This window comes from Amycolatopsis roodepoortensis (genome assembly GCF_024628825.1).
Classification (GTDB): domain Bacteria; phylum Actinomycetota; class Actinomycetes; order Mycobacteriales; family Pseudonocardiaceae; genus Amycolatopsis; species Amycolatopsis roodepoortensis.
The window spans coordinates 3,459,840-3,573,373 of record NZ_CP102415.1 but is presented as its reverse complement, the minus strand read 5'-3'; the positions used below and the strand labels follow the sequence as shown (position 1 = coordinate 3,573,373).

General features: G+C 69.0%; 106 protein-coding genes and 1 pseudogene (2 of these 107 cut by a window edge). 58 read left to right on the top strand and 49 right to left on the bottom strand.

Going from position 1 to position 113,534, the window contains the following annotated elements; translation table 11 throughout:
- The 3 genes in view from NQK81_RS16560 to hutI are tightly spaced (each overlapping or abutting the next) and all read left to right on the top strand, a layout consistent with a single transcriptional unit that may run on beyond the window.
- Positions 1–254 carry the end of an allantoate amidohydrolase gene (locus NQK81_RS16560; RefSeq protein WP_257488925.1) on the top strand. The gene continues 943 nt to the left of window position 1, outside the view, so 254 of the gene's 1,197 nt are visible here — the last part of the coding sequence; its start codon lies off the left edge, out of view; the stop codon is at positions 252–254.
- On the top strand, positions 251–1,546 hold the full coding sequence (locus NQK81_RS16555) for a formimidoylglutamate deiminase (RefSeq protein WP_257488924.1): 1,296 nt from the start codon (positions 251–253) through the stop codon (positions 1,544–1,546). The genes NQK81_RS16560 and NQK81_RS16555 overlap by 4 nt, the downstream gene beginning before the upstream one ends.
- Positions 1,534–2,700 (top strand): imidazolonepropionase, encoded by a 1,167-nt coding sequence (hutI, locus tag NQK81_RS16550; protein ID WP_257488923.1) that lies wholly within the window; start codon positions 1,534–1,536, stop codon positions 2,698–2,700. Before NQK81_RS16555 ends, hutI begins: the two co-directional genes overlap by 13 nt.
- Positions 2,701–2,727: 27 nt before the next feature.
- On the opposite strand, the gene NQK81_RS16545 is transcribed toward hutI, so the two are convergent.
- Both NQK81_RS16545 and NQK81_RS16540 read right to left on the bottom strand, forming a co-directional pair.
- A complete protein-coding gene (locus NQK81_RS16545) occupies positions 2,728–3,486 on the bottom strand; it encodes a hypothetical protein (RefSeq protein ID WP_257488922.1) in 759 nt (252 codons plus the stop codon).
- Positions 3,483–3,692: a hypothetical protein gene (locus NQK81_RS16540; RefSeq protein WP_257488921.1), complete on the bottom strand. Its 210-nt coding sequence runs from the start codon at positions 3,690–3,692 to the stop codon at positions 3,483–3,485. The genes NQK81_RS16545 and NQK81_RS16540 overlap by 4 nt, the downstream gene beginning before the upstream one ends.
- A 115-nt stretch (positions 3,693–3,807) precedes the next feature.
- Between NQK81_RS16540 and NQK81_RS16535 the strand changes: the two genes are divergently transcribed.
- Positions 3,808–5,412: a histidine kinase gene (locus tag NQK81_RS16535; RefSeq protein ID WP_257489771.1), complete on the top strand. Its 1,605-nt coding sequence runs from the start codon at positions 3,808–3,810 to the stop codon at positions 5,410–5,412.
- Entirely contained in the window at positions 5,387–6,061 is a 675-nt protein-coding gene (locus tag NQK81_RS16530; RefSeq protein WP_126737116.1) for a response regulator transcription factor, read from the top strand. The genes NQK81_RS16535 and NQK81_RS16530 overlap by 26 nt, the downstream gene beginning before the upstream one ends.
- Here NQK81_RS16530 and NQK81_RS16525 read toward each other — a convergent pair.
- The gene (locus NQK81_RS16525) at positions 6,006–7,127 is read right to left on the bottom strand and encodes an FAD-dependent monooxygenase (RefSeq protein ID WP_257488920.1); all 1,122 of its coding nucleotides are present in this window, start codon (positions 7,125–7,127) and stop codon (positions 6,006–6,008) included. The genes NQK81_RS16530 and NQK81_RS16525 overlap by 56 nt on opposite strands.
- Positions 7,128–7,170: 43 nt before the next feature.
- Between NQK81_RS16525 and NQK81_RS16520 the strand changes: the two genes are divergently transcribed.
- Entirely contained in the window at positions 7,171–7,716 is a 546-nt protein-coding gene (locus tag NQK81_RS16520; protein ID WP_126737114.1) for a TetR/AcrR family transcriptional regulator, read from the top strand.
- Positions 7,717–7,998: 282 nt separating this feature from the next.
- On the opposite strand, the gene NQK81_RS16515 is transcribed toward NQK81_RS16520, so the two are convergent.
- The 3 genes from NQK81_RS16515 to NQK81_RS16505 are packed head-to-tail and all read right to left on the bottom strand — an operon-like array spanning position 7,999 to position 10,690.
- A complete protein-coding gene (locus NQK81_RS16515) occupies positions 7,999–8,745 on the bottom strand; it encodes an ABC transporter permease (RefSeq protein WP_257488919.1) in 747 nt (248 codons plus the stop codon).
- A complete protein-coding gene (locus tag NQK81_RS16510) occupies positions 8,742–9,776 on the bottom strand; it encodes an alpha/beta hydrolase family protein (protein ID WP_257488918.1) in 1,035 nt (344 codons plus the stop codon). Before NQK81_RS16510 ends, NQK81_RS16515 begins: the two co-directional genes overlap by 4 nt.
- A complete protein-coding gene (locus tag NQK81_RS16505; RefSeq protein ID WP_257488917.1) occupies positions 9,773–10,690 on the bottom strand; it encodes an ABC transporter ATP-binding protein in 918 nt (305 codons plus the stop codon). Before NQK81_RS16505 ends, NQK81_RS16510 begins: the two co-directional genes overlap by 4 nt.
- Before the next feature lie 135 nt (positions 10,691–10,825).
- Between NQK81_RS16505 and NQK81_RS16500 the strand changes: the two genes are divergently transcribed.
- Positions 10,826–11,614: an ion transporter gene (locus NQK81_RS16500; RefSeq protein WP_192746421.1), complete on the top strand. Its 789-nt coding sequence runs from the start codon at positions 10,826–10,828 to the stop codon at positions 11,612–11,614.
- Here NQK81_RS16500 and hrpB read toward each other — a convergent pair.
- The gene (gene hrpB, locus NQK81_RS16495; RefSeq protein WP_257488916.1) at positions 11,599–13,992 is read right to left on the bottom strand and encodes an ATP-dependent helicase HrpB; all 2,394 of its coding nucleotides are present in this window, start codon (positions 13,990–13,992) and stop codon (positions 11,599–11,601) included. The two genes, NQK81_RS16500 and hrpB, sit on opposite strands and share 16 nt — an antisense overlap.
- Complete coding sequence (locus tag NQK81_RS16490) at positions 13,989–14,816, bottom strand: glutamate ABC transporter substrate-binding protein (protein WP_257488915.1); 828 nt, start codon at positions 14,814–14,816, stop codon at positions 13,989–13,991. The genes hrpB and NQK81_RS16490 overlap by 4 nt, the downstream gene beginning before the upstream one ends.
- Positions 14,817–14,907: 91 nt before the next feature.
- Here NQK81_RS16490 and NQK81_RS16485 point away from each other — a divergent pair, with 91 nt between their 5' ends.
- Positions 14,908–15,396: a MauE/DoxX family redox-associated membrane protein gene (locus tag NQK81_RS16485; RefSeq protein ID WP_257489770.1), complete on the top strand. Its 489-nt coding sequence runs from the start codon at positions 14,908–14,910 to the stop codon at positions 15,394–15,396.
- A gap of 2 nt (positions 15,397–15,398) precedes the next feature.
- Complete coding sequence (locus NQK81_RS16480; RefSeq protein WP_257488914.1) at positions 15,399–16,193, top strand: DsbA family protein; 795 nt, start codon at positions 15,399–15,401, stop codon at positions 16,191–16,193.
- A 118-nt stretch (positions 16,194–16,311) separates the two neighbouring features.
- On the opposite strand, the gene NQK81_RS16475 is transcribed toward NQK81_RS16480, so the two are convergent.
- Positions 16,312–17,196, bottom strand: coding sequence for a LysR family transcriptional regulator (locus tag NQK81_RS16475; RefSeq protein WP_257488913.1), 885 nt, complete (start codon positions 17,194–17,196; stop codon positions 16,312–16,314).
- Between the two features lie 124 nt (positions 17,197–17,320).
- Here NQK81_RS16475 and NQK81_RS16470 point away from each other — a divergent pair, with 124 nt between their 5' ends.
- Complete coding sequence (locus tag NQK81_RS16470; RefSeq protein ID WP_257488912.1) at positions 17,321–17,842, top strand: ThuA domain-containing protein; 522 nt, start codon at positions 17,321–17,323, stop codon at positions 17,840–17,842.
- Positions 17,839–18,135: a hypothetical protein gene (locus NQK81_RS16465; protein WP_257488911.1), complete on the top strand. Its 297-nt coding sequence runs from the start codon at positions 17,839–17,841 to the stop codon at positions 18,133–18,135. Before NQK81_RS16470 ends, NQK81_RS16465 begins: the two co-directional genes overlap by 4 nt.
- Before the next feature lie 63 nt (positions 18,136–18,198).
- Here NQK81_RS16465 and NQK81_RS16460 read toward each other — a convergent pair whose 3' ends face one another.
- Positions 18,199–18,906, bottom strand: a complete 708-nt coding sequence (locus NQK81_RS16460; protein ID WP_257488910.1) for an RraA family protein — start codon at positions 18,904–18,906, stop codon at positions 18,199–18,201.
- A 116-nt stretch (positions 18,907–19,022) separates the two neighbouring features.
- On the opposite strand from NQK81_RS16460, the gene NQK81_RS16455 reads away from it, so the two are divergent.
- From NQK81_RS16455 to NQK81_RS16435, 5 genes are read left to right on the top strand one after another with little or no spacing between them, the layout of a single operon-like run.
- On the top strand, positions 19,023–20,216 hold the full coding sequence (locus NQK81_RS16455; protein ID WP_306856045.1) for a lipid-transfer protein: 1,194 nt from the start codon (positions 19,023–19,025) through the stop codon (positions 20,214–20,216).
- Between the two features lie 17 nt (positions 20,217–20,233).
- Entirely contained in the window at positions 20,234–20,665 is a 432-nt protein-coding gene (locus NQK81_RS16450; protein ID WP_034322070.1) for a type II toxin-antitoxin system Rv0910 family toxin, read from the top strand.
- The gene (locus NQK81_RS16445) at positions 20,662–21,504 is read left to right on the top strand and encodes a MaoC/PaaZ C-terminal domain-containing protein (protein ID WP_257488909.1); all 843 of its coding nucleotides are present in this window, start codon (positions 20,662–20,664) and stop codon (positions 21,502–21,504) included. Before NQK81_RS16450 ends, NQK81_RS16445 begins: the two co-directional genes overlap by 4 nt.
- An 11-nt stretch (positions 21,505–21,515) precedes the next feature.
- A complete protein-coding gene (locus NQK81_RS16440; RefSeq protein WP_126737102.1) occupies positions 21,516–22,385 on the top strand; it encodes an SDR family oxidoreductase in 870 nt (289 codons plus the stop codon).
- Positions 22,382–23,596, top strand: a complete 1,215-nt coding sequence (locus tag NQK81_RS16435) for an acyl-CoA dehydrogenase family protein (protein WP_257488908.1) — start codon at positions 22,382–22,384, stop codon at positions 23,594–23,596. Before NQK81_RS16440 ends, NQK81_RS16435 begins: the two co-directional genes overlap by 4 nt.
- A gap of 389 nt (positions 23,597–23,985) precedes the next feature.
- Here NQK81_RS16435 and NQK81_RS16430 read toward each other — a convergent pair whose 3' ends face one another.
- From NQK81_RS16430 to NQK81_RS16415, 4 genes are all read right to left on the bottom strand, one after another.
- Positions 23,986–24,867: an IS3 family transposase gene (locus NQK81_RS16430; protein ID WP_257488907.1), complete on the bottom strand. Its 882-nt coding sequence runs from the start codon at positions 24,865–24,867 to the stop codon at positions 23,986–23,988.
- Positions 24,864–25,148: a transposase gene (locus tag NQK81_RS16425; protein ID WP_257488906.1), complete on the bottom strand. Its 285-nt coding sequence runs from the start codon at positions 25,146–25,148 to the stop codon at positions 24,864–24,866. Before NQK81_RS16425 ends, NQK81_RS16430 begins: the two co-directional genes overlap by 4 nt.
- An 86-nt stretch (positions 25,149–25,234) precedes the next feature.
- On the bottom strand, positions 25,235–27,721 hold the full coding sequence (locus NQK81_RS16420; protein ID WP_257488905.1) for a DNA gyrase/topoisomerase IV subunit A: 2,487 nt from the start codon (positions 27,719–27,721) through the stop codon (positions 25,235–25,237).
- A 29-nt stretch (positions 27,722–27,750) separates the two neighbouring features.
- The gene (locus tag NQK81_RS16415) at positions 27,751–29,802 is read right to left on the bottom strand and encodes a DNA gyrase/topoisomerase IV subunit B (RefSeq protein WP_257488904.1); all 2,052 of its coding nucleotides are present in this window, start codon (positions 29,800–29,802) and stop codon (positions 27,751–27,753) included.
- Between the two features lie 278 nt (positions 29,803–30,080).
- Here NQK81_RS16415 and NQK81_RS16410 point away from each other — a divergent pair, with 278 nt between their 5' ends.
- Positions 30,081–30,974 carry a nucleotidyl cyclase domain-containing protein gene (locus tag NQK81_RS16410; protein WP_257488903.1) on the top strand — a complete coding sequence of 298 codons (894 nt, stop codon included), beginning with the start codon at positions 30,081–30,083 and terminating at the stop codon, positions 30,972–30,974.
- Here the strand turns inward: NQK81_RS16410 and NQK81_RS16405 are convergent.
- Positions 30,958–32,382: a glycoside hydrolase family 76 protein gene (locus NQK81_RS16405; protein WP_257488902.1), complete on the bottom strand. Its 1,425-nt coding sequence runs from the start codon at positions 32,380–32,382 to the stop codon at positions 30,958–30,960. The two genes, NQK81_RS16410 and NQK81_RS16405, sit on opposite strands and share 17 nt — an antisense overlap.
- A gap of 135 nt (positions 32,383–32,517) precedes the next feature.
- Between NQK81_RS16405 and NQK81_RS16400 the strand changes: the two genes are divergently transcribed.
- Both NQK81_RS16400 and NQK81_RS16395 read left to right on the top strand, forming a co-directional pair.
- A complete protein-coding gene (locus NQK81_RS16400; protein WP_257488901.1) occupies positions 32,518–33,591 on the top strand; it encodes an LLM class flavin-dependent oxidoreductase in 1,074 nt (357 codons plus the stop codon).
- On the top strand, positions 33,588–34,172 hold the full coding sequence (locus tag NQK81_RS16395; protein ID WP_126737096.1) for an FMN reductase: 585 nt from the start codon (positions 33,588–33,590) through the stop codon (positions 34,170–34,172). The genes NQK81_RS16400 and NQK81_RS16395 overlap by 4 nt, the downstream gene beginning before the upstream one ends.
- A 187-nt stretch (positions 34,173–34,359) precedes the next feature.
- Here the strand turns inward: NQK81_RS16395 and NQK81_RS16390 are convergent, their stop codons facing one another.
- Positions 34,360–34,701: a YciI family protein gene (locus NQK81_RS16390; RefSeq protein WP_257488900.1), complete on the bottom strand. Its 342-nt coding sequence runs from the start codon at positions 34,699–34,701 to the stop codon at positions 34,360–34,362.
- Between the two features lie 144 nt (positions 34,702–34,845).
- Here NQK81_RS16390 and NQK81_RS16385 point away from each other — a divergent pair, with 144 nt between their 5' ends.
- The 3 genes from NQK81_RS16385 to NQK81_RS16375 all read left to right on the top strand — a co-directional run bounded on the left by NQK81_RS16385 (position 34,846) and on the right by NQK81_RS16375 (position 36,890).
- Positions 34,846–35,259 (top strand): PGPGW domain-containing protein, encoded by a 414-nt coding sequence (locus NQK81_RS16385; protein ID WP_034317710.1) that lies wholly within the window; start codon positions 34,846–34,848, stop codon positions 35,257–35,259.
- Positions 35,260–35,288: 29 nt separating this feature from the next.
- Positions 35,289–35,957 carry a TetR/AcrR family transcriptional regulator gene (locus NQK81_RS16380; protein ID WP_321183931.1) on the top strand — a complete coding sequence of 223 codons (669 nt, stop codon included), beginning with the start codon at positions 35,289–35,291 and terminating at the stop codon, positions 35,955–35,957.
- 75 nt (positions 35,958–36,032) lie between these two features.
- Positions 36,033–36,890 (top strand): oxidoreductase, encoded by an 858-nt coding sequence (locus NQK81_RS16375; protein ID WP_257488899.1) that lies wholly within the window; start codon positions 36,033–36,035, stop codon positions 36,888–36,890.
- A 59-nt stretch (positions 36,891–36,949) separates the two neighbouring features.
- Here the strand turns inward: NQK81_RS16375 and NQK81_RS16370 are convergent, their stop codons facing one another.
- Together NQK81_RS16370 and NQK81_RS16365 are read right to left on the bottom strand one after the other, a co-directional pair.
- Positions 36,950–37,774: an ABC transporter permease gene (locus NQK81_RS16370; RefSeq protein ID WP_257488898.1), complete on the bottom strand. Its 825-nt coding sequence runs from the start codon at positions 37,772–37,774 to the stop codon at positions 36,950–36,952.
- The gene (locus tag NQK81_RS16365; protein ID WP_257488897.1) at positions 37,764–38,660 is read right to left on the bottom strand and encodes an ABC transporter ATP-binding protein; all 897 of its coding nucleotides are present in this window, start codon (positions 38,658–38,660) and stop codon (positions 37,764–37,766) included. Before NQK81_RS16365 ends, NQK81_RS16370 begins: the two co-directional genes overlap by 11 nt.
- Positions 38,661–38,816: 156 nt before the next feature.
- Between NQK81_RS16365 and NQK81_RS16360 the strand changes: the two genes are divergently transcribed.
- A complete protein-coding gene (locus NQK81_RS16360) occupies positions 38,817–39,275 on the top strand; it encodes a hypothetical protein (protein ID WP_257488896.1) in 459 nt (152 codons plus the stop codon).
- 60 nt (positions 39,276–39,335) lie between these two features.
- Here the strand turns inward: NQK81_RS16360 and NQK81_RS16355 are convergent, their stop codons facing one another.
- Positions 39,336–39,758 (bottom strand): hypothetical protein, encoded by a 423-nt coding sequence (locus tag NQK81_RS16355; protein WP_126737089.1) that lies wholly within the window; start codon positions 39,756–39,758, stop codon positions 39,336–39,338.
- Complete coding sequence (locus tag NQK81_RS16350; RefSeq protein WP_257488895.1) at positions 39,676–40,308, bottom strand: hypothetical protein; 633 nt, start codon at positions 40,306–40,308, stop codon at positions 39,676–39,678. The genes NQK81_RS16355 and NQK81_RS16350 overlap by 83 nt, the downstream gene beginning before the upstream one ends.
- 370 nt (positions 40,309–40,678) lie before the next feature.
- Here NQK81_RS16350 and NQK81_RS16345 point away from each other — a divergent pair, with 370 nt between their 5' ends.
- The 5 genes from NQK81_RS16345 to NQK81_RS16325 all read left to right on the top strand — a co-directional run bounded on the left by NQK81_RS16345 (position 40,679) and on the right by NQK81_RS16325 (position 46,526).
- Complete coding sequence (locus NQK81_RS16345) at positions 40,679–40,852, top strand: hypothetical protein (protein ID WP_257488894.1); 174 nt, start codon at positions 40,679–40,681, stop codon at positions 40,850–40,852.
- A gap of 89 nt (positions 40,853–40,941) precedes the next feature.
- Positions 40,942–43,554: a CHAT domain-containing protein gene (locus tag NQK81_RS16340; RefSeq protein ID WP_257488893.1), complete on the top strand. Its 2,613-nt coding sequence runs from the start codon at positions 40,942–40,944 to the stop codon at positions 43,552–43,554.
- Positions 43,555–43,765: 211 nt separating this feature from the next.
- On the top strand, positions 43,766–44,281 hold the full coding sequence (locus NQK81_RS16335) for a lytic polysaccharide monooxygenase auxiliary activity family 9 protein (protein ID WP_034317732.1): 516 nt from the start codon (positions 43,766–43,768) through the stop codon (positions 44,279–44,281).
- A gap of 71 nt (positions 44,282–44,352) precedes the next feature.
- Complete coding sequence (locus tag NQK81_RS16330) at positions 44,353–45,300, top strand: DNA polymerase domain-containing protein (RefSeq protein WP_257488892.1); 948 nt, start codon at positions 44,353–44,355, stop codon at positions 45,298–45,300.
- A gap of 71 nt (positions 45,301–45,371) precedes the next feature.
- Positions 45,372–46,526: a 4-hydroxybenzoate 3-monooxygenase gene (locus NQK81_RS16325; protein WP_257488891.1), complete on the top strand. Its 1,155-nt coding sequence runs from the start codon at positions 45,372–45,374 to the stop codon at positions 46,524–46,526.
- Positions 46,527–46,660: 134 nt separating this feature from the next.
- On the opposite strand, the gene NQK81_RS16320 is transcribed toward NQK81_RS16325, so the two are convergent.
- From NQK81_RS16320 to NQK81_RS16310, 3 genes are all read right to left on the bottom strand, one after another.
- Positions 46,661–47,287: an AAA family ATPase gene (locus tag NQK81_RS16320; protein WP_257488890.1), complete on the bottom strand. Its 627-nt coding sequence runs from the start codon at positions 47,285–47,287 to the stop codon at positions 46,661–46,663.
- 55 nt (positions 47,288–47,342) lie between these two features.
- Complete coding sequence (locus NQK81_RS16315) at positions 47,343–48,008, bottom strand: DUF998 domain-containing protein (RefSeq protein WP_257488889.1); 666 nt, start codon at positions 48,006–48,008, stop codon at positions 47,343–47,345.
- Positions 48,009–48,089: 81 nt separating this feature from the next.
- Complete coding sequence (locus NQK81_RS16310; protein ID WP_126734015.1) at positions 48,090–49,241, bottom strand: beta-ketoacyl synthase N-terminal-like domain-containing protein; 1,152 nt, start codon at positions 49,239–49,241, stop codon at positions 48,090–48,092.
- A 134-nt stretch (positions 49,242–49,375) separates the two neighbouring features.
- Between NQK81_RS16310 and NQK81_RS16305 the strand changes: the two genes are divergently transcribed.
- The 4 genes from NQK81_RS16305 (at position 49,376) to NQK81_RS16290 (ending at position 54,122) form a co-directional block, all read left to right on the top strand.
- The gene (locus tag NQK81_RS16305) at positions 49,376–51,952 is read left to right on the top strand and encodes a sensor domain-containing protein (protein WP_257488888.1); all 2,577 of its coding nucleotides are present in this window, start codon (positions 49,376–49,378) and stop codon (positions 51,950–51,952) included.
- A 100-nt stretch (positions 51,953–52,052) separates the two neighbouring features.
- Positions 52,053–52,634 (top strand): Rv1733c family protein, encoded by a 582-nt coding sequence (locus NQK81_RS16300; RefSeq protein ID WP_257488887.1) that lies wholly within the window; start codon positions 52,053–52,055, stop codon positions 52,632–52,634.
- Positions 52,635–53,194: 560 nt separating this feature from the next.
- Entirely contained in the window at positions 53,195–53,758 is a 564-nt protein-coding gene (locus tag NQK81_RS16295; RefSeq protein ID WP_257488886.1) for a TetR/AcrR family transcriptional regulator, read from the top strand.
- 1 nt (position 53,759) lies between these two features.
- The gene (locus NQK81_RS16290) at positions 53,760–54,122 is read left to right on the top strand and encodes a tautomerase family protein (protein WP_257488885.1); all 363 of its coding nucleotides are present in this window, start codon (positions 53,760–53,762) and stop codon (positions 54,120–54,122) included.
- Here NQK81_RS16290 and NQK81_RS16285 read toward each other — a convergent pair whose 3' ends face one another.
- Positions 54,123–54,818 carry a CDP-alcohol phosphatidyltransferase family protein gene (locus tag NQK81_RS16285; RefSeq protein WP_257488884.1) on the bottom strand — a complete coding sequence of 232 codons (696 nt, stop codon included), beginning with the start codon at positions 54,816–54,818 and terminating at the stop codon, positions 54,123–54,125. It abuts the gene before it with no gap.
- A 60-nt stretch (positions 54,819–54,878) separates the two neighbouring features.
- On the opposite strand from NQK81_RS16285, the gene NQK81_RS16280 reads away from it, so the two are divergent.
- The 6 genes and pseudogenes from NQK81_RS16280 to ribA all read left to right on the top strand — a co-directional run.
- Positions 54,879–55,859, top strand: a complete 981-nt coding sequence (locus NQK81_RS16280) for a zinc-dependent alcohol dehydrogenase (RefSeq protein WP_257488883.1) — start codon at positions 54,879–54,881, stop codon at positions 55,857–55,859.
- Positions 55,860–55,881: 22 nt separating this feature from the next.
- Complete coding sequence (locus NQK81_RS16275) at positions 55,882–56,280, top strand: 6-pyruvoyl trahydropterin synthase family protein (protein WP_257488882.1); 399 nt, start codon at positions 55,882–55,884, stop codon at positions 56,278–56,280.
- Positions 56,277–57,344, top strand: a complete 1,068-nt coding sequence (locus NQK81_RS16270) for a glycosyltransferase family 4 protein (RefSeq protein ID WP_257488881.1) — start codon at positions 56,277–56,279, stop codon at positions 57,342–57,344. Before NQK81_RS16275 ends, NQK81_RS16270 begins: the two co-directional genes overlap by 4 nt.
- Complete coding sequence (locus NQK81_RS16265) at positions 57,341–58,159, top strand: methyltransferase domain-containing protein (protein WP_257488880.1); 819 nt, start codon at positions 57,341–57,343, stop codon at positions 58,157–58,159. Before NQK81_RS16270 ends, NQK81_RS16265 begins: the two co-directional genes overlap by 4 nt.
- Positions 58,156–59,268 carry a lysylphosphatidylglycerol synthase transmembrane domain-containing protein gene (locus NQK81_RS16260; protein WP_257488879.1) on the top strand — a complete coding sequence of 371 codons (1,113 nt, stop codon included), beginning with the start codon at positions 58,156–58,158 and terminating at the stop codon, positions 59,266–59,268. Before NQK81_RS16265 ends, NQK81_RS16260 begins: the two co-directional genes overlap by 4 nt.
- Positions 59,162–59,746: pseudogene (ribA, locus tag NQK81_RS16255) on the top strand (GTP cyclohydrolase II); the annotation flags it as partial. The gene NQK81_RS16260 and the pseudogene ribA, both read left to right, overlap by 107 nt.
- Here the strand turns inward: ribA and NQK81_RS16250 are convergent.
- Positions 59,702–60,397, bottom strand: coding sequence for a creatininase family protein (locus NQK81_RS16250; protein WP_126734004.1), 696 nt, complete (start codon positions 60,395–60,397; stop codon positions 59,702–59,704). The pseudogene ribA and the gene NQK81_RS16250 sit on opposite strands and share 45 nt — an antisense overlap.
- Positions 60,398–60,415: 18 nt before the next feature.
- Here NQK81_RS16250 and NQK81_RS16245 point away from each other — a divergent pair, with 18 nt between their 5' ends.
- The 4 genes from NQK81_RS16245 (at position 60,416) to NQK81_RS16230 (ending at position 64,383) form a co-directional block, all read left to right on the top strand.
- On the top strand, positions 60,416–61,204 hold the full coding sequence (locus tag NQK81_RS16245; RefSeq protein WP_257488878.1) for an inositol monophosphatase family protein: 789 nt from the start codon (positions 60,416–60,418) through the stop codon (positions 61,202–61,204).
- A 78-nt stretch (positions 61,205–61,282) separates the two neighbouring features.
- Positions 61,283–62,377: a glycosyltransferase family 4 protein gene (locus tag NQK81_RS16240; RefSeq protein ID WP_126734002.1), complete on the top strand. Its 1,095-nt coding sequence runs from the start codon at positions 61,283–61,285 to the stop codon at positions 62,375–62,377.
- 54 nt (positions 62,378–62,431) lie between these two features.
- Positions 62,432–63,169 carry a GNAT family protein gene (locus NQK81_RS16235; RefSeq protein ID WP_126734001.1) on the top strand — a complete coding sequence of 246 codons (738 nt, stop codon included), beginning with the start codon at positions 62,432–62,434 and terminating at the stop codon, positions 63,167–63,169.
- Positions 63,170–63,513: 344 nt separating this feature from the next.
- Entirely contained in the window at positions 63,514–64,383 is an 870-nt protein-coding gene (locus NQK81_RS16230) for an NAD(P)-dependent oxidoreductase (RefSeq protein WP_257488877.1), read from the top strand.
- A 13-nt stretch (positions 64,384–64,396) separates the two neighbouring features.
- Here the strand turns inward: NQK81_RS16230 and NQK81_RS16225 are convergent, their stop codons facing one another.
- The 9 genes from NQK81_RS16225 to NQK81_RS16185 all read right to left on the bottom strand — a co-directional run bounded on the left by NQK81_RS16225 (position 64,397) and on the right by NQK81_RS16185 (position 75,291).
- Positions 64,397–65,371 carry an LLM class flavin-dependent oxidoreductase gene (locus NQK81_RS16225; RefSeq protein WP_371878875.1) on the bottom strand — a complete coding sequence of 325 codons (975 nt, stop codon included), beginning with the start codon at positions 65,369–65,371 and terminating at the stop codon, positions 64,397–64,399.
- A 138-nt stretch (positions 65,372–65,509) separates the two neighbouring features.
- Entirely contained in the window at positions 65,510–66,955 is a 1,446-nt protein-coding gene (locus NQK81_RS16220) for a glycoside hydrolase family 3 protein (RefSeq protein WP_257488876.1), read from the bottom strand.
- 3 nt (positions 66,956–66,958) lie between these two features.
- Positions 66,959–67,789, bottom strand: coding sequence for a carbohydrate ABC transporter permease (locus NQK81_RS16215; protein WP_257488875.1), 831 nt, complete (start codon positions 67,787–67,789; stop codon positions 66,959–66,961).
- Positions 67,786–68,772 carry a carbohydrate ABC transporter permease gene (locus NQK81_RS16210; RefSeq protein ID WP_126733995.1) on the bottom strand — a complete coding sequence of 329 codons (987 nt, stop codon included), beginning with the start codon at positions 68,770–68,772 and terminating at the stop codon, positions 67,786–67,788. Before NQK81_RS16210 ends, NQK81_RS16215 begins: the two co-directional genes overlap by 4 nt.
- A complete protein-coding gene (locus NQK81_RS16205) occupies positions 68,769–70,061 on the bottom strand; it encodes an extracellular solute-binding protein (protein WP_126733994.1) in 1,293 nt (430 codons plus the stop codon). The genes NQK81_RS16210 and NQK81_RS16205 overlap by 4 nt, the downstream gene beginning before the upstream one ends.
- 414 nt (positions 70,062–70,475) lie before the next feature.
- The gene (locus tag NQK81_RS16200; protein WP_257488874.1) at positions 70,476–70,901 is read right to left on the bottom strand and encodes a DoxX family protein; all 426 of its coding nucleotides are present in this window, start codon (positions 70,899–70,901) and stop codon (positions 70,476–70,478) included.
- 158 nt (positions 70,902–71,059) lie between these two features.
- The gene (locus tag NQK81_RS16195; RefSeq protein WP_257488873.1) at positions 71,060–72,256 is read right to left on the bottom strand and encodes an RICIN domain-containing protein; all 1,197 of its coding nucleotides are present in this window, start codon (positions 72,254–72,256) and stop codon (positions 71,060–71,062) included.
- A 116-nt stretch (positions 72,257–72,372) separates the two neighbouring features.
- The gene (locus NQK81_RS16190; RefSeq protein WP_257488872.1) at positions 72,373–74,415 is read right to left on the bottom strand and encodes a hypothetical protein; all 2,043 of its coding nucleotides are present in this window, start codon (positions 74,413–74,415) and stop codon (positions 72,373–72,375) included.
- Between the two features lie 78 nt (positions 74,416–74,493).
- Positions 74,494–75,291 (bottom strand): thioesterase family protein, encoded by a 798-nt coding sequence (locus NQK81_RS16185; protein WP_257488871.1) that lies wholly within the window; start codon positions 75,289–75,291, stop codon positions 74,494–74,496.
- Between the two features lie 58 nt (positions 75,292–75,349).
- Here NQK81_RS16185 and NQK81_RS16180 point away from each other — a divergent pair, with 58 nt between their 5' ends.
- Together NQK81_RS16180 and NQK81_RS16175 are read left to right on the top strand one after the other, a co-directional pair.
- Positions 75,350–76,045, top strand: coding sequence for a TetR/AcrR family transcriptional regulator (locus tag NQK81_RS16180; protein WP_257488870.1), 696 nt, complete (start codon positions 75,350–75,352; stop codon positions 76,043–76,045).
- Between the two features lie 9 nt (positions 76,046–76,054).
- On the top strand, positions 76,055–77,260 hold the full coding sequence (locus tag NQK81_RS16175) for a PP2C family protein-serine/threonine phosphatase (RefSeq protein WP_257488869.1): 1,206 nt from the start codon (positions 76,055–76,057) through the stop codon (positions 77,258–77,260).
- A 1-nt stretch (position 77,261) separates the two neighbouring features.
- On the opposite strand, the gene NQK81_RS16170 is transcribed toward NQK81_RS16175, so the two are convergent.
- Positions 77,262–77,831, bottom strand: a complete 570-nt coding sequence (locus NQK81_RS16170; protein ID WP_257488868.1) for a YdeI/OmpD-associated family protein — start codon at positions 77,829–77,831, stop codon at positions 77,262–77,264.
- Between the two features lie 90 nt (positions 77,832–77,921).
- Between NQK81_RS16170 and NQK81_RS16165 the strand changes: the two genes are divergently transcribed.
- Complete coding sequence (locus NQK81_RS16165) at positions 77,922–78,284, top strand: arsenate reductase family protein (RefSeq protein ID WP_257488867.1); 363 nt, start codon at positions 77,922–77,924, stop codon at positions 78,282–78,284.
- Here NQK81_RS16165 and NQK81_RS16160 read toward each other — a convergent pair.
- Positions 78,211–79,446: an MFS transporter gene (locus NQK81_RS16160; RefSeq protein ID WP_306856043.1), complete on the bottom strand. Its 1,236-nt coding sequence runs from the start codon at positions 79,444–79,446 to the stop codon at positions 78,211–78,213. The two genes, NQK81_RS16165 and NQK81_RS16160, sit on opposite strands and share 74 nt — an antisense overlap.
- Positions 79,447–79,521: 75 nt before the next feature.
- Between NQK81_RS16160 and NQK81_RS16155 the strand changes: the two genes are divergently transcribed.
- Positions 79,522–80,064, top strand: coding sequence for an ArsR/SmtB family transcription factor (locus NQK81_RS16155; RefSeq protein WP_257488865.1), 543 nt, complete (start codon positions 79,522–79,524; stop codon positions 80,062–80,064).
- Between the two features lie 3 nt (positions 80,065–80,067).
- On the opposite strand, the gene NQK81_RS16150 is transcribed toward NQK81_RS16155, so the two are convergent.
- A complete protein-coding gene (locus NQK81_RS16150; RefSeq protein ID WP_257488864.1) occupies positions 80,068–81,225 on the bottom strand; it encodes an epoxide hydrolase family protein in 1,158 nt (385 codons plus the stop codon).
- Between the two features lie 61 nt (positions 81,226–81,286).
- On the opposite strand from NQK81_RS16150, the gene NQK81_RS16145 reads away from it, so the two are divergent.
- A complete protein-coding gene (locus NQK81_RS16145) occupies positions 81,287–82,246 on the top strand; it encodes a helix-turn-helix transcriptional regulator (protein WP_257488863.1) in 960 nt (319 codons plus the stop codon).
- Between the two features lie 150 nt (positions 82,247–82,396).
- Here the strand turns inward: NQK81_RS16145 and NQK81_RS16140 are convergent, their stop codons facing one another.
- Positions 82,397–84,058, bottom strand: a complete 1,662-nt coding sequence (locus NQK81_RS16140) for a sulfatase-like hydrolase/transferase (RefSeq protein ID WP_257488862.1) — start codon at positions 84,056–84,058, stop codon at positions 82,397–82,399.
- 62 nt (positions 84,059–84,120) lie between these two features.
- On the bottom strand, positions 84,121–85,239 hold the full coding sequence (locus NQK81_RS16135) for a PucR family transcriptional regulator (RefSeq protein ID WP_257488861.1): 1,119 nt from the start codon (positions 85,237–85,239) through the stop codon (positions 84,121–84,123).
- Between the two features lie 144 nt (positions 85,240–85,383).
- On the opposite strand from NQK81_RS16135, the gene NQK81_RS16130 reads away from it, so the two are divergent.
- The 4 genes from NQK81_RS16130 to htpG are packed head-to-tail and all read left to right on the top strand — an operon-like array spanning position 85,384 to position 90,756.
- Positions 85,384–86,610 (top strand): YncE family protein, encoded by a 1,227-nt coding sequence (locus tag NQK81_RS16130; protein WP_257488860.1) that lies wholly within the window; start codon positions 85,384–85,386, stop codon positions 86,608–86,610.
- Positions 86,607–87,224 (top strand): hypothetical protein, encoded by a 618-nt coding sequence (locus NQK81_RS16125; protein WP_257488859.1) that lies wholly within the window; start codon positions 86,607–86,609, stop codon positions 87,222–87,224. Before NQK81_RS16130 ends, NQK81_RS16125 begins: the two co-directional genes overlap by 4 nt.
- Before the next feature lie 50 nt (positions 87,225–87,274).
- A complete protein-coding gene (locus tag NQK81_RS16120; RefSeq protein ID WP_257488858.1) occupies positions 87,275–88,861 on the top strand; it encodes an alkaline phosphatase D family protein in 1,587 nt (528 codons plus the stop codon).
- Between the two features lie 29 nt (positions 88,862–88,890).
- Entirely contained in the window at positions 88,891–90,756 is a 1,866-nt protein-coding gene (gene htpG, locus NQK81_RS16115; RefSeq protein WP_257488857.1) for a molecular chaperone HtpG, read from the top strand.
- 64 nt (positions 90,757–90,820) lie between these two features.
- Here htpG and NQK81_RS16110 read toward each other — a convergent pair whose 3' ends face one another.
- The 8 genes from NQK81_RS16110 to NQK81_RS16075 all read right to left on the bottom strand — a co-directional run bounded on the left by NQK81_RS16110 (position 90,821) and on the right by NQK81_RS16075 (position 99,845).
- Positions 90,821–92,836 carry an iron ABC transporter permease gene (locus NQK81_RS16110; protein ID WP_257488856.1) on the bottom strand — a complete coding sequence of 672 codons (2,016 nt, stop codon included), beginning with the start codon at positions 92,834–92,836 and terminating at the stop codon, positions 90,821–90,823.
- Positions 92,836–93,810, bottom strand: a complete 975-nt coding sequence (locus NQK81_RS16105) for an ABC transporter substrate-binding protein (RefSeq protein ID WP_257488855.1) — start codon at positions 93,808–93,810, stop codon at positions 92,836–92,838. The genes NQK81_RS16110 and NQK81_RS16105 overlap by 1 nt, the downstream gene beginning before the upstream one ends.
- Positions 93,811–93,827: 17 nt before the next feature.
- A complete protein-coding gene (locus NQK81_RS16100; protein WP_126733975.1) occupies positions 93,828–94,643 on the bottom strand; it encodes an ABC transporter ATP-binding protein in 816 nt (271 codons plus the stop codon).
- 72 nt (positions 94,644–94,715) lie between these two features.
- Positions 94,716–95,585 (bottom strand): metal ABC transporter permease, encoded by an 870-nt coding sequence (locus tag NQK81_RS16095; protein ID WP_257488854.1) that lies wholly within the window; start codon positions 95,583–95,585, stop codon positions 94,716–94,718.
- Positions 95,582–96,325: a metal ABC transporter ATP-binding protein gene (locus NQK81_RS16090; RefSeq protein ID WP_257488853.1), complete on the bottom strand. Its 744-nt coding sequence runs from the start codon at positions 96,323–96,325 to the stop codon at positions 95,582–95,584. Before NQK81_RS16090 ends, NQK81_RS16095 begins: the two co-directional genes overlap by 4 nt.
- A complete protein-coding gene (locus NQK81_RS16085; RefSeq protein WP_257488852.1) occupies positions 96,322–97,236 on the bottom strand; it encodes a metal ABC transporter substrate-binding protein in 915 nt (304 codons plus the stop codon). Before NQK81_RS16085 ends, NQK81_RS16090 begins: the two co-directional genes overlap by 4 nt.
- A 48-nt stretch (positions 97,237–97,284) precedes the next feature.
- On the bottom strand, positions 97,285–99,384 hold the full coding sequence (locus NQK81_RS16080; protein ID WP_257488851.1) for a heterodisulfide reductase-related iron-sulfur binding cluster: 2,100 nt from the start codon (positions 99,382–99,384) through the stop codon (positions 97,285–97,287).
- 23 nt (positions 99,385–99,407) lie between these two features.
- On the bottom strand, positions 99,408–99,845 hold the full coding sequence (locus NQK81_RS16075; RefSeq protein ID WP_257488850.1) for a hypothetical protein: 438 nt from the start codon (positions 99,843–99,845) through the stop codon (positions 99,408–99,410).
- A gap of 331 nt (positions 99,846–100,176) precedes the next feature.
- On the opposite strand from NQK81_RS16075, the gene NQK81_RS16070 reads away from it, so the two are divergent.
- The 4 genes from NQK81_RS16070 to NQK81_RS16055 all read left to right on the top strand — a co-directional run bounded on the left by NQK81_RS16070 (position 100,177) and on the right by NQK81_RS16055 (position 109,188).
- Positions 100,177–100,761: a hypothetical protein gene (locus NQK81_RS16070; RefSeq protein ID WP_257488849.1), complete on the top strand. Its 585-nt coding sequence runs from the start codon at positions 100,177–100,179 to the stop codon at positions 100,759–100,761.
- 17 nt (positions 100,762–100,778) lie between these two features.
- Positions 100,779–102,788 carry a flotillin family protein gene (locus tag NQK81_RS16065; RefSeq protein ID WP_126733969.1) on the top strand — a complete coding sequence of 670 codons (2,010 nt, stop codon included), beginning with the start codon at positions 100,779–100,781 and terminating at the stop codon, positions 102,786–102,788.
- Complete coding sequence (locus NQK81_RS16060; RefSeq protein WP_257488848.1) at positions 102,785–107,677, top strand: DNA repair ATPase; 4,893 nt, start codon at positions 102,785–102,787, stop codon at positions 107,675–107,677. The genes NQK81_RS16065 and NQK81_RS16060 overlap by 4 nt, the downstream gene beginning before the upstream one ends.
- A 278-nt stretch (positions 107,678–107,955) precedes the next feature.
- Positions 107,956–109,188 (top strand): HNH endonuclease signature motif containing protein, encoded by a 1,233-nt coding sequence (locus tag NQK81_RS16055; RefSeq protein WP_257489768.1) that lies wholly within the window; start codon positions 107,956–107,958, stop codon positions 109,186–109,188.
- 789 nt (positions 109,189–109,977) lie between these two features.
- Here NQK81_RS16055 and NQK81_RS16050 read toward each other — a convergent pair.
- Complete coding sequence (locus NQK81_RS16050; RefSeq protein ID WP_257488847.1) at positions 109,978–110,898, bottom strand: helix-turn-helix domain-containing protein; 921 nt, start codon at positions 110,896–110,898, stop codon at positions 109,978–109,980.
- A gap of 182 nt (positions 110,899–111,080) precedes the next feature.
- Between NQK81_RS16050 and NQK81_RS16045 the strand changes: the two genes are divergently transcribed.
- Together NQK81_RS16045 and NQK81_RS16040 are read left to right on the top strand one after the other, a co-directional pair.
- Positions 111,081–112,286 (top strand): cytochrome P450, encoded by a 1,206-nt coding sequence (locus NQK81_RS16045; protein ID WP_257488846.1) that lies wholly within the window; start codon positions 111,081–111,083, stop codon positions 112,284–112,286.
- Between the two features lie 5 nt (positions 112,287–112,291).
- Positions 112,292–112,471 (top strand): ferredoxin, encoded by a 180-nt coding sequence (locus tag NQK81_RS16040; protein ID WP_257488845.1) that lies wholly within the window; start codon positions 112,292–112,294, stop codon positions 112,469–112,471.
- 46 nt (positions 112,472–112,517) lie between these two features.
- Here NQK81_RS16040 and NQK81_RS16035 read toward each other — a convergent pair whose 3' ends face one another.
- Positions 112,518–113,069 carry a snapalysin family zinc-dependent metalloprotease gene (locus NQK81_RS16035; protein WP_126733963.1) on the bottom strand — a complete coding sequence of 184 codons (552 nt, stop codon included), beginning with the start codon at positions 113,067–113,069 and terminating at the stop codon, positions 112,518–112,520.
- Positions 113,070–113,206: 137 nt separating this feature from the next.
- Here NQK81_RS16035 and NQK81_RS16030 point away from each other — a divergent pair, with 137 nt between their 5' ends.
- Positions 113,207–113,534: the start of a P-loop NTPase fold protein gene (locus NQK81_RS16030; RefSeq protein WP_257488844.1), read on the top strand. Its footprint extends 2,294 nt past the window's final position; only the first 328 of its 2,622 coding nucleotides appear in the window; the start codon lies at positions 113,207–113,209; its stop codon lies beyond the right edge, outside the window.

Genomic DNA, 113,534 nt, shown 5'->3' with positions numbered 1-113,534 from the left:
AGTCGTACTCCGACGACGTGATCTTCGACGACGCGTTGCGCCGCGACCTGGGAACCTGGCTGGGCGGGCCGCCGGAACTACCGACCGGCGCCGGGCACGACGCCGCGATCCTCGCCGGGTTCGTCCCGTCCGGGATGCTCTACGTGCGCAATCCCACCGGCATCAGCCATTCGCCGGAGGAGTTCTCCGAGGCGGCGGACGTCGACCACGGTGCCCGCGCGCTCGCGGACGTTCTGGAGAAACTGTCGACATGACGACATATTGGTGCGAGCGTGCGTGGCTGCCGGACGGGATCGCCGATGCCGTCCGGATCGAGGTCGACGGCGGGAAGATCACCTCCGTGACGGCGAACGCGCCTCGCGAAGGCACCGTCCTCAATGGACTCACCCTGCCGGGGTTCGCCAACGGGCACTCGCACGCGTTCCACCGGGCGCTGCGTGGCCGTACGCATCACGATCGCGGGACCTTCTGGACGTGGCGCGAGCGGATGTACTCGCTCGCGTCCCGGCTCGATCCGGATTCGTACTATCGCCTGGCGCGTGGGGTTTACGCGGAGATGGTGCTGGCCGGGTACACGAGCGTCGGCGAGTTCCACTACCTGCACCACGCGCCGGGCGGAAAGCCTTACGCCGAACCGAACGCGATGGGTGAGGCGCTGCGGCAAGCGGCCAGGGACGCCGGGATCCGGCTGACGTTGCTCGACACCTGTTACCTCGCGGGTGGTATCGGTGTGGAGCCCGACGAGGTGCAGCAGCGGTTCTCCGACGGATCCGCCGGGAAGTGGGCGCAACGAGTCGGCGAATTGCGGGAGGACGAGACGTTCCGGGTAGGTGGTGCGATCCATTCCGTGCGTGCCGTACCTGAGGATCAACTGTCCGAAGTGGATCGTGGAACCGGGCCGCTGCACATCCATCTTTCCGAGCAGCGGGCTGAGAACGAGCAGTGCCTGGCGGCTTACGGCCGGACGCCGGCTGGGTTGCTCCACGACCGCGGAGTGCTCGGCGAGCGGCTCACCGCGGTGCACGCGACGCACCTGACCCCGGGCGACATCAAATGGCTCGGCGAGGCGGAGAGCCGCGCCTGCTTCTGCCCGACGACCGAACGCGATCTCGGCGACGGGATCGGCCCCGCGCGGACGCTGCTGGACGCGGGGGTGCGGCTGTCGCTCGGCAGCGACAGCAACGCGGTCGTCGACGCGTTCGAGGAGACCAGGGCGCTGGAACTGAACGAGCGGCTCGCCAGCGAGAAGCGCGGCCGGTTCACCGCGGAGGAACTGCTCGCGGCGGCCACGGATCACGGCGCGGTCGGCTGGGACGAGGTCGGCGTGCTGGCTCCGGGCGCGGGCGCGGATCTGGTGACGGTCGGCCTCGGTTCGGTGCGGACCGCGGGGATCGAGCCGTCCGGAGTGGCCTTCGCCGCTTCTGGCGCCGACGTCCGGGACGTCGTCGTCGCCGGGCGGGAGATCGTCCGCGATGGCGTGCATCAGCTGATCGACCGGCCGGAAACGGTCTTGGCCAAGGAGATCGAGGCATTGTGGCAGTCCTGATCACGGGAATCGGCGAGCTCACCACGAACGACGCCGAGTTGGGGAAGCTGCACGACGCGGCCGTCGTCGTCGAGGGCGAAACGATCGCCTGGGTCGGCGCGGCCGCGGACGCGCCCGGCGCGGACGAGTGGGTCGACGTCGAGGGCCGCGCGGTGCTGCCCGGCTGGGTGGACAGTCACACGCACCTGGTCTTCGCCGGGGACCGGACGGCCGAGTTCGAGGCGCGGATGGCCGGTAAGGCGTACAGCGCCGGAGGGATCGCGGTCACCGTCGACGCGACGCGGTCGGCTTCCGACGAGCAGCTGGCGGCGAATCTGCGGCGGCACGTCGGCGAAGCGGCAAGGCAGGGTACGACCTGTCTGGAAACGAAGACCGGCTACGGGCTCAACGTCGAGGACGAGGCGCGTTCGGCGCGGATCGCCGCCGAGGTGGCGGACGAGGTGACGTTCCTCGGCGCGCATCTGGTGCCGCCGGGCGCGGACGCGGAGTCCTATGTGGACTTGGTCTGCGGTGACATGCTCGACGCCGTCGCGCCGCTCGTGCGGTGGGCGGACGTGTTCTGCGAGACCGGCGCGTTCGACGAGGCGCAGTCCGGCCGGGTGCTGAAGGCGGCGCGGGAGCGCGGGCTCGGGCTGCGGGTGCACGGGAACCAGCTGGGGGAGGGGCCGGGCGTGCGGCTAGCCGTCGAGCTGGGGGCGGCGAGTGTCGACCACTGCACGTACCTGAGCGAAGCGGACGTCGAGGCTCTCGCGGCTTCGGACACCGTCGCGACCTTGCTGCCGGCGTGCGACCTGTCGACCCGGCAGCCGCTGGCGCCGGCGCGGCGGCTCCTGGACGCGGGGGCGACGGTGGCGCTGGCCAGCAACGCGAACCCGGGGAGCTCGTACACGACGTCGATGGCGTTCTGTGTGACGACCGCGGTACTGCAGATGCGGATGACGATCGACGAGGCGGTATGGGCGGCGACGGCGGGCGGGGCTCGCGCGTTGCGGCGTGACGATGTGGGCTTCGTGCGGCCGGGGGCGCGCGCCGACCTTCACGTGCTGGAGGCGCCCTCGACGACGCACCTCGCGTACCGGCCGGGGGTGCCGCTGACGGCCGCTGTGTGGCGGCGCGGGGAGCGTCTGACCAGCGGTTTCGCCGCAAAGTGGTAGCAAAGGTCCCTTGCTCCCCCGCGGCGGTCAGGAGGCTTGGTCGAGGGTCTCCTGAACGCGCTCACGCAGGGCGGGCGGGAGTTCGCCGAGCAGATGGGACCACTGCTCGACCCGCTTCTGGCTGAGGTGGGTGAGCAGGTCGAGCACCGGCGCCCACAGGTCCTCGTCGGCGGCCGCGACCTGCAGAAGGCCGCGGAACCGGGTCTCGGAGAGCAGCCCGAGGACGTGATCGATCCGGCTCTTGTCGTCGAGGACGAACGCGATCCGGATCAGCGCGTCGTCGCCGATGACGGCCAGCGCCCGGCGCACCGTCGGATCGGGAAGGTGGCCGACGAACCGGCCGACGGTGATCCAGTCCTCACGGCGCACCAGCTCGCCCGCGACCGCGACCACGGTGTCGAGCGGGATCCGGGCGATGATCGCGCTCGCGCGGCGCGGGTCCAGCTCGGCCGCGACGTCGGCCAGGAACGGCGTCCTCAGCCGCTTCGCGACGTCGACGCCCCGGGAGACGTCGACCAGCCCGGCGATCCGCGCGCACAGAAGCGGGCCGAAGACCTTCTCGGCGATCTTCGCGAGGATCGGGCTCGGGACGAGCTTGCTCGCCATCGCCATCCGCTCGAGGGCGGCGAGGTTGGCGTCGAACAGCGTGTCCGTGACCTGCTCGCGGAACGTCTGGAGCTCGGCGGCGTCCACGCGCTCCAGGTACGAAAGCCGCTCCGGGGTGGTGCCGAGGACACGGGCGAGTTTGAGGATCTCCGCCTGCGCGGCGAAGTTTTCGGTGGTCACAGGCCCACCACCTTGCGTACGGCGCCGCGCAGAAGCGCGGGTACGTACCTCAGGCCCTCTTCACCCGCTTCGGCCAAGGCCTTGGCCTGTCGGTGACGCGCGTCGCGCAGCGCGTCGGAGAGGTCTTGCTTCTCGGTGTCGGCCAGGGCTTCGATGCCTGCCGGGACAGGACCGCCTAGCTGACCGGTGAGTGTGCGCTCGGCCATGGTCGATCATCATGCCTCATCGACCGGGGGAAGCAGGGGACCTTTACTTTCGTCCATGGCGGACCGCTCGTCACGGCTTGTAGCGTCCTGTCGTGTGAAGGATCCTGAGGAACCCGTGCGGCGCGGGCGGCGGCTGGTCATGGACGTCGCCCTGTGGCTCGGGCTCTGCGGCTGGGTGGTCATCGACGCCGGATCCAGCACGAGACATTGGGAGCTGCTCTTCGGGCTCACCACGACCACGGCGGCGATCGCGGTGTCGCGCCGGTATCCGCTCGTCTCCCTCGCCATCGCGATGTTCGCCGCTTTCGTCGTCATGGGCAGCTTCGGCGGCCGGGTGCCGATCTGGGAGGGGTTCGTCCTCGTCGCGGTGGGTTACCTCGCCGGCTACCGGCGGCCGGTCGCGAAGCCGATGCTGCGCGTGTTCGCCGTCGTTTCCGTGATCGCGGTCCCCGTGGCGCTGGTGTGGAGCAAGGACGGGTTCGCGTCCTGGGGAGCGCTGCTCGGCGTCCTGGTCTTCGCGGGCGTGACACCCTGGCTGCTGGGCAGGTACATCCGGCAGCGCGAGGACATGGCCCGCGACGGCTGGCGGCGCGCCGAGGAGATGGAGAGCCGTCAGCGGCTCGTCGCCGACCGCGCGCGGCTGCGCGAACGGACGAGGATCGCCAGCGACATGCACGACTCCCTGGGTCACGAGCTGAGCCTGATCGCGGTGCGCGCGGCGGCGCTGGAAGTCGCGGGCGGGCTCGACGAGCAGCAGCGGCGGGCGGCGGGCGAGTTGCGGCAGAGCGCCGCGACGGCGACCGAACGGCTGCGCGAGATCATCGGGGTCCTGCGCGAGGACGACGCGCCGACCGAACCGGTGCACGAGAGCATCGACGAACTGCTCGACCGCACCAGGGCCTCAGGCGTGCTGATCGAGTCCTCTGTGGACGCACCGCTCGACGGCGAACCGCAGATGGTCGACCGCGCCGCGTATCGCGTGGTCCAGGAATCGGTCACGAACGTGGTGAAACACGCGCCGGGGGCGGCCGTCACCGTCCGGGTGACGCGGTCGGCGGGACGGACGGACGTCGTGGTCACCAACACGGCGCCGCCGGCGGGGCCGTTGCCGGGCCGGGCTTCGGGCAGGCGCGGGCTGATCGGCCTGCGCGAGCGGGTCCGGCTGGTCGGCGGGACCCTGCGGGCAGGCCCGCACGACGGCGGATTCGAGGTCGGCGCGACCCTGCCGCACGACGCCGCGCCGTCGGAGGAATCGCCGGAGAGCCAGGCGGCGATGGACGCCGAGGTGGGGCAGTCGACGTCGGCAAGGGAACTCGAACGTGCGCGCCGGGACGTGCGGCGCAGCCTGATCCAGGCGATCGTCGTGCCGATCGGGCTGTTCGGCCTGGTGGTCGGGATCAGCGGTGCGGTGTTCCTCGTCCAGTGGTACCGCTCCGAACTCCCCGGCGGCGACTACGACCGCATCCGGATCGGCCAGACGCGCGCCGAGATCGCGTCCCTCCTGCCCGACGGTCAACGGATCGCGCGGCCGCGGGCGGTGGAGCCGCCGGTTCCCGCGGGGGCGACCTGCGAGTACTACGGCACCGAGCGGAGCGTGTTCAACTTGAACTACGAGGCCTACCGGTTGTGCTTCGCCGAGGGGAAACTCGTGGCGAAGCACGTGATCAGTGAAGACGAGCAAAGGGGGGACCCGGATGATCCGGGTGGTGCTGGCCGATGACGAGGCGATGATCCGCGCCGGCGTGTCGGCGATCCTGGCCGCGGACGCCGGGATCGAGGTGGTCGCGGAAGCCGAGGACGGCCGCGCCGCCGTCGAGCAGGCCCGCGCGACCAGGCCGGACGTCGTGCTCCTCGACATCCGGATGCCGGTCATGGACGGGCTCAAGGCGGCCGAGGAGATCCGCCGGTTGCTGCCCGAGGTGGGCGTGATCATGTTGACCACGTTCGGCGAGGACGCCTACATCGAACGCGCGCTCGGCCTCGGCGCGAGTGGCTTCCTGCTGAAATCCGGCGACCCCCGTGAACTGCTCGGCGGGATCCACGCGGTCGCGGGTGGCGCGGCGTTCCTTTCGCCGAAGGTCGCGCAGCGCGTCATCGCCCGCTTCTCCGGCAATCAGGTCTCCCGCGCCGAAGAGGCGAAGGCGCTGATCGGCAAACTGACCCCGCGTGAGCAGGAAGTGCTGGCGCTGCTCGGTTCGGGACTGTCCAATGCGGACATCGCCGCGAAGCTGTTCGTGGTCGAGGGCACGGTGAAGGCCTACGTCAGCACCATCCTCGGCCGGCTCGGCGCGCGGAACCGGGTGCAGGCCGCCATCACCGCGTACGAGGCGGGGCTGGTCGGCGGGGGACAGGCGGAGTCCAGCCGCTGACGCCGGCGCCGATACGGGCGGTGAGCGCTCCGGGGAGGAGCCGGAACACGCCGTTGCGGACGGCCACGGCGAGCGGGTTGCGCAGCTGTGGGCCGATCTTTCCGGCCTGGACCGACGCTTTGACCACTGATTGGCTGCGCGGGCGGCGCTGCTCGTCGTAACTCTTCAGCGCCGCGTCGACGTCCTCGGTGGTGCTGAGTGCGGCGGCGAGGACGACGGCGTCTTCGATCGCCTGGCAGCCGCCCTGGCCGAGGAACGGCGGCATCGCGTGGGCCGCGTCGCCGAGGAGCGCGACACGCCCTTCGACGTAGGTGGGCAGGTGAGCGCCGAGCAGGTAGAGATCGTGGTGGAGCAGCGTCTCGGGCGTGGTCGCGTCGATGAGCTCGGGAATCGGTTCGTGCCAGCCGCCGAAGCGGTTTCGCAGATACGACTTCGGGTCCTCGTGCCGGACGCCCGGTTCGGCTACGTAACCCGCCCACCAGTAGACGCGGCCGTCGTGCAGCGGGATGACGCCGATCTCGGCTCCGTCGTCCCAGCTCGTGCTGAGTTCTGTCGGGTGAGGGAGGGTGGTCACGGCACGAAAGGCCGTGCTGCCGCTGTAGACCGGTTCGGGATGGTGTGGCCAGAGTTGCTTGCGGGCCATGCTGTGGATGCCGTCCGCGGCGACGATGACGTCGGCGTCGAGATCGTCGAGGCTCATGACCTCCACGCCGGTGCGGACACAGCCTTCGGGCAGGGCGTCGCGGAGCGCGCCGATGAGATCCGCGCGGTGGATGGCGGCGAGCGGGCGGCCGTGGTGGCGGCGGAACGCCTCGGCGTCCCAACGGGTGATGCGGCGGCCGTCGCGGTCGTGGAGTCCGCCGGAGGATTGTTCTTGTTGCCGGGCAAGGCGGACGCCCAATGTCTCCAGTGAGCGCAGGGCGTTCGGCCACAGGGAGATGCCCGCGCCGACGGCGGTGAGCTCCGGCGCCTGTTCGAGGACGGTGACCTCCCAGCCGATGCCGTGCAGCCCGATAGCGGCGCTCAGTCCGCCGATTCCCCCGCCGATCACGATCGCTTTGCGCATGTCGACCTCCTCTACATTTGTAGAGTACTACTACACTTGTAGAGTGCGAAAGGCGACGATCGGGGACGCGGCCATCGAGGTCATCGCGGCCGAGGGGATGCGGGGGCTGACGCATCGCGCCGTCGACCGGTTCGCCGGGCTGCCGGCGGGTTCGACCTCGTACTACGCGCGGACGCGGGCGGCGCTGCTGGAGCTGGCGATCTCGCGGATGATCGAACTCGACGAGGTCACCCTCGATCCGCCACCCGGACGGCTGGCCGAGTACGTGGCGGGGTTCGCCCACGCGGCGATCACGAACGGGCGGACGCGGATGCTCGCGCGATACGAATTCGCGCTGGAGGCGACGCGGCGGCCGGAGCTGCGGGAGGCCTACGACAGGGGCGGGCTGGTCATCCGGCGGCGGTGTGCGGAGGTGCTCGCCGCGTGCGGGTCGGCAGAGCCGGAGCGGCACGCGCGGGTGCTCGTCGCGTGGCTGGAGGGGACGGTCTTCGACGCGCTGGCCGGGACGGGTTCGCTGCGGCCGCCGGGGCTCGAGGAGCTGACGCGAGGGGCGCGGGAGGTTTTGGCTGGGCTCGGGGTGGCGGGGTAGCAAGGGACCTTTGCTACCGCTTGGGGCTCTGACCTGCGGAAAGGGAGCAAGGGACCTTTGCTGCCACGCGGGGGTGTGTGGAAATAGAGACGTTGAGTGTCCCTATTTCCACACACCCCCTACCCCGCGTAGTGGCGCCTACCGACTGTGTGGATTTTGGTGCGTTGGATGACCAGAAATCCACACGGCCACCGCGCCCACCTGCGGAAAGGGAGCAAGGGACCTTTGCTCCCACTTCTCTCGATGTTGAGACAAGCGGTAGCAAAGGTCCCTTGCTCCCCCTCAGGCGTCCCGCCGCCTGAGCACAGTGGAACCTGTGACCAGCCCAGCCGCCGCCCAAGCCGCACAGAGCGCGACGCCGACCCAAGGCGCGTAGGGCGCGACACCGCCGAAGATCGGATTCGGCTGCCCCGGCGTGACCATCGCGTTGACACCCGCGAAGCCCGGGAAGTAGTTCACGAGGTCTTCCCAGCCCAGCGAGCCGGCGAACATCGGGATCATCACCAGCAGCACGAACACTGTCACGATCGTCCCCGCCGTCGAGCGCAGCGCCGTCCCCAGGCCGAGGCAGAGCAGACCCAGCAGGGCGAAGTAGGCCCCCATGCCCGCGGCGGTCGCGAGGACCTCGCCCACCGAGGAGTCCGGCGCGGGGATCAACGGCGCCGAGATCGCCACACCGGCGAGGGTGTTCAGCACGCCGAAGCCGAACAGCACCGGCAGCAGGACCGCCGATTTCGCCGCGAGGACCCGGTTCCGCACCGGGACCCACTGCAGGGTCGAGCGAATGCTGCCACTGGCGTACTCGCTCGTCATGAACAGCGTCGCCAGCGCGACCACGGCGAACTGCGTGAGGTAGAACGCCGCTCCGGTCACCACGGCGTGCGGGGCCATCGGCCGGTCGCTGCCGTCCTGCAGCGCGAAACCCAGCGCCGCCGAGTAGGCCAGCATCAGGGCGAGCCCGCTGATCAGGCACCACCAGGTCGACCGGACCGACCAGAACTTGGTCCATTCCGAAGAGATCGCGTTCATCGTGCGCTCCACTGCTTGAAGAAACCGGTCAGCTCGTCGCGGAAGAACTTCAGCGCCTCCCGCGAGCCGATCGATCCGTACTGGTTCTCGATTTCGGACGGCGGGAGGTGCGGCCGCAGCCCCAGCTGGTCGATCAGGATCGCGGCGTCGGTCACCGACGAATGCCCGCTGTTCTCGACCAGGTCCTGCCTCTTCGGCCCGGTGAGCCGCGGCCAGGTCTCGTCCCAGGACGCGCGGAAGTACTTCTCGCCGGTCGGGCTGGTCAGCAGCAGGAACGGCCGGTCGAGCGAGACGGTGCCGTAGAACGGGCCGTCGACGTTCACGCCCGCCTTGATCCGCCGGTCGGCGGTCATCGCGGCGGCGGTCGCCGAGCCGCCGGCGGAATGCCCGGCCATCCCGATCTTCGTCGCGTCGATCGACCAGCGCCGGTCCTTCAGCAGGGTGTCGACGACGAACGTCGTGTCCACGGCGCGGTTCGCGATCGCGGCGGGCCACGGCTCGCCAGGGAGTCCACAAGCGACACATTGGCGCAGCCCGTCGGGGAATTCCGTCGCCCACGCTTCGTAGGCGTGGTCGATCCCGGCGACCACGAAGCCTTGCGCGGCAAGGTGTTCGGCGACCGAGGTCAGGGTGACCCGGTTGTTGCCCGCGCCCGGTGAGAGCACCACCAGCGGACGTCGTCCGGGCAGCGCGGGCGCGCTTTCGCGGGAGTGGACGCGCACCTTGCTCAAGGCGTCCGGCGGCAGGTCGAGTTTCCGCCCGGCGACGGTCGCCGCGGACTCGGCGTTGGTCATGTACAGCGGCGCGCGCCCGATCGGGACGGCCGGGTACCAGACGTTGACCATCAGCTCGCGCCGCTTCTCCGGCACCCAAGGGTCGGCTCGCCGCTGATCGGTGAGGTGCAGCGTGCGCAGCCCGATCGGGAGCGGGCCGCCCGGCGCGGGCAGCGACAGTTCCGGTGCAGCCGACGCGGCCGCCGGCACCCCCAGCAGGCCGGCGATCACCGCCACCAGGACCATGAGTGATTTCACGCCGCGACTCCCGTTCCGTATTCGACCGACGACGCGGTCAGTTCCATGTACGCCTGTTCCAGTGACGCGGTCCGCTCGGCCAGTCCGTGCACGCGGATCCCGAGTTCGTGCACCGCGTCACCGACGAGGTGGACGGGCAGATCGTGCACGAGCAGTTCGTCCTGATCGGATTCCGTGGTCGCGCCGAGTGCGCGGAGGCGCTGTTCGAGGACACGCAGGTCGGCGGGAGCGGGCACCCGCACCACGACCGACGTCCGCGAATTGCCCGCGATGAACTCGTCGACCGGCGCGTCGGCGAGGAGCTTTCCCTTGCCGATGACGACCAGCCGGTCCGCGGTCAGCTGCATCTCGCTCATCAGATGGCTCGACACGAACACCGTGCGGCCCTCCTCCGCGAGGAGACGCATCAGCTGCCGCACCCAGCGGACGCCGTCGGGGTCGAGGCCGTTCACCGGCTCGTCGAACATCAGCACGCCCGGGTCGCCCAGCAGGGCACCGGCGATCCCGAGTCGTTGCCCCATGCCGAGGGAGAACGTCCCGGCGCGTTTGCCCGCGACGTCGGTGAGGCCCACCGTCGCGAGCACTTCGTCCACCCGGCTCGCCGGGATCCCGTTGCTGCGCGCCATCGCCAGGAGGTGCTTGCCCGCGCTCCGGCCGGGATGCAGCGCCTTGGCCTCCAGCAGCGCGCCCACCTCGCGCAGCGGGAATCGCAGGTCCTCGTACCGCTTGCCGTCGATGAGGACCTCGCCCGCGCTCGGCGCGTCGAGGCCGAGCGTCATCCGCATGGTCGTCGACTTGCCCGCGCCGTTGGGTCCAAGGAAACCGGTCACTTTGCCCGGTTCGACGGCGAAGGTCAGCCCGTCCACCACCGTCTTCTCGCCATAGCGCTTCGTGAGTCCTCGAAGCGTGATCATCCGCGTCCTCCTTCGTGTCCCCGAATCCTCCGGCGCGGGGGCACCCGGGCGCAGTGCCCCGAAGTCATCGGTCACCCCTTACTTTCGGCAGGTGCCGCTCGGCACGAGTCGCCGCGGAAAGGCACAATCGGCGCCATGACCACCCGCGAACAACGGCGCGTGAATCCGCTCGACCTGGTGATGCTCGTGCTCGCCGTGTTCTCCGTCGGGCTGCTCGCCTACGTGACGTTCTTCCCTCATTCGGAGGAGACGGCGCATCGTGTCTTCGTCATCGACACGACGGTGTGCGGGATCTTCGCGCTGGAATTCCTCTGGCGCTGGCGGCGAAGTGGCTGGGAGAAGCGGTTCCCGCTGCGCAACTGGTACGAGATCCTCGGCATGATCCCCATCGCGCATCCGGCGCTGCGCGGGTTCCGGCTGCTGCGGATCATCGTGGTGCTGGTCCGGCTCGCGCGCACCGCCGACCGCGCGTTCGGTGAGCGGTTCACGCAGCGGCTGGTCGAACGGCTTTCCCGGCCGATCGTGCTCGCGATCAAGAAGCCGATCACGATCGCGGTACTCGACGAGGTCGTGAAGGTGCTGGAAACCGGGAACTACCCGCAGAACCTCGCGCGCTCACTCGGCGAGAACCAGACGTTGCTGCGGGGGATCATCGCCGAGAAGCTCAAGAACGATCCGCAGGCCGGGCGGCTTTCGAAACTGCCGTTCCACGACGAAGTGGTGCGTTCGGTGATCGACACCGCGATGCGCGTGATCCTCGAAGTGCTGACCGATCCGCGGATCGACGAATTCTTCGCGCATGTGGTGCGCGAGAACCGCGAGCAGATCCGCAGCGCGGTGCAGCTGGGGCTGAACGAGCGCGAGGACGACGAGGAGCTGGCGGCGCAGTTGCCGACCAAGCCTCAGCATCAGTTGATGGACTGACCTCGTGAAGTGCGCCGGGTGGGCGCGGCGGTCAGCGGGTCCTCGGGCCACGGGTGCTTCGGGTAGCGTCCGCGAAGGTCGGCGCGCACGGCCGCGTAACCGTTGCGCCAGAACGATTCCAAGTCGGCGGTGACCGCGGCGGGCCGTCCCGCGGGGGAGAGCAGGTGGAGCACGACGGGGACGCCCGCCAGTTTCGGCGTCGCGAGCCAGCCGAAGGTTTCCTGCAATTTGACGGCGAGCACCGGCTGTTCACCCGAGTAGTCGACCCTGATCCGCGAGCCCGACGGTACTTCCAGCCGGTCCGGCGCCAGTTCGTCCAAACGCGACGCTTCGGGCCAGGGGAGGAGCCCGCGCAGCGCCGCGCCGGCGTCCAGTGCGGCGAGATCGGATCGGCGACGCGCCGATCCGATGTCAAGCCAGCTGTCCAAAGTAGACAGAAGATCCGTGTCGGACACAGAGGGCCAAGGCGGTCCGAGTACGCGATGCAGGAAGGACAGTCGTTCGCGCAGCCGCTTGCCGTCCTCGGTCCAGCGCAGCAGGCCGAGCCCTTCGGCGCGCAAACCGTCCAGCAGTGCGGCACGGATCGCGTCCGGTGCGGGCGAGCGCAACGGTTTCTCCGCAAGAGTGATCGCGCCGAGCCGCCGCACCGACCGTGCGACGACGTCACCCGAAGACCAGCGCACTTCGTCCACTGAGGACACCAGATTCGGCGCGGCGCGCACGGCGAGGTCTTCGTCCGCGGGCGCGGCCAGCCGGATGATCCCTTGCGCGCGGCCGGGATCCCGGGTCGCTTCGGCCACCGCCAGCCATTCGACGTCGGCCAGCCCGCTCCCGCGGGGGAGTTCGGCGGCCGTTCCGCTTGCCATCAGGTACACCGGTGTGCCCGCGGAACGCCGTCGCGCGAGCCGCTCGGGATGCGCGAGCGCCACGACCAGCGCCGGATCGGAGGCGTTGCCGCCGTCGGGAACCAGTTGGGAAAGCCTTCGCACGTCACGTTTCCAGCGTTCGTCGCCGCGCACCCGCCGCAGTTCGGCTTCGAGGTCGGTCAGCGTGCCGCCGCTGTCCAGCAGCGCGACGACTTCGGCCGCCGAACGCGCGTTGGTCCGCGCCGCGCCGTCCAGCAACGCCCTCGCCAGCCGCGGATGCAGGCCCAGCGCGGCCATCTTCCGGCCGCGATCGGTCACCGTGCCGTCTTCCGAGGTCGCCCCGAGCGTGGTCAGCAACGCGCGCCCGGCGGCCAGCGCACCCTCGCCGGGTGGATCCCACCAGGCCAGGCCGGAACCGTCCGGAGTGGACCAGCACGCGAGCTCCAGCGCGAATCGCGCCAGCTCGGCCGTCCGGATCTCGGGTTCGGGATACGCGGGCAGGGAGCCCTGTTCGTGCGCCGCCCAGCACCGGTACGCGCGGCCCGGTGCCTCACGCCCGGCCCGGCCGGCGCGCTGTTCCGCGACCGCGGCCGACACGCGGACCGTCGCCAGCCCAGGCAGGCCACGCCGATGATCGACCCTGGGCACGCGGGACAGGCCGCAGTCCACCACCGCGCGCACGCCCGGCACGGTCAGGCTGGACTCGGCGACCGACGTCGAGAGCACCACCCGGCGGCGGGCGCGCGGGCGCAGGGCGTCGTCCTGGTGTGCCGCCGACAACCGTCCGTGCAAGGGCAGCACGTCGGCGTCGAGGCCGCTGAGCAGGCCGCTCACCCTGGCGATCTCTCCCGCGCCGGGCAGGAAGGCGAGCACGTCACCGTCCCCTTCGGACAGTGCTTTGTGGATCACTCTGGCGACGGTCGCCTCTATCCGCTCGCCGCGCGCCGGCGGGGAGTACGAGACGTCGACCGGGTAGGTCCGCGCCACCGCTGTGATCACCGGTGCATTGCCGAGCAGGGCCGCCAGCCGACCGGACGCCACGGTGGCGGATGTCGCGAGCAGGCGCAGGTCGTCCCGCAGCCCGGCGCGTACGTCCAGCAGCAGCGCGAGCAGCAGATCCGCGTCGAGATGGCGTTCGTGGCATTCGTCGAGCAGGACGGTCGACACTCCGGCGAGTTCGGGATCGCCCTGCACCCGCCGGACCAGCAAACCCGACGTCACCACTTCGATCCGCGTCGAGGACGACACCTTCCGGTCACCGCGGACCGAATAGCCGACCGTCTCACCGACCCGTTCGCCCAGCAGGGACGCCATTCGCGCCGCCGCGGCCCGCGCCGCCAGCCGCCTCGGTTCGGCGACGATCACCCGGCCTTCGCCGTTGTCCAGCGCGAGCGGCACCAAGGTGGTCTTGCCGGTTCCCGGCGGCGCGACGAGCACGGCGGTGCCATGGGCGGCGAGCGCGGCTTCGAGTTCGGGCAGGACTGCGCGAACCGGCAGATCGGGAAGGGTCACTTCTCGGTGACCTGCGGCGGAGGCGGGATCCGGTACCCGGACGGGCCGATGTTGCGATTCAGCGATTCGAGCCATTCCCCGGACGAGATCATCTTCTGGATCGCCTTGGCCACCGCCGCCCGCCCCTCGGTGTCTTCCTTGCGCAGGCCGACACCGTACTTCTCCTTCGAGAACGGTTTGCCGACGACGCGCAGCAGCTCCGGGTTCTGCGCCACGTAACCGGCGAGGATGACGTCGTCGGTGGTCACCGCGTCCACCTGCCCGGCGAGCAGCGCCGTGACGCAGTCCTGGTAGCGCGGGTATTCGACGAGCTGGACGGCCTGCGCGAACTTGTCGCGCACCTGTTCGGCGGAGGTGGTGCCGCCCACGGCGCACAGCTTGCGGCCGTTGAGGTTCTCGGGGCCGGTGATGTCGGTCGACCGGAGGCGGACGAGCAGATCCTGGCCCGTGTCGAAATAGGGCCCGGCGAAACCGACGACCTGTTTCCGTTTTTCGGTGATGGAGTAGGTCGCCACCATCAGATCCGTGATCCCCGAGGTGATGTCCGTCTCGCGTGACGACGGCCTGCTGTCGTGCCAGGTGATGTGATCCTCGTCGACCCCCAATTCGCTCGCGACGTACTTCGCCACGTCGACGTCGAATCCGACGTACCGGCCGTCCATCGTTCTTCTGGAAAGTCCCGGCTGGTCGAAGCGGATGCCGATGGTGAGCTTGTTGGACGCGACGGCGCGCGCGACGAGAGAATCCGACGGACCGGCCTCATCGCCGCAGGCCGCGGCTGTGACCAGCATCAAGCAGGCCCCCAGCAGGGCGCGTCCCCTCATCGGGTGCCTCCGTCCGCCGCCTCACGTTGTTCTCAGGGTCGGCGGTTAGCCTAGGCCCGTGCGTAGACCGCCCCAAGTCGTACTCGACGCCGTGGGCACACTCGCCCGGCTCGGACTGGCCGCCGTCTGGTTGGTCTCCGGAGCGCTGAAGATCAGCGATCCGGGGCAGACCTACATCGCGGTCCAGGCGTTCGACGTCCTGCCGGACGGGCTCGTCCGCCCGGTCGCGATCGGGATGCCGCTCGTCGAACTGGCGCTCGGCCTGTTCCTGCTCGCCGGATTCGTGACCCGGTGGGTGTCGGTGCTGTCGGTGCTGCTGCTCGCGGTGCTCATCGCCGCGATCGCCCAATCCTGGGCGCGCGGGCTGAGCATCGACTGCGGCTGCTTCGGCGGTGGCGGTCAGATCGCCGCGGATCAGACGCAGTATCCGCAGGAGATCGCCAGGGACCTCGGATTCGCGCTCTTGGGTGTGTGGCTGATCGTGCGGCCGCGGACCTGGCTGTCGGTGGACGGCTGGCTCGGGAACTCCGGGGCCCCCGCCGACGACGACTATGTGGGTATCGCTGAAGGGAACGAATAATCGTGGGTGGAGCTGAGCGCAACGCTCGGAAACGCAAGCAGCAGCAGACGGCGGCGCGCTCGGTGGCACAGGCCAGGGGCGTCGCGGGCGGCGACAAGAAGAAGGTCGTCGCGATCACCGTCGCGGTGGTCGTGCTCGCCGCGCTGGTGATCGGTGGCGTGATCTGGACGACGTCCAGCAAGGACAGCACCGAGGGCAAGGTGATCGGGGCGCAGCCGGCCACGTCGGCGCCCGGTGTCGTCGAGAAGCGCGAGGGGGCGGCCGTGGTCGTCGGCAAGCCCGAGGCGAAGAAGACCATCGACATCTACGCCGACTTCCTCTGCCCGGTCTGCAAGCAGTTCGAAGAGTCGTTCAAGGGGCAGATCGAGGAGCAGGTGAACAACGGGACCCTGCAGGTCCGGTACCACATGCTGCCGATGCTCAACCAGCGCTCCGACCCGCCGGGCTACTCGCTGGACTCCGCCAACGCCTCGCTCGCCGCGGCTGACGCGGGCAAGTTCGTCGCCTTCCACGACGCGCTGTTCAAGGACCAGCCGGAGGAAGGCGGGCGCGGGTTCGACAAGGCGCAGCTGATCAAGCTCGGCCAGGACGTCGGCATCACCGACCCGGCCTTCGCGCTCAAGGTCAACAGCGGCGCTTACGACCAGGAGATCCAGGACGCGTACAAGAAGATCTCGACGGACCCGTCGCTGCAGCAGGACTTCGGCAACGGCCCCGGTTTCGGCACGCCGACCGTGACGGCGAACGGGCAGGTCGTGAAGCTGGAGCAGGACTGGGTGCAGAAGGTCACCGGCTAGTTTTTCCCGTGAAGGCCCCCTTCCCTCGGCTCAGCCGAGGGAAGGGGGCCTTCACGCTGTTCGGGGTCGGTGGGGGCGAGCGGGTGGTAGCAAAGGTCCCTTGCTCTCTTTCCGCAGGTCAGGGGCGCGAAGCGGAGGCGACGGTCGCGAAGGCATGTACGCGGGCCGTCTCCGCGGAGCGCGGCCAGACGAGCCCCCACTCGACGTCGGGAGAGCCGGCGAAGGGCACGAAGCGGATCCGCGGGTGGCTGAAGTACTCCCGCGCGTGCGCGGCGAGCGGGCAGATGCCGGCGCCGGTGGCGATCGCGGCGAGCAGTTCCTGAAAGGTCGCGAAGGGTTTGCCCCGGGTCACGAGGTGTCCGGCCGGCGTCAGCCACTGCCGTGGCTCCTCGATCCAGTACGGCTCCGGCGGATGGGCCGCGCGAAGGACGGTGTCGCGGGCGAGGTCGTCCAGGGTCACTGACTTTCGCCGCGCGAAAGGGTGTTTCGACGCCACCGCGAGCACCATCGGTTCGGTGTACACGACAGGTCCGGTCGTGAGATCCGGTTCTTCGGCCGGAAGCAGGGTCACCAGCACGTCGATCTCACCCGACCGCAGCATCGCCATCGGATCGGCGAAATCGGCTTCACGGATGAGCAGTTCCGTGTCCGGGTAGCGCTGCCGGAAGCGGTCCAGGAGGTCTTCGATCAGATCGGCGACGCCGGGTGCTTCGAAGCCCAGCCGCAGCACGCCGCCGATCCCGCGTCCGGCCGCGATCGCGCGGTCGATGCCTTCGTGCAGGGCACGGTAGGCGGGGCCGAGGTCGTCACGCAGCCGTTCGCCGATCGGCGTGAGCCGGACCCGCCTGCTGGTACGCGCGAACAGCGGCGCGCCGATCCGGCGTTCCACCTGTTTGATCGTCTGGCTCACCCGCGCCTGCGAGACGTGCAGGCGTTCCGCGGTGCGGCCGAAATGCAGTTCGTCGGCCAGCGCCAGGAAGATCTCGATGTCCCGCAGTTCCATAATCCCCAGGTTATCGATACGGCCGGGTGCCGGTCAGCGGGAACCGACTTTTCCGCAGGTCTAGCGGTTTGTCAGAGGTTAATTCAAGATATGAATTTAAATACTTCCGGCATGGATGGTGAGTATGAGGAGAATCGCGGTCCAGCTCGCTCTGCTGTTCGCTTCCTGTCTCGCGCTGGCGTTGGCGCCGGTGTCGGCACAGGCGGCCCCCGCGTTCCAGGTGCTGGCCTTCTACAACGGCACCTACGACGCCGCGCACATCAGTTTCGTCAAGGAAGCCAACCAGTGGTTCCCGAAAACCGCTTCACAGAACAACTTCGGCTACACCGCGACCAACGACTGGAACCGGCTGAGCTCGCTGCAACCCTCGCAGTATCAGGTCGTGCTGTTCCTGGACGACCTTCCGCAGACCCCGGCGCAGCGTTCGGGCTTCGAGCGGTACATGAACGCGGGCGGTGCCTTCTTCGGCTTCCATGTGGCGGCGTTCAACACCAATCCGTCCACTTGGGACTGGTATCACAACCGACTCCTCGGCACGGGCGCGTTCAAGTCCAACACCTGGGGCCCGACGACAGCGACGCTGAAGGTGGAGAACCGGCCGCATCCGTCGACCACGCGGCTGCCCGCGACCTCACCTCGTCGGTGAGCGAGTGGTACGCCTGGAACAGGGATCTGCGGAAGAATCCCGACATCCGGATCCTCGCCTCGGTGGATCCGGTGAGCTTCCCGCTCGGGACCGATCCGAACCAGTCCTGGTACAGCGGGTACTACCCGATCCTCTGGACCAACGCCAAGTACAAGATGCTGTACGCCAACTTCGGGCACGACAAGATGAACTACGAGACGAATCAGCCGCTTTCGTCGACCTTCGGCAGTGAGGTGCAGAACCGCTTCGTCGTCGACGGTCTGCTGTGGCTGGGCGGCGCGAAGACGTCCTGACCCGGGCCCTGGCCAGCCGTGTTTTCCCTGGTCAGGGCCTCCGGTGGTAGCAAAGGTCCCTTGCTACTCCTCGATGGCGCCGCCTACCGCCCGCAGGTGCTGCCGGAACGTCAGCGAAGGCGACTTCGCGCGCTCCGCGAGGAAGTCGGCGAAGCGCACTTGCTCGCGAAGCGACTCTCCGGCGCGGATCCGGTCGGCCTGGAGCCGCTCGGTGTCGCGGATACCCTCGGCGCGGTCCAGGACCTCGTCCGCCCGGCCTGCCGGGACGAACAGGACGCCGTCCTCGTCGCCGAAGACGAGGTCCTCTCGCGTCACCGTCCACTCGCCGACGACGGCCGACTCGAGCGCGTCGTCCGGGCGGGCGGTGACCGAGAGCGGACCGGTCGGGATCGAACCGAGACTGAACACCGGCAGCCCGATCTTCTTGATGTCCGCGGTGTCGCGATGCAGCCCCCAGATGACCACGCCGCTCAGCCCGGCGGCCTCGGCTTCGAGCACCGCGAGGTCTCCGACACAGCTCTCGTCGAGCCTGCCGCCGTTGTCGACGACCAGGACGTCGCCGGGGTTCGCGATTTCGTACGCCTCCAGGAAGACGTCGACGCTGCCGACGTGCCGTGCGGGGGTGACCCGCCCGGCGACGCGGCCGCCGGGTACGACCGCGTGCGTACCGGCGGGCGCGCACCGGACCGGGACGCCGGCGCGGACGCAGCCGTCGGTCAGATGCGCGGTGGTCAGCAGGGAGAACCGCTGCCGAAGCTCCTCGGGATCCATACCCCGACTTTAGCGACACGTGCCCTAAGTAACATCCGTGCAGACCTGTATGTAAGGGGTTGATAAATACAGTCCTGTCTGTATCTTCAGTTCCAACAGCAACGACAAGGAGCGTCGTGGTGGCCAACAAGGTGTACGTCGTCGGCGTGGGCATGACGAAGTTCGAGAAACCCGGACGCCGCGAGGGCTGGGACTACCCGCAGATGGCCAAGGAGTCCGGGACCAAGGCGCTCGAAGACGCCGGGATCTCGTTCGACGAGGTGCGGCAGGCCTACGTCGGCTACGTCTACGGCGAGTCGACCTCGGGACAGCGCGCGGTCTACGAACTGGGCATGACCGGGATCCCGGTGGTCAACGTCAACAACAACTGCTCGACCGGGTCGACCGCGCTGTACCTGGCCGCGGAGGCGATCCGAGGCGGCCGCGCGGACTGCGCCCTCGCGCTCGGCTTCGAGAAGATGCAGCCTGGATCACTAGGCTCGACCTACGACGACCGCGAGCAGCCGATGGGCAGGCACATCCAGGCGCTCGCGGAGATCTCCGAAGTGCTCTTCCCGCCCGCACCGTGGATGTTCGGCGCGGCGGGCCGCGAGCACATGAAGACCTACGGCACCACCGCCGAACACTTCGCCAAGATCGGCGAGAAGAACCACCGGCATTCGGTGAACAACCCGTACGCGCAGTTCCAGGAAAGCTATTCGCTGCAGGACATCCTGGACTCGCGGATGATCTACGACCCGCTGACCAAGCTCCAGTGCTCACCGACGTCGGACGGCTCGGGCGCGGCGATCCTCGCCAGCGAGTCCTTTGTGGACTCGCACGGGCTGGCGGGGCAGGCCGTGGAGATCGTCGGGCAGGCGATGACCACCGACTTCGCCAGCACCTTCGACGGCACCGCGAAGAACATCATCGGCTACGACATGAACGTCCAGGCCGCCCGCCAGGTGTACGACCAGGCCGGGCTCGGCGCGGAGGACTTCCAGGTCATCGAACTGCACGACTGCTTCTCCGCCAACGAACTCCTGCTCTACGAAGCGCTCGGGCTCTGCGCCGAGGGGGAGGCCGGAAAACTCGTCGACTCCGGGGACACCACCTACGGCGGGAAGTGGGTCGTCAACCCGTCCGGCGGGCTGATCTCCAAGGGGCACCCGCTCGGCGCCACCGGCCTCGCGCAATGCGCCGAACTCACCTGGCAGCTGCGCGGAACCGCGGACAAACGCCAGGTCGACGGCGTCCAGGCCGCGCTGCAGCACAACATCGGACTCGGCGGCGCCGCCGTCGTCACCGCCTACCAGCGCGCCGAGCGCTGATCCCGAAAGGAAGAACCATGGGCAAGATCAGTGCCTCCGTCGAACTCCCGGCCGCTCCCGACAAGGTGTGGGCGGAGTTCTCCAACCCCAACAACTTCGAGAAGTGGCTGACCATCCACACCAAGTGGAAGGGCGAGGTCCCGGCCGAGTTCTCCAAGGGCGCCCAGGCTTCCGAGGTCGTCACGATGCTCGGGATGCCGAACACCATCACCTGGACGGTCGACGAGTTCGAAGCGCCGTCGAAGCTGGCGATCTCCGGGACCGGGATGGCCGGGGTGAAGGTCAAGTTCGAGCTGTCGGTGGAGGCGTCCGGCGAAGGTTCGCTCGCCAGCATCGACGCGGAGTTCGCCGGCCAGATGATCGTCGGCGCGCTCGGCAAGGCCGTCGAGAAGGACGGCAAGAAGAACCTCGACGCCTCCCTCGAGAACTTCAAGGCGCTGGTCTCGTGACCGAGCGGTTCGACCCCGGCGGGCTCGGCAAGTGGACCGACGAGTCCAGGTTCGAGGTGACCCGCGAGCGGCTGATCGAGTACGCGAAGGCCACCAACGACCCGATCCCGGCGCACCTCGCGGGGGACGTCGCGAGCCCCGTGTTCGCGATCGTGCCGGTGTTCGAGTCGCTGACGGAACCCGCACTCGAGGTCGTCCCGGTCGGCTTGTTCGGCCGGATCGTGCACGGAGAGCAGGAATTCCGGTTCCACCGGCCGATCCGCCCCGGCGACAAGCTCGTGTCACGGGCGCGGATGACCGGCTACGAAGGCCTGAAGAACGGCACCCGCGGCACCATCCACCTCGAATGCCGGACCGAGGGCGGCGACCTGGTCAACGAGCAGTACGTGACCTTGTTCGTGCGCGGGTTCGACACCGGCGAGACGCGGGGCGAACTCGGGCCGGAGCACAAGTTCGACGAAGACCTGCGTGCGCGGGCGCCGGTGGCGAAGGTCAGCCAGCACGTCGATGACGACCAGACCTATCGGTACGCGCCCGCCGCCGGCGATCCCATGCCCATCCATCTCGACGAAGAGGTCGCGAAGGATTCGGGGCTGCCAGGGATCATCGCGCACGGGCTGTGCACCATGGCGTTCACTTCGTGGGCGTTGCTGACCGAAGTAGCCGGGTCCGATGTGGACAGACTGAAGCGGTTCGCCGTCCGGTTCGCCAAACCGGTGCTGCCCGGGCAAGACCTGACGACGTCCATCTGGAGCGCGGGTGGCGGGAGCTACGCGTTCGAAACCACCGTCGGCGACACCGTCGTGATCAAGGACGGCCTCGCGGAATTCGCGGAGTAGGAGCAAAAGCCATGGGAGCACTCGACGGGCGGGTCGCCGTCATCACCGGCGCCGGACGCGGGATCGGCCGCGAGCACGCGCTGCTGTTCGCACGGGAGGGCGCGAGCGTCGTGGTCAACGACCTCGGCGGCGCGAACGACGGCAGCGGCAGCGACACCGGGCCCGCGCAGGAGGTCGTCGACGAGATCCGCGCGGCGGGCGGGCAGGCCGTGGCGAATACGGCCAACGTCGCCGATTGGGCGGGGGCGGAGGAACTGGTCGCGCAGGCGGTGGGCGAGTTCGGCAGGCTGGACGTCGTCGTGAACAACGCGGGCATTCTGCGCGACGCGTTCATCGCGGGACTGGAAGAGTCCCAATGGGATTCCGTGATCGCGGTACACCTGAAGGGGCACGCGGCGGTGCTGCGGCACGCGGCCGCGTACTGGAAGAGCGCGAGCAAGGCCGGCGAGCCGGTGGCGGGATCGGTGATCAACACCGCGTCGGCGTCCGGGACCACGTTGCCGAACGCGGGGCAGGCGAACTACGGCGCGGCGAAGGCGGGGATCGCCGCGCTGACGCTGGTCGCCGCCGAGGAGCTGGAACGCTACGGCGTCCGGGTCAACGCGATCGCGCCGATAGCGCGCACGCGGCTCACCCTGGCGACGCCGGGCATGGGCGCGATCTTCGCGCAGGAGGTCGAGGAAGGGGAGTTCGACGCGTTCTCCCCGGCGAACATCTCGCCGCTGGTGGCCTACCTCGCGACCGAGAAATGCCCGCTCACCGGCAAGGTGTTCGCGGTGCAGGGCGGCGCGATCTCCGAACTCGCGGGCTGGCACGACGTCAAGGTGATCGAAACCGAGGCCGCCTGGGAGATCGACGACATCGCCGCGAGGCTCCCGTGATCGAGTGGTCCGAGACCGAACTGCTGATCAGGGACGCGATCCGCGAGTTCGTCGACAAGGAGATCCGGCCGCACCTCGACGCGCTGGAAAGCGGGACGCTGCCGCCGTACGACATCATCCGGAAGATGTTCGCGTCCTTCGGCATCGACGCGCTCGCGCGGGAGTCGGTGTCGAAACTGCTGTCTGGGGAGCGCGGGTCCGGTGGCGGCGGCTTGGCGTTCGGCGGGCAGGAGGCGATGGCGCTCATCGCGGTGAGCGAACTGGCCGGGGTGAGCCTCGGCATCGTCGCCTCGCTCGGCGTGAGCATCGGGCTGACCGCGCAGACGATCCTGACCAAGGGCACGCAGGCGCAGAAGGAACGGTGGCTGCCCGGGCTGGCGACGTTCGAGAAGGTCGGCGCGTGGGCGATCACCGAACCCGACTCGGGCTCGGACGCCTTCGGCGGGATGAAGACGTCGGTGCGGCGTGACGGTGACGAGTACGTCCTCAATGGACAGAAGACGTTCATCACCAACGGGCCTTATGCCGACACGATCATCGTCTACGCCAAGCTGGACGACGGCTCCGACATCCGCGATCGCAAGGTGCTGACGTTCGTGCTCGACAAGGGCATGCCGGGACTCACCCAAGGCAAGCCGTTCAAGAAGATGGGCATGATGTCGTCGCCGACCGGCGAGCTGTTCTTCAGCGACGTCCGGCTCGGACGGGACCGGCTACTCGGCGAATCCGAGACCGGCCGCGACGGCGACAGCAAGGCCGAGGTGAAGTCCGGGTTCGCCGTCGAGCGCATCGGTGTCGCGGCGCTGGCGCTCGGGATCATCAACGAGTGTCACCGGCTTTGCGTGGACTACGCGAAGAACCGGAAGCTGTGGGGCCAGGAGATCGGGCGGTTCCAGCTGATCCAGCTCAAGCTGGCGAAGATGGAGGTCGCGCGGATCAACGTGCAGAACATGGTCTTCCAGCTGATCGAGACCCTGCGCGCGGGCAAGATGCCGACGCTGGCCGAGGCTTCGGCGATGAAGCTGTACTCGTCCGAGGCGGCCACCGAGGTGGCGATGGAGGCCGTGCAGCTGTTCGGCGGCAACGGGTACATGGCGGAGTACCGGGTGGAGCAGCTCGCGCGGGACGCGAAGTCGCTGATGATCTACGCGGGAAGCAACGAGATCCAGGTGACGCACATCGCGAAGGGCCTCCTGGGCCCTCGCGTTTAGTCCGCTGAATGCGGTGGGCGCGGGCGGCGGGGGAGCAAGGGACCTTTGCTACCACTTGAGGAGTCGGCTGGCCGGTGACCGATGGGCCGCCTCGCGTGACTGGATGGCCGGCACGCGTGATTAGGCGGACGACACACGTGACTGGACGGACGACACACGTGACTGGACGGACGACACGCGTGATTGAGTGGCCAGTTCGCGTGATTGGGGGCGTAACTCGTGTGTTTGGGGGCGTAACTCGCGTGGGTGGGGGCGTATCACGCGTGATTGGAGGCGGAACTCGGGTGGTGGGTGAGTTCCGGCTCCAATCACGTGAGTTACGGCTTCGATCACGTGAGTTACGGCTTCGATCACGTGTGGAGTTGCCCCCGGATTCCGGACACGGGGTTTCACGCGGCTTGCTGGTGACTGTAGCTGTTTCGGGTTTCGTGGGGTGTTCGGTGGCCGATTGTCGAATGTAGACGGTCGTGGTTGTAGTAGTGGAGGTAGCGGAATATGTCGTGTCGTGCCTGGTCACGGGTGCGCCAGATGGTGGTGCCGATCTCGGTTTTGAGGGTGGCGAAGAACGACTCGGCGACGGCGTTGTCGTAGCAGGACCCGACCCGTCCGATCGACGGGCGGATCCGGGACTTCGCCAGCGCTGCGCGGAATTGGCCAGAGGTGTACTGAACCCCGCGGTCGGAGTGGAACACTGCGTCATAGTCGATCAGGCCACGTGCGGTGGCCAGGGTGATCGCGTCGCAGGCCAGGTCGGCGCGCATGTGGTCGGCCATGGCGTGCCCGACGACCTCGCGGGTGCGCAGATCGATCACCGTGGCCAGGTAGAGCCAGCCCTCGAACGTGGGCAGGCAGGTGATGTCCCCGACGAACCGCTGACCAGGGTGCTCGGCGGTGAAATCGCGGTGGATCAGATCCTGGACCGCCGCGACCGGTGATGGATCGGCCTTGGTGAGCGACCGGCGTTTGCGTCGGGTGATCCCGGCCAGGCCCTGTTCGCGCATCAACCGCTCCACCCGCTTGTCGTTCACCACCCGCCCGCGCCGGCGCAGCTCGGCGGTGATCCGCGGGACACCGTAGGCGCGCCGGTGCTCGGCATGGATCGAGGCGATCACCGCCACCAGCTCCCGCTCCCGCGCCGCCGCGGCCTCGCGGGCGGCCTCGGCGGCGACCCACTCGTGGAAACCCTGCCGGCGCAGGCCCAGGACCTGGCACAACCGCTTCACACCGAACTCGGCGCGATGCTCGGAGATGAACCGATAGCGGTAGATCATCGATCCATCTCTTTGGCAAAATAGGCGGCCGCTTTACGCAGGATCTCCTTCTCTTTCTCCAGCTCAGCGACCCGCTTCCGCAACCGCTGCACCTCATCGGTGACCTCAGGACCCGCCGCCGGTGCGGCCGCTTCCTCCTTGGCCTTGTTCACCCACGACCGCAAGGTCTCATGATTGACCCCAAGCTCACGGGCGATCTGACGCAACGGACGATCACCCGAACCGACCAGCTCCACCGCATCCCGACGGAACTGCTCCGGATACTTCGACGAACGCGACACCAAGACATCCTCCCTCCAGACCCATGTCTGGAATCAAGATGTCCGGTCCCAAGGGGCAACCCCACGTGAGTGCGGGGTGGGCGGGGCTAGTCCCGTTCGATGAGGTGACCGACGACCTCGGGGCCGGGGTGGGCGTGGCCGGAGCCGTCGCGGCGGATGTCGACTTCGGGGAGTTCCACCGGGTCACCGGTGCGCGAGGCGCCGGCGGGACGGGGGCCGATCCAGCCCACGACCAGGCGCGTTTCGCCCTTGAGGAACCGCTGCGCCCGGACACCACCGGTCGCGCGGCCCTTGGCCGGGTACTCGCTGAACGGGGTCACCTTCACGCTCGCGCCGGTCGCGGTGACGACCATCGGCTCACCGTGTTCGGCGTCGTCGGTACGGATCGCGCCGAAGAAGACCACTTCCGCTTCACCGCGCACGGTGATCCCGGCCATGCCGCCGCCCTTGAGTCCCTGCGGCCGCACGAGCGAAGCCGGGTAGCGCAGCAGTGACGCTTCGGACGACAGGAACGCCAGCGTCTCTTCGCCGTCGGTGAGCCAGGTGGCGCCGACGACCTCGTCGCCGTCCTTCAGGCTGATCACGTCGAACTCGTCCGAGCGGACCGGCCATTCCGGCGCGCACACCTTCACGACACCGTGCTTCGTGCCGAGCGCGAGGCCCGGGGAGCCGGCCGCCTGTTCGCCGAGCGGGGCCAAGCCGATGACGCGCTCGCCCTTCTCCAGCGGCACCAGTTCCTTCGCGGCCATCCCGCCGCGCAGCGACACCGTGCCCGCCTGTTCGGGCAGCACCGGCAACGGCAGCACGTCGGTCTTGAACGCGCGGCCGCGGTTCGTCACCAGAAGCACCTGACCGCGGGCGGTCGAATGGACCACCGCGGACACCGAGTCGTGTTTGACGCGGCCGTTGCGGCGCCGAACCTCCGACGCTTCCTCCGATTCCGCCGCCGTCCGCGCGACCAGCCCCGTGGCCGACAGGATCACCTGGCACGGGTCGTCGGCGACCTCCAGCGGCCCCGACGGCTTCGACGCGGCGAGGACCTCCTTGAGGTCGCCGTCGATCAGCGCGGTGCGGCGTTCGGTGGGGTGGTCCTTGGCGACCTTGGCCAGCTCGGCCGAGACGACCTTCTTCAGCACCGACTCGTCGTCGAGGATCTTCGACAGCTCGGCGATCTCCCCGCGCAGCTTGTCCTGCTCGGCTTCGAGCTCGATCCGGTCGTACTTGGTGAGCCGCCGCAGCGGGGTGTCCAGGATGTAGGTCGCCTGGATCTCCGAGAGCTTGAACCGCTTCATCAGGCCGTCCTTCGCGGCCGCGGCGTTCTCGCTGTCGCGGATCAGCTTGATCACCTTGTCGATGTCGAGCAGGGCGATCAGCAGGCCGTCGACCAGGTGCAGGCGCTCTTCGCGCTTGCGGCGCCGGTACCGCGTGCGGCGGGTGACGACCTCGTAGCGGTGGCTGAGGAAGACCTCCAGCAGCGCCTTGAGCCCCAGCGTCTGCGGCTGCCCGTCCACCAGCACCAGGTTGTTGATGCCGAACGACTGCTCCAGCGGCGTGAGCCGGTACAGGTCCGCCAGCAGCGCCTGCGGGTTCACGCCGACCTTGCATTCGATCACCAGCCGCGTGCCGTTCTCGCGGTCGGTGAGGTCCTTGACGTCGGCGATCCCGGTGAGCCGCTTGGACTTGTTGACCTCGTCGGTGATCTTCTCGATCACCTTCTCCGGGCCGACGCCGTACGGCAGCTCGGTGACGGTGATCGCCTGGCGGCCGCGGCTGCCCTCCAGCGGCCCGGTCTCGGCGCTGGCGCGCATGCGCACGACGCCTCGGCCGGTCTCGTACGCGCGGCGGACCTCGTCCAGTCCCAGCAGCGAACCACCGGTCGGCAGGTCGGGGCCGGGGACGAACTCCATCAGCTTGTCGAGGGTGGCGTTCGGGTGGTTGATCAGCCACCGCGCCGCGCCGATGACCTCGGACAGGTTGTGCGGGATCATGTTGGTCGCCATCCCGACCGCGATCCCGGACGTGCCGTTGACCAGCAGGTTCGGGAACGCCGCCGGCAGCACCGACGGCTCTTCGAGCGAGCCGTCGTAGTTCGGCCGGAAGTCGACGGTGTCCTCGCCGAGTTCGCCGACCAGCAGCATCGCTTCCGCGGACAACCGTGCCTCGGTGTACCGCGAGGCGGCAGGGCCGTCGTCGGGGGAGCCGAAGTTGCCGTGCCCGTCCACCAGCGGGACGTTGAGCGAGAAGTCCTGCGCCAGCCGGACCATGGCGTCGTAGATCGCCGTGTCGCCGTGCGGGTGGTACTTGCCCATCACGTCGCCGACCACGCGGGACGACTTCACGTACGCGTGCGAAGGCCGGTAGCCGTTCTCGTTCATCGAGTACATGATCCGGCGGTGCACCGGCTTCAGCCCGTCTCGCGCGTCCGGGAGCGCCCGCGAGTGGATGACCGAATAGGCGTACTCCAGGTACGAATCCTCGATCTCCGTCTTCAGCGAGTTGTCGAAGACGTTCGCGCCGGGCTTGTCGAACGCGGAGGGGTCGACCTTGGTGGTGGTGCCCTTACGGCGTGCCATTGCTCAAAGCTCCTTGAATAGCAGCGAAATCAGGCGTCGATGGCTTCGCGGTCGACCCGGTCGGAGGATTCGACCAGCCAGTTGCGGCGGGGTTCGACCTTCTCGCCCATCAACAGTTCGAGCGCGTTCTCCGCGGCTTCGACGTCGTCGAGGGTGATCCGGCGGACCGAGCGGGTGGCCGGGTTCATCGTGGTGTCCCACAGTTCGTCGGCGTCCATCTCGCCGAGACCCTTGAACCGCGGCACCGGCGTGACGATCTGCTTGCCCGCCCGCTCCAGCTCCGCGAACTTGGTCTCCATCTCCTTCTGGGTGAAGGTGAAGTGGGTTTCCGGGTTGCGGCCCTTGGTGACCAGTTTGTGCAGCGGCGGCATCGCGGCGTAGAGCCTGCCGTCCTCGATGACCGGCCGCATGTACTTGGCGAACAGGGTGATCAGCAGCGTGCGGATATGCGAACCGTCGACGTCCGCGTCGGCCATCAGGATCACCCGGCCGTAGCGCATGGTCGACAGGTCGAACGTGCGCCCGCTGCCCGCGCCGAGCACCTGCACGATCGAGGCGATCTCGGCGTTCTTCAAGGTGTCGCCGAGCGACGCCTTCTGGACGTTGAGGATCTTGCCGCGCAAGGGAAGCAGCGCCTGGTACTCCGACACGCGCGCCATCCGCGCCGAACCGAGCGCGCTGTCACCCTCGACGAGGAACAGCTCGCTGCGGGAAACGCCGGTGGTGCGGCAGTCGACCAGTTTCGGCGGCATGGCCGCGCCTTCGAGCGCGGTCTTGCGCCGGGCGGCGTCCTTCTGCTGCTTCTGGGTGAGCCGGACGCGTGCCGCGTCGACCACCTTCTGCAGCACGATCTTCGCCTCGGACTTGGTCTTGCGCTCCTCGGTCCAGGCGCGGATGTGCTTGTCGACGATGCCCTGGATGACCCTGGTGATCCCGGCGGTGGACAGCTCGTCCTTGGTCTGCGAGGTGAACTGCGGCTCGGGCAGGCGGACGTGGACGACCGCCGTCATCCCTTCGAGGACGTCTTCGACGGTCGGCATCTCCTCCTTGGGCTTGAGCAGCCCGCGGGTTTTGGAAATGGCGTCCTGCAAGGCTTTCAGCACCGCGCGGTCGAAACCGCGGCGGTGCGTGCCGCCGTGCACGTTGCGGATGGTGTTGGTGAAGCATTCCACCGTGCGCTCGTAGCCGGTGCCCCAGCGCAGCGCGACCTCGACCTCCGCGTGACGCACCACATTGGACTGCATGACCCCGCTGGCGTCGGCCGCGTTCTCCTTGTACGTGCCCTCGCCGTTGATGATCAGCGTGCCGCAGACGGGTTTCTCGTCGGACGGGGCGAGGAAGTCGACCATGTCGGCGAGGCCGTTGGGGTAGTGGAAGGTCTCTTCGCTGATCGAATCGTCGACGGCGGTGCGAAGCACGTACGTGACGCCGGGGACCAGGAACGCGGTGTTGCGCATCTTCGCGCGGACGCCTTCGACGTCGAGCGCGGCGCCGCTTTCGAAGTAACGCGAGTCGTACCAGTACCGGATCGACGTGCCGGAGCGCTCGCCCCGCTTCATCTTCCCGGTGATGTTCAGCCCGGATTTGCGGGTGAACTTCGCCTTCGGGCCGGGCCCGTCGAACACGCCGGGGACGCCGTGCGCGAACGACATCTGGTGGACCTTGCCGCTCTGCTTCACCGTGACGTCGAAGCGATGCGACAGCGCGTTCACCGCCGAGGCGCCGACGCCGTGCAGGCCACCGGAGGTCTTGTAGCCGGAGCCGCCGAACTTGCCGCCCGCGTGCAGCCTCGTCAGCACCAGCTCGACGCCCGACAGACCGGATTTGGCGTGCGTGCCGGTGGGGATGCCGCGGCCGTCGTCGTCGACCTGGACACTGCCGTCGGCGTGCAGGGTGACCACGATCTTCGTGGCGTGACCAGCCACACCTTCGTCGGTCGAGTTGTCCACGACCTCGGAGAACAGGTGGTTGATGCCGCGGCTGTCGGTGGAACCGATGTACATCCCGGGGCGCTTGCGGACCGCTTCCAGACCCTCGAGATGCGTCAGGTCGTCGGCCCCGTACAGGGTCTCAGCAGTCACTGGGTACTTCTCCTGGAGTCATGGCTCGCGAACTAGCTCGTGGAGGTGGTGTTCAACGCGACACCGTACTGGAGGATATCCGTCCCCTCCGACAGCTTCGTCCTCCCGAGCCTCCGGTGTGGCGCATCACGCCGTCCCGATGGCCGGGTCACGGCTGGGGAAAGCGACTTCCTCCCGGCTCGGATGAGGCGTTATCGTTCCCGGTGTCACACGGTGACGGGGGGAAGAAGGTGGCCGTCGGAACCGGTCCCACACGCGTCTCGACCGCACAACGCGTCGTGAGTCTCTGGTATTTCGTGGTGGTCGTCGGGTCGTTCGGCATGCTCGCGCTGTTACCGGTCGCGCACGCCGCGATCCGGTTGCGGCGTGCCGTCCTGTGGCTGTTCGTGCTGGGCTACGGCGGTGTCGCCGTCGCGATGCTGCTCCTGCTCGAACGGGCCGCGGCGGAAGGCGAGTCGGAGGCGATGCTCTCGTTCGCCTGGCTCTTCGGCACGATCCTCCTGGTCACCGTGGCCTGTGTGCACCTCGCCCTGCTGCGGCGGAAGATCCTCTATCCGCCGCCGACGGCGTGGGTCGAGTCCGGCATGCACTGCGGGTTGTTCTCGATCGACATCGCCGGATTCGGTCAGGTCGGGCGCAGCAGCGAGGTCTTCGTCCGGGTCCGGAGGATGCTCTTCGGCATGCTGGCCGAAGCCTTCGAGACCAGCGGCATCGCCTGGGACGCCTGCCTGAAACGCGACACCGGGGACGGCATGATCGTCGTCGTCCCGCCGCATTTCCCGAAGTTCCGCCTGGTGTATCCGCTTCTCTCACGGCTGACCGCGGAACTGGCCAGGTACAACGTCGCCACCGAGCCCGGCCTGCGGATCCGGGTGCGGGTGGCGATCCACGCCGGGGAGATCGCGCTCGACGAGTACGGCGTGACGGGACGGCCGAAGGTGCTCCTCGCGCGGCTGCTCGATTCACGCGTACTGCGCGACGCGCTCGCCGAAGCGCCGGGCGAGTCGCCCGTGGTGGTGCTCGTCTCCGACCGGTTCCACGAGGACGTCCAGGACCAGGGCGGCCCCGGTCTCGACACGATGAGCTACCGGCAGGTGCTCGTGCACGAGAAGGAGACCGAGGTCCGCGCCTGGCTGCACGTTCCGGATCCGGTGCTCAGAGGGCTGCCGTGAGCACCTCCAGCGCGCTGTGCTGACGGGCGGCGTCGATCTTGTCGACCGGCCCCGCCCAGCGTAGGCCGTGCTGGTCGAGCGACGTGCGGTTGTTCGCGATCGTCGCGTTCGCCTGCCGCGTCAGGTAAGCGCGGTAAGGCCTGGCCGCGAGCGCGCGGTCCAGCTCGCCGAGCCCCCTGGCGTACGCGCCCTTGAACGAAGGCCCGTCGGCGCCGCAGTCACCGGACTCGCACGGGTCGCGGAGGATCCCGTTCGAGTGCAGCAGCGACGTCGTCGTGGAGGCGTCCGCGAGCCGCCGGGCCGTGGTGAGCAGGGCGGTGTCGCCGGTCGCGCGGTTCAGTTCGACCAGCGCGCCGAGGACGATGCCCTGGTTGTAACTCCAGACGGCCTGCCCGTTGTTGGCGCAGGAGGAGTTCAGGCCGTCGTTGATCAGGGAACTCCCGTTGATCATGCCGCTCGCGCGGAACCAGTCCCAGACCTCGCGCGCCCGCGCGAGCTGGAGCGTGTCGCCGGGGAGCCGGTTGTGCAGCGACGCGGCCACCTTGACGTACAGCTCGTTGGTGACGGCGTTCTTGTACGTCTTCGCCGTCGACCACCAGAGTCCGCCGCCGCAGGTGCCGTCGCGGTAGGAGTACATGTAGTTCGCCGCGATGACGGCGGTGTCGAGGTACCGGCGGTCCTTCGTCAGGTCGTAGGCGCGGATCCAGGCGAGCGCCCACCAGCCGGTGTCGTCGATGTATTCGTTGGTGAAGTTGTCGCCGCGGTTGCGGTCGAAAGTGTTGGCGATGGCGTAGCGGTAGTTCGGCGAGCCGGTGCGGGCGCTGTAGTCCAGGATCGCGGTGAGCGCGTTCGCCGAGTTCCACCAGCCCGTGGTCTGCCAGAGCCCGGTGCCGTTGTCGTAGAACTGCATGAGCGCGGTGGCGGCGGCCTCGGCGCGGGTGTTGGCGGCGACCGTGGTGCGGAACCACGGCGTGCAGGCGATTTCCGGTCGGTTGCCCGCTTTTCCGCAGGCGCGCAGGGCGCCGAAACGGTGGGTGGCGGGGTCGTCGACGTTGAACATCAGGGTCCGCCAGCCGCGGTGACCGGCCGGGATCTTCGTGTCGCCGATCCGGCTGTCGCCCGCCCAGGTGCGGCCGCCGTCGAAGGAGCGGTCGAGCCAGACCTCGTCGCCGGGGTCGCCGTCGCCGATGCTGCCCCAGCCCATGTTGTCGCCGTCGCTGAGATGCAGCGTGATGCCGCGGCCCCAGACGGACGCGGTGCCGGGTCTTCTTTCGCCGGTGGCCAGCGCGGGGTCGCGGCTGTCGCAGTACTTGGCGCAGATCGTCGCCGCGACGGTGGGTTCGGGAGTGGTGGTGGCCGGCGTGAGAGCGAATGTCAACGTTGTCACAAGCAGAGAGGTGAGCCACATGGATTCGAGTGTGAGGGCGGCCACTTTCCGGGCCGATCAAGTCACCCTTTCAGCTCGCGCCGATGGTCTGGAATACTTCTTGCGCGCGTGAAGTTGAACGCTCAAGCAACGTAACCCCGGCCCAGGGAGCAGGTCATGCAGTTCGGAATCTTCACGGTGGGCGATGTGACGACCGACCCGACCACCGGGGAGGCGCCCAGCGAGTACGAGCGGATCAAGGCGATGGTGCGCATCGCGCTCAAGGCCGAAGAAGTCGGCCTCGACGTCTTCGCGACCGGCGAGCACCACAACCCGCCGTTCGTGCCTTCTTCGCCGACGACGATGCTCGGCTACATCGCCGCGCGGACGTCGAAGATCATTCTCTCCACCTCGACCACGCTGATCACCACGAACGACCCGGTGAAGATCGCCGAAGACTTCGCGATGCTGCAGCATCTCGCCGACGGCCGCGTCGACCTGATGATGGGACGCGGCAACACCGGCCCGGTGTACCCGTGGTTCGGGCAGGACATCCGCCAGGGCATTCCGCTGGCCATCGAGAACTACCACCTGCTGCACCGGTTGTGGCGCGAGGACGTGGTCAGCTGGTCCGGCAAGTTCCGGACGCCGCTGCAGGAGTTCACCTCGACGCCGCGGCCGCTCGACGGCGTCCCGCCGTTCGTGTGGCACGGTTCGATCCGCAGCCCGGAGATCGCCGAACAGGCCGCTTACTACGGCGACGGGTTCTTCGCGAACCACATCTTCTGGCCGAAGGAGCATTTCCAGGCGCTGATCAACCTCTACCGCGAGCGGTACGAGCACTACGGGCACGGCAAGGCGGACCAGGCCATCGTCGGCCTTGGCGGCCAGGTGTTCCTGCGGCCGAAGTCGCAGGACGCGGTGCGGGAGTTCCGGCCGTACTTCGACAACGCGCCGGTGTACGGGCACGGGCCTTCGCTGGAGGAGTTCACCGAGCAGACGCCGCTGACCGTCGGCAGCCCGCAAGAGGTGATCGACAAGACGCTGACCTTCCGCGAGCACTTCGGCGACTACCAGCGTCAGCTGTTCCTGATGGATCACGCCGGCCTGCCGCTGAAGACCGTGCTGGAACAGCTCGACCTGCTGGGCGAGCACGTGATTCCGGTGCTGCGCAAGGAACTCGACTCGCTCCGCCCGGCGCACGTGCCCGAGGCGCCTACTCACGCTTCCCGGTTGGAGGTCTTGGCATGACGACGATCGCAGTGGTGACCGCGGGGTTGAGCCAGCCGTCCTCGACGCGGCTGCTCGCGGACAAACTCGCCGCGGCCACGCGTTCGGTGCTGCCGGACGTGCGGATCGAGGTGATCGAACTGCGGGACCTGGCCGTCGACGTCACCAAGAACATGCTGACCGGATTCCCTTCGCCCGCCCTGCGGACGGCCATCGACACGGTGACCTCCGCGGACGGCCTGATCGCCGTGACGCCCGTGTTCACCGCGTCGTACAGCGGGCTGTTCAAGTCGTTCTTCGACGTGCTGGACCAGAAGGCGCTCGACGGGAAGCCGGTGCTGATCGGCGCCACCGGCGGAACCGAACGGCATTCGCTGGTGCTCGACTTCGCGCTGCGTCCGCTCTTCGCCTACCTTCGCGCCGAGCCTGTCGCGACGGCGGTGTACGCGGCTTCGTCGGACTGGGCGTCTCCAGGCGATCTCGACACGCGGGCTTCGCGGGCGGGGCGGGAGTTCGCCGCCCGGCTGTCGTCGGAAGGGACGGCCGCGGCGCCGGACAGCGGGTTCGTGCCGTTCGAGCAGCTGCTGCGCGCGGGGGAGTGAGCAAGGGACCTTTGCTCTCGTGAGTGGTCAGGGGAGCGGCTCCGGGATGCCGACTGTGTGGATTTCGGGGCGTTGGATGACCAGAAATCCACACGGTCTGTCGTGACCGGTCCGGTCACGACAGGGTGTGTGGATATAGGGACGTTGAATGTCCCTGTATCCACACACCCCTCACTCACGAGCCGGGTCAGGGAGTCGGCCAGATCGGCCGGATCTCGATGGTCGCGAACTCGGCGACCGGATGCTTCGACACGATCTCGATCGCCTCGTCGAGATCGGCGCACTCGATCAGGTCGTAGCCGAGGATCTGTTCCTTCGTCTCCGCGAACGGCCCGTCCGAGACGAGCAGTTCGCCGTCGCGGCGCCGGACGGTGGTCGCGGTGGCCGCCGAACGGAGCCTGCTGCCCGACAGCCGGACCCCGCGAGCGGTCATCTCGTCGACCCAGGCCCGCGTCTTTTCGTCCAGTGGTTCTTCGCTCTCGTCCGCGCCGGGGTACGGGCTTCCGCAGATCAGCAACATGTAGCGCATCGGTCCTCCTGTCTGAGCCTGTTCACCATCCCGACGAACGGGCTCGCCCGCCACCGACCGGGTCATGACCCAAACGTGTCGGACCAGCGCGTTCGCGGCGCGACCGGCACAATCGACGAAAGGGACGACGGCGAGGAGAAGACGGTGGGCATCGGAAAACCCGTGAAGCAGGTCTTGATCCTGATCGCGGGCGGCGTTCTGCTGCTGGTCGGCATCGCGCTCCTCGTGCTGCCCGGACCGGGTCTGCTGCTCGTGCTCGCGGGCCTGCTCGTGCTGGCCTCGGAGTTCCCCGTGGTGGAGAAGTACGTCGATCCGATCCGCGACAGGGCGATGAAGGCGGCCGAGGACAGTGTTTCGTCGCCGCTGCGCATCGCTGGTTCGGTGCTGGCGGGGCTGGGTCTGCTGGCCGCGGGGGTCGTCTGGGGACTCGTGCCGGGCCTGCCGCTCGGGGGCTGGAGCACCGGATCGAGCCTGATCCTGTCCGGGCTCATCCTGTTCGCGTTGCTGATCTGGAGCTACAAGCGGGTGCAGGCCAGGAGGGCCGCGAAGACCGAATAACAGCCGGGTGGTCTGGTACCGTGCGGCGCGTGGCCCCCGACTTCCAGCGCGCCCGGCGGCCGGAACAGGTCGAGGCCCGGCGCGCGGCGATCCTCGGCGCGGCGCGCGAACTCCTGTCCGAGCGGCCCGTCTCCCGGATCAGCCTGCGGGAACTGAGCGATCGCGTGGGCTTGGCGAAGTCGAACGTGCTGCGGTACTTCGACAGCCGCGAGGCGATTTTCCTGGAAGTCCTCGACTCGGTCTGGGTCGCGTGGCTCGACGAGCTCGAAGGCGAGCTGAGCGACCTCGACGGCTCCGGCTACGAGCGGGTCGCGGCCGTCATCGCGACGTCGATCTCGCGGCAGCGCCTGCTGTGCGAGCTGATCAGCACGATGGCCGCCGTGCTCGAACGCAACATCTCCGTGGAGACCGCCCGGGCGTTCAAGACCAGGGCGGCCGACCGGACCGAACGGCTCGCCGGCCTCGTCCGCGCCCATGCCCCGCTGGACGCCGAAGCGGCCGGGTACTTCGCGAAGGCCGTCTTCATCCTCGTCGCGGGACTGTGGCCCTACGCGAACCCAGGGGAGGCCGTGGCGACGGTCCTGGCCGAACGCGGGATGCCCGCCGGCCCCGCGATGTTCGTCGACGGGCTGACCGAAGGACTGGCGAACCAGCTGGTGGGCCTGGCCGTTCGTGCAGGTCAGAGCCCCGAGTGGTAGCAAAGGTCCCTTGCTCGCGCCGGGACGGGCGAGCCTGCATAAGGTGAGCCGAACCCACTTGCACAAGGAGCGACCATGAGCCCAGGCGGCACCCTCACCCTCGGCGATCTCACCGTGAGCCGGATGGGCTACGGCGCCATGCGGCTGTCCGGCCCCGGCATCTGGGGGCCGCCGAGCGACCGCGACGCCGCGATCGCCGTCCTCCGCGAGGCGGTCGAGCTGGGCGTCACCCATATCGACACCAGCGACTTCTACGGTCCGCACACGACCAACGAGCTGATCCGCGAGGCGCTGCACCCGTACCCGGACGACCTGCACATCGTCACCAAGGTCGGCGCGAAGCGGACTCCGGACAAGGGCTGGCCTTCGGCGCTCTCGCGCGACGAGCTGACCTCCGCGGTCCACGACAACCTGCGCAACCTCGGCCTCGACGTCCTCGACGTGGTCAACCTGCGGCTCGCGGGGGAGCACGGTGTCTTCCCGATCCCGGTCTCGATCACGGAGCCGTTCGAGGTGCTGGCCGAACTCCAGCAGCAGGGGCTCATCCGGCACCTCGGCCTGAGCCACGTCTCGGCGGAACAGGTCAAGGAAGCCCGCGCCATCGCGCCGGTCGTCTGCGTGCAGAACGAGTACAACGTCGCGAACCGCGCCAACGACGGCCTCCTCGACGCCCTCGCGGCCATCAACATCCCGTTCGTGCCGTACTTCCCGCTCGGCGGGTTCACGCCGCTCCAGTCCGGTGTCCTCGACGACTGCGCCCGCCGGGTCGACGCGACGCCGATGCAGGTCGCCCTCGCGTGGCTGCTCCAGCGGTCGCCGAACATCCTGCTGATCCCGGGTACGTCGTCGCTGCTGCACCTGCACGAGAACGTCGCCGCCGCGAAACTCGAGCTGCCCGCGGACGTCGTCGCGGATCTCGACGCCCTCGTCTGATCCCGCGTGAAGGCCCCCTTCCCTTCGCTGAGCCGAGGGAAGGGGGCCTTCACGCGCGTTCAGAGGACATCCCGGCGCCGCAGCAGCCAGCCGCCGAGACCGGCGAAGACCACCAGATAGCCGGCCACGACCAGCGTCGCTTGGGAGACACCGACGAGCTCCCCGACGCCGGGCGTCGCGCCCGAGGCGCCCAGTGACGCGGCCAGCGAACCGGCGTTGGCTCCCGGCAGCGCCAGCTGGAGCGTGCCGACCCAGTCCACCAGCGGGGCCGCGACGCCGAACAGCAGGTTCTGGACCACCAGCAGCCACACCAGGCCGAGCCCGATCGGCAGCGCCACCCCGCGCATCGCGATGGCGAGCGCCGCGCCGAGTGCCGCCCAGGTCATCGCGATCAGCCAGCCGGCGCCGATCCCCGTCAGCAGCGAGCCGGACGACGGCCAGTTCATCGGCTCGCCCTCCGACGAGGCGATGAGCGCGCTCGTGATCGCGCCGGTCGCGAAGCTCGTCAGCACGACCGTCAGCGACGCGACGGCCAGTGCGAACAACTTTCCACTGTAGACGGTCAGCCGCGAAGGTCCCTGTGTCAGCACGGTCTTCCACGTGCTCCAGCCGTATTCGGTGCCGACAGCCAGTACGCCGATCACCAGCAGGATCGCCCCGAGGAACACCGGCAGCCCGCCGATCGAGTTGCCGACCAGATTCGACGGAAGCGTCGCGGCCAGCCCGCGATCCGTACCGGGCGCGCCGCTCGACGAACCCGCCGCGCCCGCGAGCGGCAGCAGATAGGTGAAGGTCAGCCCGAGCACGACCGCGATCCCCAGCATGAACCAGTTCGCCGGCCGCCGGACGAGTTTCGCCAGCTCGGCGCCGCAACTACCCCACATGATCCGCCACCTCTCCGGTGAGCTCGAAGAACACCTGCTCCAGATCCCGTTCGCGGACGTGCAGTTCGCGGACCGCGATCCCTTCCGTGACGAGTTCGCGGTTCAGCCACGACGCGCGCTCCGGGTCGACGGTCAGGTCGAGACCGGCCCCGCTCGCGCGCACGTTCTCCGCACCGATCCAGCGCCGCACCAGGTCCGCGGCGCGCGTGACCTCGTCGGTTTCGATGTGCAGCACCGTGCCGCCGCGCAGTTCGGCCACCGTGTTCTCCGCGACGAGCCGCCCGCGCGAGACGACGCCGACCCGGTCGCAGATCTGCTGGACCTCGCCCAGCAGATGGCTCGACAGCAGCACGGTGCAGCCCTCCGCGCCGAGCCTGCGGATCAGCACCCGCATGTCGGCCATCCCGGCCGGGTCGAGCCCGTTGGTCGGCTCGTCGAGGATCAGCAGCCGTGGATCCTTCAGCAGCGCCGCCGCGACACCGAGCCGCTGCTTCATGCCGAGGGAGTAGGTCGAGTACCGGTCCTTACCGCGATCGGCGAGGTCGACCATCGCGAGCACTTCGCCGACGCGGCGCGGATCCGTTCCGCTGTACCGGGCCAGCACCTTGAGATTGTCCGAACCGGACAGATACGGGTAGAAGCCCGGCGATTCGATCAGCGCGCCGACCCCGCCGAGATCGCCGGGCGGCCTGCCGAACAGCCGGACGCTGCCGGAAGTCGGCCGGACGAGCCCCAGCAGCATCCGCAACGTCGTCGTCTTGCCCGCGCCGTTCGGGCCGAGGAAGCCGTAGATCTCGCCGGGCAGCACGGTCAGCTTCATCCGGTCGACGGCGAGTTGCTCGCCGTACCGTTTCGTGAGTTCGTCTGTGTCCACGGGAAGGTTCATGGTGCCGAATGGTGTCCCGGGTGAGGCCGTCACCACATCCGTTCACAGGCGGCACTCCGCGTACGTCGGCGGACGTAGCCGGATGGCCGGAATCCTGCGACATCTGTCGAAAACACCGGTACCGGAGGCCGGGGCGACGACCATAGGCTCGGTGGCGTGTCGAAAGTCCTTCTGATTCTTCATGTGCTCGCCGCCGTCATCGCGGTCGGCCCGGTCACCGTCGCGGCGAGCATGTTCCCCGCCGCCGCGCGCAAGGCCTACGCCGAACCGGGTTCCGGGCTGTCCGTGCTTCGCGCGCTCAACCGGATCTGCCGTGTCTACGCGATCTTCGGGATCGCGGTGCCGTTCTTCGGGCTGGCGACGGCGGGCAGCATGCGGGTCTTCGGCGACATGTGGGTGATCGTGTCGATCGTGCTCACCGCGGCCGCCGCCGGCGTGCTGGCGTTGCTCGTCCTGCCGGGGCAGAACGCGATCCTCGCCGCGCTGGGCGCGGAGCCGCCGTCGGAACCGGTCACGGCCGGGCGGGTGGCGATGTACACGGGGATGTTCAACCTGCTCTGGGCCGTGGTGACGGTGCTGATGATCGTCCGGCCCGGATCGACGACCGGCGCCTAAGAGACCTCGTGAGTGGTAAGGACGGTTAGAACCGCCCTTACCACTCACGAGGCCCTTTGGTCAGGCGCTCAGCAACTGGTTGAAGAACGACCGGTAGCGGCGCAGCGCGATCCGGAGGTCTTCGGTCGCCGGTTCGCCCTGGCTCCACGCGGATTCGAGTTCCTTCTTGTGGTCCGCGAACGTCGTGGCCAGGTTCTGGATCACCACCGCGACCAGTTCGTCGGCCTCCTTGACCGCCCGCCGCGGATCGTCCACAAAGGCCGTTTGGATACCCTGCCAGCTCTCGCGGAACCGGTCGACGTCGGCGTCGGCGAACAACGTCTGCGCTTCGTCTTCGTCGGTGCGCTCGGGTTCCGTGGCCACCAGATCTTCGGTGCTCAAAGCCTGCCCGGTCTCGCCGTCAGCGGTCCGTTCCTCGCCGAGCCGATCCGTCGTCCCCGCGACGCGTTCCGTTCCCTCGGTTTCCAGGGGCCTGCTTTCCATGGCTTTCCGCTCCTTCGCCGGCATCGGTCAACAGATCTTCGAACACTTCGCGGTAGTGCTTCATCGCTTCGCGCATGTCCTCTGTGGACATTTCGGATTCCTTGTGACGCACCAGGGTGTCGTGCCCGGCGCGGTAGTGTCGCAACGCGTTCGCGTGCCGGACGGACAGATCCGCGAGCTGCTGGTCGTACCCCTCGGTCGGGTAGCCGCGTTCGGCCATCAAGGAGACCAGCACCCGGTCCGCTTCGACGACGGCGCCGGACGGGCGGTCGACGAACTGTTCCTGGATCAGCGCCCATTCCTGGGCGTACCGGTCCTTTGTGGTCTGCGGCAGCGGCCGGATGTCGAGATCCGAATGCCGTTTCACCCGCGACGAAAGCTCACGTTCGGCTTCCCTCGGGCTTTCGTGCTCCTCGACCGCACGGTCGTATTCCGGCCCGAACGTCTCTCGCAATCGCCGCTTGCGTTGTTCCGCGACGACGAACCAAGCGGCCGCGCCCACCACAAGGATCGCGGCGATGACGATGATGATGACCAACCACGTGGGCATCGCTATCTCCTCCGGATGTTTCGCCGGTCAACCCCCCCCGACAGGCCGTGAGTTCCCCGGTTTTCCGGCCGGAAACCCTTGTGTCGCAAGAAGTTTTGGATCTTAGGCCGGATGGCGCAGTGGACTGAGCTCGATTCGCCGCACTCTCGCGGGCCGGTGCGGCCATTCGGCGGAGGTCGTGAGGCTCGCTAAGTAGGCGTCCCTCTTTCGGGTGCCGACGATGACTCAGTGTAGGTAAAAACTCCCGATCACTGCTCCGTTGTGGCACTATTGCCCCGTTCGCAGGAAGAGGGCCTGCGACAGAGGGGGCCGTCGTAATCGAGGCTGCCTGGTACGACAAAGAAAGATCATCAGGGGAGGAGATCGTCAAATGTCGACGCCTACGGACGTCAAGGACCCCATCGGCGAAGAGGAGCCGGTCGACCCGGCTCAGCCCAAGCCCGAACTGCCTCAACACGAGCACAGCCCGGACTGCGAGCACCACCGCGACAAGCTGCTGGAATGCTCGGGCGGCTGCATCCAGACCCCGCCTCCGACGCCTTGATCGGATGAGCCGGAAGACCTGAGCCGCCCGTTGGGGTATTCCCTGACGGGCGGCGGTCTTCCGGCTACCGACTGTGCTGTCATAGATCAGTGGTCGTAACAGAACTCGGGGTGGCCGAGGCCATCGACAAGGCACGTGCCCTGCAGCGGGCCGGGGTCGACGCGGTCTGCTCGGGGCGGCCGCGTGAGGGTTTGAAGCTCCTCCACCGGGGCATGTCGGTGCTCGACTCGGTCGACCCGGACGATGAACCCACCCGGTGGGAATGGTCGTCCGCTCGTATCCGGCTCACGAATTCGCTCGTCGCGCTCGGGACGGAAACCGGGGGAGAGGTCGAGGCGGGGCTGGCCGAACTCGACGAGGTGCGGTCATTACTCGACGGGATCGGCGATCCGAAACTGCGTGCGGAGCTGAGCGGCGCCATCGACCACAATTACGGGCTCATGCTCATGGCCGTCGGCAGAAACGAAGAAGGCATCGCCTACTTCGACGCCTCGATCGAGCACAAGGAATTCGTGCTCGCTTCGGCGCACGATCCGGTCCCCTTGCTCGGTCCGTTCCTCGGCACGATGATCACCCGCGGACTCGCGTATACGCGGTTGGGCGACGTCGGCCGGGCTCGTGAGGATCTGGCCCGGGCGATGGACATCGCGGAAAAGTACGAGCTGCGGCAGCAGGCGGCGGATGCGCGGCGGCCTCTCGGCTCGCTCGAGCTGAGGATCGGGAACGTCCCCGTGGCACTTCGGCTCTACGAAGAGAGCGAAAGGATTTACCGGGCGCTCGACGTCGAGATCCATCCGCTCCTGAGGCTCGAACAAGGAAAGGCGTTGCTCGCCGCGGGACTGGCCGAAGAGGCCGCGGGGCACCTCGACGACGTGCTGACGGTGATGCACGAGCAGACCAGTATCACCCGGGACCTCGCCGATGTGGAGCTGTATCGCGCGTCGGCGGCGCTGATGAGCGACGATCTCGAACTCGCCCGTTCGTACGCCGCGTCCGCACGCCGCCGGATGCTCCGCTGGGGCTGCCAGACCTGCGTCGCCAACGCGACCATCGTCGGCCTCCGCGCCGACGTCCAGGAAGCCTTGCGCACCAACGTGATTCCGCCGACCTTGACGTCTCGCGCGCTGCGCGCGGCGAACGGGATGCCGATGCCGAGGCTCGCCGATCAGGCGGCGCTGGCGCGGATGCTGGCCGTCCGGATCGAGCTGCGCAAGGGAAAACACAAACGTGCCGCCGAGTTGCTCGAGCGGATTCCGCGGCCGGGACGGCTGACCTCCGTCGATTACCGGATGTTGCGCAGGCTTTGCCGCGCGGAACTCGCGGTGGCCGAGGGGGACAAGAGCAGGGCGCTGGCCGAGATCCGCGCCGGGCTCACCGAGCTCGACCGGGTCCGCGACCGGATGGGCGGCATCGAGCTGGTGTCCGGGACGGCGCTGCACGGCCGGGAGCTGGCGGATCTGGCCGTCAAGATCGTGCTGGAGCGCGCCGACGCGGCCCGGTTGTTCGGCTGGACGGAGCGGACCCGCGCCCAGAGTTACCGGTACGAACCTGTTGTGGCGGCCGATCCGGAGCTCGCGGAGCGGGTCGGGGAGGTCCGGGGGCTCGATCAGGCGATCCACCAGGCGCAGCACGACGGGCATCCGACGGCGGCCTTGCGCTCCAAACACGCCGAGCGGTTGCGCGAGGCGCATCGGCTCGGCTGGCATACCGGGCGCTGGGGCAGGCCGCGGCCGGTCGCACGGCTCTCCGAGGTGGCCGACGAGCTGGGCGAACGCGCGCTGGTGAGTTTCGCGTCGTCGGACGACGACCTGGTGGCGATGGTCGTCGTCGGCGGGCGGTGCGAGCTGGTGCGGCTCGGTTCGGCCGAGCGGGCGGCGGAGTCCGCGCGGATGCTGAACGTCGATCTCGACGCCCTCGCTCCGGACAGGTTGCCGGCGCCGCTGGTCCAGTCGGTGCTGGCTTCGGCATGCAAACAGGCCGAACGGCTGGACGGCCAGCTGATCCGGCCGCTCGAAGCGTTGCTCGGCGACCGCGGTCTGGTCGTCGTGCCGACCGGACCGTTATTCGCCGTTCCCTGGGGAGTGCTGCCCACGCTGCGGTCGCGGCCGATCGTCGTGGCGCCCTCGGCGACGGCGTGGCTGGGCGCGGAGCGCTCGGCGATGCCCCGCGCGCGGAAGGTCGTCCTGGTCCGCGGGCCCGGCCTCGTCGGGACCAGGGGTGAGCTGGACAAACTGGCCACGCATTACCGGGCCGCGCATACGCTGGCCGGAGCCGACGCGACCGTGTCCTCCGTCCTGCGCGCGCTGGACGGCGCGAAGCTCGCGCACATCGCCGCGCACGGCGCGCACGAACCCGAGAACGCCTTGTTCTCCCGGCTGGAACTGGCCGACGGCGCGCTCTTCGCGCACGAGATGGCCGGGCTCGCGCAGCCTCCGGCGCAAGTCGTCTTCGCGGCCTGCGAACTGGCACTGAACCGGATCCGGCCCGGCGACGAGGTCCTCGGTTTCGCCAGCGCGTTGCTCGCGAGCGGTTCGCGCACGGTGATCGCGCCGTTGAGCCGAGTCGGTGACGAAGCCGCGGCGGCCGCGATGGACGATTACCACCGCGGACTGGCCGAAGGGGCAGGGCCGGCGACGGCGTTGGCGGACACCATCGCCGTTGATCCGTTCCGGCGACCGTTCGTCTGTTTGGGTGCGGGCTGAACGTCCGGCTTGACAACCCCTGTTCGATCTTCACGACTCCAAGTGGCCGGTTGGTTACTCTTGACCGAGTCGTCTGAACCAATTATGGTCTAGACCACATTCGCTCGCTCGGCGTTTCGGCGGATGTGTCCCGACCTTCATTGGTATTTCGCTCGCTGTGACCCAGGAATCTCGAGTCCGCGGTGGGTGTAGAGATGGGAAAGGGGTAGGCATGAGCTTCAAACGACGGCTTTTGACCCTGGCGGCCGGTGCGGCGATGGTGCCGGCGGCCCTGGTCGCGATCCCGGCAGGCACCGCCAACGCGCACGGTTACGTTTCCTCGCCTGCGAGCAGGCAGGCACAGTGCGCGCAGAACACCGTTTCCTGTGGCTCGATCAAATGGGAGCCGCAAAGCGTCGAGGGCCCCAAGGGGCTCATGAGCTGTAACGGCGGCGTCGGCCGTTTCGCCGACCTCAACGACGACAGCAAGGGCTGGAAGGTGCACTCCCTCGGCCGTACCACCACGTTCCGGTGGACGCTGACGGCTCGCCACCGCACCAGCACCTGGGAGTACTTCGTCGACGGCGCCAAGGTCGCCAGCTTCAACGACGGCGGCGCGCAGCCGGGTGCCACGGTCACCCACAGCGTGAACCTGCAGCAGAGCGGGCGGCACAAGATCCTCGCCCGCTGGAACGTCTACGACACGGCGAACGCGTTCTACGCCTGCATCGACGCCAACATCAGCTAGGTACCGACTCTCGTGAGTGGTAGTGAGGCCGTCACTACCACTCACGAGTTTTTTTGTGCCACGCTCACCTCATGAGCGATGAGGAGCGCGACGGCGTCAAGCTGACCAACCTCGACCAGCCGTTGTTCGAGGGTGCGACCAAGCGTGACCTGGTGGACTATCTGGACGCCGTCGCGGGCCGCCTGCTCCCGGTCCTGGAGAACAGGCCGCTTTCGGTCATCCGCATCCTCCGCGGCCAGGACCCGTTCATGCAGAAGAACCTGCCCAAATACACGCCCGGCTGGGTGAAGCGGTACGGGATGTGGGCGGAGACGTCGAAACGGCAGGTGTCGTACGCGCTCTGCGACGACCGCCGGACGCTGCTGTGGTTCGCGAACCAGCGCGCCGTCGAATACCACCCGACCTTGATGACCGCGGACGCCGACGCGGGTCCGACCCATCTGGTGCTGGACCTCGACCCGCCCGCCGGAGACGATTTCGCCCATGTCGTGAAGGCCGCGATGCTGGTGCGCCAGGCCCTCGGCGACTCCGGGCTCGCCGGAGCGGTGAAGACCAGCGGCTCCAAGGGTGTGCACATCTTCGTCCCGCTGACGCCGGGACAGGGCTTCGAGGACGTCGCGGCCGCGACCCGCGCCCTCGCCGCCCGCGCGGAACAGATCGATCCGGCGGTCGCGACGACCGCGTACATCGTGGAAGACCGCGAGGGGAAGGTCTTCCTCGATTCGACCCGGGCGGGCGGGAACACGGTCGCGGCGGCGTACAGCCCCCGCTTGCGGCCGGGGCTGACGGTGTCGTTCCCGGTGGCCTGGGACGAACTCGAAAACGTGGTCCCCGCCGATTTCACCGTTCACACGGCGCCGCGTCTCCTGGGGGACAAGGATCCGTGGGCCGAGTCGATGCCGGAGCCACAGACGCTGCCCGCCGATCTTGTCGAGCAGGGGCACACGATCCCGATCGCCCGCGTCGTGGCGATGCACGAGGGGAAACGCCGGGCGAGGGCGCGCGCTCAGAAGGACTGAACGCCCACGACGCCACGGCCTTTTGTGTACCTTGGACCGCACTGGGGGCGGGGAAGGTACTGGGGGCTTTCGTGGGGAAGATCGATGCCGACGTACTGATCGTGGGGGCCGGTCCGGCGGGGCTCGTGCTGGGAAACCTGTTGCGGGCCGCCGGAATCGACTGCGTGATCCTGGAGCGCCGGAGCCGTGAGCATGTCGAAAACCGGGCCAGGGCGGGCTTTCTGGCCGCGAACAGCGTCCGTGTGCTCAAGGAGAACGGGCTCGCCGGCGGGCTGATCGAAAGAGGCCTGAGGCACGACACCTGTGCCTTTCGCAATGATCAGGCCGAATTCGAGCTCAAGTACAGCGAGCTCGGGAACGGTGAGGTGCACACCGTCTACCCGCAACAGTTCCTGGTCACCGACCTGATCGCGGAATTCCTCGCCCGTGGCGGGGAGATCAGGTTCGGGGCCGAGGTCGGCTCGGTGTCGGCGATGGACGCGACGGTCATCGCCGACGATCTTCTCTTGCGTGCCAAGTACATCGCCGGTTGCGACGGCAGGCGCGGGATCTCGCTGAGATCCGTGCCCGCGCGGGTCTTCCGGCGGGACCACGACATCTCGTGGCTCGCGATCCTCGCCGAGGCGCCGCCGAGCATGTCCGCGATCGGCTACGCGATCCACGAACGCGGATTCGCCGGGCACATGGCCAGGACACCGACGGTGACGCGCTACTACCTCGAAGTACCGCGCGGCGAGGACCCCGAGAACTGGGGAGACGACCGGATCTGGGACGAACTGCACCTGCGGATGCGGGCCGACCGTTACGGCGAGCTCAAACGCGGCGCCATCATCGAGCGCCGGATCGTGGACATGGCGTCGCGGGTGATGGACGCGATCCAGCGGGGGAACCTGTTCCTCGCGGGGGACGCGGCGAGCCTGATCAGCCCGGCCGCGGCGAAGGGAGCGAATCTCGCGTTGATGGAGGCCGAGATTCTCGCGCACGCGTTGATCGATGCCCTCGTCGAGGGCGACACGACGGCACTCGAGCGCTACTCCGCCGACTGCCTGCCCCGGATCTGGCGCGCGCAGGAGTTCTCCCTCTGGATGATCAACCTCCTGCACAGCCCCGGCGGATACGACGACGAGGCCGTCTTCCAGCGGGCACTGCGCGACGCGCGGCTGGAGAGCCTGCGGGTTTCCCGCGCGCACCAAGACTTCTTCGCCGAGAACTACGTGGGTATCTGAACCGATCGCCCGCCGCGTCCGTATTCCGGTGAAGAGGGAAAGGACGGACGACGATGCCGGTACGTATCCGCTGGACGCCGTTGAACCCGCACCCGAACCGCCCCGTGCCCGTGGAAGAACCCGAGCCGGAACCGCTAGCCGGCGCGGACGGCGGGTGCCGCGGGCCGCTCGACGCGAAGGAGCCGGACGTCGCCTGAGCGGTCTCTCCCCGGCTCCTCCTCGGTGACGAAACGCAGCACCCCGGTGGCTTCGCGGGTCACCATCCGCGCGCCGTGCCAGCCGGACGGCACCCAGCCGTCGCGCAGGGCCCGGCGCACCTTCCCGGCCCTCTTGACGTGGCGGGCGAACGAATGCCGCCGGATGACGCGCCCGCGCGCGACTTGGCCCGCGCGGGCGTCCTCCGGGCTGACGTCGAGCCACAGCAGCCGGACCGGGCGGCGGCTCATCCGGCCGAGCAGGGCCAGCAGGCCGCGGGTCGTCGCCCGGGTCGAGGGCTCGTGCACGATGACCGGGCCGCCGTCGGCCAGCGCGAACCGGACGACCCGCGCGCGATGCCAGAGATGGACCACCGGCCGGTAGAACCGGTACGGCAGCGCGGGCGGCAGCCGTTCGCGCAGCCGCGCGCGGACCTGATCGGAGTCGAGCACGGGTATGGCGCCGGTCGCCGCCCGGGACAGCAGGGTGGTCTTGCCGGCCCCGGGAATCCCCGCGACCACCAGCAGGTCGCGGCGGCCGAGGCGGAATGCGATGCGATCGGTCATAAGGCGTCAACGACCCGGCCGAGGGCAAAGGTTCCTTTACCTTCGGCGGCGCAGGTCAGGCGGTCACCCGGGTCCCCGCCGTCACCGGCTTGTCCGGCAGCAGCGTCCCGCCCTTGGTGAGCCACGCGACACCGAACGCGAGGATCGCGATCGACTCCAGCCACAGCGCCGGGTACAGGTCCTTCGTCAGCTCGTCGAAGACCAGCCCGCACAGCACGATCAACGCCAGGCACACCAGCATGATCACGCCGGAGGCGACGTACAGCCGGTTCCGCTCGGATTTGCGGCCGCCGGGGATCTCCTTGTCCGACTTGGTGAACAGCACGATGCAGAAGAACGCCAAGGTGAGGAAGAAGACCGCGGCGAAGCCGAGGTGCAGCAGGCCGATGATCTCGTCCGTACGGTCGCCGTTCGCCGGTGTCGTGGGGAAGAGCGCCACCCCGACGGCGGCCACGGCCGCGATGTTCCCGGCGATGTCGTCGACCCGGCCGTAACCCCGATACGACAACAGGAAGACGCCGATGGCGCACATGACGCCGACCCAGACGTCCCGCATTCCCGAGTAGTAGTACCCGCTGATCGAGTTGAGCAGGCCGCCGCCGTCGACGAGCAGCTTCCCGAAGATCAGCACGAAGGGCAGTCCGGTCCCGAGGAAACCGATGGCACGCCGCAGGAACAGGTAGTTGTGGACGAGGTTGTCGGTCGCCGCTCGCGGGCCCATGGTCGCCTCCGTGCTCAGTGCTTGTCGCTACATAATGACAGCTCGTGACGACGGTGGGACCGTGTGTTATCGAATTGCTCGCTAGGCGGTCTCCAGCACGACGGCCGCGACGTAGCCGCCCATCCCGATCGATGTTTTGACGGTGAGCCCGCTTTCCGGCCGGGACGGCCCGTCCATCAGCTGCGAATGCCCGTCCGCCACCGGTTTCGGCGCCGGGACCAGATCCCGCTCGGCCGCGAGGCAGATCGTCGCGATCTCGGTCAGCGCGCTGCCCGACTGGCTGTGCCCGGTCAGCGGTTTGATCGAGTAGATCTCGGTCTCCCGGGGGAAGACCGCTTCGAGGATCCGGGATTCCGTGCGGTGGCAGAGTTTCGTACCCGTCCCGTGCGCGTTCAGGTAGCGGACGTCGGACGGCGCCGCGTTCGCGTTCTCCAGCGCCCCGGTCACCGACGCGATGGCGTTCGACGGATCGGGGTCGAGCGCCATCGCGTTGTGCGCCTCGTGGGTCATGGCGCCGCCTCGCAGCGTCGCGTAGGACTCGGTCTTCCGCTGGGTCAGCACCACCGCGACCGCGGCCTCGGAGAAGGTGAAACCCCTTGTGCCCTCTTGGAAAGGACGGCACGCGTCGAGCGGGGGCACGTCGGTGACCGCCACCCCGCAGTGCACGAAGTTGCGCACCATCGGCCTGGTCGCGGACAGATCCGTGGTGACCACGACCACGTCGTCGGCCATGCCGGCGTCCAGCCACATCTTCGCGGTGAGCACCGCGGCGCTGCCGGTCGCGCACATCGCGGACGTGGCCATGGAAGGGCCGTGGAAACCGAACTCCGACATGAGCGTCGCGATCGGGGTCGAGGGCATCATGCCGATGAATTCGCGCCGGTACATGAGCTGCTCGCCCATTTCGGTGAGCCGGTCCCAGGTGCGCAGATCCTCGCGGACGCCGCCGGAGATGACGCCGACCCGGCGTCCTGGCGTCCAGCCCCGCGCGCCGGCGTCCTCGATCGCTTCCCGCGCCGCGGCGAGCAGGGCGCGCGCGTGCAGGCTGCCGTCCCTGGCGCGGCCGCCCTCGGGGACGTGGGCGACCCAGCCCGGCTGATCCGGGGTTTCCCCGAAGCCTTCGGTGAATTGGGCGCAGGGGACGCCGCTCGCCAGGCCCTCCCACAGTGATTCGCGCCCCCAGCCGTAGGCGGTTACGGCGCCGATGCCGCAGATGTCTGTTTTGCTCCGCACGTGTTTCCCTTCAACTACATTCAGTCAACGCTGGGGTGGAATAGCCGCACCGATCAGCTGTCCGGGGAGGACGGCTACGTCGATTTAGTGATCTAATCGGAAGCTACATCAGTCGAGTAGGGGGTTTGGATCAGATGGATCCTGACGATCTCGACGGTGGGACTCCCGACACCCACCGGCCCTCGGATCAGGATTCCTCGCCAGCGAACGGCACCGCGACCCGCACGGTGGGAAAACCCGGCCGGCACGCGTCGCTCGTCCGTCTGCTGACCGAGTTGTCCGCCGAGAGGGATCAGCGCGGCGAACCCGCGCTCGCCTTTCTCGGCCAGGGGTACCGCCTTTTGGAGCAAAATTCCGACGGCGGCGCATTGGGAACGCAATATCTCACGATGGTGGAAGCGAGCCCTTACGGGATCTGCGTCCATCAACGGGGCAAAGTCGTCTTCGTGAACTCGGCCACGATGCGCTTCGTCGGCGCGAAGGTGTCGACCGAGATCATCGGGATGCACATCACCGATCTGGTCGACGCCGGCTCGCAGGACGCGCTGCTGGCGCGGATCGGCTCGCTGGTCTCGCCGGGCTCGTTCAGCGAGCCGACGGAGATGACACTGCGGACCCTGCAGGGCAGGCGGGTCACCGTCGAATCGCAGGCGGTGCTCACGACGTGGGAGGGCGAACCCGCGTACCAGGTGATCATGCGCGACCTCACCACGCAGAAGGCGGCCGAGGCCGGTCTGCGGTTTCAGGCCGCGCTGGTCGGCCACGCGAGCGACGCGATCATCGCGACCTCTCCCGACGGGCTGGTGACCAGCTGGAATCCGGCGGCCGAGGCCGTCTACGGCCATGATCTCGACCAGGTCATCGGGGTTCCGGTGGCCGAGGTCGTCGGCGCGCCGATGAGCCCCCGGCAGGTCGTCGCCGCGGGCGGTGTCGTGCAGGCCACGCATTACAGCGCCGACGGAACGGCGCTGGCGGTGCGGGTCTCGGCGGCCGAGATGTTCGACGGTTACGTGCTGCTGTGCGCCGACGAGACCGCGCAGCGCCGGGCCGAGGCCGAATTCGCCACCGTCGTCGAGACGCTCGACGAAGGAGTGCTTCTGGTCGGCCCCGGCGGACGGATCGAGCTGGCGAATTCGGCGGCGCACCGGATCGCCGGGGTGCCACCGGGTTCCCTGGTCGGACTGGAGAGCCGGACGTTGCGGCTGCACGACGAGCACGGCGCGCCGGTGCCGGTCGACGACCTGCCGTCCGCGCGGGTTCGGCGGTCCGGGAAGGTCGAGACCGGGCGGGTCGTGCAGGTGCGGCGACGCGACGGCGCCCATCGATGGCTTTCGCTGACCTCCGGCCCGCTGATGGCGCCGGGGCAGAGCGTGCCCTCCGTGCTGACGTCCTTCGCCGACATCACCGAGCGGCGGGCGATCAGCGAACGGCTGGCCTACGAGGCGACCCACGACCCGCTGACCAGGCTCGCGAACCGCACGCTCGCGCTGAACCACCTGCGCCGCACGATCGCCGATCCGGCGCGGACGACCACCGTGATGTTCATCGACCTCGACAAGTTCAAGATCATCAACGATTCGCTCGGTCATACCGTCGGCGACCAGGTGCTGCGCATCATCGGCGACCGCCTGCGGGCCGCCGCCGGGCCTTCGGACCTGGTCGGACGGCTCGGCGGGGACGAGTTCCTGGTCATCACCACCGGTTATACCGAAGCCGCCGAAGTACGGGCGCTGGCCGATCACCTCCAGCGGCGGCTCGCCGAATCGCTCACCGTGCACGGCCGCGAACTGCATATAAATACGAGTATTGGAATAGTGATCGCCGAACCGGGCGATCGGCGCAGTGCCGACGAATTGCTGGAAGACGCCGATCTGGCGATGTATCAGGCAAAGACATTCGGGCCCGGCCGATATGCGTTCTATGCGCCGATCATGCGGAAACGAGTACAAGACCGATTCGCGTTGGAGCAGGATCTGCGCAACGCCGTCGCCAAAGGCCTGGTCGAGACCGTTTATCAGCCCGTCGTCGATTTGCGTACCGGTGCCATGGTCGCGGTGAAGGCGAAGTCCTGTTGGGAGCACCCGGAACGCGGGCCGATCGATCCGGCGGAATTGGCGGAGATCACCGACGAAGGCGATCTCATGACGGTCATCGGGGCGGAGGTCCTCGCCAAGGCCGCCCGCGAGATCTCTCGATGGCGTGCCGATCATGGTGTGCACTGTAATGTGAATGTGAGTCTTTCGGTCCGCCAACTGGGCGATCCCGCCTTGCTGCAAGTGGTTCAGACAACGTTGGAGGCCGCTGGGCTGGGGCCGCAGGACCTGTGCCTCGACGTCGACGAGACGGCGCTGAAGGACGCGGCCGACGCGGTCGACGCGCTGCGGAAGACCGGCGTGCGGGTGACCGCGGAACGGTTCGGCGCCGGGTATTCCTCGCTCGCCCAGCTGTGCCGCCTGGATCTGAACGTGATCGAGATCGACCGGTCGTTCGTGGCCGATCTCGGCAGGTCGAGCGACGCCGAGCCGATCGTCGCCGGGATCATGGCGATGGCGCACGCGGTCGACCTCGTGGTGGTCGCCGAAGGAGTCGAAACCGTGCGGCAGCTGGAGGTCCTGCACGAACTCGGCTGCGACTGGGCGAAGGGGCCGCTGGTCGCGCCGCCGGGCCGGGTCGAGGACCTGAAGCGCGCGTACGAACACGTCGTGCGATGAACCGGGCGGCCACTGTGGACGTGGTACCGGATGCGGGACCAAAGCCTCCTGTCGCGACGGCGTTTTCCGGCGCAGGCTTACCCGGTGAAGGAGGTCCGTCGTGTCGCTCGTGTACCTGTGGCGCCGGATCCACCTCGGCCGGAATCCGCTCGCTCGCGGCTCGGACCGGGTCGAGGCGGCGATCGTCGTCTTCGGTGTCCTGATCGCGCTGCTCGGTGTGCCGCTGGCCGCGGCGGCCGGTTCGGAGGCCTACGCGGCGATGATGGAGCGTTCGGCGCTGGAGACGGCTTCGCGGCACTCGACGACCGCGTTCCTGCTCGAAGACGCTCCGCCCGCGCGGATCGGTGTCGACGGGACGCCTTCCACGGAGACGGCTTCGGTGGCTGCGCGATGGGCGTTGCCGGATGGTCGGTTTCAGGAGGCGCGTGTCGCTTCGGACCTCGGCGCTTCGGCGGGGGACGCGGTGACCGTGTGGCTCGACGAGTCCGGCGCCGTGGTCGAGCCGCCGGTGATGCCGCTGGACGCGACCAGCGCGGGGATCGGCGTCGGGGTGGGGGTGTGGCTGGCGGCGGTGACGCTGTTGGCGGCGGGGTATGTGCTCGCGCGGTGCCTGCTGAACCGGGCGCGGTGGGCCGCTTGGGACCGGGAGTGGGAGCGGTTCGGGCAGGGCTCGCGGTCTTGAGGCTTGGGACACGTGCGAAGGTCGAGTTTTTTCGGCTGAGCCGTGTGAAGGGGGCCTTCGCGCGCGTTGGGTGTGAAACTCGAGGTCGGTGGGGCGGGTGTGGCGGGCTCGCTGTCCGTGCAGGGCGCCGGGTGGTGTCGCTCGTGGTGATTCGGAGTGAGCCTCCGAATCTGGGTCGGTGTCCGTTTGATCCTTGTATGTACGGTTTCGCGAGGGGGTCGTGAGTGGCAAGTAGGGTTCTAACCCTCTTCAGCGCTCACGACCCCCTCGCCAAGCGCCCGAATCGGCATCGCTACTCCGAGAGTGTTTGCGGCTGCTGTGACGAGCTCCGAACAGGCGACTTTGCCGGGCCTGGCTTCGTCCCAGTGCATGAAGGCCCCCTTGCTGTACCTAGGCGCAAGGATGGGGGCCTTCATGTACTTGGTCGGGCCCTGCGGGGCCGCGGTTAGTCGGCTAAGTGTGGAATGTTGGCGCTGACCTGCGGATTCTCGCGAAAGTGGTAGCAAAGGTCCCTTGCTCCCCCTTGAGGGTTGTACCTACTAGTAGGTACAGTCCAGGGCGTGGACAAGAGGGAAAAGCTCATCGAGAGCACCCGCGAGCTCCTGTGGGAGCGCGGCTACGTCGGCACCAGCCCGAAGGCGATCCAGGAGCGCTCCGGCGCCGGCCAGGGCAGCATGTACCACCACTTCCAGGGCAAGTCCGAACTCGCCCTCGCCGCGATCGTCCGCAGCGCCGAAGATCTTCGCGTCAGGGCGGAGGCCGAGTTCTCCGGGCCCGGCTCGGCCGTCGAACGCATCACCGTCTACCTGCGCCGCGAACGCGCCGTGCTCAAGGGCTGCCCGGTCGGCAGGCTCGCCCAGGATCCCGACGTGATGGCCGACGCGGACCTGCGCAAGCCGGTCGAGGAGTTCTTCGGCTGGCTCACCGGCCGTCTCGCCGAGCTGCTCGACGAGGGCCGTGCGGCCGGTGAACTCGACGCGAAGCTCGACCCGCTCGCCACGGCGACCGCGCTGGTCGCGACGCTGCAGGGCGGCTACATCCTCGCCCGCGCCGCGGGCTCCCCGGACGTGTTCGCGAAAGCCGTCGACGGCGCACTCGGCCTGCTCGCCACCAAGGAGAACTGATATGCCCTTCGTCCGCATCGACGCCATCGGGACCGGCAAGCTCGAAGCCCTCGGCAACGCCGTCCACGACGCGATGGTCGAAACGCTCGGCATCCCGGACGACGACCGCTTCCAGGTCCTCAATGGCCAGAACACCCTGAAATACGACGACTACCTGGGGATCCACCGCGACGAAGGGGTCGTCTTCGTCGCGATCACCATGCGGCAGGGACGGACCGACGAGCAGAAGAAGGCCCTCTACCGGCGGATCGCGGAGCTCGCCGAGGAGTACGCGGGGACCGAGCCGCGGAACGTGCTCGTCACGATCACCGAGAACAATCCGGTCGACTGGTCGATCGGGAACGGCGAAGCGCAGTACGCGTGATCAAGCCGGCGCGGCAGTGAAGGCGTGCTGCTCCAGCAGCCACCACGTGTCGCGTCCGAACGACCAGGTCAGCAGCGCCAGCGCGCCCAGCGTGACCACGAAACCGGCCCAGAGCGGCAGGATCGTCGACGCGGCCACGACCAGCACGATCCCCTGGACCGCCGCGACCGTCTTGCGCGCCATGCTCGGCGGAAGCGGCGCGTTCAGCCACGGCCACAGCCTGCCCGCGACGACGAAGACGTAGCGCATCGCGCCGATCGTGAGCACCCACGGGCCCAGCGACTGCGCGACGACCACGCTCAGGATCAGGATCAGATACGCGTCGACCTCCATGTCGAACCGCGCGCCCAGCGGCGACGCCGTCCCGGTGCGGCGCGCGACCTGGCCGTCGACGGCGTCCAGGGCGAGCGCGACCGACGCGAGGACGACCATCGCGACGATCTCCCGGCCCGCGGTGTCGACGACGAGCGCGGTCACGCAGCCGACCAGCCCGGACCGGGCGAGCGTGACGGCGTCGGCCGGGCCGAGGGAGCGCGCGGTGCTCCGGTTCAGGCCGTAGGTCAGGAATCCGCCCACGGCGAGGCCGTAGGCCGCTCCGGAGAGCCAGCCCAGGGGGCCCAGCCCGGCGACGGCGTCCAGCGTCCCCAGCAGCGCCAGCTGGACGAGGACCCCCAGGAAAACTCCGGGGTTGATCACGAGGCCTCCTCGTTATGGTGGCGGTGACCCCGCTTCCAGGGTCCGACATGAGAGGACACGATGGAACGCGCCTTCTGGTTCAGTGGTTCCGGTGACGGTGAGCTCAGGCCGGTTTCGCTCCCTCCGGTCGGCGACGGCGAGGTGCTGGTCCGCACCCTGTACACGGGCGTGAGCCGGGGCACCGAGACGCTCGTCTTCCGCGGCGAGGTCCCGCCGAGTCAACGCGCGGCCATGCGCGCGCCGTTCCAGGATGGCGACTTCCCGGGGCCCGTGAAGTACGGATACCTCAATGTCGGCGTGGTCGAACGTGGTCCGGAAGAGCTGGTCGGGCAGGTCGTCTTCTGCCTCTACCCGCACCAGACGCGGTACGTCGTCCCGGCGTCGGCCGTCACGCCGGTGCCGCCCGGGGTGCCGCCGGAGCGCGCGATCCTCGCGGGGACGATCGAGACCGCGGTCAACGCCGTCTGGGACGCGTCGCCGAAACTCGGCGACCGGATCGCCGTGGTCGGGGCCGGCATGGTCGGCAGCAGCGTCGCGAAACTGCTGGCCGGGTTCCCGGCGACCAGGGTCCAGCTGATCGACGTCGACCCGGAGCGCGCGAAGATCGCCGAAGCGCTCGGAGTCGACTTCTCGACACCGGAGGACGCGCTGGGCGACTGCGATCTCGTCGTGCACGCGAGCGCGAGCGAGGCGGGGCTCGCGCGGTCACTGGAACTGCTCGCGCCGGAGGGCGAGGTCGTCGAGCTGAGCTGGTACGGCGACCGGAGGATCAGCGTCCCGCTCGGCGAGAACTTCCATTCGCGGCGGCTGACGATCCGCAGCAGCCAGGTCGGCATGGTCTCGCCGTCCCGGCGGCTGAACACCAGCTACGCCGACCGCTTGGCGCTCGCTTTGCGGATTTTGTCGGACCCCGTCTTTAAGGTGCTGGTCAGCGAGGAATGCCGGTTCGACGAACTACCGGACGTCTTGCCGCGTCTGGCCGCGAATGAACCAGGAACGCTCTGCCTCCGTGTGACCTATCAGTTGGAGGACACGCGCTAAGGGCACGACCGCAGGAGGTCCGTTGTTCAGTATCACCGTCCGCGACCACGTCATGGTCGCCCACAGCTTCCGCGGCGAGGTCTTCGGCCCCGCACAGCGGCTGCACGGCGCGACCTTCCTGGTGGACGCGACGTTCCGCCGGTCCGAACTGGACGCCGACAACATCGTCGTCGACATCGGGAAGGCGACCGAAGAGCTCAAAGCGGTGCTCGCCGACCTGAACTACCGCAACCTCGACGACGTGCCCGAGTTCGCCGGGATCAACACCTCGACCGAGTACCTCGCCAAGGTCGTCGCGGACCGGCTCGCCGACCGCGTCCACACGGGAGCGCTCGGGGAGGGGGCGCGCGGGCTCGAAAGCCTCACCGTCTCGCTGCACGAGTCCCACATCGCGTGGGCGAGTTACGAGCGTGCGCTGTGAGCGGCCTCCACGTCGTCCTGCCCAACGACATCGACGACGTGAGCGCGCCCAGCGGCGGCAACGTCTACGACCGGCGGCTGTGCGACGGTCTCGTCGCGGCGGGGATGGAGGTCCACGAGATCGCCGTGCGCGGGAACTGGCCGCGGCCCGACACCGAGGCGCGCACCGTGCTGGCGCGGAAACTCGCCGGACTGCCCGACGGTTCGGCCGTCCTGCTCGACGGGCTGGTCGCCTGCGGGGTGCCCGAGGTGATCGCGCCCGCCGCGCGGCGGCTGTCGATCGCCGTGCTGGTGCATCTCCCGCTTGCCGACGAGACGGGGCTGTCGCCTTCGCTCGCCGCCGAGCTGGACCGGCTGGAACGGGACACGCTCACCGCGGTCGAGGCCGTGGTGGTGACCAGTGCCTGGGCGGCGCGACGGCTGATCGAGCACCACGACCTCGCCCCGCATCGCGTGCACGTGGTGCCACCCGGGGTGGACCGGGCCGAAGTCTCATCCGGAAGCCTCGACGGGACTCGGCTGGTCTGCGTCGCCAACGTGACGCCGCGCAAGGGACAGGGCCTGCTCGCGGACGCGTTGACGTCGCTCAAGGATCTGCCGTGGACCTGTGAGTGCGTCGGCGCCATTCCCCGCGAGACCCGCTACGTCGAGCGCCTGCGGCGACACACGCTCGGCGACCGGTTCACCCTCACCGGCCCGCGCTCCGGCGAAGCGCTCGAAGCGACGTACGCGGCCGCAGACCTTCTCGTACTGCCGTCGCGCGCGGAGACCTACGGCATGGTCGTCACCGAAGCGCTCGCCCACGGCGTTCCCGTGCTGACGACCGCCGTCGACGCGCTGCCGGACACACTCGGTCGGGCGTCCGACGGCAGTGTGCCCGGCATGCTCGTCCCCGGCGAGGACGTCGACGCGCTGGCCGCCGCCCTCCGCCGCTGGCTCACCGAACCTGAATTGCGTGACCGTCTTCGCGCCTCCGCGCGCCTTCGCCGCGAGACGCTGACCGGCTGGGACGAGACGGCCCGCGGTGTCGCCGCCGTACTGCTGAGCGAAAGGACGGCGGCATGACCAAGTACGCCCCCAGCTGGCTCCAGTTGCGTGAGGACGCCGACGCCGCCGCCCGCGCGACCGAGCTGGTCGAACCGGTGCGCGCGTTCCTGCGCGGGCAGGACGAGGTCGTCATCCGGGATCTGGGTTGCGGCACCGGTTCGCTCGGCCGCTGGCTGGCGTTGCGGCTGCCCGGCCGCCAGCGCTGGATCCTGCACGACCGGGACCCCGATCTGCTCACCCACGCCCAGGCGCGCACCAGCCGCCCGGAACACGCTTTGGACGGCAGCGAGGTCACCGTCGTCACCGAACAGCGTGACATCACCGGGTTACGCGCGGAGGATCTCGCCGGGACGTCGCTCGTGGCCGCGTCGGCGCTGCTCGACCTGCTCACCGCCGAGGAGATGTCCCGGCTGGCGGAGGCCTGCGTCGAAGCGGGCTGCGCGGTCCTGTTCACGCTGAGCGTTTCGGGCCGGGTGGTGCTGTCGCCCAAGGACAAGTTCGACATCGAGATCTCCGACGCCTTCAACGCGCACCAGCGCCGGGTTACCGACGGGCGCTGGTTGCTCGGCCCGGACGCGGTGGACGTCGCTTTCGGCGTCTTCGAGCGGCTCGGCGCCACCGTGCGGCGCGCTCCCAGCCCGTGGCGGCTCGGGGCCGACCAGGCCGCGCTGACCGCGGAATGGCTCACCGGCTGGGTCGGCGCCGCCTGCGAACAGCGGCCCGAGCTGGCGGCGGACGGGGACGCCTATCTGCGGTGGCGGCTCGCGCAGTGCGCGGCGGGCGAGCTGGACGCGGTGATCCAGCACGAAGATCTGCTGGTGGTGCCCGCGTGAAACGGTTCTGGCCGTGGCTTCGGATCCTCGGCGCGCTCGGCATCCTCGGGGTGCTCGTCTGGCAACTGGGCACCGGCGCGTTCCTGGCCGGGCTGCGCGAGGTCGACGCGGGCGGGATCGCCGCCGCGCTCGGGATCGGTTTCGCCACCACGGTTTTCAGCGCCTGGCGCTGGTGCCTGGTCGCGCGGCGGCTCAGCCTGCGGTTGTCGCTGCCGGGCGCGATCGGCGAGTACTACCGCGCGTTGTTCCTCAACGGTGTCCTGCCGGCGGGTGTCCTCGGCGACGTCAATCGGGCCGTGCAGCACGGCCGCGAAACCGGTGACGTCCCGCGCGGCGTCCGCGCGGTGGTGCTGGAGCGCACGGCCGGGCAGATCGCGGTCATCGGCGCTTCGGTCGCCGTCGTGCTCAGCGCGCCTTCCGTGGTGCCCCCGCCGATCGACGGAGTCGTCACGGGCGCCGGGATCGTGGTGGTCGTCCTCGCGCTCACCCTGATCGTCACCGGGCTGACGGCCGGGAAGCGGTGGATCCACAGTGGATCGAAATGGCGCCGTGGCTTCGCCGTCACCCTCGCCGACGTCCGGCTCGGTCTGCTGACCAAGGAGACCTGGCCCGGCGTGAGCCTGCTGTCGGCCGCCACCCTGGCCGGGCATCTCGCGCTGTTCGTCGTCGCCGCGCGCGCGGCCGGGGTCACCGCGCCGGTCGGTGACCTGCTGCCGTTGATGATCCTCGCCCTGCTCGCGATGGGCCTGCCGCTGAACATCGGCGGCTGGGGCCCGCGCGAAGGGGTTTGCGCGCTGCTGTTCGGCGCGGCGGGGCTCGGTTCGGCGCAGGGCGTCACCGTGGCCGTCGTCTACGGCGTGCTCGCGCTCTTCTCCAGCCTTCCCGGTGCGGGCGTCCTGCTCGTGCGTTCCGTCAGGAGTCACCGAACAGAGGAGAAACCCGATGACCGTCGAGAGGGTCGTGGAGACCAGGCTGCCCACCCGGTACGGAGTCTTCCGCGCGTATGGGTATCTGGACGCCGACGGCACCGAACAGATGGCGCTGGTGCACGGCGACGTCGCGACCTCCGGCACGCTGGCGCGGGTCCATTCGGAGTGCCTCACCGGTGACGTCTTCAGCTCGATGCACTGCGAATGCGGCGACCAGCTGGCCGCCGCGCTGAAGGCGATCGTCGACGAGGGGGCCGGAGTCCTCGTGTACGCCCAAGGCCACGAAGGACGCGGGATCGGTCTGCTCGCGAAGCTGAAGGCTATGCGGCTACAGGAAGAGGGGCTCGACACCGTCGAAGCGAACATCGCGCTGGGCCTGCCGGTGGACGCGCGCGACTACCGTGCCGCGGCGGAGATCCTGAACGACCTCGGGGTGCGGTCGGTGCGGTTGCTGTCCAACAACCCGGCGAAGGTCGATCAGCTGAAACGGCACGGGGTGCGGATCAGCGAACGGGTGCCGCTGCTGGTCACGCCGAACGACGAGAACCTGCGGTACCTGCGGACGAAACAGGAGCGGATGCACCACTTCCTGCCGCATCTGGACCTGATCGAGTCAGCCGAGAGCGGCCAGAGTGTCCCCGAAGCTCTCCACCAGTGACTCGAGCACCAGCCGTCCCTTCTCCGCCGTCGCCAGCGAAGGCCGCCCGACGACCCCGGATTCCGAATACGGGCGCAGGCCCACCGTGAGCAGGTGCCGCCTGTCGTCGGCGAGGTGATCCGCCTCGGCGAAACCGGGCCGGACCAGCGAAGGGTGCGCGTGCAGCAGGAGGGAGGTCTCCAGCTCCCCGGCGTGCATGTCGCTGTCCAGCGACGTCTCCAGCCCGGCCGCGTCGTGCGCCGCCTGCCAGCCTTCGACGCCGGGGAAGAGCGCCATCGGCGACGTCGACTCCTGGACCACGTTGGACAGCACGTAGTTGCCGCCGTGCGCGTTCACCAGCACCAGTTTCGGCACGCCGGACCGGCGCAGTGAGGCCGCGACGTCGTTCACCACGGCGTACAGGGTCGCGGCCGAAACGCTGACCGTGCCCGCCCAGTCCGCGTGTTCGTGCGAGCAGCCGATGGTGACCGGCGGGAGCCGCAGCACCGGGTACGCCGCGGCGAGGGCGCCGGCGATCGTCGTCGCGATCAGGGCGTCGGTGGCGAGCGGGAGATGCGCTCCGTGCTGTTCGAAACTGCCGACGGGCAGCACCGCGACCTCGGCGCCGCGGGCGCTTTCGTCGGCCGTCGTGGCCGTCGGGAACAGGTCCATTCCGGCTACGGTACCCATATGACCGACCACGCCGCATTGTTGTCCGTCGCCAGCGAGGCCGTCGCCAAGGCCACCGGGATCATCCGCTCGATGACCTCGTTTTCCGTTGCCGCCAAAGGTGATCGCGATATGGTGACCGACGTCGACCTCGCCGTCGAGGACGCCGTCCGCGAATTCCTGGCCCGCGAGACGCCGGAGATCGGCATCCTCGGCGAGGAACGCGGGCACGAGGGCGACAAGGACCTCTGGTGGGCGCTCGACCCGGTCGACGGCACGGCGAATTTCGCGCGCGGTATCCCGCTGTGCGGCGTTTCGCTCGGGCTCGTGGACGGTCTCAAGAGCACGGTCGCGGCGATCTCCTTGCCGTTCCTCGACGTCACCTACACCGCTGTCGAGGGCCAGGGCGCGTACGCGGGCGGAGAGCGTCTTGAGGCGTCGAAAGCGACGGAGCTGTCCGACGCGATCGTGAGTGTCGGCGACTTCGCGGTCGGCGAGGGCGCGGAGGCCAAGAACCGCGTCCGGATGGCGCTGCTGGCCGAACTCGGCGGCCGCGTGCAGCGGGTCCGTTTCCTCGGCTCCGCGGCGATCGACCTGGCCTGGGTCGCGGACGGCAAACTCGACGCGAGCGTCATCCTCTCCAACCAGCCGTGGGACACGATGGCGGGTGTCCTGCTGGTACGGGAGGCCGGGGGACTGGTCGTCGACACCGACGGCGGCGACCACACGGTGCGTTCGGCGGCCACCATCGCGGTCGGTGCCGGGCTGCGTGACGAGATCGTCGCCGCGATCGCGCGCGCGGCGGGCTGAACTTCGTCACGCGGGAATTGAACCGGACGGGCGCCGCATCCGTGTCTACCGGTAAGGCGCCCGCATCTGGAGGTAACCGTGTTCACCTCGAATGTCCGCGTGACCGAACCGGTCGTCTTCGTCCTGCCGGGGGACACCGAGGACGTCAGCGGTGAATACGACCGCCGGATGTGCCAGAACCTCCCGGCCACCGGCCTTCCGCTGCTGGAACTGCCGATCGCGGGCGAATGGCCGATGCCGGGTCCGCTGTCCCGGTCGAGACTGGCCCGTTCGCTCGCCGCGCTGCCCGACGACACCGTCGTCCTCATCGACGGCACGGTCGCCTGCGGGGTCCCGGAGATCGTGGTCCCGCACGCGCGGCGGCTGCGGCTGGCCGTCCTGGTCCACCGGCCGCTCGCCGACGACCCCGCGCTCGATCCGGCGCAGGCCGCCGAACTCGACGCGTGCGAACGCGAGACGCTGCGGCTGACGGGGATGATCGTCGCCACCGGGCCGTGGCTCGCGCGGCAGCTGATCGACCGGCACGACCTCGACCCGACGCGGGTCTACGTCGCGACACCCGGCACGGACGCGGCCCCGCTCGCCGCCGGGGCCGACGGCGTCTCCCGGCTGCTGTGTCTCGCGCCGATGACCGCGCGCCACGGCCAGGACGTGCTCATCCGCGCGCTTTCGATGGTCGACGAACTGGCGTTCAAATGCGTGTTCGCCGGTGCGACACAGCACGATCCCGCGTATGTCGACGAGTTGCGCTGGACGGTCGAACGGCTCGGGCTCGGTTCGCGGATCAGCCTCATCCAGCCGCCGGACGATCTCGATCTGGTCTACGACGGCGCGGATCTGCTCGTGCTGCCCGCACGCGGCGGCACGTCCGGGCTGGTCGTCGCCGAGGCGCTCGCGCGCGGAATCCCCGTGGTGACCACCGAAACCGCCGGCGCGCACGACGCGCTCGGCACGGCGCCCGGCGGCGGTGTCCCCGGGATGCTGGTGCCGCCGAACAACCCCTCGGCGCTCGCGGCGGCGTTGCTGCGCTGGTCGCTCGACGCCGAACTCCGCCATTCCCTGCGGACGTCGGCGCTCGCGCGGAGCAGCGTCCTGGAGGAATGGGACGTCGCCGCGGGCAGGCTCACCGACGTCCTTTCCCGGCTACAGGCGGCGCCGCGTCAGCCCGCTTGATCATCGCCCGGAAGCAGCTATCGGGCGGGTCACGGGCTCGCTTGACTTGGCGGCATGCGAATCGTCGATCTTGCGTCCCGTCCCGATCTCCTCGATGCCGCGCTGAACCTCGGCGATGTCGGCGGTGAGTTCATCTACGCCGGGTTCAGCGGCAAGATGATCACTCCGGAACGGTTCCTGCGCCATTGGTCGCGGTACTTCCTGATCGCGCTGGACGACGACGGCGAACCGATCGCGCGGGCGCTGTCGGTCCCGCTGACCTATCCGGCCGAGGACCGCCGCGAACTGCCGGCGCACGGCTGGGACGAGGCGATCCAGTGGGCCGCGCAGGACCTCATGGACGGTCGCGCGCCGGACACCCTGTGCGCTCTGGAAGTCGTTGTGGCGCCACGGAAGCGTGGGACGGGCCTGTCCACGCCGATGCTGAAGGCGCTGAAGGCGCGGGCGGCCGAGACGGGGCTGAAGCGGCTGATCGTCTCCGTGCGCCCGATCGGCAAGGAGGACGAACCGGACACGCCCATGGAGTCCTACGCCGTCCGGCGGCGCGACGACGGGCTTTTCGCCGACCGCTGGCTGCGCACCCACGAACGGCTCGGCGCGCGGATGATCAAGGTGTGCCCGTTCGCGGTGACGATCTCGGGCTCGATCGCGGACTGGCACGAGTGGACCGGCGTCAAACTCGCCGACGGCGACAACGTGATCCCCGGCGGGATCGCGCCGGTGCACGCGAACGTCGAGCGGGACTGCGGGGTCTACGTGGAGGCGAACGTGTGGATGGAGCATCCGTTCTGAGCGGTGGTCCCGGGTGGTTGGCGGTGAAGGTGGAGGTTGCGAAAGTGGCTTTCGCAACGCTGAGGGTTGCGAAAGTGGCTTTCGCAACCCTCAGTGGGCAGGGCAGCCGATGGCTGCGGCCTGGTGCGGGTGCCGGGTCGCGGTGGGCGCTCGTTCACGACCGGGAGTGCCGCGAGGGTGTCGCGAAAGCCACTTTCGGGACATCAGGCGTCGCGAAAGTGGCTTTCGCGACACGCTCCGGCAGCGGGTGTCGCGACACTCCGCGCCTAGTCCGTTCCTCGCGACTTCCGGCAGGATCGTCGCATCGGCCGCACCCGGCCCCGGCCGTGCCGCACAGTAAGGCCATGGGTATTTCGCGAGTCGGTTTCGCCGGGCTGGGCAGTATGGGCGAGCCGATGGCACTGAACCTGGCGCGGGCCGGAATCCCGTTGCTCGTCTGGAATCGCACCCCGGGTAAAGCAGTGGCCGAGGCGGCCGAGGACGTCGCCGAGCTCTTCGCGCGGTGCGACGTCGTGATTCTCATGCTCAAGGACGCGGCCGCCGTCGACGCCGTGCTCGATCGCGGCGGGCCCGCGTTCGGCGGCAGGGTGGCCGGCCGCACGATCGTCCACATGGGAACGACGGCGCCCGGCCACTCCCGCGAACTCGAAGCAGAACTCCTCGCGGCTGGGGCGAAGTACGTGGAGGCGCCGGTCTCCGGCTCGCGGATCCCGGCGGAGGCGGGTGAACTGGTCGCGATGCTCGCGGGGGATCCCGCCACGATCGAGGAGGTCCGCGAGCTGTTCGCGCCGATGTGCCGGGAAACCGTGCACTGCGGGCCGGTGCCCAACGGGCTCCTGATGAAGCTGGCGGTCAACGTGCACCTGACCGCGGTCGTGACCGGGCTCGCCGAGACCTTTCACTTCGCCCGCGCGCACGGGCTCGATCCCGCCCTGCTCGCCGACGTCCTCGGCGCCGGGCAGCTGGCCAGCCCGATCCTGCGGGTCAAGGCGCCCAAACTCGTCGAGGGGGATTTCACGCCGCAGGCCTCGATCGCGAACGTGCTGGCCAACGTCGAGCTGATCGCGGCCGCGGCGAGGGAGGCTGGGCTCGACTTGCCGCTGATCGAGGCGTCCCGCGCCCTCTACGCCGAGACCGCGCGGCTCGGTTTCGGCGCGGAGGACATGGTGGCCGTTGTCAAAGCCCTCGAAGCGCGGCCGCATCCAGAGGACTGAATGCGGGCAGAGGTCAGCCGCGCAGGGCCGAAGCGATCCGGCCGGCCGCGGCGAAGGACTCTTCCTCCGGCTCGCCGAGCAGCGGGAGCAGGATGACGGACTCGGTCCCGGCCGCGTACAGCGCGCGGACCTGCTCGGCGCAGCGGTCGAGCGGCCCGCTGATGCTCAGCCGGTCGATCCACTCGGGCCGCAGCCGCCGCGCCAGTTCCGCCCGGTCGCCGTTCACGGCGGCGACCTCGGCCAGCAGTTCGGCGCCGAAGTCCAGCGGTTCCAGCGCCGGGCCCGAGTTCGGCCCGATCGCGGAAGCGACGTCGGCCCGGGCGCGCTCGCGGGCCCGTTCGGGATCGGCGTCGAGGGCGAGCCAGTTGTAGGTGGCGATCGTATGGCCGTCGACACCGATGAGGTCGCGTGTCGCGCGGACGTACTCCGGGGTCGCCGGTTCGGCGAGGAGCGTCCCGTCGGCGACCCGGCCCGCCGCCGCGAGCGACTTCGGCCCGCGGACACCGGCGATGAGCTTCGGCGGCAGCGCGGGCGGGAACTCCAGCTCGACCTCGTCGAGCCGGACGTGCTTGCCCTCGAAGGAAACCCGCTCACCCGCCAGCAGCCGCCGGATCACCGTCAGCGTCTCCTCGAAGGCCGCCAGCGCCGATTTCGGCCACGCGTCGATCTGCCGCATCCAGCTCGGCACGCCGTGCCCGAAGCCGACGATCAGCCGTCCCGGGTACAGCTCCGCCAGCGCCGCGATCTCCATCGCCGCGATGGCCGGGTTCCGCGCCACGGCGGGCATGATGCCGATGCCGAGGGTGATCTTCTCGGTCGCCGCCAGCACCGCCGACGCCGTCGCGATCCCGCCCGCGTAGAAGCAGTCCTCGACGATCCAGACCTCGTCCAGGCCTTCCTGTTCCGCGCGCTGGGCCAAACTCTTCAGCCGGGCGGCGGGCAGTTCACGTGGGATCCTGACGCCGAGCCGTGACACCAAGATGATCATCTCCTGAGCCGGGAACCGATCTTTCCCGACTACAGCACTCCGCGCTCCGATGCCGCAACCGAATAACGCGATTCGTCCTCTGGATGCGGTACACGCACACGCGAGTACCGGATCCAGAGGACGAAATGCGGGAGGGGGTCAGGCCAGGTACTCGGCGGCGGCGCGAAGGCTGACGTAGGACCCGCTGAACGTGTCGATCCGCGGGCCGTCGTCCGAGTCCGGTCCCGGCACGCCGGTCTCGACCCGGATGTACTCCACAGAAGACTCGCGCAGCCAGCCGAGGAATTCGCGGACCTCGGGGTGCCGGTGCGCCTCGCGCGTCACGACCACGACGTCGCGGGCGCCCTGGACGGCGTCGATCGCGGTCGCGATCTCGTTCCCGGTGACCTTGAGCGTCCGCGTGCCGGGCACAAGTCCGGTCAGATGCGAGCCGAGCCCCCACGGCATCGGACCGGCCGCGATGATCGGCTCGGTCTCGATGTCGATGACCAGCGGCGGCCCCGCCAGCTTCGGCGAACCCTGGATCCGCAGCGCCTTGCGCGCCGCCTCCAGCCCGAGCTGGTGATCGACCGGGACGATCGGCGTCGACACCGGCGGAGCACCGAGCGCCGCGACCCGCTCCGACGCCTCGGCCAGCCGCTCCAGCGGCAGTTCACCGGACTCGACGGCGGCCGCGATGACCGCCGCGATCCGGTTCAGCTCGTCCTCTTCGAACGACACACCGCCGAGGCACAACGCGTCGGCACCGGCGATCAGCGCGCGCACCGACGCCCGGCCGACGCCTTCGGTCTTGCCGAGTTCGCCTGCCACGGCACCCATGTCGAGCGCGTCGGTGATCACCGCGCCGGTGAAGCCGAGTTCGCCGCGCAGGACGTCGGTGAGCGCCTTCGGGTTGAGCGTCGCGGGCAGGTCGCCCCACGCGGGCACGACGAGATGCCCGGTCATCACCGCGCGCACCCCCGCCGCGATCGCCGCCTTGAACGGGACGAGTTCGATCTCGTGCAGTTCCGCCTCGGTCCTGGACAGCACCGGCAGCGCGTGATGCGAATCGTCGGTGGCCGCCCCGTGCCCGGGGAAATGCTTGGCCGACGCGGCGACGCCGTACTTCTGCAGGCCGGTGATGTACGCCGCGACATGCGGTGACGCCTTCACCGGATCCGAACCGAACGCCCGGACCCCGATCGAGGGATCCTCGGCCGCCAGCGTCAGATCCGCGCACGGGGCGAAGTTGATCGTGACCCCGCACGCGGCCAGCCGCTCGCCGAGCGCCGCCGCGACCGACGTCGTCAGCTCGACGTCGTCCGCGGCGCCGAGTGCGAGCGGTCCGGGGACGAACGAGCCGGTGGCGACGTCGAGCCGTGTGACGTCACCGCCCTCCTCGTCGATGCCGACGAGCACGTCGGGCCGTTCCGCCCGCAGCTGCGCGCTCAGCGCGGCCACCTGCTCGTCGTCGACCACGTTGCGGCCGAACAGGATCGTGCCGCCGAGACCGTCGGCCACCTTGCGCCGCAGCCAGTCCGGCGCCGTCGTGCCGTCGAAGCCCGGCACGAGAACCGAGCTCGCCAACTTTTCCGGTGAGGACAACGCTTATCCCTTCACTGCGCCTGCGGTCAGGTTGGACACGAGCTTGCGCTGGACGAGGATGAAGAACACCAGCGCGGGCACGGCGTAGATCACCGACGCCGCCATGATGCCGCCCCAGTCCACGGAAAACGCCGTCCGGAACGACGAAAGCCACACCGGCAGCGTCTGCTTGCTCTGGTCGCGCATGAACACGAACGCGAACAGGAACTCGTTCCACGCGGTGATGAAGCTGAACACCGACGTGGTCACCAGTCCCGGGGCGAGCAGCGGCAGCGTCACCCGGCGGAACGCGCCCGCCCGGCTGCAACCGTCGATCATCGCGGCCTCTTCGAGGTCGTACGGGATGCCGTTGACGAAGCCGTAGAGCATCCAGCACGTGAAGGGCAGCGTCGCCGCGAAGTACACCAGCAGCAGCGAAGGCAGCTGGTTGAGCAGCCCGGCGTCGCGCATCAGCAGGTACATCGGGATCAGCAGCGCCTCGAACGGCGCGAGCTGCGCGACCAGCACCAGCATCAGGAAACCCTTGCGCCCGCGGAATCGCATGCGGGACAAAGTGACCGCCGCCAGTACGCCCGCGACGAGCGAGCACAGCACGGCGCCGATCGTGACGATCAGGCTGTTGGTGAGATAGGTGGTGAACCCGGGCTTCGTCAGCGCCGTGACGAAGTTTTCGAACGTCACCGAGAGCGGGATCAGGTCGTACTCCGGTGACAGGACCTGGCCCGGCGTCTTCAGCGAGGACGTGACCATCCAGTACGTCGGGAAGACGAACAGGAGGGCCACGATCACCCCGAACGTGCCGAGGCCGATCCGCTGGATCAGGGACTTCTTCATGACAGATCGGCCTCCTTCGTGCGCACCAGCAGCTGGACGTACCGGGCGGTGAGCAGGATCAGCACGAGCATCATCAGCAGGGCGGCGGTCGCCGCCAGGCCGAAGTGGTTGCCCGCGAGGCCCTTGAGGTACATGTAGACCGGCAGTGTCGTGCTGGCGCCGTCCGGCCCGCCCTGGCGGATCGCCCACACCTGGGCGAACAGCTTGAAGTCCCACAGGACCGACAGGAACGTCACCATGGTGAGGATCGGCCGGATGGCGGGCCAGCTGACCGCCCAGAACGCCTGCCAGGCGTTCGCGCCGTCGATGCCAGCGGCCTCGTACTGCTCCTTCGGGACGCCGAGAAGCCCGGCGTACAGGGTGAACGCCACGAACGGCACGGCCTGCCAGACGACCAGCAGGCCGATGACGGTCAGGGTGCTCGGCCCGGTGGAGAACCAGGAATGCCCGATGAACCCGTCGAAGCCGAGTTTCGCGAGCGTCTTGTTCAGGATCCCGTACTGCTGATCGAAGATCCACTGGAAGACCGTGGTCGTCGCGAGCACCGGGGTCGCCCACGCGAGGATCAGCGCGACCTGCAGGATCACCCGGACGACCGGATTGAGATGCCGCATCAGCAGCGCCATGAACAGCGCGAGCAGCAGGGTGGTGAGCACGACCGCGGCGGTGAACACCAGCGTGCGGACGGTGATCTCCCAGAATTCGGGGTCGGACAGGATCTCGGAGAAGTTCTCGAATCCGATCCAGACCATTTCTCCGGAGACCAGCTCACGGAGGTCGAGCTTGCGGAAACTGATCCCGATCAGCTGCAACGTCGGCCAGCCGAGCAGGACAAGGATCGCGACCAGCGCGGGAAGGATCAGCAGATACGGCGCCGTCCGTTCGCCGAGACGGAGGCGCCGATTCGATTTCGGCGGCTTGATGCGCGGCGAAGCCGGCGGGGAGGACCCCGCCGGCGTCGTCACATCTTTTGTCGTGGTCATCCGCCGATGAGCTTGTCGAGCGCGGCGTTGGCGTCGGCGGTCGCCTGGTCGAGCGATTTCGCGCCGGTCAGGTACGCGGTCATCATGTCCTTGATCGGGTTCTGACCGGACTCGACGTCACCCCACTTGGGGCTGGTCGGCACGGCGCGGCCGTTCTTGGCCGCCTCGGCCATGACCTTGCCGAACTCGCTGCCGGCGAGGGCGGAGACGTCGGTCGAGGTACCGGGGACGTAGCCGGCCTTGGCGAACTCGGTCTGGTACTTCGGGGTGCTGATCAGCTTGACGTAGTCCTTGGCCGCGGCCGCGTTCTTGCTGTTGGCCGGGATGACCAGGTTGGAGCCACCGAGGAAGACCGGGGCAGGCTTGCCCGCGGTCTTGCCGGGGATCGGGAAGGCGCCCGACTTCCCCTTGATCGACGGGTCGGTCTTGGCGGCGGTCTCGATACCACCCGACACGGCGATCATCATCGCGACCTTGCCCGCGCCGTAGATACCTTCCTGCTGCGGCGTCGCTTCGTCGGCGTCCTTCGGCGCCTTGGTGCCGGAAGCCTCGGTGAGCTGCTTGTAGAACTCGAGCCCGGCCTTCGCCTGCGGGGTGTCCAGGGTCGACTTGAAGGACTTCCCGTTGGCCTGCGCGATGTCGCCGCCCTCGTCCCAGATGTAGGACAGCAGCTCGTACCAGTTCTGACCGGCGTGGTAGAGGGCCTGGAACTCGGGGTCGCTGCCGAACTTGGCCTTGAGCTTGGTGATCGCGTCGAGCCATTCCGTCCGCGACTTCGGCGTCGCGGTGATACCGGCCTGCTCGAACATGTCCTTGCGGTAGATGACCTCGCGGTTGGCCGCGTAGAACGGGACGCCGTAGGTCTTGCCGTCGAATTCGCCGGAGGCCTTGAGGCCCTGGAGCCACTGGTCGCCGTTGAAGTCCTTCACGCTCGCGGTGAGGTCGGAGAGCACGCCCTGGTTCGCGAACGCGGGGGTCTGGGTGTTGCCCAGCTCGATCACGTCCGGCGGGTTGTCACTGGCCAGCGCGGTGGTCAGCTTCTGCTGGATGCCGTTCCACTGCTGGATCTCGTACTTGACCTTGACGCCGGGGTGCGCGTCTTCGAATTCCTTGTGGAGCGAGTTCGTCAGGGCTTCCGGGGCGGTCCCCGTCATGAGCCAGACCGTGAGCGTGCCGTTCGAGGCCGGAGCGCTCGAATTCGTGCTGTCGCCACTGCCGGAACCGGCGCAGCCCGCCGTCGCGAGGGTGATGGCGGCGGCGCCCGCAGCCATCTTGAGCCAGCGCTTCACTCGTGCCGTCCTTTCGATGCCCGGCCACCATGCCGGGCTCCCACAAAATGGTGTAGACCAATGCGGGCAGCGTGGTACGTACCACTCCGACTGTCAAGCAGGTGGCCGGTTCGTTGTAAACGAGCCGCAATCTTTAACCTTGAGTGAGCGCATGATCACGCTGATGATCGGATTTCGGCGTGCTCGTCAGTGCCTCGCGAGGCGTACTGACATGCGGTTTTTCTTTGGCTGTACCGATGATCGGGGCATTCGGCGGGAGGCCGTTGCGCCGTTCGGACGCACGAAAGGCTCGCGTTCGCCGACCGGGCCCGCGGCATGGTGATCACGGTCGATGCCGGGCCGCCGACGCGTTGCGAAAGCCACTTTCGCAACGTTGAAGGTTGCGAAAGTGGCTTTCGCAACCTTCTCTCGCGGCTAGCGCTGGGCTTCGTCGTCTTCGGCGGGCGGCTTGATGCCGAGCAGCGCGCGCGTCTGGTCCTGGAGGAACCACGCCAGCGTCGCGCAGGCGATCAGCAGGACGAGCGGCAGGACCGGGCCGCCGTTGGGGAGGATGAACAGCTCCGTGACGCTCGCGCCGACCATGATCCCGGCCAGCAGGAGCGCCGACGGCCCGCCGAGGCGGGGGACGAGCAGCCCGATCGCGCCGCCGACCTCGAGTACGCCGGTGACGTACCGGAGCCATTGCCCGAGCCCGATCTCGGCGAAGGTCTGTTCGGTGTGGCCGCCCGCGAACAGCAGGTAACCGCTGTAGAGGAACTCGGCCGCGAGCGCGACGCGCACGATCCACAGCACGATCGAGCCGGCGAGCCGGCCGCGGGTACCGCTGGTTCCTTCGGGCATGCCGGGCATCCTTCTCCTGGTGAGCGAGGCTGGCAAGGCGCTGACGAGGAGCCGGGACGTGTCGCGAAAGGCACTTTCAGGACGTCTGATGTCCCGAAAGTGGCTTTCGCGACACGGCTGCCGGCATCGCGAGCCGCATTCAGAGGACTAAACGCGGGTCAGGCGGGGATCTGCCACGACTGGCCGGCCGCACCGTCGCAGGTCCGGATCACCAGCCGCGTGCCCTCACCGGTGCCACCGCCCTCGACGTCGAGGCATTTGCCGGACTGCGGGTTGACCAGCGTCGAACCCTGCCGCCGCCAGGTCTGCGCCCCGGTCGTGTTGCAGTCCCACAGCTGCACGCGCGTCCCGTCCGCCGTCCCGCTGCCGGCGACGTCCAGGCATTTCCCGAGCGAGCGCAGGGTCCCGTTCTGCACGGCCCACGTCTGCGCGGGGGTGCCGTTGCAGTTCCACAGCCGGACCGCCGTGCCGTTCGCGGTCTGCGAATGGTCGACGTCGACACATTTCCCGGTCACCCCGGTGATCCGCCCGGCGGGATACGGGGTGCCGCCGCGGATCAGGTACTCGCTGTCGGCCACGTTCCAATGCGTCGCGAGATAGCTTCCGGGCGCGGGGTTGGTGTGGAAGTAGTCGTCCCCGAGGCAGTCGATCTGGTTCTCCGGCGCGCCGGGGCACACCTTCTTCAGGCCGCCCGGCGGGAGGCCGCCGTCGTCGTAGCACATGATGTCTTCGTCGTCCCAGCAATGGCCGTACGGTGTCGCGTTCGGCGCGCTGCCCTGGACGGCGCCGAGGTTGTGCAGGAGTTCGTGCCCGGTGGCCTGCCAGCTCCAGCAGCCCGTGCCGACGGTGGCGTAGTGCGGCCCGCCGTTGTACGGGTTGCTCGCGCCGGGGCTGTCGTTGCCGCCGTTGCCGAACGCGAGCCCGCAGCCGCCGGCGTCGTACCAGACGATGTACTTGCGGTCGGCGCGGTTGTAGCCCTGTGCCTTGATGGCGTTGGTGATGGTGTCCACATTCGCCATCGCGGACTGGGCGATGACGACGTTCGCGATCGTGGCCCGGCAGCTCGCGTCGTGGACGTACCGGACGTGCCGGACGCCGCCGCCGAGCCGGGCCGCGGCTTCGACGAAGAGGTCGTCGATCTGGCTCGTGAAGGTCTGGAACTGACCGGCGAACTGGCCGTACCGGTCCGCTTGCGTGTTCCCGCGGACATAGAGCGCTTGAACGCGTTTTCCGCTGACACCGTCACCGTCGCAGACCGCCGAGGCTTCGGCCGCGGCGGCAACGGGGGCGGGCACGGAAAGGACGCCGAGCGCCAACGCGGCGCCCGCCACGAGTCTGAGGAATCTTCCGGTCATGCCGAACCGCCTTTTCATCGCAGGGATGAGGCATCCGGATGCTTCAGAGAGGTCTAGACCGGCTGGAATCATAAGCGGCGAAAGGTGGGCATGTCACTGACAGAACAGGACACACGTCACTTCTGCTCGCCGAGGAGTATCTGTTCGAGCAACAGGTCCACGTCACGGGCGGACTCGGCCTCACCTATCCGGTGGAACGTTTCGGCGGCGCGGAGCGCGCGCCGGGCGGCTTCCCGCACCCGGCCCGCGGCGCTGAGCACGTGGGCGGCGACGTGATCGAGCTGGGCGACGAGATGTTCCCGGACGGGCGCGGTTTCGGTTTCCACGGCGTGCACGGCGGTTTCCGCGGCGTCGAGCGCGGTCAGCGCCGCGTCGAGGTCGCCGGACCGCAGCCGGGACAGCGTCGCGGCGTTGCGGCAGGTGGCGGCCACGTAGCCGCCGCCGATCGCCGAGGCCGCGTCGGCGGCCCGCGCGTAGAAGTCGGCGGCGTTCGCGCCGTAGCCCAGCAGGTCGAGTTGCTCGGCGGCGGCCATGCTCACCGAGATGAAGGAATGCCCGGTGTCGCCCGAATCCTGGAGTATTTCGGCGAGGACGGCGTATTCGTCGAAGGCGCGTGAGGATTCGCCGAGCGCGCGGTAGCTGTCGGCGTACATCCACCGGCAGCGGTGCGCCCAGTCCGGTGACGCGGTGAGCAGGGCGATGGTGCGGGGCGCGACGTCGAGCACGTCGTCGTACCGGCCGGCGCCGTGCAGCGCGGTGACGAGGACGTACCAATGTTCCGCGGTGTCCTTGCCTTTCGACGCGGCGACACCGAGGGCCGCGTAGGCGTCGTCGACGGCTTCGGCGAACCGGCCGGTGCCGATCAGCGACAGCGCACGGAGATGACGCAGATGTCCGCGCAACCGTTCCGGACCGCCAACGGGCAGCGTCGACAGCAGGTGCTCGACGAAGAGGTCCAGCTCGTCGAGCGATCCCGTGCGCTCGTAGGCGATCCGGACCTGTTCGACGGCTTCGACGGCCTTCTCGCCGACGTTTCCGACGATGAAGGCGTCCGTCGCCGCCCGTGCGAGTTCCAGCGCGGTCACCGGATCCTCGCCGTCGCCGTTCCGCAGCGACGCATCCAGGCAGAGAAGTGTGCCGTGGAGCAAGGGATCGCCCGCTTCGCGAGCCCGCCCGGCACCCCGTCGCAAGGCCTCGTACGCCTCGGGATTACGGCCCTGCCCGGAAAGCACGTGCGCCAGCCAATATTCGCCCCAGCAGGCGGCGCGATCGTCCGTTCCGGCGCGCAACCGGGCCGCGGCCACCGTGGTCAGCGCGACCCCGGTCTCGGCCTGATCGTCGAAAACGAGCCAGAGTCCGAGCCAGCATTGGTTGAGCAGGAACCGGATTTCGTCGTTCTGGCGCCGGAATCCGGCGGCGGCGTGGCGCAGCCGTTCCTCGGTGTCGTCGCCCTGGAAGAAGATCGCGCGCAGTTCGGTCAGTCGCGGGGCGATTTCGTCCGGGACGGTTTCGATCGCCGCGAGACAGGCTCGGGCCTCCTCCGGTTCGCACCGGTGATTGTGGATCTCCGCGCGGATGACCAGTTCCTCGGCGGACAACCCCGGCGGGGGCGCGATCGGAGCCCGGGGGAGCGCGGAAGGCAGGAGTGGCAGGAATTCCGCGACCGGGTTAGCGGCCATTTTCCGTTCGGCGTACGCGGTGAAGTAACCGCTGTCCTCGTGTTCGTCGAGTTCTTCGGCTTCGACGAGCGCCGCCGCCCGCATCCGCCGATGGAGCCTGGCCAGGGGGACGCCGTCGTACGGGCCGTCGAGAATGAACGGGATCGCGCCGTATCCGGTTTCCGTCAACCGGCGGGTGAGCAGCGCGGCCGAGGCGAAGAACTCCAGTCTGTCCACGGCGTCCCCATGGTCGCCCACACCGTCCAAAAGCGACAGAAGCTCGACGCCGGTGTGCTCGTTGCCGGTGAGGGCGCAGAACTCCAGGCGCAGCGCGTGATCGCCGTAGCGGAACGGATCTCCGGCCGACGCCCTGCTCACCCATCGGTAGGCCGACGCGGCCTCGGCGTATTTGCCGGCGGCCGCCAGCGGCACCAAGGTCTGGCAGAGCCGGGTGATCTCGGCCCCGCCGGAGCCGTCCGCGCGGCGCGGTTCCACTTCCATGGTCCTGCCCCCAGAACAATGACGTCGACGCCGGATCTTAACTCCCGGCGCCGCGTCATGGTCCCGCTTTCGGGTGGTTCAGGGGACGCGTACGGCGGCGATTTGCGTCGCTTGGCCGATCAACCGGTTCTTCTCGTCCCAGAGTTCGGCGACCTCGTCCATCCGGTCGCCGCCGATCTCGCCCGCGCGCATCCGCACCCGCACCGGGCCCGGCGCCGGGATGCCGCGCAGGTACGCGGTGAACTGGACGGTCGGCGCCCAGCCCGCGATGCCGAGGTCGTGGGAGATCGGCGGCACCGGGTCGAGTGCCACGAGCAGGCTCACCGGATCCCAGTCGGTGCCATCGGCGAGCCGCAGCCAGGACGAGATGACGCCCTTCCGTGACGGCTGGCCCACCGCGAACCCCGCCGAGGCCGGGTCGATCCGCTGCTGGACGACGTCCATCAGGCCGATCCGGAACCCGCCCCCGCCGTCGGCCGGTACGGGCAGGCAGTCCTGTTCCGGCGGGATCTCGACCGGGTCCACTCCGGACCACCACGCGTCACCGTCGGCCAGGACGCCCTGCGTGATCAGGGCCTCGGTGCAGGGCTTGCCGTGCTGGCTCAGCCGCGCGCGCAACTGGGTGAGGCCGCGGCCTTCGCGCAGCACCTCGACCTCGACGACCGCCGGGCCGGGCTCCGGGGCAACGGAGAACGAGCCGCTGATCGCGGTCAGATGCGGATGCGAGGAGACCTCGGCGGCCGCCCTGGCGAGCACGGCGAGCAGATAGCCGCCGTGCAGCTTGGTCCCGATCGTCCACTGTGGATCGAGTGCGGTGTCGAACACCGGGCCGTCGCCCCGGCGGACGAGCGCGGTCGCGTTCTGGAAAGGCGCCATGACTCAAGCTGACATCGTCAAGTTGACGGTGTCAAGTCAATGCTGGCAGCATCACCGCATGGGCGCGAAGCGGACGAAGGCGCGGCCGGGTGAAGGGGAGAAGCTGCGGGGCGAGATCCTGTGCGCCGCCGACGCCCTGCTCGGCGAGGCGGGGACCGATGAGGCGCTGACGCTGCGTGCCGTCGCGCGACGGACCGGCGTCTCCACTCCGTCGGTCTACGCGCATTTCCCGAGCCGCGACGCCTTGCTGGAGGCGGTCTGCCTGCGGGTGTGGGACGAACTCGCGCGCCGGATGCGCGAACACGCCGTCGAGGTCGCCGATCCGATGCGCGCGCTCAGCCGGTGCGCGCGGGTGTACGCCCGGTTCGCCCTCGACCATCCGGTGCAGTACCGGGTGCTCCTGATGCGTCCCTCCGGCGGTTCGTCCCCCGGCGCGGTCGCCTGTTTCCGGTATCTCGCCGACGCGACGGCCACCTGTGTGCGGGCCGGGATCCTGCACGGTGAGCCGGAAATCCTCGCGATGGGGCTCTGGTCGGCGATGCACGGCTGCGTGAGCCTGCTGATCGCCCAGCCGGGCTTCGGCTGGCCGGAGGAACCGGAGGCGCTGATCGACACCGTCATCCGGATGGCCGGTCTCGGCACGGCGCTCGCCTCCCGCGTGCCCCGGGACGCCATTCCGCCGAGTGCCGTACTGGCGGAAGACCTCGACGGACTGGCGGCGGGCTGGGCGGTGCGGGCGGGGCGGACTGGATAGGCTCTGCGCATGTCCGAGACCCCGACCGCCGCCGACCGGCTCCAGGTGCTCGAGGCCATCACCGACACGTCCTTGGGGAAACTCGGACAGGACAAGGTGATGGCCACGCTCCTCGCGCGCGTCCGTGAAGTCCTCGGGGTCGACACGGCCACGGTGCTCCGGCTCGACCCGACGGCGCAGCAACTGCAGGCCATCGCCGCCTCCGGGATCGAGGAGGAGGTCTACCAGGACGTCCGGATCCCGGTCGGTGCCGGCTTCGCGGGGCGAGTCGCCGAGCAACGGCGGCCGGTGATCATCGACCACGTCGACCAGACCACGGTGGTGAACGCGCTCCTGTGGGAGCGAGGGCTGCGCACCCTGCTCGGGGTGCCGATGGTGGCCGAGGACGAACTGGTCGGTGTGCTCCACGTCGGGTCCGTGACGCCGCGGGAGTTCTCCGAGACCGACGTCGAACTGCTGCGGCTGGTGGCCGCGCGGCTCGCGCTGGAGGTGCAGATCGACATCGCCGCCAGCGATCGCGCGGCCGCCGCGGCGCTGCAGCGGAGCCTGGTGCCCGCCCGGCTGCCCGCCGTCTCCGGGATGACGTTCGCCGCCCGGTACGTGCCGGGGACCGAGCCCGGTGTCGGCGGTGACTGGTACGACCTGTTCCCGTTGCCGGACGGCCGTCTCGGCATCGTGATGGGCGACGTCGCCGGGCACGGCCTCAACGCCGCGGTGATCATGGGACGGCTGCGCAGCGCCCTGCGCGCCTACGCGCTCGAATCGGACGACCCGGCGGAGGTGCTGTCCAAACTGGACAGGAAGGTCCAGCATTTCGAGCCGGGGGCGCTGGCCACCGTCGTGTACGGGTCGGTGTCGGCTTCGCGGGACAGCATCGCGATCTCGCTGGCCGGGCATCTGCCGCCGGTGCTCGCGGCGCCCGGTGAGCCCTCGGTGTTCGTCGAAGCCCCGGTCGACCCGCCCATCGGGGTCTCCGGGCCGGAGCGCCGAAGAGCCGAGATCGACCTGCCGCCCGGCGCCGTGCTCGCCTTCTACACCGACGGTCTCGTGGAGCGCCGGGACCAGCTGATCGACGTCGGCCTGCAACGGCTCGCCGACGTGGTCACCGCCGATCCGCCTTCGATGGTCTGCGCCCGGGTGATGGCCGCGCTCGTCGGCAACACGCCTGCTCAGGACGACATCGCCCTCCTCGTGGTCCGATGCGACCGGAACTGAGTCACCGGACCGGGTGATTGGCGCGGCGGTTCACGGCCGCGAGCTCGACGGTCCTGGCGATCCGCCGCTCGCGGGTTTCCGGCTTCTTCGCCGTCAGGATCCATTCCAGGATCAGCCTTTTCGACGACGGCGGGAACTTCTCGAAATGGGTCCGGGCGGCCTCGTCGGCGTCGAGCCGGGCCCGCAGGTCCTCGGGGACGCCCTCGCCGTCCGGCACGACCTGCCAGCGGCCCTTCTCCTTGGCGAGGTCGATCATCGCCTGCCCGCGTTCGGTCATCAGACCCTCGGCGATCAGGCGCGCGGCCCGCTCGCGGTTGACGCGGCTCCACGAACTCCGGGGGCTGCGCGGTGTGAACCGCAGCCGGGAACTCGTGGCGTCGTGCTTGCGGTGCAGCCCGTCGATCCAGCCGAAGCACAGGGCCTGCTCCATCGCCTCTTCGATCCGGATGCTGGGGACGCCGCTGCCCTTGTGCCGGATGATCAGCCAGACCTCCGTCGCGGTCCCGGCGTGCTCGGCGAGCCAAGCGCGCCACTCGGCGGGTGAGGCGGCGCTGAAGGTGGTCTCGTCCATGGCAGGGTTCCTTTCGTCGTAGGAGTCTGTGACCATCATCGGAACCAAAGTGCTCACCGAGTGAGCGCTTTTCGAAAGGAGGTGGCCCGGATGGAGATCTGGGTGAACCCGGCATGCTCCAAATGCCGGTCCGCGGTGTCGATGCTGGACGAGGCGGGAGCCGAGTACACCGTGCGGAAGTACCTCGAAGAGCCGCCGACGGCGAAGGAACTGAAGGCCGTCCTTGAGCGGCTCGGGCTCGAACCGTGGGACATCACCCGTACCGCCGAGCCGATCGCGAAGGAACTCGAGCTGAAGACGTGGGGGCGCACGCCCGCCGACCGCGATCGGTGGGTCGAGGCGCTGGTCACCCATCCGAAGCTGATCCAGCGCCCGATCATCACCGCCGACGACGGCACGACCGTCGTCGCCCGGACGCCGGAGGCCGTTCGGTCGGTGCTGCCCGGGGGATGAGCAACACCAGCATCAGGATCAGCGCCGCCGCGCCCGCGAACACCGGCCGCAGCCCGAAGATCTCCGCGAGCAGCCCGGCCGCCGCGGCCCCCAGCGGTTTGGTGCCCCACGCGACCAGCCGGTGGCCGCTGGTGGCCCGCCCCAGCAGGTGATCCGGGATGATCCGCTGCCGCAGCGAAACGACGACGACGTTCCACACCATGACCCCGGCCCCGCCGAGGAAGAAGACCGCGCCGATGACATACGGATTCGTGGTCGCCGCCGGGATTCCGGCGAACGCGGCACCGGTGAACAGGGTGAGCGCCAGCGTGCGGGAGCGGCCGAGCGCGAGTTCCACGCGCTCGGCCGCGAACGACCCCGCGAAACCGCCGAGGGCGATGGTGGCGAGCAGGAATCCGTAGGCCTGCCCGGACAGTCCCATCGCCGACGCCGGGCCGACCGCGTAGAGCACGAAGAGCGTGATCACGGCGCTCGTGGCGAGGTTGAACCCGCCGACCATGATCGCCAGGATCCGGAGAAGCCGGTTCTCCCAAAGGAAACGCAGGCCCTCGACCAGATCTTCGCGCACGCTCGTGTCCCGCGTCCGTCCGGCGCGGAACGCACCGGGGACGAAGAAGAGCGCGGCCACCGAGACGATCCAGAGCGCCGAGGACACCGAGAACGCCGCGAAAGCTCCCGCGGCGACGAGGAATCCGCCCAGTGGCGGGCCGGCGAATTCGTTGGCGGTGAGTTCGGCGGCGTAGAGGCGGCTGTTGGCCCGCGTCAGCCGGTCGCGGCCGGCGATCTGCGGGAGGATCGCCTGCGCGGCCGTGTCGTGGACCGTTTCGGCGACCCCGATCCCCAGCGCGACCACGTAAAGCAGCCAGATCGACCCGAATCCCAGCGCGATCGCCGCCGCTAGTGCGGCGAGCAGGCTCGCGCGGACCATGTTGGCGGCGAGCATCGCGCGGCGCCGGTCGACGCGGTCCGCGAGCACCCCGGCGTGCAGGGCGAACAGCAGCCACGGCAAGGAAGACACGAACGCCAGTCCCGCGATGAGCGCCGGTGACCGGGTGAACTGGACGGCCACCAGGCCGAGCGCGATCTTGACGATCCCGTCAGCCAGGTTCGACAGCCCCGACGAACTCCACAGCCGCCAGTAGGCGGTCCCGAGCGAGGTCACCGATCGAGGATCGCACATCGATTGAGAAAACTCCATCGATGTTTCTCTTCTCCATCGGTCGGCTACGCTGCGGTCATGGACGATCAGGTCGCCGCGAGGGTCGCGGACCGGCGGCGGGAGGCGACGGCGCGCGAGGCCAAGGCGCTCGGGCATCCCTTGCGGCTGCGCATTCTCCGGCTCTGCGGCGAGCGGGAACTGACCAACAAGGAACTCGCCGTCCGGCTGGACAAGGACCCCGGCACCGTGCTCTACCACGTGCGGCAGCTCACCGAGGCCGGTCTGCTCGAACAGGCCCCGGTGCGCACCGGCGCGAGCGGTGCGCTGGAGAAGCCCTATCGCAGCGCCGGCAAGTCCTGGTGGCTGGACGGGCCGCTGAACGGCGAGGACGAAGACACCCGATTCGGGCCCATCGAGGCCTTCCAGGACGAACTCCGCGAGGCCGGGCCGGGTTCGGTGCGGGTGGTCGAGCGGTTCGCGCTGCACCTTTCGCCGGAAGAGGCGACCGAACTCGACAACCGCATCCTCGACATCCTCGACGAGTACGTGGCGACCGATCAGCAGCGGCTCGACAAGCCGCTGCTGAACGGGATCTTCCTGCTGCACCGCATGGCCGAGTGAGCCTCAGGTCAGCTTGCGGAAGAAAGCCCGGATGTCGCCCAGCAGCAGATCCGGCGCGTCCTGCGTCGCCCAGTGGCTGCCGCGGTCGAATTCCTGCCACGACACGATGTTCGCGTGGTCCCGTTCGGCGAAGCGCCGCAGTGGACGGAAGTCGTAGGCGAAACTCGCCAGCCCGGTCGGCGCGGTCGTCGGCTCGGACGGGTGCTCGGTGTGCTTGTCCTCGTAGTAGAACCGCGCCGCCGAAGCCGCGGTGTTGGTGAGCCAGTACAGCGTGGCGTTGGTGAGCACGTGGTCGTCGCTCGTCGCCGACAGCAGTTGCGCGCTCCAGGCCAGCTGCCCGGTCGGCGAGTCGGCCAGCGCGTGCGCGAGGTTCTGCGGCGCGCTCTCCTGAAGCTTCGCGTAGCCGGACATGTCGTCGTTGAAGGACTGGAGGAACTGCATGTACTCCAGTTCCTTCTCGGTCATGCCTTCGAATTCCGCCGGGTCGCCGCTGGGGAACGAGAACAGCTGCGTGACGTGCACGCCGATCACGTGCTCCGCGTCGGCGCGGCCGACCTCGGGGGCGACGAACGAACCCGCGTCGTTCCCGTGCGTGCCGTAGCGCTCGTAGCCCAGGCGGCGCATCAGCTCGGCCCAGGCCCGCGCCGTGCGGTACCGGTTCCAGCCCTTTTCCCGCGTCGGGCCGGAGAAGCCGAACCCGGGCAGCGAGGGGATGACCACGTGGAACGCGTCGGCCGGGTCGCCCCCGTTCGACCGCGGGTCCGTCAGCTGGTCGATCAGGTCGAGGTACTCGAAGACCGAGTTCGGCCAGCCGTGGGTGAGGATCAGCGGCGTCGCGTCCGGTTCCGGCGAACGGACGTGCAGGAAGTGGATGTTCTGCCCGTCGATCTCCGTGGTGAACTGCGAGTACTCGTTGAGCTTCGCCTCCCACTTGCGCCAGTCATAGCCCTCGCGCCAGTACGAGACCAGGCGCCGCACGTACTCCAGCGGCACGCCGTACTCCCAGCCCGGCGTGACCGGCCCGCGCTGCACCCCGTCGGTCACCTGGTCGGCGGGCAGCTCGTTCGCCCAGCGGACGCGGGCCAGACGGTCGGCGAGGTCGTCCAGCTCGGCCTGCGGGACCTCGACGCGGAAGGGCTTGATCTCCGTGTTTTCGTTCATGAGACCAAGGTAGAGTGCCATTAGGAACACTCCGTTCCTAATGGAGGGGCAGCCTGAAGAAATGTTGGAAACTTCGGCACGATTACTCCGTTTGCTCTCCCTCCTGCAGACTCCCCGCGACTGGACCGGCACCGAGCTGGCGGAACGCCTGGAGGTCAGCGCCCGCACGATCCGCAACGACGTCGAGCGGTTGCGCGCGCTCGGCTATCCGGTGAACGCCACCCGTGGTTCGGTCGGCGGCTACCGCCTCGGCGCGGGCGCCGATCTGCCGCCGCTGCTGCTGGACGACGAGGAGGCGGTCGCCGTGGCGATCGGCCTGCGGACCGCGGCCGGCGGTACCATCGCGGGCGTGGAGGAGACTTCGTTGCGCGCGCTCGCCAAGCTGGAGCGGGTGCTCCCGTCCCGGTTGCGCCGCCGGGTGAACGCCCTGCAGGCGTACACGGTCCCGGTGCCGAGGGACGAACCCGGCCCGCGTGTCGCCGCCGAGACGCTCACGGTGCTGACGGCGTGCTGCCGGGATCGTGAGGTGCTGCGGTTCGGCTACCTGACCCACGACGGTTCGGAAAGCGTCCGCAAGGTCGAGCCGTACCGCCTGGTGAACTGGGGACGCCGCTGGTACCTCGTCGCCTGGGACCTCGACCGCGGCGACTGGCGCACCTTCCGCGTCGACAGGCTGACGCCGCGAGTTCCCACCGGTCCGCGGTTCACCGCGCGCGAACTGCCCGAGGACGTCACCGACCGCGTGCGGCGCGGGGTGTCGTCCGCCGCTTGGCGCTACCGGGCCGACGTCACCGTGCACGCGTCCGCCGAAGAGGTGACCGCGCGGATCAACCCGGCCGTCGGGACGGTGGAGGCCGTCGACGCGAACACCTGCGTCCTGCACACCGGCGCGGACAGCATCGAGACGATGGCCGTCCACTTAGGACTCCTCAACCTCCCTTTCCGTGTCACCGAACCCCCGCGGTTAGTCGACTACTTGCGCGAGTTGGCCGGCCGGTATCGCGACGCGACCCGCATTTAGTCGGCTAAATGCGGGGGAGGGCGAGGCGTCGCGAAAGCCACTTTCGGGACATCAGACGTCGCGAAAGTGGCTTTCGCGACACGCCATCGGGGAGGGAGGCGCGCGCGACCGGGCCGGGCCGGGCCCTCGGCGCTACCCGCGTTTAGTCGGCTAAGTGCGGGCGAAAGTGGTCAGGAAGCGGTCCCGGAACGCGTCCATTCGCCACACCGGCGCGTTCCGGTCCGGGTTCAGGCCGTCCTGCCAGTTCCAGCCCGCGATCTTGTCGAGCACCGCCGGGTCCCGCGTGACCACCGTGATCGGGACGTCGTGATCCGCGCCCGCGCCGGCGACGATCGGGTTCGGCTGGTGGTCGCCGAGGAACACGAGCACGAGATCGTCGTCGCCGTACGTCTCCACGTACGAGATCAGCGAGTTCAGCGAATAAGCGATCGAGTCGCCGTACGCACCGCGCACCTTGGCCGGGTCGGTGAACACCTCTTCGGGCGTTTTCCCTTGTGAAGGCATGGGATCGTAGATCGACCCGTCGCCGACGTCCTTCCAGCCGACCAGACGGGGGAGCGGCGTCCACGGCCAGTGACTGGTGACGAGGTCGATCTCCGCCATCAGCGGCGGGCGGTTCCGATCGCGTTCGGCGCGCTGGAAAGCCGAAAGCGTGAACTGGTCCGGCATCGTGGCGTAGGAGAACGGCGGTCCGCGATACCCGATGGTGCGGGAGTCGTAGTAGCGGTCGTAGCCGTAGACCTTGCCCTCCGGCCAGTCCTCGGTATGCGCCGGAACGACGCCGACGGTCTCCCAGCCCGCGCGCTTGAACGCACTCCCGAGGGTGAACCGGTCGGTCTTCACAAAATCGTCGTACCGGTGCTGGCTGTCGACCCAGACGCCGGATTGGAACGTCGAGTGCGCCAGCCAGCTCCCCGCGCTCGTCGTCGGCGACGTCAGAAAAGCGCTGCGCGAGCCGTACCCCGCGTTCTTCAGCCGCGCCGTCCCGGCGTCGAGCACCGCGTCGACCTTCGGCGCGATGTCCGAGTCCTGGACGGCCACGCGACCGTAACTCTCGACGAAGGTGAACAGCACGTCCTTGCCGCGCAACGCGTTCAGCAGCCCGGAGGCCGGGGTGTCACGGAAGGCGTCGACGGCGATCTCCTCGGCGAAGGCCTCCCTGTCCCGGATACCGGCTCGCACCTGCCGGAGGTCGTCGTAGGCGAAGGCGACCGCGCTGCGCGACGCGAACGGCTGGCCCGGAGCGAGTTGCGCACCGGAAACCGCGCACACCATCCAGAGCACGCTGAGCACGGCCGTCACCCGGGTCGACGCGGTGCGCCGTCCGGCCACCACCCGGCTCAACCGCAGGACGGCCAGCGCCATCAGCACGATCACGGCCACGGCCAGCAGCGTCAGCCCGGCGAACGACGCGAGCGCGCCCGCCCGGCCGATCGACGTGCCGAGCAGGTCGACACCGTTGCCGAGCACACCCCAGTCGAAAACGGGGTTGAACCGCCGGTTCAGCGCGAGCCCGAAACCGATGTCGATGGCCTTCAGCACGGTCAGGAGCCCGAGGAACGCGCCAGCCGACACCGCGACGACGCGACGCGCGCCGTCTCGCAGCATGAGCACGACAGCCACCCCGAGCAGCGCCTCCACCGGCAACCGCACGAACGCCTCCGGCGTCAACCTGTCGAGGTCGTCCGGCGCGAGCAAGGCGAACAGCACGAGGACGGCGGACAGCGTCGTCGCCGCGCTGGACGCGATTTCGCGGGCTGCCGTGCGGTCGCCGGGCAGGCCGACTAGGGCGGGACGCGGGAAAACCGACAAGGCGGGTTCCTTCCGGGGTGGACTGCCTTCATCGGATTACACGGACGAGGGGCCCCGGCGGTTCAGCCCGAGCGCCACGTGCGCAGCGCCCACCACCAGTTGACGGTGTGCCGCACATCCGGCGGGTCGAGCGACGTCCCGGTGATCTCGCCCAGCCGGGAAAGCCGGTACCGGACGGTGTTCGCGTGGACGTGCAGCGCGGCGGCCGTCTGGTCGAGCCGCCGCCCGTGGTCGAGGTAGGCCAGCGCGGTCGAGACGAGTTGTTCGTGGAACGGATCGCCTGGCGTCAGCGCGTTCAGCAGGGTGCCTTCGAGCAGCGCGGCGAGCCCCGGTTGGGCGGCGAGCGCGGTCTCCACGGCCAGGTCGGCCACCGCGTGCAGACCGCGGGACCGCGCCGACGGCAGGGCCATCACGCACAGGGCATACGTGCCGCGGACCTCGGCGAGCGGGACGGCGGGGGAGGCCACCATGAGCACGTCGTCCCCGAGCGCCGCCTGCGTAGGGAGCCGCGGCGCCAGCCCGGCCAGCCGACCTTCGACCAGACCGAAGACGCCACCCGTCGCGCCGAGCCGTCGCTCGACGACCCGTGCCTGATACGGATCGCCGACGTCGGTGAGCAGGCAGTGGTAGCGCCCGCCCGGGTTCAGCCCGGCGTTCGCGACCTCCTCGGCCGACGGCGCCGTCGTGTCACCGCCCAGCAACCGCCGCAGCACCCGGGCGCGGCTGTCGTGCGCCGTGCGGGAGAGTTCGAGTTCGGCGTCGTGATATCCGGCGATGACCTGGCGTTCGAGCGCGCGGGTGTTCCGGTCGAAGTCGACCAGCGCCGCCAGCATGACGTCGTCCGGCACCCCGGCCGCCTTGCCGCGTTCGACGGCGATCTCGACCGCGCGGCTGCGACCCGCCTGCACCCCGCGCAGCAGCGCGGCGAGCGGCACCCCCTGAGCGGCCCGGTCCGCGCCCAGGTCGGCGGCCGCCGCGTAGTCCTGCTCTCCGGCTCCACCCGGCCGGTCGAACGAGGCGAGCCCGGCCGCGAGGACGATCGCGACGTGCCTCCGGTTCTCGCCCACCGGCAGCCGCGCGACCTCGGGCGATTCCGTGCGGGCGGCCCGGACCACTTCGTCGACGACCTCGGCGTCGGCCGCCATCTCGGCCAGGAGGTCGTGGAGCGACCGGTGCGCCATCGCCACCGCCTTCCCGCGCGGATTGTGCCCGGTGCACAACGAAGCCGGCGGTCGTTGGCGACCGTCCTCTACCGAGGGTGTCCGGCCGGTTGGTTTCCTGTGAGCTACCGAAAGGTAACAGGCCCTCGCCGAAAGGTGCGCCCGATGCGGAAACGCCGGTTGCTGAACACCGTCCTCGTGACCTGCCTGGCCGCGGCACTGGGCTCGGTGCCCGCCGCCGCGGCGGACGACAGCCTGCGCCAGGTCCTCTTCGTGGGCAACAACTGGGAGGGGACGGCGGACATCATCGCGCCCTCCGGCGACTACACGAAGATCGCGCGCGTGAACATGGTGCCGGACAAGGACGAACGGCTCACCGAGATCTACCTGAACCCGATCAAGCTCGCGTTCTTCCTCGGCATCCGCAACGGCGTCGGTGAGGGGCACGACCAGCTCGTCGACGACCTCTACACGACCCCGGACGGCCGCGCGGTCGTCGCGTCCCGCCCGAGCTTCGCCGACGTCGTGTCGATCGACCTCGCCACCGGCCGGGTCAACTGGCGGTTCCCGGTGTCGGGTTTCCGGTCCGACCACATGGCGGTGTCGCCGGACGGCCGCAGCATCGCGGTCTCCGCTTCGACGTCCAACACCGTCCACGTGCTCGACATCGAGACCGGGCGGCAGCTCGGCTCGTTCAAGACCGGCGACAAACCGCACGAGAACACCTACACCGACGGCGGCCGGTACCTCTGGAACAGCTCGATCGGCGAGGTGAACACCGCGCTCGACGCGCCGTGGCAGGACTTCACCAAGGGCGACCGGAAGCTCACCGTGGTCGACGCGAAGACGTTCCAGCAGGTCAAGGTGATCGACATGCGCCCGCGCCTGGACGCCTTCGGCCGCAAGGACCTCTCCGACTCGGTCCGGCCGGTGGCCTTCACCCCGGACGAGTCGAAGCTGTACTTCCAGGTGTCCTTCTTCAACGGCCTCCTCGAATACGACGTCGCCGCCGACCGGATCACGCGGTCGAAGACGCTGCCGAAGAACCCGGACACCAGTGAGGACCGCACCACCTGGGTCAACGACTCGCGCCACCACGGGCTCTCGATGAGCCCGGCGGGCGACAAGCTCTGCGTCGCCGGGACGATGGACGACTACGCGACCATTGTGGACCGGGCGAGCCTCCGGGAAGGACCGCTCGTGACCGCCGCGAAGCCGTACTGGGCAACCGTGAGCGGCGACGGAAAGCATTGCGTCATCTCGGAAAGCGCCGCGGACCAGGTGACCGCGATCGACTTCGCGACCGGCGCGAAGGTGAAGTCCGTCCCGGTCGGCGATCACCCGCAGCGGATCCGGATCGGCCACGTGCGCACCGGTAGTCTGCGCGGGTGAGCGAAGAGATCTGGGCGGCCCTCGGTGCGACATCCCTCGACGAGGTGCGGCGCCGCGCCGCGGTGATCGACGCCGTCACCGAGATCGAGCCGGTCGAGGTGGACGGCGCGGTGCGGTACGCCTGGAACGACGGCGGCGGCCAGTCGGCGGTCTGGTACTTCACCCCGGACGGGCGCGCGCTGCTCCTGACCTTCGACCACGAATCGGCGTTGAACCTGTACGCCGAAGGCACCTACGAGGAGCAGGAGGCGCTCTATGGCGGCGTCCCCGAAGACCTCGTCGCGCTGGTGCGGGACCGGCCGGAGAACTACGAGTCCCTGAACATCGTCGACGCGGGCACCGGGCAGACGATCCTGTACGCCGGCGGCGTGTTCTGGTTCGACGGCACGAAGTGGGCACAGGCCGAAGGCTTCCTGGACCACTGCCGCCGGGAGGGCCTGGACCCGCTGAGCGAGTCGGGGTTCACCTACTGCCTCGGCGACTACCGGTTCGGCGAGGAGTTCACCCCCGAGCTGATCGTCGAGGACCGGGCCACCGACGGCTGGTACGAGGACGACGCCGAACGGGAGAAGGCACTGGCCGAGGTCCGCGAGATCTTCGCGCGGCTCGGCTGAGGAGTCCGCTCAGCGCACGATCTTGGCTCCGCTGTGGCACCGTTTCAGGAATGAGTCTGCTCCTGGGCCCGTTGCTGCGGCACGTCGACGACGTGTCGGCGACGGTGTGGGTCGAGACCGCCACCGCGAGTGAGGTCGAAGTCCTCGGCACCACCGCGAGGACGTTCGAGATCCGCGGTCACCACTACGCCCTGCTCGTGCTGACGGGCCTCGAACCCGGCTCCTCCCACGAGTACGACGTGCGTGTGGACGGCGAAAAGGTCTGGCCCCCGGAGGATTCCGGGTTCCCGCCCAGCCGGATCCGGACGCTGCCCTCGGCCGAGTCCCGGGTCCGGCTCGTGTTCGGTTCCTGCCGCAAACCGCACGACGGCGACACCTTCGGCCCGGACGCGCTGGCCGCGTACGCCCGCCGGATGGCCGCCGGCGAGGAAACCGAGTGGCCGCAGGCGTTGCTGATGCTGGGCGACCAGGTTTACGCCGACGAGACCACCGACGAGACGCAGGAGTGGCTGAAGCAGCGTCGTGACACCTCGAAACCGCCGGGGACCGAGGTGACGGACTTCGAGGAGTACACGCACCTCTATCTCGAAGCCTGGGGTGAGCCGTCGATCCGCTGGCTGCTGTCCACCGTGCCGACGTCGATGATCTTCGACGACCACGACGTCCGCGACGACTGGAACACCTCCCACACCTGGCGGCAGCAGATGCGCGCGCAGCCGTGGTGGCGGGAGCGCCTGCGCGGGGCGATCATGTCGTACTGGGCCTACCAGCACCTCGGGAACCTCGGCCCCGCCGAGCTCGCCGAGGACCCGACCTTCCAGAAGGCCATCGCCTCCGGCGGGGACAACGCCGGCCTGCTCGCCGAGTTCGCCGACGAAGCCGACGACGACCGCGACGGCACCAAGGGCGCGCGATGGAGTTACCGCCGCGACTTCGGCTCCGTGCGGCTGCTGGTCATCGACAGCCGCGCCGGGCGGATCCTGGTGGGCGGCGCCCGGTGCATGGTGGACGACGACGAATTCGACTGGATCGAGGACAACGCCGCGTCGCCCTGTGATCACCTGCTGATCGGCTCGTCGCTGCCGTGGCTGCTGCCGCCGGTCGTGTCCCATCTCCAGTCGCTCAACGAACGGGCCTGCGCGCGCCCCGGCCGGCGGGGCAGGCTCGCGGAGAAGATCCGGCAGGCGGGCGACCTCGAGCACTGGGCGTCGTTCCGCGCGTCGTTCGACCGGCTCGCGGCGATGATCGCGCGCGAAGGACGCCGGGACGATCCGCCCGCCACCATCGCGGTGCTCTCCGGCGACGTCCACCACGCCTACATCGCCGAGGCGCGGTACCCGGAGCCGGTGACTTCGGCGGTGTACCAGCTCACCTGCTCGCCGGTGCACAACGCTATGCCGCGGCCGCTCCGGCTGGCCTTCGGTGCCACCTGGTCGGCCCGGCTGGCGTCGCTGGCGCGCCGCTGGGCGGAGCGCGGCGGTGTCGAACCTCTTCCGCTCGAATGGCGGAAGACCTCGGGACCGCATTTCGGCAATGTCATCGCGACCGTCGAGACCGACGGCCGATCAGCCGTCACGACGATCGAACAGGCCACCGGTGAGGGGCTGACCGAGGTGGCCAGGCAGAGGCTGGCCTGACCCGGTTCCACGCTGGGTAATATCGGCGCGTGACAACCTCTGCCGAAACACTCGAGTTCCAGTCGGAGGCACGTCAGCTGCTCCAGCTGATGATCCACTCGATCTACTCGAACAAGGACACCTTCCTGCGGGAACTGGTGTCCAACGCCTCCGACGCACTGGACAAACTCCGCCTTGAGGCGTTCCGTGACAAGGACCTCCAGGCGGACACCGACGATCTCCACATCGAGATCGCGACCGACCCCGAAAACCGCACGCTCACCGTGCGCGACAACGGAATCGGGATGAGCCGGGACGACGTCGTGGCGCTGATCGGCACGATCGCGAAATCCGGTACCGCCGAATTCCTGAAAAAACTGAAGGAGACCAAGGATTCCGCGGCTTCGCAGGATCTCATCGGTCAATTCGGCATCGGCTTCTACGCCAGCTTCATGGTGGCCGACAAGGTCACGCTGCTGACCCGCCGCGCCGGATCCGACGAGGGCGTCCGCTGGGAGTCCGAGGGCGAGGGCACGTACACCATCGAGACGGTGCCGGACCTGCCGCAGGGCACGTCGGTCGTCCTGCACCTCAAGCCCGAGGACGCCGAAGACCAGCTCTTCGACTACACCTCGGCCACGAAGATCAAGCAGATCGTCAAGAAGTACTCGGACTTCATCACCTGGCCGATCCGGATGACCGAGGGCGACGACGTCGTCACGGTCAACTCGATGAAGGCGCTGTGGGCCCGCCCGTCGTCCGACGTCACCGAAGACGAGTACAACGAGTTCTACAAGCACGTCGCGCACGACTGGAACGACCCGCTGGAGACCATCCGGCTCCAGGCCGAGGGCACCTTCGAGTACCAGGCGCTGCTGTTCCTGCCCGGCCACGCGCCGCTCGACCTGTTCATGCGGGAGCGCAAACGCGGCGTCCAGCTGTACGTGAAGCGCGTCTTCATCATGGACGACTGCGAAGCGCTGATGCCGGAGTACCTGCGCTTCGTGAAGGGCGTCGTCGACGCGCAGGACCTGTCGCTCAACGTCTCGCGCGAGATCCTGCAGCAGGACCGGCAGATCCAGCTGATCCGCCGTCGCCTGGTGAAGAAGGTCCTCTCGACGGTCAAGACCATGATGGCCGACGAGAACCCCTACAAGTACGAGACGTTCTGGAAGGAGTTCGGCCGCGCCGTCAAGGAAGGCCTGCTGGACGACCACGAGAACCGCACCGCGATCCTCGACATCTGCTCGTTCGCCTCGACGAACGATCCGGAGAAGCTCACGTCGCTGCGTGAGTACGTCGAGCGGATGAAGGACGGCCAGGAGCACATCTACTACCTGACCGGCGAATCGCGGCAGAGCATCGAGAACTCCCCGCATCTGGAAGCCTTCCGGGCCAAGGGGTACGAGGTGCTCGTGCTCACCGACCCGATCGACGAGATGTGGGTCGACGCCGTCTCCGGCTACGAGGAGAAGCAGTTCCAGTCGGTCGCGAAGGGCGAGGTCGAACTCGACTCCGACACCACCGACGAGCAGAAGGAGGAGTTCTCCGGGCTGCTGACCTGGCTGACGAAGACGCTCGAAGACCAGGTCAAGGAGGTTCGGCTCTCGTCGCGGCTGACGACGTCGCCAGCCTGCATCGTCGGCGACACGAACGACGTCACCCCGACGCTGGAGAAGATGTACCGGGCGATGGGCCAGGAAATGCCGCGGATCAAGCGGATCCTGGAACTCAACCCCGGCCACCCGCTGGTATCCGGGCTGCGGTCCTCGTTCGCCGAGAAGGGCGAGTCCGAAGGTCTCGCGGAGACCGCGGAACTGCTGTACGGCATGGCTCTGCTGGCCGAGGGCGGCGAACTGGGCGACCCCGCCCGCTTCACCAAGCTGCTGGCCACGCACCTCCAGAAAACCCTGTAGTTCGAAGCGCGTGAAGGCCCCCTTCCCTCGGCTCAGCCGAGGGAAGGGGGCCTTCACGCGCTATCTACGGCCGGGTCTTCCAGAGCACCAGCACGAAGTACGGCGTCCCGACCATCGCGATGACCAGGCCCGCCGGGATCTGGGCGGGCGCGATGACCGTCCGCCCGAGGGTGTCCGCGACGCTCACCAGCAACGCCCCGAGCGCCGCGGCCACCGGGAGCACCCGGCCGTGCCGCCCGCCGACCAGCGAACGCGCCAGATGCGGCGCGACCAGCCCGACGAACACGACCGCGCCGATCGCGGACACCGCGGTGGCCGCCAGGATCCCGGAAGCGCCCAGCACGAGCAGCCGGGACCGCTCGATGCGCATCCCGAGCACGCGCGGGGTGTCCTCGTCGAGGGCGTGCAGATCCAGCTCGCGATGCTTGGCCCACAACAACGGCAGCAGCGCGAGAAGCGCCAGCGCCACGGGCGCGACCTGCTCCAGCGTGCGGCCGTAGGTCGATCCCGAAAGCCAGGTCAGCGCCTTGGCCGAGTTCCACGGGTCGGAGACCACGATCAGCAGGTTGATCAGCGCCATCCCGGCCGACCAGACCGCGATGCCGATGATCACCAGCCGGTCCGAATCGAGCCCCGAACGCCAAGCCAGCCCGTAGACCAGCAGGAACACCACGGCCGCGCCGAGGCCGGCGGCACCGGCGATCGACCAGGCGCCGACGGCGGGGACGATGGTGATCAGCGTGATCGCGCCGAGCCCGGCGCCCGCGGTGATACCGAGCAGCCCGGGTTCGGCGAGCGGGTTGCGGCTGACCGACTGGATCCCGCAGCCCGAAACCGCCAGCGCGGCACCGGCGAGCAGGGCGGCCAGCACCCGCGGAAGCCGTTGGTCCAGCACGAAGGTCAGCGCCGTCCCGGTGTTGCCGGTGACCCAGTTCGCGAGGTCGCCGAGCAGCACCAACCGGTCGCCGAGCATCAGGCCTGCCAGCGGGACGACGGCGAGCAGCGCCACCAGGACGACGGAAATGGCCACGAGCCGCCGGGTCGATCCGGCGACCCCGACACGTCCGGCCGGGGCCGGACGGCGCGAGCCGCTTCCCCGGCCACGCCGCGCCAGCCACACCATCACGACGGCGCCGACGATCGTGGTCACCACCCCGGTCGGCACCCGCACGGCCTCGGCGGAACCCATGATCGCCCGCAGGACGACGTCGGCGCCGAGCACCGTCACCACGCCGACCAGCCCGGAAACCGGCAGCAGCGCGCGGTGTTTGGCGATCGGCAGCAGCAGCCGCGTGATCACCGGCGCGCTCAGCCCGACGAACCCGACCGGTCCGGCGACGGTCACCGCCGCCGCGGTCAGCGCGACGGTCAGCACGACCGCGCCGACCCTGGTCCGGCGGACCCGGAGGCCGAGCAAGGTCGCGTTGTCGTCGCCGAGGGCGAGGACGTCGAGTTTGCGGCCCATCGCGATGAGCGCCACGACGGCGATCACCACGATCGGCGTCATCTGGGCGGTCGCCCGCAGATCGGAGACGGTGAGCGAGCCGCTGCCCCAGGCGAACAGCCCGTTCGTCTCCTGCTCGAACAACAGCAGCAGCAGGATGGTCACCGAGTTGAGTGCCAGCAGGACCGCCGAGCCCACGAGCACCAGCCGCGGGCTCGCCGAACCGCCGCCCGCCAGTCCCAGCACGACGACGGCCGCGGCGAGCCCGCCCGCGAACGCCGCCCCGCCCACCGGCACGAGCGGTAGCGAGAGCCCGAACGCGGAGATGGCCACCACGGCGAAGTGCGCGCCCGCGTTGACCGCGAGCGTGTCCGGCGAGGCGAGCGGGTTCCGTGCCACGGACTGCATGCCCGCGCCCGCGACGCCGAGCGCGACCCCGAGCAGCAACGCGGCGAGCAGCCGGGGGACGCGCGAACCCTCCAGTACCGCGAGGGTCTGCGCGTCGCCCTGACCGAAGATCGCCTTCACCACGTCCAGCGGACCCGACGTCGAGGTGCCCTGGGTCAGGTGGATGCCGGCGAGGACGGCGATGAGCAGCACCAGTCCCGCCGACACCGCGATGGTGCGGGCACGCATCAGGTCGTGACTGCCTTCACGATCTGGTCGGCGGTCATGATGATCGACTTCGGGCCGCCGAAGGTCCACGTCCCGGCCTGCAGCTTGTGGATCTTCTTCGAGACCACGAACGGCAGGCGCTGGTAGACGGCGTTCTGCGCGAGACCGGTGGTGAAGACGTCCTCTTCGGCCGCGCTGTAGAACAGCACGGTCTTCGGGTCGGTGAGCGCGGTCAGGCCTTCGACGTCGGTCTGGCCGAGGCCCCACTGCGGGTCGACCTTGCCGGTCCAGGCGTTCTTGAGGCCGACGGCCTCGGCGGTGTCGGAGACCAGCGAGCCCTTGCCGAACGGGCGGATGCTGACGGTGCTGCCTTCGAGGTAGCCGTCGGCCATCAGGAACGGGGTGCCCGCGGCGCCCTTGGCCTCGACGGCCTTCTTGCCCTCGGCGAGTTTGGCGTCCATTTCGGACAGTTGCTTGTCCGCTTCGGCCTCCTTGCCGACCGTCTTCGCGATCAGCTTGAAGTCTTCGCGCAGGCGGTCGAAGTTACGGCTCGCGTCGCTGGACTTGGTGACCACGACCGGCACGTACTTCTCGATCTGCGGCACGAGCGTCGAGTCGCGCTCCTCGGCCATGATGACGACGTCGGGGTTCAGCCCGACGATCGCGTCGACACTGGGCTCGTTGCGCTTGCCGACGTCCTTGACCTCGGCGGTCAGCGGGGCGGCCTTGTCCCAGACGTTGTAGCCCGCGACGTCCGCGGCGCCGACCGGCATGACCCCGAGCGACGCGACCATCTCGGCCTCGCCCCACTCGAGCGCGACGACCCGCTTGGCGGGGGCCTTGAGGTTGACGGCCTTTCCGCGCGCGTCGGTCACCGTGACCGGTCCGCTCGCGGCGGTTTCGCTCGGCGCGGTCGCGGTGTTCTCGGTGGTGCCGCAGGCGGACAGCAGCAGGGCCGTCGCCGCCACGAGGGCGGCAGGGGTCAGCAAACGCATGGTTCTTCCTGGATTTCTCAGGCGGGCCTGGGCGAATGCCGCCCGAGTGGCCTGCAGTGGATCGCGCCCGTCACCGGGTCGTTCGCGACGTGGACGGTGACGCCGTAGGCCTGGGAGAGGTGCTCGGTGGTGAGCACCTGCCCGATGTCACCCGTGGCCACGATGGTTCCCTCGCTCAGCAGCACGACCTCGTCGGCGATGATCGCCGCGTGGTCGAGGTCGTGCAGCACCACGCCGACCGCGACGCCTTCGTTGGCCAGATCGCGGACGACGTCGAGGATCTCGACCTGATAGCGCAGGTCGAGATGGTTGGTGGGCTCGTCCAGCAGCAGCACGGAGGTCTGCTGGGCGAGACAGGACGCGAGCCAGACCCGCTGGAGTTCGCCGCCGGAGAGCTCGTCGACGCCGCGTTCGGCCATCGAGGTCACCCCGGTCAGCTCCATCGCGCGGCGGATCGCGGCGGCGCCGTCGACGTCGACCCCGCGCCAGCCCGAGCGGTACGGGTACCGGCCGTAGGAGACGACGTCGCGGACCGAAACGCCGCTCGGCGTTGGCCGGTGCTGGGTCAGCAACGTGACCCGCCGGGCGAACTCCTTGCCGGACAACGCGTTGCCGCCCCAGACGGCGCGTTCCCCGAGACGGACGCCGCCCTCGCGGGGTTTGTGCAGCCGCGCCAGCGAACGCAGGAGCGTCGACTTGCCGGAGCCGTTCGGCCCGACGAGCGCGGTCACCAGGCCGGCGCGCAGCGACAGGGACACCCCGTCCACCACGGCCCGCTCATGGTGCGCGAGCACCAGGTCATGGCCGGTGAGCAGCGCGTCTTCCGTAGACATGAGGGGAGCCTAACCTAAGGTCGGGCCGGTACCCATGTCACGAGAGACACAGCGCGCGGGGTGATTGCCCGGTTACGCGGCCCGGGCGAGCTCTCGCCGCCGTTTGGCCAGCCGCTTCCCGACGATCCCGTGCCGCGGCCCGAACAGGTACACCAGCGTGAACCCGGCGCCCTGCACCAGCACGATCATTCCGCCGGACGCGGTGTCGAGGTGGTAGCTCAGGTACAGCCCGGTCACCGCAGCGAGCACCGAGAACGACGGCGCGATCACGAGCATCCGGCCGAACCGGTCGGTCAGCAGGTACGCCGTCGCGCCGGGGATGATCAGCATCGCCACCACGAGGATCACGCCGACCACCTGCAACGCCACCACCGCGGTCAGCGCGAGCAGGCCGAGCAGCGCGGCGCCGAGCAGCCGCGGGTTCAGCCCGATGGCGTGCGCGTGCGTGGGGTCGAAGGCGTACAAGGTGAAATCGCGGCGTTTGAGCACCAGCAGGGTGAGTGTGATCGCGCCGAGGATGCCGATCTGGATCAGGTCCGAGGTGTCGACGCCCAGCAGGTTCCCGAAGATGATGTGGTTCAGGTCGGTCTGGCTCGGCGTCACCGAGATCAGCACGAGCCCGAGCGCGAACAGCGTGGTGAACACGATGCCGATCGCGGCGTCCTCCTTGACGCGGCTGGTGTCGCGGACGACGCCGATCAGCGCCACGGCGAGGAAACCGAAGACGACGGCGCCCAGCGCGAAGGGCGCGCCGAGGACGTACGCGAGCACGACACCGGGCAGCACGGCGTGCGAGACCGCGTCGCCCATCAGCGACCAGCCGATCAGCACCAGCCAGCAGGAGAGCACCGCGCAGACCGCCGACGCGATGACCGTGGACGCCAGCGCCCGCACCATGAAGTCGTAGCTCAGCGGTTCGAGGAACAGGTCGTAGAGGCTCACGCGGGTTCTTCTTCCCGTTGCAGGACATCGAGTCCGAAGGCCAGCGCGAGGTTTTCGGGCCGGAGCACCTCGCCGGGGGAGCCGTGCGCGAGCACCTTGCGCATCAGCAGGATCGCCTCGTCGGCCAGGCCTGGCAGCGCGTGCAGGTCGTGCGTGGAGATCAGGACCGCGGCGCCGTCGGCCGCGAGTTCCTTGAGCAGCCGCGTGATCGTGGCTTCGGACCGTTTGTCCACGCCGGCGAACGGCTCGTCCAGCAGCAGGACACGGGCGCCTTGCGCGATGCCGCGCGCGACGAACGCGCGTTTGCGCTGCCCGCCGGACAACTGGCCGATCTGCCGCCCGGCGAGTTCGGTCAGCTCGACCCGCTCCAGCGCGTGGTCGACCGCTTCGTGGTCGGCGTGGCGCGGCCGCCGGGTGAAGCCGAGCCGCCCGTAGCGGCCGGTCATCACGACGTCCCGCACCGACAGCGGGAACGACCAGTCGACGTCCTCGCTCTGCGGCACGTACCCGATCACGCCGGTCTTGCGGGCGCGCGCGGGCGTGCCGCCGTCGATCGACACCGTGCCGGTGTCCGGCCGGACCATGCCCATGATCGTCTTGAACAGCGTCGACTTGCCGGAGCCGTTCATCCCGACCAGCCCGCAGACGTGACCGTGGTCGAGCGTGACGTCGACACCGTCGAGCGCGAGGACGTCGCCGTAGTGCACGGTGACGCCTTCGACGCGGATCGCGGCCGTCACGGCTTGGCTCCGGTGAGCGCGGCGACGATCGTCTTCGAGTCGTGGCGGATCAGGTCGAGGTAGGTCGGCACCGGGCCTTCGGGACCGGACAGGGAGTCCACGTACAGGACGCCGCCGAACGCGGCACCGGTCGCGGAGACGACCTGCTGCATCGGGGCATCGGAGACGGTCGACTCGCAGAACACCGCGGGGACCTTGTTCTGCTTGACGAATTCGATGGCGCGGGTGATCTGTTGCGGCGTGGCCTGCTGTTCCGCGTTGACCGCCCAGATGTACCGCTCGGTGAGGCCGGTGTCGCGCGCGAGGTAGGAGAAGGCGCCCTCGCAGGTGACCAGCGCGCGCTCGTTCTGCGGCAGGCCGCTCAGCGCACCCGTCATCTCGTCCCGCACCTCCTTCAGTTTCGCCTTGTAGGCGTCGCCGTTGGCCTTGAACACGGCGGCGTCGCCGGAGGAGAGCTCGCTGAACGCCTTCACCATGTTGTCCACGTAGATACCCACATTCGTCGGAGACATCCATGCGTGCGGGTTCGGCTTTCCCTGATAGGCGTCTTCACCGATGGCGATGGGCTGGACACCCTCGCTGACCACCTTGTGCGGCGCGTCGATCTCCTTGACGAACTGGGCGAACCAGGCCTCCAGGTTCAGCCCGTTGTCGAGGATCAGGTCGGCCTTCGCGGCCTTCTTGATGTCGTCCGGGGTGGGCTCGTAGCCGTGGATTTCGGCGCCGGGTTTGGTGATCGACTCGACCCGGAGCTTGTCGCCCGCGACGTTCGAGGCGATGTCCGCCAGTACCGTGAACGTGGTCAGCACGACCGGCCGCTTGTCGTCGTCCCCGCCGGCGGGACCGCCGCAAGCGGACAGGACGAGTACGGACGCCGCCAGCGCGCACACGGTCTTGCGCAGATTCGCCATACCGCGAGTTTAGAGTTCGGCACGCCGAACTTCCAACTCTCGTGTGCCTTAAATCTCCGTGGCCGTCCGGTCGCGCTCCTTCACCGTCTCCAGCAGGAGCTGCGAGACGTCGCGCACGGTGACGTTCTCGCCACGTTGCTCGCTCTGCCGCTGCACGAGGCCGTCGTTCAGCATCACGCGGCAGAACGGGCAGCCGGTGACGATGGTTTCGGCGTCCGTGCCGAGCGCTTCGTCGACGCGTTCGAGGTTGATGCGCTTGCCGATCTGCTCCTCCATCCACATCCGCGCGCCACCGGCGCCGCAGCAGAGCGAACGGTCCGCGTGCCGGGGCATCTCGCTGAGCGTGGCGCCGGTCGCGCCGACGAGTTCGCGCGGCGGCTCGTAGATCTTGTTGTGGCGGCCGAGGTAACACGGGTCGTGGTAGGTCACCGGCCCGGCGTCGACCGGTTTGACCGGCGTCAGTTTGCCCGCGCGGACGAGCCGGTTCAGCAGTTGCGTGTGGTGCAGGACCTCGTAGTGCCCGTCCAGTTGCGGGTACTCGCGGCCGAGCGTGTTGAGGCAGTGCGGGCAGGTGGTGACGATCTTGCGCGTTCCCGGTTCGCGGCCCTCGAACACCGCGTTCAGCGTCTCGACCGTCTGCTGTGCGAGCATCTGGAAGAGGAACTCGTTGCCGGAGCGGCGCGCCGGGTCGCCGGTGCACGACTCGTCGGTGCCGAGGATCGTGTACTTCACCCCGGCGAGATGCAGCAGTTCCGCGGTGGCCCGAACGGTCTTGCGGGCGTTGTCGTCGAACGCGCCCGCGCAGCCGACCCAGTACACGTACTCGACGTCGTCGGCGAGTTCGCCGTCGAGGACCGGCACCTCGAAACCGAGGTCCTTCGTCCACGCGAGACGGTCGGAGTTGTTCTGGCCCCAGGGGTTTCCCTTGGTTTCGAGGTTCTTGAACAGCACGCCGAGTTCGCTCGGGAACGCCGATTCGATCATCACCTGGTACCGGCGCATGTCCACGACGTGGTCGACGTGCTCGATGTCGACCGGGCACTGCTCGACGCAGGCGCCGCACGTGGTGCAGGACCAGAGGACGTCCGGATCGATGACGCCGAAGTCCTCCTTGGTGCCGACCAGCGGACGCTCTTCGGGTGCCTCCTTGCCGTCCAGGATGTACGGCGCCTTCTCGAAGAGGTGGTCCCGCAGGTCCATGATCAACAGCTTGGGGGACAACGGTTTCCCGGTGTTCCACGCCGGGCACTGCGACTGGCAGCGCCCGCATTCGGTACAGGTGGCGAAGTCGAGCATGCCCTTCCAGGTGAAGTCCTCGATCTTGCCGCGGCCGAACGTGTCGTCCTCGCCCGGATCCTCGAAGTCGATCGGCTTGCCGGCCGACTCCATCGGCAGCAGCGGGCCGAGTGCGTCCGGGAGCCGCTTGGCGGTGACGTTCACCGGCGCCAGGAAGATGTGGAGGTGCTTGGAGTAGAGCACGATCGACAGGAACGCCAGCATCACGCCGATGTGCAGCAGCAGCCCGACGGTCTCCAGCGGCCCGGTGACCGACGGTCCCAGCGGCTCCAGGAGTTCGCCCACGCCGAGGGAGACCCACGCGCCCGACTCGTACGGGAAGACGCCGACCGCCGCCGACGCGCCGCGGAAGAGGAACATCGTCCAGATCACGTTGAAGATCATGAACAGGATCAGCCAGGCGCCGCCGGTGTGCGAGCCGAAGAACCGCGACGCGCGCTCTTTCCGTTCGGGTGCTTGGCGGATCCGGATGACCGCGAAGACCGCGAGCGAGACGAGCACCGCGACCGCGATGAAGTCCTGGAGGAAACCCAGCACCGCCCAGCGCCCGATGAGCGGGATGTGGAAGTCGTGGTCGAACAGGGCGCCGTACGCCTCGACGTAGACGGACCCGAGGATCACGAAACCCCAGAACGTGAACAGATGCGCGAGTCCGGGCACGGACCACTTGAGCAGTTTGCGCTGCCCGAAGACCTCGGCCAGATGCGTTTTCGCGCGGACGGCCATGACATCGGAGCGTTTTTCGTCCGGCTGGCCGGAGCGGATCAGTTTGTAGAGCCAGACGGCGCGGCGGGCGGCGAAAGCGAGGCCGGCGACGGTGATGAGCAGACCGAGGATGAGACGAACGAGCACGAGTCCTCCGGGGGAGAATCGGCTCAGTGAGAGCCGGTGTAGTACCGGCACGCCTTGCAGGCGTACCGCATTTTGGCCACTCGCCACCGTTTTCGGTAGGCCTCGAGATGTCCCGGCCGTGGCGGATGCACGCCGAGCCTGCGGTGACGGCGGATCCGCCGTCCCGTTTCGAAGAGTTCGGTCGCCAGGCCGAGATAGGCGCGCCGGAGCGCGATACCCGGCTCGCCGGCGAGATTGTCTCGGCAGAATCGGTGCAGCAGGGCGAGATCGGGGAGGCCAGGGGTGGTCACGCCGGGCAGGTGCTCGACGACGCCGAGCCCGGGATGCCCTGGGGGAACGGAGAATCTCGCGGGAAGTCCACAATGGACACAGGTGAGCGTGCAGCTCAGGCATCGGGTGACATGGCGGATCCGCCGTTCGCGCCGATCCTCGTCGATCGTTTCGCGAACGTGCCACCCCATGGAGCCTCCCAAGACCGTGGTGTGTCCTGTGTCACTCTCAATACTGGAGAGTAGGGCCCGCTCCGGGGGTGCGACAGGTCCAACCGGATGGCTTCGGAGCGGCCGGTCGGCGTAACGCTCCGCACCCGGCCGCATTCAGAGGACGAAATGCGGCGGACGGGCGTCGGTACAGGTGGTCGTGAGTGGCGATTCGGGTTAGAACCCGAATCGCCACTCACGACCAGCCGCACGCTTCCGCACACCGTGACCCACTCGTAGCCGAAAACGGCCCGTCCGGCGTCACGCGCTGGTTATAGTCCTGACCCGGGGTAATGGGGGAGGGAACGACGGGATGGGCGGGTTCGTCACCGCGGCTCTGGGGTTTCCGGCCGTGCTCTTCAGCTTCCTGCTGATCGTCGTGATCGGCTACTGGCTGCTGGCGCTGCTCGGCGCCGTCGACGTCGACGATTTCGACGGCGGCGACGGGCTCCTCGCGGGCTTCGGCGGCGTCCCACTGTCCATTTCGCTCTCTTTGCTGATCGCATTCACCTGGTTCGCCAGCCTGGCAGGGACGGTTCTTCTCGATGACCTGGAGCTTTCGACACCATCGAGGATCGGGCTCGGGGCCGGCGTGCTCGCCGTCGCGCTCGTGCTCGGCACACTCGGGACGAGGGTGATCGTGGTGCCGCTGCGTCGCGTCTTCGGTCCCGCGAAGGAACCGAGCAGGATGGACTTCGTCGGCAGGGCCGCGGTCATCCGCACCTCGTCGGTCACCCATGACTTCGGGCAGGCCGAAGTCGCCGCCGCCGACGGGTCGACGGCCATTGTGGACGTTCGCCAGGCGGGTGAAGGCAACCTGACGGCGGGCAGCCGCGTAGTTCTCTACGACTACGACTCCGAACGCGAGTTCTTCTGGGTCGAGTCCTTGGACATCTGAAGCAGAAAAGGAACACTATGGGTGCCATCAGCGTGGGGGCCGGCGTACTGATCGCCGTGATAGTTGTCATCCTCCTGGTCTTGCTCTTCACCATCACCAGGTTGTTCAAGAAGGTGCCGCAGGGTAAGGCACTGATCATCTCGAAGGTCCGCCGTGTCGACGTGACGTTCACCGGCGCGATCGTCCTGCCGGTGCTGCACAAGGCCGAGATCATGGACACCTCGGTCAAGGCCATGGAGATCACCCGGACCGGCCGTGAGGGCCTGATCTGCCGGGACAACATCCGCGCCGACATCCGGATCTCGTTCTTCGTGCGGGTCAACAAGACCGTCGAGGACGTGATCAAGGTCGCGCAGGCCATCGGCACCGAACGCGCCAGCGACGAGGCCACCCTGCAGGAGCTGTTCAACGCCAAGTTCTCCGAGGCGTTGAAAACCGTCGGCAAGCAGCTGGACTTCGTGGATCTCTACACCAAACGCCACGAATTCCGCGACCAGATCATCCGCGTCATCGGCACCGACCTCAACGGCTACAGCCTGGAGGACGCGGCCATCGACTACCTCGAGCAGACGCCGATGGCGCAGCTCGACTCCGCGAACATCCTCGACGCGCAGGGTATCCGCAAGATCACCGAGCTGACCGCGATCGAGCACGTGCGCACCAACGAGTTCCGCCGCAGCGAGGAGAAAGAGATCACCCGCCAGAACGTGGACGCCAAGGAGGCGATCCTCGAACTGGAGCGGCGGCAGGCCGACGCCGAGATCAAGCAGCGTCGCGAGGTCGAGACCATGCGGGCGCGCGAAGAGGCCGAAATCGCCAAGGTGCAGGCGGAGGAGCGGCTCAAGTCGCAGGCCGCCGGCCTGCGCACGGACGAGCAGCTCGGCATCCAGCACCAGAACCAGCAGCGTGAGATCGAGGTCGCGGGCAAGAACCGTGAGCGCGTGATCGCCATCGAGACCGAGCGCATCGAGAAGGACCGGCTGCTCGAGGTCATCGGCCGCGAACGCGAGACCGAGCTGTCCCGCATCGCCAAGGACAAGGAGATCGAGACCGAGAAGCGGTCCATCGCCGAGGTGATCCGCGAGCGGATCGCGGTCGAGAAGACCGTCGCGGAGCAGGAAGAGAACATCAAGAAGCTCCGCGTCGTCGAAGAGGCGGAGCGCCAGCGCTCGGCGATCATCATCCGGGCCGAGGCGGAAGCGCAGGAAAACCTCGTCAAGGACATCAAGGCCGCGGAAGCCGCCGAGGCCGCGTCGAAGCACAAGGCCCGCGAGGAACTGACGCTGGCCGAGGCTCGCCAGCAGGCGGCCGAGCTGGACACTCGCGCCAAGATCCGCCTGGCCGAAGGCATCCAGGCCGAGGAGGCCGCCGCCGGGCTGGCCGCGGCGCAGGTCAAGGAACGCGACGCCGACGCGCTGGAGAAGGTCGGCCGCGCCGAGGCCATCGTCGAGCGCGAGAAGGCGATCGTGCTCGCCGACGGGATGCGGGACAAGCTCAAGGGCGAGGCCGAAGGTCTCACGGAGAAGGCCGCCGCGATGGCCGCGCTCGACACCGCCAGCCGCCAGCACGAGGAGTACCGCCTGCGCCTGGAGGCCGAGAAGGAGATCCGGCTCGCCGCGCTCAACGTGCAGCGCGAGGTCGCCGAGGCGCAGGCCACGGTGCTGGGTATCGGGCTGGAGAAGGCCGACATCGACATCGTCGGCGGCGAGACGATGTTCTTCGAGAAGGTCATCGGCTCGATCGGCCTCGGCAAGAGCGTGGACGGCTTCGTCGAGCACTCGGACGTCGTCCAGACCCTCGGGAAGTCGTGGCTCGACGGCTCGGGCAGCTTCACCGAAGATCTGACGAAACTGGTCGGCTCGGTGAGCACGGAGGACGTGAAGAACCTGACGCTGTCGGCCTTCCTGGCCAAGCAGCTGCAGGCGGGCGGCCCGGACAGCGGCAAGGTGCAGGAGCTGCTGGCCATGGCGCAGCGGCTCGGCCTTGCCGACAAGTCCGTCGCCGCCCTCGCCCCCGCGAAGCAGTGACGACGACCGAACCGGCGGCGGGAACGGAGCAGCTGGACGCGGGCACCTATGAGGTGCTCCGCGCCCGGCTCGCCGCACAGGCCGCCGAACTGGCGAAGCGCGCGGACGAGCTCAACACCGCGCGGCTCGAGGTCTTCGGCAGCGCGCAGCTCGCGCTGATCGGCACGGAGCGGATCCGCACCGCGAACAACTGCGTGCCGCGGGACGTCGTGTCGGTCGGCGGGCGGATGTTGTTCGGCTACAACGTCTTCATCGGTCTCAAACCGGAGACGACGGTCGACGACGTCTTCTCGCTGCACGGTTTCAGTCATGACATCGAAGACACTGTGGCTTTCCGCTTCGACGACGTGCCCGCCGAGGAGCTGCCGGAGCTGTTGCGCGACGAGCAGTTCGTCCGCGATTTCGCCGAGCTGTACCGGTACTACCGGCAGGCGAAGCTGCTGCAGCTGCGGCGGGTCGAGGGCAAACTGCTCGCGGTGTTCCAGATCGGTCCGCGCACCGAGGACATCCGCGTGCTGCGCTGGGGGATCGCCGCCGACGGCAAGGTGTCCTATGTGGACAGCCGGGGCGAACGCGACCACGTCTTCCCGCCGTCGCACGATTTCGAATGGATCGAGACCAGCCGCGAGCAGCACGTCCTCGGGCGGCATCCGCACATCTCGATCGAGGACGACGTGTTCGTCGAGACCGTCGGCGGCAACCTGACGATCAAGGTCGAGAACAACACCGAAACCGGGGAGGGCGTCTACGCCGAACCGGTCGACGAGCCACTGCAGAGCCTCGCCGACGCCGAGGTCTCCTACGCCAGGATCGGCCCGCTGATCCTGCTGCGGATCCTGCCCTACAAGGAGACCGCGTACCGGTATCTGGTGTTCAACACCCGCACGCGGGACGTGGTGCGCCTCGACGGGATCGGGCAGGCGTGCCAGCGGCTCCCCGAGGACCACGGGATCATCTTCCCCGGCGGCTACTACCTCGACACGGGTGTCAGCAAGACGTTCGACACCACCGTGGACGAGCTCGAATTCGAGCGTGTGATCCGCTCCCCCAACGGGGAGGACGTGCTCTACGTCTTCCACGCGCGCGACGACGGCCGCTCGCTGCTCCTGCCGTACAACGTGATCCGCAAAGAGGTTTCGAACCCGATCCCGTGCCACGGGTACTCGCTGTTCGACGACGGCACGATGGTGCTGTTCCGCGCGTTGTCCGAAGAGCCGAGCCGCGTGCACCCGATGCAGGTGTGGCGGACGCCGTTCCAATCGGACACCTTCGCCGCGTCGCAGCCGGCGGGCACCGGACCGCTGGAACGGGTCGGCAACGCCGATCTGGTCCGCGGCATCTCCGACTGTCTCTCGATCGGCCGGATGGTCGAGGAGATGGCGCCGTCGGCGGCGGTGTTCGAGGCCCTGATCGCCGCGTGCGCGCGGGTTTTCGACCACTACCACTGGCTCGGTGAGGCCGAACTCGGTGATCTGCGGTCGCCGCTGTCGGACGTCCGGGTGACCGCGGAGCAGGTGCTCGACGAGTTCGAGACCGTCACTTCGCTCACCGCGCAGGCGGCCGAAGCCGTCGAAGAGGCGGCCGCGGAGACCGCGTCACTCGTGCGGAGGGTCCGCGGCGAGGCACTGAACGCGGCCGACGCGTGGGTGCGCCGGCTGGCCGAAATGCACCGCGCGCGAGGGCATCTCGTCACCGTGCGGGAGCTGCGGTATGTCGATACCGGCCGGGTCGACAAGCTGATCGCCGACCTCGACACGGAATTCGGGGAAGCGGCTCAGCGGGCCGTCCGGTTCCTGCAGGGCGAAGACGCGTTCACGAGCTATCACGCCGAGGTCGACGGGTTGATCGAAGCCGCGGGCGCGATCTCCACCGTCGCCGAAGCCGTCCCGGTCGCCGAGCGGCTGGACGAGCAGTCCGGCGGGCTCGAAGTCCTTACCGACGTCGTCGGTGGCCTGGAGATCGCGGACGCCGTGGTGCGGACGAAGATCCTCGAACGCGTCGGCGAGGTCATCGGCGCGGTCAACCGGGCGCGGGCCACCCTCGAAGCGCGGCGCAAGGAGCTGCTGGAGACCGAGGGCCGGGCGGAGTTCGCCGCCGAGTTCGCGCTGCTCGCGCAGGCGATCACCGGCGGGCTCGCGGTCGCGGACACCCCCGACCGGTGCGACGAGCAGCTCGGCAGATTGCTGCTGCAGCTGGAAAACCTCGAATCGCGGTTCGGCGAGTTCGACGACTTCCTGGTGTCGCTCGGGGAGAAGCGGACCGACGTCTACGAGGCGTTCTCCTCGCGCAAGCAGGCGTTGCTCGACGAGCGGGCGCGTCGCGCGGACCGGCTCGTCGATTCGGCCGAGCGGATCCTCGCCAGTGTCACGCGCAGGGTCGGCACGCTCGGTTCGGTCGATGAGATCAACACCTACTTCGCCTCCGATCCGATGGTCGCGAAGCTGCGCAGCGTCGTCGCCGAACTGCGGGACCTCGGCGACCAGGTGCGCGCCGAAGAGCTGGAAGGCCGGGTCAAGGCCGCTCGCCAGGAAGCCGGGCGCGCACTGCGCGACAGGCAGGACCTCTACGGCGACGGCGGCGAGACGATCCGCCTGGGCCGCAACACCTTCGCGGTCAACACGCAGGACATCGACCTCACCCTGGTGCCGCACGACGGTGGGATGAAGTTCGCGATCACCGGGACCGACTACCGCTCGCCCGTGCGGGATCCCTCGTTCGAGGAGACGCGGCCGTACTGGGATCAGCTGCTGGTCTCGGAATCGCCCGAGGTCTATCGCGCCGAGTACCTGGCGACGTCGATCCTGGCCGAACAGCCGGATCTGGCCGAGGCCGATCTCCTGGAGGTCGTCCGGCGCGCCGCGGGGGACCGTTACGACGAGGGCTACGCGCGTGGTGTGCACGACCACGACGCCGCCGCGATCCTGGCCGCGTTGTTGCGCCTGCGCTCCGCCGCGGGGTTGCTGCGGTATCCGCCCGCCGCTCGCGCCGCCGCCCAGCTGTTCTGGGCTTTCGGTGCCGAAGAAGCGGCGAAGTCCGCCTGGACGACGCGCGCCGCGTCGCTCGCGCGGGTGCGGGAGGCGTTCGGGCACACCACGGCGATCGACGCGCTGGCGCGGGAACTCGCCGAGGCGATGACCGCGTTCGCCGCGTCCTCGGGGCTGACGCTGGAGCTCGAACTCGCCGGCGAGTACCTGTTCGAGGAACTGGCCGACGCGTCGCCGGGTTTCGTGACCAGTGGCGGGGCCCGGACCCTGCTCGACAAGTTCCGGCTCGACCGCCGTAGCTTCGCCGAAGACCTGCGTGCCCTCGAAGACCTCGCGGATCGGTATCAGCTCGCCGAAGCCTGGCTCCGGTCCTTTGTGGACTCGGCGGGCCTGCCCGACGACGAGCTGGCGGAGGCCGTCGCGATCGAACTGGCCGACCTGCCGCGGTACGACTCCTCGGCGGAACTTTCGGCCACTGTGGACGGTCTGCTCGGCTCGCATCCGCGGATCGTGAACCGGTCCCTGACGCTGCGGCTCGACGAGACGCTGGCCAGGACGCTGCGGTTCCGGCGTGACCGGGTGCCGGGTTTCCGGGCGTACCAACGGCTGCGCAACGACCTGGTGGCGGCGGAGCGGGACAGGCTGCGGCTGACCGAGTACAAGCCGAAGGTGATGAGCGCCTTCGTGCGCAACAGGCTGCTCGACGAGGTCTATCTGCCGCTGATCGGCGACAACCTCGCCAAGCAGCTCGGCGCGACCGGCGACGCGCGGCGGACCGATCAGTCCGGTCTGCTGCTGCTCATCTCGCCGCCCGGCTACGGCAAGACGACGCTGATGGAGTACGTGGCGAGCCGTCTCGGGCTGGTGTTCGTCAAGGTGAACGGGCCCGCGCTCGGTCACGACGTCACGTCGGTGGATCCGGCGGACGCGCCCAACGCGACGGCGCGGCAAGAGGTCGAGAAGATCTCGTTCGCGCTCGAGCAGGGCAACAACGTGCTGCTGTATCTGGACGACATCCAGCACACGTCGCCGGAACTGCTGCAGAAGTTCATCTCGCTGTGCGACGCGCAGCGGCGGATGGAAGGCGTGTGGGAGGGCCGGACGCGGACGTACGACCTGCGGGGCAAGCGGTTCGCGGTCTGCATGGCGGGCAACCCGTACACTGAGCAGGGCAAGCGGTTCCGGATCCCGGACATGCTCGCCAACCGTGCCGACGTGTGGAACCTCGGTGATGTGCTGTCGGGCAAGGAAGAGCTGTTCGCGCTGAGCTACATCGAGAACTCGCTCACCGCGAACACCGTGCTGGCTCCGCTCGTCTCGCGCGAACGGTCCGATGTGGACGTTCTCGTGCGGCTGGCCCGCGGCGACGGTTCGGTGCGGGCGGATCAGCTGAAGCACGCCTACTCGGCGACCGAACTCGAGCAGATCCTCGCCGTCCTGCGGAAACTGATCAAGGTGCAGCGGATCGTCCTGGCGAACAACCAGGCGTACATCGCCTCGGCCGCGCAAGCGGACTCGTCGCGGGTCGAACCGCCGTTCCAGCTGCAAGGCTCCTACCGCAACATGAACAAACTCGCCGGCCGGATCGTGCCCGCGATGAACGACGCGGAACTGGAAGCGCTGATCGACGACCACTACGCCGGCGAAGCGCAGACGCTCACCTCGGGCGCCGAAGCGAACCTGCTGAAACTGGCCGAACTACGCGGACGGCTGAGCCCCGCGGAGGCGCAACGCTGGGCCGACGTGAAGGCGGCTTACCTGCGCGCGCAAGCGCTCGGCGGGGACGACGAGGACCCGATGAGCCGCGCGGTCGGCGCTATGGGCTTGCTGGCGGACCGGGTGGGGGCGGTGGAGGCGGCGATCGAACGGGCTTCGGAGCGGATGGTCGTGCGGGATGTGATGTAGGGGTTTGTGGTCGGGTGGCGGGAATCGGTGATGCTGGTTGGTGGCTGCCCCTTCGTTGCCGGAATTCGGCGACGGAGCCGCCATGTCTCCGCTGAGATGTTGCCGGATATCGGCGATGCCGCGCAGTCCGCTTCGTGTCCGCGTTGCCGGGAGTCGGTGATACCGCTTGGACGGTCCTTGTCGTTGCCGAAAATCGGCAACTCCCTGCCCCGCTCGCGAGGCCGGAAACTGTCGGTGGCCGGTCGTATGGTCGTGGGGTGGACACACATTCCGCGCCTGTGGCGCTACTCGAAAACCTCACCGGCCCCGAGCTGCTGGAAGCGGTGAACGCTGTCATCGATTCGTTGGACGACAAGGATTCCGTCGCGCTCGCGCAAGCGGCGTCGGCCGGTATTGCACGGCTGGAAGCGGTCCGGTTCCGGGCGCTGGCGCAGCTGAACCGACATCGCGACGGCGCCCGCAGCGTCACACAGGAGGTCGCTTTCGCTCTGTCGCTTGTGGACAATCATGCCGGTGCGATGGTCGCTGCGGCCGACGCGCTGACCACCCGCCTGCCGCGCACGCTGTCCCTGATGGACCAGGGAGAAGTGAGCGGTTTCGGCGCGATGAAGGTCGCCGCGGCCACCGCGTGGTTGTCGGACGAGGACGCCCGCACCGTCGATGCGCTCCTGGAAGATCGGCTACCGGGCAGGAATCCTGATCAGATCCGGAAAGCCGCCAACCACGCCGCGATCACCGTCGACCGCGAGGGCGCCGAAGCACGGGCCGAACGGCATCGCGAAGGCCGCCGCCTGACCTTGCGGCAAGGCGAAACGGGAGTGGCGTCGATCGAGGTCGAAGACGGGCCGGTCGAAAAAGTCACCGCAGCCTATCGGCGCATCGATCGGGAAGCACGAGCGCTCAAGACCGGTGAGGAGACTCGCACCCTGGAGCAGCTCCGCGCCGACGTCGCGCTCGACCTTCTGCTCGGCGGACAAGGCGGAACCAGTGAACGCACCGAAGTGTTCCTGTACATGGACCTGTTCACTTATCTCGGCCTCAACGACGATCCCGCGGATCTCGCCGGACATGGCACTGTCCCCGCGGCGCTGGCCCGGCACATCGCCGCCGGCCCGAACACTGTGCTGCGCCGCATCATCACGGACCCGCTGTCCGGGCAGGTCCTCGACCTCGGGCGAGACCGTTACCGCCCCAGCGCGGGCCTGGGCGAGTTCGTGCGGGTCCGGGACCGGGAATGCCGAAGACCCGGCTGCCACCGTCCTGCCCAGGCCTGCGATATCGATCATTCGGTGCCCTGGCAACACGGTGGCCATACCGACGCCGACGAACTGATCGACCTCTGCCGGCGAGACCACCGCCTCAAAGACGAACCCGGCTGGACCTACCACCTCGCCGCCGACGGCACCCTCACCATCACCACACCCACCGGACAGAGCTACGACAGCTCACCCCCGCCGCTCCATCAACCCCGACCGCCGGTGCCCGGCGCCGACGAACCGCCACCGTTCTGAGTCTCATTGCCGGAAAGTGGCGACGGACGGCCAGGCCTCGCCGTTAGGGCCGCATCGTCGGAAAACGGCGAGGGCGCCGGGCTCGGCTTGGGCCTTCGAAACGCCGCTGACTCGCCACTAGACCTCGCGTCGCCGGAACGCGGCCACGGGTGGTGTGTGCGGAGACGCTGCTTTGGCCCTTCAAGTTCACGGTCGAGTCTTGCTGTTTGGCGCGTTGCCGGAAAGCGGCGACGGGCACCCTACGCAGGGCTCCGCGTTGGCCGAGAAAGGGCCGCTGCTGATATGTCTCGCCGCTAGACCCGTGTCGCCGGAAAGTGGCGACAGGAACCCTGCGCGGAGGGGTGCTGCGTTGGCCGTTCAAGGGCACACCGACAAGTCTCGCCATTGGAGCGCGTGGCCGGAAAGTGGCGACGGGCGGTGTGTGCAGACGCGCTGCATTGTCCATTCAAGTTCACCGCCAAGTCTCGCCGCTAGACCCGTGTCGCCGGAAAGTGGTGACAGGAACCCTGCGCGGAGGGGTGCTGCGTTGGCCGTTCAAGGGCACATTGACAAGTCTCGCCATTGGAGCGCGTGGCCGGAATGCGGCCACGGGCGATGCGTGCGGAGACGCTGCTTTGATCCTTCATGCTCACCGCCAAGTCTCACCACTAGACCCCGCATCACCGGAAAGCAGCGACGAGCACCCCTGCGCGCAGGACTCCACGTTGGCCGTGAAAGGGGCCGCCGCCGCCAAGCCCCGCCACAAACCTGCGTCGCCGAAAAGCGACCACGAAAGGCCGGACGCACCACTCAAGACCCCAAAGCCGCCAACTGCCCAGCAGTGAGCCGTTCCACCAACGGAACCGCCCGATACTCCCCACCGCGGCAATCCACGCGAACCGGGCCGGCGATGTGCGGGTGCTCTTCGGCCACCCGCAAGGCGGCAGCGGTCCGCTCAACAGACCAGTCGAGGGCCGAAGCGAGAGCCGCAAGGGAAAGCCCCCGGCCGGCGTGCAGGAGTGCGGCGAGCACGGTCAGTGCGTCACCGGCGAAGACGGCGACGCGGTCGTCGTGCATGATTTCGTCGATGCGCGCGTGGAATCGGGAGAGGTCGTCCATGCGGGCGCCCGCGGGGGTCGCGACGCCGAGGATTTCGGCGCCCTGGCGGGAGACCTTGACCCATTCCTGGTTGGAGCGGACGCTTTCGGCCCACACGCGCTGCGGCATTTCCTCGTCGATGACGTACTGCTCCCGCCGGCCGTCGCGTTCCCGTTTGAGCATGGCCTGTGCTTCGAGGTAGGCGACGGCGTTCGAGATCGAGGCCGGGCTGACCTGGAGCCGCCGGGCGAGCTGGGCGGCGGTGAGCACGCCGTCGTCGCTGACGGCCAGGCACGCGAGGACCCGCGCGGTCATGCGGGGCAGTCCGGTCGCCACGATCATTTCGGCGAAGTCGGTTTCGAAGGCGCGGACGGCTTCCGGGTCCCGTCCGTAGCCGTTCTCGACGACGGGGACGGCGCGCGGTTGCGGTTTGCGGCGCCGCGCGCGTTCGCCGGTGACGCGGGTCGCTTCTTCGGCGCGGTAGCCGGAACGGCCGCTGTTGCGCGCGACCTCGCGGCTGATCGTCGACGTCGGCCGCCCGAGCCGCCGGGCGATCTCGGCGTAACCGAGGCCGTCCTTGAGCCAGGACGCGATCAGCCGTCGATCCTCCAGCGTCAGCCTGCCGCCCGGCATGGCACCTCCTGTGCGTTCACGCGCAGATCATTGCAACGAGACGTTGCATTCATTGCCACGACCGTTGCAACGATTTCCGGAAATCTACCAGCTATAACACCCAAAAAGCCAGGGTAAAGCTTTGAGGGATCTGTAAATGCAACGTAGCCTTTGGGTATCGGTAAAAACTGGGAGGAACAGCTATGACCACCTCGGTGCCTCATCTCACCGAACTACCCCTCGAACGACCGAAGGGCTGCCCGTTCGACCCGCCCGCGGAGCTCGGCACGCTGCGCGACGAGCATCCGCTGGTCCGGCTGACGTTCCCCGACGGGCACGACGGCTGGCTCGCGACGGGACACGCGGTCGTCCGCGCCGTTCTCGCGGATCCGCGGTTCAGCGCCCGGCAGGAGCTGATGCACTCGCCGCTGCCGGGCCCGGCGGCGATGATGGAGATGCCACCGGCGCCCCCGGGGATGTTCATCAAAATGGACGGCTCCGAACACAGCCACTACCGCAAGCTGCTCACCGGCAAGTTCACCGTCCGCCGGATGCGGCTGCTCTCGGAGCGGGTGGAGCAGGTGACCACCGAACACCTCGACGCGATGGAGCAGCAGGGAACGTCGGCCGACCTGGTGACCGCGTTCGCGCAGCCCATTCCGGCGCTGATGATCTGCGAGCTGCTCGGCGTCCCGTACGAGGACCACGAGTTCTTCCGGCGCAACGTCCTGCCGCTGAATCTGCCGGACGCTCCGGCCGAGGAGCAGGAAGCCGCCGTCAACGCGCTGGGGGAGTACCTCTACAAGCTCATCGTGGCGAAACGGGCCGCGCCGACCGACGACATCCTCGGTGAACTGACGACCACGACGGAGCTCACCGACGAGGAGCTCACCGGTATCGCGTTCCTCTTGCTGGGCGCCGGTTTGGACACCACGGCCAACATGCTCGCGCTGGGCACTTTCGCCTTGTTGCAACATCCGGGCCAGCTCGCGGCGGTCCGCGAGGACCCGGAGCGCATCGAAGGCGCGATCGAGGAATTGCTGCGCTACCTGACCATCGCGCACACCGGCGCGCGCACCGCGCTCGAAGACGTCGAGATCGGCGGGCAGCTCGTCAGGGCGGGGGAGGTGGTCGCGCTTTCGGCCCAGGCGGCCAACCGGGATCCGCTGAAGTTCCCGGAACCCGACCGGCTCGACGTCCGCCGGAACGCCGCCGGGCACGGTTCCTTCGGGCACGGCGTCCACCAGTGCCTCGGCCAGCAGCTCGCGCGGGTGCAGATGAAGGTCGCCTTCACCGGGTTGCTCGCCAGGTTCCCCAAGCTGCGCCTCGCCGTTCCGGCCGAAGAGATCCCGATGCGGACGGATTCCGACATCTACGGGGTGTACGCGCTCCCGGTGGCGTGGGACTGATCGCGATGAAACTCGAAGTGGACCGGGAACGCTGTGTGGGCGCCGGAATGTGCGTGCTGACCGCGCCCGCGGTGTTCGAACAGGACGAGGAAGACGGCCGGGTCCGGTTGCTGGACCCGGAACCGGCCGACATCGGCGACGCCGTGCAGTCGTGCCCGGCGGCGGCGATCACGGCGAAAGCGTAGAAACCCCAGGCCAGGGGGTGCCGGGCGGGCACCCCCTGGCACGGGATCAGCCGACGTCCGCGAGGACCTTGCCCGCGTCGGCGCTCGGCACCGCGGTGCCGGCGTAGAGCTGCTGGACCCTGGCCTTCTCCTGCGCGTTCGGGTTCACGCTCTTGCAGCTGACCCCGCCGGTCGAGCCGGACATCAGCGACGAGCACGGGCCGGGCTTCACGTCGGGCAGGCCGAGGCTGTGCCCGAGTTCGTGGGAAGCGATCCGCGGCGTGTAGTAACCCTGCTGGACGGCCTGCCTGCCCATCCACACGGTGACCGTGCCGCTCGGGCGCACCGGGCCGAGCGTGGCGCGCGGCCAGCCGTTGTCGGCGATGACCCGGATGTTGACCCGCTGCCCCGGCGTCGCCTTCACGATACGGACGTTGGTGACGTTGGTGTTCCAGACGTTGACGCCGGCGGCCACCGCGTCCTTGAACTCCGCGGCTTGGCTGTCGTCGTAGGTCAGGGTGGTCGCCATGATCTCGGCGGCACCGGCGGAGGGTGCCGTGAGCATCGAGACGGAGAGCGCGGCGCCGGTGAGCACCGCGGCGAAGGTACGTCGAAGCACGTTGAACTCCTCGCGTTTAAAGCGTGCTGGAATTTCGGAGCAATAACGACCCTGAACCTTTCGCGGCGCTCGGGGTACCCGCCGATAGTCGCCTGTCGTTAACCATGATCTTGACGCGACCGGAAGACTGTGCCGTTATGACGACGGCGCGTTTCACCGGACACGAAGCACCGATCCTCGCGGTCGCGGTGAAGGGAAACCGGCTGGTCACCGGGGGTGCGGACCGGACGGTGCGGGTCTGGGACCTGGAGACCGGAGAGCAGCGTTTCGCGCTGAGCGGCCATGATCGGCCGGTTCTGGCGGTGGGTATCTCGGGTCAGTACGTGGTCGGTTGCGATGGGGCGACGGTGCGGCGCTGGCGGATCACCGGTACCGGCGCGCATCCGCCGGAGGTCCAGACCACCAAGCGGACGGTGGCGGTCGCGGTGGCGAAAGACTTCGCCGTGTCCGGCGCGGGAAGCACCG

Excerpts from the sequence above, each read along its gene's own strand:
- NQK81_RS16555 (WP_257488924.1), top strand. The coding sequence starts at position 251 with ATGACGACATATTGGTGCGAGCGTGCGTGGCTGCCGGACGGGATCGCC.
- NQK81_RS16540 (WP_257488921.1), bottom strand. The coding sequence starts at position 3,692 with ATGGCCGAGCGCACACTCACCGGTCAGCTAGGCGGTCCTGTCCCGGCA.
- NQK81_RS16530 (WP_126737116.1), top strand. The coding sequence starts at position 5,387 with ATGATCCGGGTGGTGCTGGCCGATGACGAGGCGATGATCCGCGCCGGC.
- NQK81_RS16525 (WP_257488920.1), bottom strand. The coding sequence starts at position 7,127 with ATGCGCAAAGCGATCGTGATCGGCGGGGGAATCGGCGGACTGAGCGCC.
- NQK81_RS16515 (WP_257488919.1), bottom strand. The coding sequence starts at position 8,745 with ATGAACGCGATCTCTTCGGAATGGACCAAGTTCTGGTCGGTCCGGTCG.
- NQK81_RS16505 (WP_257488917.1), bottom strand. The coding sequence starts at position 10,690 with ATGATCACGCTTCGAGGACTCACGAAGCGCTATGGCGAGAAGACGGTG.
- NQK81_RS16500 (WP_192746421.1), top strand. The coding sequence starts at position 10,826 with ATGACCACCCGCGAACAACGGCGCGTGAATCCGCTCGACCTGGTGATG.
- NQK81_RS16490 (WP_257488915.1), bottom strand. The coding sequence starts at position 14,816 with ATGAGGGGACGCGCCCTGCTGGGGGCCTGCTTGATGCTGGTCACAGCC.
- NQK81_RS16475 (WP_257488913.1), bottom strand. The coding sequence starts at position 17,196 with ATGGAACTGCGGGACATCGAGATCTTCCTGGCGCTGGCCGACGAACTG.
- NQK81_RS16470 (WP_257488912.1), top strand. The coding sequence starts at position 17,321 with ATGAGGAGAATCGCGGTCCAGCTCGCTCTGCTGTTCGCTTCCTGTCTC.
- NQK81_RS16460 (WP_257488910.1), bottom strand. The coding sequence starts at position 18,906 with ATGGATCCCGAGGAGCTTCGGCAGCGGTTCTCCCTGCTGACCACCGCG.
- NQK81_RS16450 (WP_034322070.1), top strand. The coding sequence starts at position 20,234 with ATGGGCAAGATCAGTGCCTCCGTCGAACTCCCGGCCGCTCCCGACAAG.
- NQK81_RS16440 (WP_126737102.1), top strand. The coding sequence starts at position 21,516 with ATGGGAGCACTCGACGGGCGGGTCGCCGTCATCACCGGCGCCGGACGC.
- NQK81_RS16430 (WP_257488907.1), bottom strand. The coding sequence starts at position 24,867 with ATGATCTACCGCTATCGGTTCATCTCCGAGCATCGCGCCGAGTTCGGT.
- NQK81_RS16420 (WP_257488905.1), bottom strand. The coding sequence starts at position 27,721 with ATGGCACGCCGTAAGGGCACCACCACCAAGGTCGACCCCTCCGCGTTC.
- NQK81_RS16405 (WP_257488902.1), bottom strand. The coding sequence starts at position 32,382 with ATGTGGCTCACCTCTCTGCTTGTGACAACGTTGACATTCGCTCTCACG.
- NQK81_RS16400 (WP_257488901.1), top strand. The coding sequence starts at position 32,518 with ATGCAGTTCGGAATCTTCACGGTGGGCGATGTGACGACCGACCCGACC.
- NQK81_RS16395 (WP_126737096.1), top strand. The coding sequence starts at position 33,588 with ATGACGACGATCGCAGTGGTGACCGCGGGGTTGAGCCAGCCGTCCTCG.
- NQK81_RS16390 (WP_257488900.1), bottom strand. The coding sequence starts at position 34,701 with ATGCGCTACATGTTGCTGATCTGCGGAAGCCCGTACCCCGGCGCGGAC.
- NQK81_RS16375 (WP_257488899.1), top strand. The coding sequence starts at position 36,033 with ATGAGCCCAGGCGGCACCCTCACCCTCGGCGATCTCACCGTGAGCCGG.
- NQK81_RS16370 (WP_257488898.1), bottom strand. The coding sequence starts at position 37,774 with ATGTGGGGTAGTTGCGGCGCCGAGCTGGCGAAACTCGTCCGGCGGCCG.
- NQK81_RS16365 (WP_257488897.1), bottom strand. The coding sequence starts at position 38,660 with ATGAACCTTCCCGTGGACACAGACGAACTCACGAAACGGTACGGCGAG.
- NQK81_RS16355 (WP_126737089.1), bottom strand. The coding sequence starts at position 39,758 with ATGGAAAGCAGGCCCCTGGAAACCGAGGGAACGGAACGCGTCGCGGGG.
- NQK81_RS16350 (WP_257488895.1), bottom strand. The coding sequence starts at position 40,308 with ATGCCCACGTGGTTGGTCATCATCATCGTCATCGCCGCGATCCTTGTG.
- NQK81_RS16345 (WP_257488894.1), top strand. The coding sequence starts at position 40,679 with ATGTCGACGCCTACGGACGTCAAGGACCCCATCGGCGAAGAGGAGCCG.
- NQK81_RS16335 (WP_034317732.1), top strand. The coding sequence starts at position 43,766 with ATGAGCTTCAAACGACGGCTTTTGACCCTGGCGGCCGGTGCGGCGATG.
- NQK81_RS16330 (WP_257488892.1), top strand. The coding sequence starts at position 44,353 with ATGAGCGATGAGGAGCGCGACGGCGTCAAGCTGACCAACCTCGACCAG.
- NQK81_RS16320 (WP_257488890.1), bottom strand. The coding sequence starts at position 47,287 with ATGACCGATCGCATCGCATTCCGCCTCGGCCGCCGCGACCTGCTGGTG.
- NQK81_RS16315 (WP_257488889.1), bottom strand. The coding sequence starts at position 48,008 with ATGGGCCCGCGAGCGGCGACCGACAACCTCGTCCACAACTACCTGTTC.
- NQK81_RS16305 (WP_257488888.1), top strand. The coding sequence starts at position 49,376 with ATGGATCCTGACGATCTCGACGGTGGGACTCCCGACACCCACCGGCCC.
- NQK81_RS16290 (WP_257488885.1), top strand. The coding sequence starts at position 53,760 with ATGCCCTTCGTCCGCATCGACGCCATCGGGACCGGCAAGCTCGAAGCC.
- NQK81_RS16280 (WP_257488883.1), top strand. The coding sequence starts at position 54,879 with ATGGAACGCGCCTTCTGGTTCAGTGGTTCCGGTGACGGTGAGCTCAGG.
- NQK81_RS16265 (WP_257488880.1), top strand. The coding sequence starts at position 57,341 with ATGACCAAGTACGCCCCCAGCTGGCTCCAGTTGCGTGAGGACGCCGAC.
- NQK81_RS16250 (WP_126734004.1), bottom strand. The coding sequence starts at position 60,397 with ATGGACCTGTTCCCGACGGCCACGACGGCCGACGAAAGCGCCCGCGGC.
- NQK81_RS16245 (WP_257488878.1), top strand. The coding sequence starts at position 60,416 with ATGACCGACCACGCCGCATTGTTGTCCGTCGCCAGCGAGGCCGTCGCC.
- NQK81_RS16235 (WP_126734001.1), top strand. The coding sequence starts at position 62,432 with ATGCGAATCGTCGATCTTGCGTCCCGTCCCGATCTCCTCGATGCCGCG.
- NQK81_RS16230 (WP_257488877.1), top strand. The coding sequence starts at position 63,514 with ATGGGTATTTCGCGAGTCGGTTTCGCCGGGCTGGGCAGTATGGGCGAG.
- NQK81_RS16225 (WP_371878875.1), bottom strand. The coding sequence starts at position 65,371 with ATGATCATCTTGGTGTCACGGCTCGGCGTCAGGATCCCACGTGAACTG.
- NQK81_RS16215 (WP_257488875.1), bottom strand. The coding sequence starts at position 67,789 with ATGAAGAAGTCCCTGATCCAGCGGATCGGCCTCGGCACGTTCGGGGTG.
- NQK81_RS16210 (WP_126733995.1), bottom strand. The coding sequence starts at position 68,772 with ATGACCACGACAAAAGATGTGACGACGCCGGCGGGGTCCTCCCCGCCG.
- NQK81_RS16200 (WP_257488874.1), bottom strand. The coding sequence starts at position 70,901 with ATGCCCGAAGGAACCAGCGGTACCCGCGGCCGGCTCGCCGGCTCGATC.
- NQK81_RS16195 (WP_257488873.1), bottom strand. The coding sequence starts at position 72,256 with ATGACCGGAAGATTCCTCAGACTCGTGGCGGGCGCCGCGTTGGCGCTC.
- NQK81_RS16190 (WP_257488872.1), bottom strand. The coding sequence starts at position 74,415 with ATGGAAGTGGAACCGCGCCGCGCGGACGGCTCCGGCGGGGCCGAGATC.
- NQK81_RS16185 (WP_257488871.1), bottom strand. The coding sequence starts at position 75,291 with ATGGCGCCTTTCCAGAACGCGACCGCGCTCGTCCGCCGGGGCGACGGC.
- NQK81_RS16180 (WP_257488870.1), top strand. The coding sequence starts at position 75,350 with ATGGGCGCGAAGCGGACGAAGGCGCGGCCGGGTGAAGGGGAGAAGCTG.
- NQK81_RS16175 (WP_257488869.1), top strand. The coding sequence starts at position 76,055 with ATGTCCGAGACCCCGACCGCCGCCGACCGGCTCCAGGTGCTCGAGGCC.
- NQK81_RS16170 (WP_257488868.1), bottom strand. The coding sequence starts at position 77,831 with ATGGACGAGACCACCTTCAGCGCCGCCTCACCCGCCGAGTGGCGCGCT.
- NQK81_RS16165 (WP_257488867.1), top strand. The coding sequence starts at position 77,922 with ATGGAGATCTGGGTGAACCCGGCATGCTCCAAATGCCGGTCCGCGGTG.
- NQK81_RS16155 (WP_257488865.1), top strand. The coding sequence starts at position 79,522 with ATGGACGATCAGGTCGCCGCGAGGGTCGCGGACCGGCGGCGGGAGGCG.
- NQK81_RS16150 (WP_257488864.1), bottom strand. The coding sequence starts at position 81,225 with ATGAACGAAAACACGGAGATCAAGCCCTTCCGCGTCGAGGTCCCGCAG.
- NQK81_RS16145 (WP_257488863.1), top strand. The coding sequence starts at position 81,287 with ATGTTGGAAACTTCGGCACGATTACTCCGTTTGCTCTCCCTCCTGCAG.
- NQK81_RS16135 (WP_257488861.1), bottom strand. The coding sequence starts at position 85,239 with ATGGCGCACCGGTCGCTCCACGACCTCCTGGCCGAGATGGCGGCCGAC.
- NQK81_RS16130 (WP_257488860.1), top strand. The coding sequence starts at position 85,384 with ATGCGGAAACGCCGGTTGCTGAACACCGTCCTCGTGACCTGCCTGGCC.
- NQK81_RS16120 (WP_257488858.1), top strand. The coding sequence starts at position 87,275 with ATGAGTCTGCTCCTGGGCCCGTTGCTGCGGCACGTCGACGACGTGTCG.
- NQK81_RS16110 (WP_257488856.1), bottom strand. The coding sequence starts at position 92,836 with ATGCGTGCCCGCACCATCGCGGTGTCGGCGGGACTGGTGCTGCTCATC.
- NQK81_RS16105 (WP_257488855.1), bottom strand. The coding sequence starts at position 93,810 with ATGCGTTTGCTGACCCCTGCCGCCCTCGTGGCGGCGACGGCCCTGCTG.
- NQK81_RS16100 (WP_126733975.1), bottom strand. The coding sequence starts at position 94,643 with ATGTCTACGGAAGACGCGCTGCTCACCGGCCATGACCTGGTGCTCGCG.
- NQK81_RS16085 (WP_257488852.1), bottom strand. The coding sequence starts at position 97,236 with ATGGCGAATCTGCGCAAGACCGTGTGCGCGCTGGCGGCGTCCGTACTC.
- NQK81_RS16075 (WP_257488850.1), bottom strand. The coding sequence starts at position 99,845 with ATGGGGTGGCACGTTCGCGAAACGATCGACGAGGATCGGCGCGAACGG.
- NQK81_RS16070 (WP_257488849.1), top strand. The coding sequence starts at position 100,177 with ATGGGCGGGTTCGTCACCGCGGCTCTGGGGTTTCCGGCCGTGCTCTTC.
- NQK81_RS16065 (WP_126733969.1), top strand. The coding sequence starts at position 100,779 with ATGGGTGCCATCAGCGTGGGGGCCGGCGTACTGATCGCCGTGATAGTT.
- NQK81_RS16050 (WP_257488847.1), bottom strand. The coding sequence starts at position 110,898 with ATGCCGGGCGGCAGGCTGACGCTGGAGGATCGACGGCTGATCGCGTCC.
- NQK81_RS16045 (WP_257488846.1), top strand. The coding sequence starts at position 111,081 with ATGACCACCTCGGTGCCTCATCTCACCGAACTACCCCTCGAACGACCG.
- NQK81_RS16040 (WP_257488845.1), top strand. The coding sequence starts at position 112,292 with ATGAAACTCGAAGTGGACCGGGAACGCTGTGTGGGCGCCGGAATGTGC.